Source organism: Serratia sp. AKBS12 (assembly GCF_024793895.1).
Lineage (GTDB): Bacteria > Pseudomonadota > Gammaproteobacteria > Enterobacterales > Enterobacteriaceae > Serratia_F.
In genome coordinates, this window is sequence record NZ_JANUSB010000015.1 from 342,694 (window position 1) to 458,036 (window position 115,343).

Genomic DNA, 115,343 nt, shown 5'->3' on the forward strand with positions numbered 1-115,343 from the left:
CATCCGTAGCGGCGCTCAACCGTCGTTTTGTGGCTAAGCGATAGTTGGAGCGTAGCGCATTGCCTTTACCGCGGTGAGGGTGGTGCCCTGATGGATTAATGAACCCAAGTTCAGTGACGGGACTCATGCAAAACCACCAAATTCCTCAAGCCACCTCGCCCCTGAGCTCGTGGCTTTACTATCTGGAACGTCTGCACAGTCAGGCGATTGAACTCGGTCTGGAACGCGTACAGCGCGTTGCCGCGCACCTTGAGTTACTGACTCCCGCCCCCACGGTATTCACCGTTGCCGGTACCAACGGCAAAGGCACCACCTGCCGTACGCTGGAAGCCATTTTACTGGCGGCCGGCTTGCGCGTCGGCGTCTACAGTTCGCCGCATCTGGTGCGTTACACCGAGCGCGTGCGCGTGCAGGGAGAAGAGCTAACTGAAGCGGAACACAGCCGGGCCTTTGCCGCTATCGAAGCAGGCCGCGGCGAAACGTCGCTGACCTATTTTGAATTCGGTACGCTGTCGGCGTTGCATCTGTTTCGCCAGGCCAAACTCGACGTGGTGATTCTGGAGGTCGGCCTCGGCGGGCGTCTGGATGCTACCAACATTGTCAACCCGGACGTGGCGGTGATCACCAGCATCGCGCTGGATCACACCGACTGGCTGGGCGACGACCGCGAAAGCATTGGCCGTGAGAAGGCCGGTATTTTCCGCGCTGGCAAACCTGCGGTGGTTGGCGAGCCGGATATGCCGGCCTCGATCCGCCAGGTGGCCGAAACGCTGGGCGCGCAGTTGCACCGCCGGGGTGATGACTGGAGCTTCAACGAACAGGGCGATCGCTGGCAGTGGCAAAGTGGTAGCACGCTGCTGACCGATTTACCGACACCAAACGTGCCGTTGCCGAATGCCGCAACGGCGCTGGCGGCGCTGCATTACTCGGCGCTGGAAATCGACGAGCGGGCGATATTTACCGGTTTGCAACAGGCGACGCTACCGGGGCGCTTCCAGGTGGTGCAGCAGCAACCGCTGCTGATACTCGACGTGGCGCACAATCCGCATGCCGCCGGCTATCTCGCCGGCCGGCTGGCGGCCTTGCCACGCAATGGCGGCAAGGTACGGGCGGTGGTGGGCATGCTGTCGGACAAGGATATCGCCGGCACGCTGGCCTGTCTGCGCGACCAGGTTGATGAATGGTACTGCGCAGCGCTGGATGGCCCGCGTGGCGCCAGCGTTGAACAGTTGGCACAACATCTGGCGGAACCACGCTGCTTTGCCGATGTCGAAACTGCCTGGCGTCAGGCTATGCAGGATGCAGATATTCAGGATATTGTGATCGTCTGTGGATCGTTCCACACCGTTGCGCAGGTGATGGCGGCGTTAGACGAGATGCGGGGAGTGTGAGTGGCAAGCAAATTTCAGAACCGACTGGTTGGAACCGTGATTCTGGTGGCACTGGGAGTAATTATCCTGCCAGGTCTGCTGGATGGTAAAAAAAAGCATTACGAAGATGAATTCGCCGCGATCCCGCTGGTGCCGAAACCGGGCGATGCGCAGGAAAACGACGTTCTGCCGCCGGTAAGCCAGCCGTTACCGGCCCAGCCACCGGAAGGGGCCGGCGCTTTGGTTGAACAACAGGCGGCCAACGAAGCGGCAACGCAGCAGGCGGCTCGTCAGTCTGCCCAGCAGCAACAGCAGAATACCGCGATCACGCCGCCGCCGATTGAAAACACCCCGGTGCCGCAGCCAAAACCGAAACCGGTGGAAACCCGGCCGGTCGAGGTGAAACCGAAACCGCAGCCAAAACCCGAGGTGAAGCCGCAGCCGGTACCGAAGCAGGAAACCAAACCGGTGGAAGAAAAAACGCCAGCCGGTCAGGCCTATGTGGTGCAGTTGGGGGCGCTGAAGAACGCCGCCAAGGTCAACGAGATTGTCGCGACGCTGCGTCTGTCGGGTTATCGGGCGTTCACCGTACCGTCCACGCCGGTACAGGGGCAGATCACCCGTATTTATGTCGGGCCGGATGCCTCGAAGCAAAAACTGCAATCATCGTTGTCTTCACTCAACTCGCTTAGCGGTCTGAACGGGCAGGTGAAGCCGTACAGCGTGCGTTGAGCCGATCCGCTCGTCCCGGCAGCGAGAGTGTTGGCGGGGCAAGCGGTGGTTCAGCGGCTATGTAGGCGCGGCGATTAAGATTTTTTTATCGCCGCTTTTTATTTGTAACGTGGTAGGGAAATCCCCTACGCAAACGTTTTCTTTTTCTGTTAGAATTCGCCGCGAATTGGATGCGGGGCGGTTCGTTATTGGAATGGTCATGGTCTGGATTGATTACGTCATTATAGCGGTGATTGGATTTTCGGCTCTGGTGAGCCTGATCCGAGGGTTTGTTCGCGAAGCATTGTCACTTGTGACATGGGGATGCGCGTTCTTTGTCGCCAGCCATTTCTACTCTTACCTTGCAGTCTATTTCACACGTTTTGACGATGAACTGGTGCGAAACGGTATCGCGATTGCCATTTTGTTTATCGCGACGCTGATCGTTGGGGCTATTGTTAACTATGTGATCGGCTCGCTGGTCGAAAAAACCGGCCTATCGGGTACCGACCGGGTGCTGGGTATCTGTTTCGGGGCATTACGTGGCGTGTTGATCGTCGCCGCGATACTGTTTTTCCTCGACACCTTTACCGGCTTTTCGCAGAGTGAGGACTGGCAACGGTCACAGCTGATCCCCCAGTTCAGTTATATCATCAGGTGGTTCTTTGACTACCTGCAGAGCACGTCGAGTTTCTTACCGACCCATTTACCGGGGCGGTAGCGCTGATGAGGAAAAGACAACATGTGCGGTATTGTCGGTATCGCCGGTTTTATGCCGGTAAACCAGTCGATTTATGATGCGTTGACGGTGCTCCAGCACCGTGGACAGGATGCCGCCGGCATCGTCACCATTGATGCCCATAACGGGTTCCGTCTGCGTAAGGCAAACGGCCTGGTAAAAGATGTATTTGAAGCACGGCATATGCAGCGCTTGCAGGGCAACATGGGGATTGGCCACGTTCGCTACCCGACGGCTGGCAGCTCCAGTGCCTCAGAGGCTCAACCTTTTTATGTCAACTCACCGTTCGGCATCACGCTGGCTCATAACGGTAACCTGACCAACGCCCATGAACTGCGCCAGTCGCTGTTCGAAAGCGGCCGTCGTCATATCAACACCACCTCCGACTCCGAGATCCTGCTCAACGTGCTGGCCGCCGAGCTGGACCGTTTTCCGCACTATCCGCTGGAATCCGACAACATCTTTACCGCGGTGGCGGCGATGCATCAGCAACTGCGCGGCGCTTATGCCTGCGTGGCGATGATTATCGGCCATGGTCTGGTGGCGTTCCGCGATCCTAACGGTATTCGTCCGCTGGTGATTGGCAAACGCACCCTGGAGGACGGCCGTAACGAATACATGGTGGCCTCCGAGAGCGTGGCGCTGGATACGCTGGGCTTTGAGTTCCTGCGCGACGTGGCACCGGGCGAAGCGGTATACATCACCGAAAAGGGCCAGCTGTTCACACGCCAGTGCGCAGAAAACCCGAAAACCAATCCGTGCCTGTTCGAATACGTCTATTTTGCCCGTCCGGATTCCTTTATGGACAAGATTTCTGTCTATAGCGCCCGTGTGCGCATGGGGCAGAAACTGGGTGAAAAGATTGCCCGCGAATGGGAGGATCTGGACATCGACGTGGTGATCCCGATCCCGGAAACCTCCTGCGACATCGCGTTGGAAATCGCCCGTATTCTGGACAAGCCGTATCGTCAGGGCTTCGTCAAGAACCGCTACGTTGGCCGTACCTTTATCATGCCGGGCCAGCAGGCGCGTCGCCAGTCGGTACGCCGCAAGCTGAACGCCAACCGTGCGGAATTCCGCGACAAGAACGTGCTGCTGGTGGACGATTCTATCGTACGCGGCACCACCTCTGAGCAGATCGTCGAAATGGCACGTGACGCCGGCGCCAAACGTGTCTATCTGGCTTCCGCTGCGCCGGAAATCCGCTTCCCGAACGTGTATGGCATTGATATGCCAAGCGCCAATGAGCTGATTGCCCACGGCCGTGAAGTGGACGAAATCCGCCAGATCATCGGTGCCGACGGCCTGATCTTCCAGAATCTGGACGATCTGATCGAAGCGGTACGCGAAGAGAACCCGGATATCGCCCAGTTTGAATGTTCGGTATTCAATGGCGTCTACGTCACCAAAGACGTCGATCAGAGCTATCTGGAATATCTGGAATCGCTGCGCAACGACGATGCCAAAGCGATGCGTGGCCAGACCGAAGCCGAAAATCTGGAAATGCACAACGAGGGCTAAGCCCGTACTGAACCAGGGCACCGCGGCGTCTGCTGCGGTGCTTTCCCGCCTGGTTAACTTGCTTATCCGCCCCCGTTGCGGCAAAGTCTGCCTGTTCCCCTAATTTTCTGGCAGAGACTCCCTTATGAAACGACTCATCATCGGCATTTCCGGTGCCAGCGGCGCTATCTACGGCGTGCGTTTGCTGCAGGTTTTGCGCGACGTCGCCGAGGTGGAAACCCATTTGGTGATGAGCAACGCGGCGCGGCAGACCCTGGCGCTGGAAACCAGCTACAGCCTGCGAGAAGTCCAGGCGCTGGCCGACGTGGTGCATGATGCGCGCGACATTGCCGCCAGCATCTCCTCCGGCTCGTTCAAAACGCTGGGGATGGCCATTTTACCCTGTTCCATCAAAACGTTATCCGGCATTGTCAACAGTTACAGTGACGGTTTGCTGGCCCGTGCCGCCGACGTGGTGTTAAAAGAGCGTCGCCGTCTGGTGCTGTGCGTGCGTGAAACGCCGTTGCATCTCGGCCATTTGCGCTTGATGACCCAGGCGGCGGAAATGGGGGCGCTGATCATGCCGCCGGTGCCGGCGTTTTATCATCAGCCGCAAACCGTGCAAGATATTGTCGACCAGACCGTAAATCGCGTTATCGATCAGTTTGATATAGAACTGCCGCAAGATCTGTTCATCCGCTGGCAAGGCGCAAATTAACAAATTAACATCCAAAATTGCACATTTGTGCAACACCGCACTGTATTAGGGCGTTAGCTGCACCATAATGATCCCTCAACACCACGCACACTGTTTCATGGCGCTGGCACAGCGTTGCCGCCCGTAGCGCGGCCCTGAATGGCCGATTTAATTTTGCGGTTATCGTCCCGGGAAACAGTTTTGTGCAGCGCGGAGTCGTTCCCTCCGCCTGTCGCAAGCAATGTGGCACGATTACTGCAAATTGATTTGGTGGGAATAATGTCCGCAGTGACATCAAAAAAATCAATTTGAGGGTAATGTATGAAAAAGCGGTTTTTGGTTGTTCCTTTAGTGATGGCCCTGGCTGCGGCCAGCAGCGCTTTTGCCGCCATTCCGACTACACTCAAGATCGGCACCGATCCCACCTATGCACCGTTTGAATCCAAGAACGCCAAGGGCCAGCTGGTGGGCTTTGACATCGATCTGGCCACCGAGCTGTGCAAACGCATCAATACCCAATGCACCTTCGTCGAAAGCGATTTCGATGCGCTGATCCCTTCGCTGAAAGCCAAGAAAATCGACGCTATCATCTCGTCGCTGTCGATCACCGAAAAACGCCAACAGGAAATTGCCTTCACTGACAAACTGTTTGCTGCCAATGCGCGTCTGATTGCGCCGAAAGGAGCGAAAATCCTGCCTACCGTCGACTCGCTGAAGGGCAAGAGCGTGGGCGTGTTGCAAGGCACCACCCAGGAGGCCTACGCCAACGTCAACTGGCAGCCGAAAGGGGTGACCGTGGTGCCTTACCAGAACCAGGATCTGGTGTATGCCGATCTGGCTTCCGGGCGTATCGACGCAGCGTTCCAGGACGAAGTGGCGGGCAGCGATGGTTTCCTGAAGCAGCCGCCGGGCAAGGATTACGCCTTTGCCGGTGAAGCGGTAAAAGATGACAAGTTCTTTGGCATCGGTACCGGCATGGGGCTGCGCAAGAGCGATACCGAGCTGAAGGCGGCGCTGGACAAGGCGTTCGCCGAGATGCGTAAAGACGGTACTTACGACAAATTTGCGAAAAAATACTTCGATTTTGACGTCTACGGCGGCTAATCCCGCGCACCAGCGCATCCATCCTGGGGGCTTGCCCCCAGGTAATGCTCAATGACGACAGGATGAAGTAGATGCTGCAAGGCTATTCCCAACTGATATTCGAGGGCGCTCTGGTTACGCTGGAGCTGGCGCTCAGTTCCGTATTGCTGGCGGTGGTGATTGGCCTGATCGGCGCCGGTGGCAAACTCTCCCATAACCGCCTTATTGCCAGCATGTTTGGCGCCTATACCACGCTGATTCGCGGCGTGCCCGATCTGGTGTTGATGCTGCTGATTTTCTACGGCCTGCAAATTGCCCTCAACGGCGTGACCGAAGCGCTGGGCGTGGCGCAGTTTGATATTGACCCGCTCAGCGCCGGCATTATCACCCTGGGGTTCATTTACGGCGCCTATTTTACCGAAACCTTCCGAGGCGCCTATATGGCGGTGCCGCGTGGCCAGATTGAAGCGGCGACCGCCTTTGGCTTCAGTGGGGGACAGACTTTTCGTCGCATTCTGTTCCCGGCGATGATGCGTTTTGCCTTGCCGGGCATCGGCAACAACTGGCAGGTGATTCTGAAGGCGACGGCGCTGGTGTCGATTCTGGGGCTGAATGACGTGGTCAAGGCCACTCAGTTGGCCGGCAAGGGCACCTATCAACCGTTCTTTTATGCGATTGTCGCCGGCGTGGTATATCTGATTTTCACCACCGTTTCCAACGGCGTGCTGCTGTGGCTTGAACGGCGTTATTCCCTGGGCGTCAAGAGGGCCGAGCTATGAGCGAGATTTTACAACAGTACTGGCAGTCGCTGTTGTGGAGCGACGGTTACCGCTTCAGCGGCGTCGCGGTCACATTGTGGCTGCTGATTGCCTCGGTGGTGATGGGCGGCTTGCTGGCGGTCCCAATGGCGGTGGCGCGGGTCTCTCCGTTGCGCTGGCTACGTTTTCCCGTGTGGCTGTATACCTATGTATTTCGCGGTACGCCCCTGTACGTGCAACTGCTGGTGTTCTACTCCGGTATGTACAGTCTGGAAATCGTGCGTGGTACCGAGTTGCTCAACGCATTTTTCCGCAGCGGGCTCAATTGCACCATTTTGGCGCTGACGCTCAATACCTGTGCCTACACCACCGAAATTTTCGCCGGCGCGATTCGTTCGGTGCCGCACGGTGAAATCGAAGCGGCCAACGCCTACGGCTTTTCACGCTTTAAAATGTATCGCTGCATCATTTTACCTTCGGCGTTGCGAAGCGCGCTACCGGCCTACAGCAATGAAGTGATCCTGATGCTGCACTCCACCGCGCTGGCATTCACCGCTACCGTACCGGATTTGTTGAAGGTCGCTCGTGATATCAATGCGGCAACCTATCAGCCGTTTTATGCTTTCGGTATTGCCGCAGTGCTGTATCTGGCCATTTCGTATGCGCTGATCAGCCTGTTCCGGATAGCGGAAAAGCGCTGGATGGGACACGTTACCCAACGATGAATGACGGGATTAAAACCATGTCTGAAAACAAATTAGCCGTCACAGAACTGCATAAACGCTATGGTGAACACGAAGTATTGAAAGGGGTCTCGCTGGCGGCCAACGCCGGGGATGTGATCAGCATCATCGGATCTTCCGGTTCGGGCAAAAGTACCTTTCTGCGCTGTATCAACTTCCTGGAAAAGCCCAGCGAAGGCTCTATCAGCCTGAACAATGAAAATATCCGCATGGTGCGCGACAAGGACGGGCAGCTCAAGGTAGCCGACAAAAAGCAGCTGCAACTGCTGCGTACCCGCCTGACCATGGTATTCCAGCATTTCAACCTGTGGAGCCATATGACGGTGTTGGAAAACGTGATGGAGGCACCGATCCAGGTGCTGGGGCTGAGCAAGGCTGAAGCGCGTGACCGCGCGGTGCGTTATCTGGATAAAGTGGGCATCGATGAGCGTGCGCGGGGCAAATACCCGGTGCACCTGTCCGGTGGACAACAGCAACGCGTGTCGATCGCCCGTGCGCTGGCGATGGAGCCGGAAGTGCTGTTATTTGATGAGCCGACCTCGGCGCTCGATCCTGAACTGGTGGGAGAAGTGCTGCGCATCATGCAAAAACTGGCGGAAGAGGGCATCACCATGGTGGTGGTCACGCATGAAATGGAGTTTGCCCGTCACGTTTCCAACCACGTGATTTTCCTGCATCAGGGGCTGATTGAAGAACAGGGGCCACCGGCGGAGGTCTTTGGCAGTCCGAAAAGCCCGCGCTTGCAGCAGTTCCTGTCCGGTGCGCTGAAATGAGGTAACACGACCGGCGGGCGCGTGACGGCGCCCGCGCTTTATGTCTGGTGGTTAATCACCGCCTCTAGCGCCTGCTCCAGTTCAAAGTATTGAAAGCTGAATCCTGCTTCTTCCAGCCGTTTCGGCACCGCTCGCTGCCCGCCGAGCACCAGAACGGCCGCTTCGCCCATCATGAGTTTGATCACCAAAGCCGGCACCCGTAGAATCGCCGGCCGATCCAGCACCTTGGCAAGCGTCGCGGCAAACTGTTCGTTATGCACCGGATAAGGCGCGACCATATTGAATGGGCCGTGCAGCGTGGGGTGTTCGAGCAGGAAGATAATGCCGTTGACCATGTCATCCAGATGGATCCAGGGCAGATACTGCCGGCCATTGCCGATCGGGCCGCCAAGCCCGAGTTTGAACGGCGGCAGCATTTTGGCCAGCGCACCACCGCGGGGGGCCAGCACCACGCCGGTACGCAGCAGGCAAACGCGAGTGGCGTCGCTTTGCGCGCGCAGCGCCAGTGTTTCCCAACGCTGGCAGAGCCGGTGGGTGAACTCGTCCTGCGGCGCTTCGTCCTCGGTCACTACTGCCTGATCCTGATCGCCGTAATAGCCAACGGCGGAGCCGGAAATCAGCACCGCCGGCGGAGTGGCGCTGGCGTTGATCAGGCTGGCCAACCTTTCGGTCAGTTCCCAACGGCTACGGCACAAACGCTCTTTTTGTGCTTTGCTCCAGCGCTTGTCGGCAATCGGCTCGCCCGCCAGGTTGATGACCGCGTCAATATCATCCAGGTTCTGTTTATCCTGCAAGGTTGACCAATAGCGAATGTCGTTATCGCCGAGCCGACCCCGCGCGCGTTCAACGTTGCGCGTCAGTACGGTAATCTGGTGAGAAAGGGCCGACAGCCGCCGTGTCAGGCTGCTTCCTATCAATCCTGTTGCGCCGGTGATCAAGATACGCATGGTCTGGCTCCCTGAAGGCAGGCTCAGCTCTGGCGATAGCTCATGGTCATGGACACCGAATCGGCATAACGCAGGGCGAGCAGTTTATCTATTTCTACTTCAGCATAGGTTACCCACGGATGTTGTTTCACGATATCGAGCACATCCTGGGTTAATTTTTCCAATAGTGCGAAGCGGTTATCCTCAACGTGGCGAATAATCGCCTTGGTGATGGTGCGATAATTGAGCGCATCGTCAATGTCTTCGCTGTTGCGTGCCCGATCGGCCGGATAGTGAATGGCGACGTTGATCAAAATGTCCTGACGGTTGTTGATTTCTTCTTCCTTGATGCCGATAAAAGTGCGTAACCGCAGGTTTTTGATGCGAATAATGGCGTCGGGTTGATTGAATGACATCCGAGGTTCTCCAGGGTTTTGATTATGTTGCCCAGAATACACGGAAAGTAGGGAAATGATAACGCACTGACAACAAACGCTGCCGACAGGCCTTGGGCGCTGCCGGCGGGTGGGGTTATGCCGGCTCAGCCAGTTTGTAGGCACGCTCGGTAGCCGGACGATTGCTGATACGCTCAAACCAGTTGCGTACCGCCGGATAATCAGCCAGATCGATGCGCTGGCGCGGGTGGGAAACCACCCAGGGATAAGTGGCGATGTCGGCGATGCTGTAGTTGTCGCCGCCAAGGTAAGGGTGTTGTTGCAGTTCGGCGTCGAGCACGCCATACAGGCGTCGGGTTTCCAGGTGGTAGCGTTCGATAGCGTACGGCACCGGCTGCGGTGCATAGTGATTGAAGTGGTGGTTTTGCCCAAGCATCGGCCCGAAACCGGCGACTTGCCAAAACAGCCACTGCAACGTGGCGGCGCGCTCGCGTAGCCCTTTGCTCAGCAGCTTGCCGGTTTTTTCCGCCAGATACAGCAGGATCTCGCCGGATTCAAACAGCGAGATGGGCGCACCGCCGTCAACCGGCTGCCGATCAACGATGGCCGGAATTTTATTATTGGGCGAGATGGCGAGGAACTCCGGCTTGAACTGCTCGCCGGCACTGATGTTTACGCGATGGATACGGTAGGGTAAGCCGACCTCCTCCAGAAACAGAGTGATTTTGTGACCATTGGGAGTAGGCGCGTAATACAGGTCAATCATATTGCCTCCTGCGGTAAAGTGATCTGTAAATCATTACACGTTGTGGCGGTCTGCGCCGCACAAGGTTATTACGATCCAGCTAAAGGGACACCAACAATAGCAGCTAAGAATAGCAGGCAATGTGGGATTCGTCCGATGCTATCAAGGTAAAATATGATGCGCGTCAGTACCCTCGGCCAGGGATCGGGCTGGCGGCTTGTGGCGTGGCGATTGTGCGATAGAATAACCGTAATGTTGTTAAGGGAGAAAAGCGATGAAGCTGATGTTTGCCGCGGATCTGCACGGTTCGCTATCGGCCACCGAGCAACTGGTGCAACGTTTTGCGCAGTCGGGCGCCGATTGGCTGATTCTGTTGGGCGATTTGCTGAATCACGGGCCGCGCAACGCCTTGCCGGATAACTATCAACCGGCGCAGGTTGCCGAACAATTGAATCGCCTTGCCGACAGGATCATCGCCGTTCGCGGCAATTGCGACAGCGAAGTGGATCAGATGCTGCTCTCATTTCCGATCGATGCACCATGGCAACAGGCGATCTGGCAAAAAAGACGATTGTTTTTGACCCACGGTCACCTTTATCATCCCTCGGCACCGCCGCCGTTATCGGCCGGTGACGTTTTGGCCTATGGCCACACGCATCTGCCGCAGGCGCAACGGCAAGGCGATATCTACTGCTTTAATCCGGGTTCGGTCAGCATGCCCAAGGGGGGCTACCCGGCAAGTTACGGGCTGCTGCAAGACGGCATTTTGCGAGTAATCGCGTTGCAAGGCGGTAAGACTATTGCAGAGGTGGCATTAACACACTAATTTGTACCCACAATAAGAATCATTGAACAAAACTCATTGATCAACCAGCGCGCGACGACCCTCGCGCCAAAATAGAAGGTTTTAGAGGATGGCGGAACAGGATCAGGCTACAGTTACCGAGTGGGTTGATATCGTCAACGAGCAAAACGAAGTGATTGCTCAATCCAGTCGTCAACAGATGCGTGCAGAACGGCTGCGTCATCGTGCGACCTATATTGTGGTGCATGACGGGATGGGAAAAATCCTGGTTCAGCGTCGTACCGATACCAAGGATTTTTATCCGGGCTGGCTGGACGCTACCGCCGGTGGCGTGGTGCAGAGCGGTGAAAACGTGCTGGATTCGGCGCGACGCGAAGCGGAAGAAGAGCTTGGCATCGCTGGCGTACCCTTTGCTGAGCATGGCCTGTTCTACTTCGAAGAGGAACAGTGTCGCGTATGGGGCGCGTTGTTCAGCTGCGTATCGCACGGCCCGTTTGCCTTGCAGGAAGAAGAGGTGGTGGAAGTGAACTGGCTGACGCCAGAGGAAATCACCGCCCGCTGCGATGAGTTCACCCCTGATTCGCTGAAAGCGCTGTCGCTGTGGCTGACGCGCAATAATGAGCAGGACTATGGCAAGCCGTTGGCAAGGGAAGGCAAGCCAGAAGGCGATGCAGACAACGCCTGATGCGGCGCGCTGCGATTGCCGCTAGCGCCGGTCAATAGACATCATGCCGTTCGGTTAACGCCGAGCGGCATTTTTTTATCGGCGCGTTGCCTGGCATTAATCTGAAAATAAAGGTTGCGAGGGGGGGCAATACGGTTGAAGCGCTTGCCAGTCCAGCTTTTCTACTACGCTAGTACAGGATCTTTCTTTGGGGTCGGACAATGCAATGGAGAAACTGCTGTGAATAAAAAAAATGCCTATTCGCTATTAACCTGCCTGGTGGCCATTTTGGGGATTCAGCCGGCAAACTCAGCAACGCAAAGTAATACAGAAAAGCAAGGGGGGTTAGCTTTATCATTAGGCTATCTCGGTGGTGAAGCAAAAGAATATGTTTATAACGGCGACAATAAATTAAGCGAACTCACCTGGAAAACCAGTAACGCGGCGATTATTAAAGCCAATGCCAGTTACCCGATCTTGACCTGGCTGGATATTAATTTTAGCGGCTGGTCAACCTTGGCCAGCGGCAGTGGCTCACAGTCCGATCAGGACTGGCGCGATCCGGATCCCGATCCGGAAAATGATTCGTTGAATTCAATATCACACTCTTCGACCACTCTCAATCACGCCAATATGTTTGACGTTGGTTTAACCGGCTGGCTATATCAGAATGAATGGGCCCGGTTGGGAGTGCTGGCCGGGTATAAGGAGTCCAGATTTAGCTGGACTGCCTCTGGTGGCTATTTCGAGGATTTTGACGATCCAACGAATAACGAGAAGTTTAATGGCAGCGTGATAGGTTATAAGCAGACTTATAAAACTCCTTATATTGGTGCGATAGCGCATTTTTATCTCGATAAGTTCGCTTTTAAAACCGAGTTTAAATATAGCAGCTGGGTAAAAGCGGAAGGATACGACAATCATTATCTACGCCCGGGCTTTATCACCACGGATAAGGCCAGCTCGGCTGAAATGTATTCGGTCAGCCAGGAGGTGGCGTATAATATTTCGCCTTCGTTCCAGGTGGTTGCCGAAGCCGCGTGGAATAAATACAAGAACCACAGGACAAACACGTCCGGCACGACTGAACGGGATAAGAATGGCGCTCAGGAAAGTTTTTATACGCCCGGTGGCGGCGGGCTATCTTCCTATGACTATACCCTGTCAGCGGGGGTTCGCTATACCTTCTGACCAAATCAGCCGGCAGTATTGATGCCAAGGCCTCGTCGACGCGCTTCAACGGTGAGGTGCGTCGTCTGCGTTATTGCCTGTCTGAGCCGCCGGCGGCTGCCATGGTTAACAGCTGCCGCGGCGGCACAGGGTAGACGGCAGTGAACCTTCCGGCTGCCATGGCTGGTTGTTCAAGCGCGCCAGCAGCGCCTTGCCGGCCTGAATGCCGATTTCCTTATGTGGCACCGTCATGGTGGTCAACGGCGGCTGGCAGACCTGGCTGACGTCGCCGTTGCCGAAACCGACCACCGCCAACTGCTCGGGCACCTTGATGCGCCGGCGTTGGCACTCATACAGTGCACCGCAGGCCAGCTCATCCGATGCGCACACCAGCGCGTCCAGCTCTGGCCAGGCCAGCAGAAACTCCGGTAACTGTTGGGCGCCGGTGGTAAAACTTGCCGTCTGTGCGGCGTTAATCACCCGGTGTGGCGACATGTGATTGCGCAGCAACGCCTTGTGCCAGCCTTGCAGGTGTTGTTGAAAAATCCACTGCTCCTGGTTGGCACACAGCAGGCCGATGTTCTGGTAGCCGCTGGCAATCACCGTTTGCGTCAGTTGATACATCGCCGCCACATAGTCTATGCCGATGTTCATATCGATAGGATCGGCGCGCATCGCACCAATTTCCACCACCGGGATCTTGGCGGCCAGCAGCGCCTGGCGGGTATTTTGCGAATGTTCGACGCTGAGCAGTACCGCCGCCGCCAGATTATAAGACAGCAGCGTCTCCAGCAGTTGCTCTTCCCGCTCCAGGTGATGCTGAGATTCGGCCAGCATGATCTGGTAGCCTGCCGGCTGTAGCACCCGTTGCAGCCCGGCAAACATATCGGCGCAGCCGGATTCGGAAAAGCTCGGCACTACCATGGCAATGGTATAGGACGAGGCCGAAGCCAGGGAGCTGGCGGCCAGGTTGGGCAAATAGCCCAGCTCGCTGACCGCCGCTTCGATTTTCTCTCTTAGCTTGTCTGAAACCTGTTCCGGGGTGCGCAATGCGCGTGAAACCGTCATGGTACCCACGCCCGCCAACTGCGCCACGTCGGCCAGCGTGACCCTTCCGGTGCTGCGTCGTTTCTTACCGATCGACATTGTTAATCCTGACTGAAATGCGCGTCGTGCGCATAAAGTGAAGAGGCAGTGCGAAACCGCATTGGCGGCTTCAACGATCCCAGTATGCAATACATTCTAACCCGTTACCGTTAGTGGCGAGAATAAATCTGTAGCGCATGCCGGACAGCGGCAATCTTTTTGATAGCGCTATCACAGTTCTGAATGATCGCATTTTGGTAGCGCTATCTTTGTGAAGGATCTCACAGTGAGAGTGCGGGGCGTTGATTAAAGTTTATGCCGTTGCCGCAGTGGTTTGCCTCGGCAAAAGATCGTTCGTAATCAGGCCAAGGGGGAAACGTGCTTAAAGACTGGCTAACAGCCGACCATATTCAACTTTGCCAACGACTGGATGACTGGCAGCAGGCGGTAACGCTGAGCGCCCAGCCGTTGTTGCAGCGTGGCATTATCACCGCCGATTATCTGACGGCGATTTTCAGCCAGTACCAGGCGCTTGGCCCGTATTTCGTGTTAGCGCCCGGTATCGCCATGCCGCATGCCAGACCGGAAGAGGGGGCGCAGGCTTTGGGGTTGTCGCTGCTAAAAGTGCATCAGGGCGTGCATTTTCATTCCGCAGACAACGATCCGGTATTTATTGTGGTGATGCTGTCAGCGCCGGACGGCAATAGCCATATAGAATTAATCTCGCAATTGGCGGAATTATTTTCAGACAGTCAGGCAATGAATGAATTATTCAATGCCACCAACCGTCAACAGATAGAGGATGTTATTGCCCGATTTTAACCACTGACGTTGTTTAAGCTCAACCCATCACGCCAGCTGCAATACTGGCGACCTAACCTTACGCATAAAATTTGACAGGTGACAATAATGAAAATTATGGCGATTTGCGGTTCCGGCCTTGGCAGCAGTTTTATGGTAGAAATGAATATTAAAAAAGTGCTGAAGAAAATGGTGATAGAGGCTGAGGTGGAACATTCAGATCTTTCTTCTGCCACACCAGGCGCCGCGGATATCTTTGTCATGGCGAAGGATATCGCCGATAGCGCCAGCGTGCCGGCAGATCGGCTGGTGGTGATTAGCAATATTATCGATATCAATGAACTGGAAACAAAACTGCGCGCTTATTTCGAAGCGCATTCCATTATCTAAGCAAAACTATTGGCGAGGTGGATATGTTTATCCAGGAAACGCTTAAATTTGTGGTCGATATATTAAAAGTGCCATCGGTATTGGTGGGTTTAATCGCATTGATTGGTCTGTTGGCGCAAAAGAAATCTTTTTCCGATGTGGTAAAAGGTACGGTTAAAACCATTCTCGGGTTTATCGTGCTCGGCGGCGGGGCGACGGTGCTGGTCAGTTCGCTTAATCCATTGGGAGGAATATTTGAACATGCCTTTAATATTCAGGGGATAATACCCAATAACGAAGCAATCGTGTCTATCGCGCTGGAAAAATACGGCGCCTCCACTGCGCTGATCATGGCGTTCGGCATGGTGGCTAATATTATCGTGGCACGCTTCACGCGCTTGAAATATATCTTCCTCACCGGCCACCATACGTTTTATATGGCCTGCATGATCGGCATTATTCTGTCTGTTGCCGGTTTTGACGGGGTGCCACTGGTATTTACCGGCGCGCTGACGCTAGGCCTGGTGATGGCGTTTTTCCCGGCTATCGCCCAGCGTTATATGCGGCGCATTACCGGTAACGATGATATTGCCTTTGGTCATTTCGGCACGCTGGGCTATGTGCTTTCCGGCTGGATTGGCACGCATGTCGGTAAAAACTCGCGTTCCACCGAGGAAATGAATCTGCCGAAGAATCTCAGTTTCCTGCGCGATAGCTCGATTTCCATTTCGATGACCATGATTATCATCTATCTGATCATGGCGATCAGCGCAGGCCAGGCGTATGTGGAAGGCGAGCTCAGCGGCGGTCAGAACTACCTGGTGTATTCAATTATTCAAGCGATTACCTTTGCTGCCGGGGTGTTCATCATTCTGCAAGGGGTGAGGCTGATTCTGGCGGAAATCGTGCCGGCGTTTACCGGCTTTTCGGAAAAACTGGTGCCGAACGCACGACCGGCACTGGACTGTCCGGTGGTGTATCCGTACGCCCCCAACGCGGTGCTGATTGGTTTCCTGTTCAGTTTTCTTGGCGGGCTGGTAGGCCTGTTCCTGCTTGGTCAGATGAAGCTGGTGCTGATCCTGCCGGGCGTGGTGCCACACTTCTTCACCGGTGCCACCGCCGGGGTGTTCGGCAATGCTACCGGCGGGCGACGCGGTGCCATGCTCGGCGCATTCGCCAATGGCCTGCTTATCACCTTCCTGCCAATGATGCTGCTGCCGGTGCTGGGCGCGCTGGGCTTTGCCAATACCACCTTCTCGGATGCCGACTTCGGCGTGCTGGGCATTGTGCTGGGCAATATGGCGCGCTTCCTCAATAAAGAAATGATTATGGTGGTGGTGATTGCCATCTTTGCGCTGCTGGTCGCGCATAACTTCCTGGGTAAACGCAAAGGTAGCGCTGCTGCCGGTAACCACGTTGATAAATAAGCGAGGACCATGTAATGACAACTTCAGATAGCGGAGAAATACGCCGGCTGGCGCATAACATACGTCTGGAAACGCTGAAGGCGTTAACCGGGCTGGGTTTTGGCCATTATGGTGGTTGCATGTCAGTGGTGGAAACGCTGGCGGTGCTGTATGGCGATGTGATGCGTATCGACCCGGCCGATCCGGACTGGCCGGAACGTGATTACTTCGTGCTGTCGAAGGGCCACGCCGGCCCGGCGCTATACAGCACGCTGGCGATCAAGGGCTATTTCCCGCTGGCGGAGCTGGCCACGCTCAATCAGAACGGTACCCGATTGCCCAGTCACCCGGACAGGTTGCGTACCCGCGGAGTCGACGCCACCACCGGTTCGCTCGGGCAGGGCGTTTCGATTGCCGCCGGTATGGCGCTGTCGCACAAGCTGGCCGGGCGACGCAATCGGGTGTTCAGCATTTTGGGTGATGGTGAACTGAACGAAGGCCAATGCTGGGAGGCATTCCAGTTTATCGCTCACCATAATCTCAACAACCTGACGCTGTTTATCGATTACAACAAACAGCAGTTGGACGGCTTGCTGGACGAGGTGATCAGGCCGTTCGATCTGGCCGGAAAATTCCGCGCCTTCGGCTTCGAGGTGGTAACCGTCAAAGGCGATGACATCGACGCCATTTGCGCTGCGGTAGCTCCGGTGCGCAGCGGGGAGCAAAGGCCACTGGTGGTGATCCTTGACAGTATCAAAGGGCAGGGCGTGGCCTATCTTGAGCAGTTGGCGAATTCTCACCATCTGCGTTTGACGCCGGACGTTCAGCGGGAAATCGAACAGGTCATCGCCGATATGGAGGCTACTGATGATTAACCTGACAACACAGTTGGAAAAAGACGACGTAGAAATGCGCAAGGTCTACGCCGGTATGGTACGCCGTCAGATCGAGGCCGAACGGCCGATTATCGCGCTGGAAGCGGATCTGATGAGTTCGATGGCGATGGACTCGGTGCATAAGGATTATCCGCAGCATGTGATCAACTGCGGCATCATGGAGGCCAATGTGATTGGCGTTTCAGCCGGGCTGTCGCTGACCGGGCGTATTCCGTTCGTACATACCTTCACCGCCTTTGCCAGCCGGCGCTGTTTTGATCAGCTCTTTATGTCACTGGACTATCAGCGCAACAACGTCAAGGTCATCGCGTCGGATGCCGGGGTGACCGCTTGTCATAACGGTGGTACCCATATGTCGTTCGAAGATATGGGGATTGTGCGCGGTCTGGCGCATTCGGTGGTGCTGGAGGTGACCGACGCGGCAATGTTTGCCGATATCTTGCAGCAACTGATGGATTTGCAGGGGTTCTACTGGGTGCGCACCATCCGCAAACAGGCGACCAAGATCTATCAGCAGGGGACGCGCTTTACCATTGGCAAGGCCAATTTGCTGCGTGACGGGGCTGACATTACGCTGATCGCCAACGGCATCATGGTGGCGGAAGCGTTGAAGGCGGCGCAGATGCTGGAGCGGGAAGGAATTGATGCAGCGGTCATCGACATGTTTACTCTCAAGCCGATAGACCGCGATATTATTAAAACCTATGCTGCGAAAACCGGGCGTATCGTCACCTGCGAAAATCACAGCATTCATAACGGCCTGGGATCGGCGGTGGCGGAGGTGCTGGTAGAGGCGTGCCCGGTGCCGATGCGCCGCGTCGGGGTGAAGCAACGTTATGGCCAGGTGGGAACGCAGGAGTTTCTGCAACAGGAGTATGGCCTGACGGCGGAGCATATTCTGGAAGCGGCAAAAACGCTGCTTTAGATCAACCTCACCTGCACAGGGGGGCTAAATTCCCCCCTGTGCCTTACTCTCATGATAATCTCAGACCGCACAGTGCCCGGTTTCGGCCTGCGCCTCAAGCAACTGCTCTCGTAATATCTGCATGGCTTGTACATAGCTCATGTTATTGCGAAACAGGCCCGCGGTACCCAATACAAACATGTCAGCCTCCATTGCCAGCGTCTTGACGATCTCCGGTGAAACAGCGCCGTCGATGGCAATTTTTGCTTTACTGCTATGCTCAGCCAGCATTTTACGCAACCGGCGTGTTTTGCCGATGGCATTGGCGATAAAGGGCTGCCCGGCAAAGCCGGGATTTACGGACATCACCAGCACCACATCGACCACGTCCAGTACTTCTGTCAGGCAACCGAGTGGCGTACCCGGATTGATGGCAACGCCGGCTTGAACGCCGCGTTGGCGGATATGGGTCAGGGTACGGTGCAGGTGGGTTGGCGCTTCGGCATGCACGTAAATGATTCTGCATCCCAAATCGGCAAATTTGTCGATGTAGGCATCCGGATTGCTCACCATTAAATGTGCGTCGTAGGGAATGGTCGCCAGCTTGGCAACGGCTTTGATATCCTCGGGGCCCAGCGCCAGGTTCGGGACAAAATGACCGTCCATGATATCGATGTGAAACATTGCTGCCCCGGCAGATTCCAATTCGGTGAGCTCTTGCGCCAAGCGAGAAAAATCCACACACATCAATGAAGGGCAAAATTGCGTATTCATGGTCTCGTCTCCAAAGCTGCAATCATTTCTACCCGAGCTTGATGACGGTCGCCTTCAAACCGGGCATTCAGCCATTCAGTCACGATCATTTTCGCCAGCTCGGTGCCGACCACGCGTGAGCCAAATGCCAGCACGTTGGTATTATTATGTTGGCGGGAAAGCCTGGCCGAATAGGGTTCGCTGCATACCACGGCGCGTATACCGTTGACCTTGTTGGCGGCAATAGAGACACCAATACCCGAACCGCAGATGAGGATACCCAGATCGGCTTGGTGCGAAACTACGGCGTCGGCAACGGCTTTTGCATAGCAGGGATAGTCGGTACGCTGTTGCGTATAGGCGCCTTTATCGATGATGACGATCCCCATTGCGGTCAGGTGTTCGATAATGGTGGGTTTTAAAATGATCCCTACATGGTCACAACCAACGGCAATCTTCATTTATTATCCTCGGCGATCGCTACTCCTCGGCGGGCAGCGACAGATTCACGATTAATCATGCTTTATGGCCAATACCACGTCACACCGCGTTGTGCAGACAGTCATCCAGATTGGATTTAATCAAGGTGACATGCGGGCCATAAATCACCTGTATTCCAGTGCCCCTGCGGATGACTCCGCGTGCGCCAGAACTTTTCAGCATCTCGTCATCTACCAAATTCTCGTTTATGACAGTGATACGCAGACGAGTGGCGCAGCAATCGACATGGCTGATATTGCTGCTGCCTCCGAGCCCCGCGACAATCAGATTGGATACCTGATCGCCTTTCTGCGCTTGGGCCTTGGCGGCATTAACGTCCTGACGGGTATACAGTTTGGTTTCCTGCCCTTCATCTTCACGCCCCGGGGTTTTAAAGTTGAAGCGGAGGATCAGGAAGCGGAAGCTGAAGTAATAAACGGGAAACAGCGGAATGCCGATCAGGATGGCATTTATCCAATGGGTTTTAGGGTTGCCCTGCAACACGCCAAACAGAATGAAGTCAATCAGGCTGCCAGAGAAGGTTTGCCCCACGCCGACATCAAACAGATGGCAAAGCATGAAAGAAAGCCCGGCTAAAACACAGTGCAGTACGTACAGCACCGGCGCGGCGAACAGGAATGAAAACTCGATAGGTTCGGTGATCCCGGTCAGTACGGCTGTCAGGGTGGCGGATAGCAACAAGCCAAGAACCAGTTTACGTTGTTCGGGCCTGGCACAGTGGTAGATTGCCAGCGCGGCTCCCGGGATGCCGAACAGGTAGAAAGGAAACTTGCCGGCCATGAAGCGGGTGGCTTCCACCGAAAATTGCTGAGTATTCGGGCTGGCCAGCTCGGCAAAGAAGATATTTTGCGCACCGGAGACCGAGATACCATCGATGATCTCGCTTCCGCCCAGCGCGGTTTGCCAGAAGGGGATATAGAACACATGATGCAAACCAAAGGGAATGAGCGCGCGTTCGATAAACCCGTAGATAAAGGTGCCGGCGTACCCTGTCCGATTAACCAGTGCCCCGAGGTGCATGATCCCCTCTTGCAGACTTGGCCAGATATAGAACATCAGAATACCGATAAACATATAGCTCAACGCGGTAATGATAGGCACAAAGCGAGTACCGCCGAAGAACGAAAAGGTGGTGGGTAGCTCAATCCTGTAAAAGCGGTTGTGTAATGCAGCAACGCCAAGGCCAACCAGGACCCCGCCGAATACCCCCATTTGTAATGAATTGATCCCGACGCTCATCCCCAATGAACCCTCAGGTAACGCATCAGGAGCCAACAGTCCGTTAAGTTCTAACATCGCACTGATAGTGGCATGCATGGCGAAAAAACCAACGGCACCGGCGATGGCCGCGACCTGTTTCTCTTTGTTGGCCATACCCATGGCCACGCCGACAGCGAACAGGATGGGTAAATTGGAAAACACCACGCTGCCGGCACTTTTCATTACTGTTAGCAATGCGTGAAGTATTGTGCCGTCACCCAGCAAGGGCTGCAGGCCGTAAGAATCGATGGTGGTCGCATTGGTGAAGGATGCGCCAATGCCCAATAACAACCCGGCAACCGGAAGCAGGGCGATGGGCAACATAAAAGCGTGCCCAATACGCTGAAGAATACTGAAGAATGATGATTTCATAGCGTTTCCTCAATCAAAAAGGGTATTGCACAGTGGTTTTTTACCGGCTTATGCATGGGTTTTTTTGGGCACCGGGTTTTTCTTTTACTTCACGATATTTAGTATCTCAGTGAAGTTGCGCTGCGTGCAACATCTTGCAAAGGATCGACTTCACAAAATTATAATTATTTGTGAATTTAATCTGTTGTGCATTGATAGGCGATGGGGGTTATTGAGCGTGGTTTTGATTGCATTTGTACGTCTTGGTCAGCGATATGAGTGAAAGTGAGTTTCACACTATTCTTGATTATCGTGAAATAATCGTCTGTGCGAGTGGGGGGCATTTTATGTGTGGCGAACGGCTATGATAAACTGCTGGTAGATATCGGCAAAAACTGCGGCGGGGATGAATGGCAAACCAGCGGGAAGTCTTACCGGATAGTGAAAATGCATTGGCGATTGGGGCAAAAATCAAGATGTCCCTTTCTTCACTTAATCCTACGGAGCGAAGCATCGTAGAGTGGCTGATTATTAAAGGGAACATTACAAAAGACACCGGGCTACGTGAAGTCGCCGGCTGTCTTGATGTCTCCGAGCCGTTGATTGTCAAAGTTGCCAAGAAGATTGGTTATTCGGGATTTCGTGAGTTGCGCAGTGCCTTGGTGAGTTATTTTGATTTTCTTCCATACGAGAAAGAAGAAGAGATCACGGCGGACGATAATCTGGATACCGTTCTTGATAAGGTTTTTAGCAACAGCATTCAGGTGTTGAAAGAGGCGCAGTCTGTGGCTGATACCCAAGTGATTGCTCAGGCCGCAGCGCTCATTTATCAGGCTCGTCGGGTAGTGATTCTAGGGGTTGGAGGCTCGGCGTCGGTGTGCCAGGATTTTGAACACAAGCTGCTGCGCATCGGTATACTCAGCCACACTTATAGCGACTTTCATCTCATGTTAATGGTCGCCAGCCAACTGGATGAGCAGGATGTGGTGATGGTGATTTCACAGTCTGGCGATACGCGAGAACTGCTGAATGCGGCAGAAATTGCCAAAACACGGCGTGCCAAGGTGATTTGCATTACTAATGATTATGTTTCGCCCTTGTCGCAGTGTGCTGACTTATCAATTTTCAGCCCGGCAATGAGTGGGCCGCTGTTGGGGCAAAATGCGGTAGCGCGCATCGTTCAGCTTAACCTGCTGGACACATTATTTATCGCTATCTTGCTGCAGGATTATCAGAACAATAAGCAGCGTCTTGAACGAGGCATGCAGATCGTCGGACCGCTGCATGGCAAGGCTAATCGTTAAGCTGTTTTTTCTCTGGAATGTCAACTACGGCGTGGTGACGTCACCAGCAGCGAGTCTGCTGAGACGTGCAACCCTGGTTAATCAGAACAACGCAGATTGTCATAAAAAAACGGCCCGATAATTAAATCGGGCCGTTTTATTTTCGCCAATGGGATGCTCAGAGCCAATCGGCCTATGGCATCACAGCGGCTTATGCGTTGACCGTTGCGTCAGCCTGGGAGGACTGGATAGCCGTCAATGCCACTGTGTAGACGATATCGTCAACCAGGGCACCGCGCGACAGGTCGTTCACCGGCTTGCGCATACCTTGCAGCATTGGCCCGATGGACACCAGATCGGCAGAACGCTGTACCGCTTTGTAAGTGGTGTTGCCGGTGTTCAGATCCGGGAAGATAAACACCGTCGCCTGGCCTGCTACCGGTGAGTTCGGCGCCTTCGACTTGGCAACGTCGGCCATGATGGCGGCGTCGTACTGCAACGGGCCGTCGATGATCAGATCGGGGCGTTTTTCCTGCGCCAGGCGGGTTGCTTCACGTACTTTTTCTACGTCGCTGCCGGCACCGGAGGTACCGGTGGAGTAGGAAATCATCGCCACACGCGGTTCGATACCGAATGCCGCTGCGGAATCCGCCGACTGGATGGCGATTTCAGACAGTTGTTCGGCGGTAGGATCCGGGTTGATCGCGCAGTCGCCGTAAACCAGAACCTGATCGGGTAGCAGCATGAAGAACACCGAAGATACCAGCGAGCTGCCCGGTGCGGTTTTGATCAACTGCAACGGTGGGCGGATGGTATTGGCGGTGGTATGTACCGCACCGGATACCAGGCCGTCGACTTCGCCTTTTTCCAGCATCAGGGTACCGAGCACCACGTTGTCTTCCAGTTGCTCGCGTGCCACCACTTCGGTCATGCCCTTGCTTTTGCGCAGCTCAACCAGGCGTGGCACGTAGTTTTCACGTACCTTGACCGGATCGATAATCTCGATGCCTTTGCCCAGCTCAACGCCCTGGGCTGCCGCAACGCGCTGGATTTCGTCCGGGTTGCCCAGCAGCACACATTCGGCAATGCCGCGCTCGGCGCAGATGGCTGCGGCCTTCACGGTACGTGGTTCGTCGCCTTCCGGTAGCACGATGCGTTTACCGGCCTTGCGCGCCAGTTCGGTCAGCTCATAGCGGAACGCCGGAGGAGACAGGCGACGCGAGCGTTCAGAGGTGGCGGTCAGGGACTCGATCCAGTCGGCATTGATATGGCTGGCTACGTAGTTCTGCACTTTTTCGATGCGCTGATGGTCGTCAGACGGCACTTCGAGGTTAAAGCTTTGCAGGCTCAGCGAGGTTTGCCAGGTGTTGGTTTCCACCATGAACACCGGCAGGCCGGTGCCGAAGGCACGGTCGCACAGTTTTCTGATGGGGGCGTCGATCTCGTAGCCGCCGGTCAGCAGAATGGCGCCGATTTCCACGCCGTTCATCGCTGCCAGGCAGGCCGACACCAGCACGTCAGGACGGTCTGCGGAGGTTACCAGCAGTGAACCCGGACGGAAGTGTTCCAGCATGTGCGGAATGCTGCGTGCGCAGAAGGTTACCGACTTGACGCGGCGCGTCATGATGTCGCCTTCGTTGATCACCCGGGCTTTCAGGTGGCGAGCCATATCGATGGCGCGCGTGGCGATCAGATCGAAGCTCCATGGCACACAGCCCAGTACCGGCAGCGGGCTGTTGGCGAACAGCTGTGCCGGATCGACGTTGGCAACGCTGGCCTTGGTGGAGTCGTCAAAGATTTCGGACAGGTCGGGGCGCGTGCGGCCCTGTTCATCAACCGGGGCGTTCAGCTTGTTGATGATCACGCCGGTGATATTTTTGTTCTTGCTGCCGCCGAAGCTGCTGCGCGCCAGTTCGATACGCTCTTTCAACTGGGCCGGGGAATCATTGCCCAGCGCCAGTACGAAGACGATTTCGGCGTTCAGGGTTTTGGCGATTTCATAGTTCAGCGCGTTGGCAAACTGATGCTTGCGGGTCGGCACCAGGCCTTCGATCAGCACCACTTCTGCATCTTTGGTGTTTTCGTGGTAGCGGGCCACGATCTCTTCCATCAGCACGTCCTGCTGGTTGGAGCTCAGCAGCCCCTCGACGTAGCTCATGCGCAGCGGTTCGGCTGCGGGGATGGTGGAGTTGCTGCGTATGATGGTGGTGGTCTGGTCGAGGGTATCGCCGCCGGTACGCGGCTGGGCGATAGGCTTGAATACGCTCAGGCGGACGCCTTTTTGCTCCATTGAGCGAATGACACCCAGGCTGACGCTGGTCAGACCGACGCTGGTGCCCGTTGGGATCAACATGATTGTACGTGACACAGAATAGTCCTCTTCACGATTGATGTGAGGCTAAAACGACACCGCCAGCCGGAGCTGACGGTGTGCAGAGCATTACGCGGTCAGACGGGCTGCGTCTTGCGCGATGACCAACTCTTCGTTGGTCGGGATAACCAGCGCCAGGCGGCTGCCGTCTTTGGTGATGGTACCTGACTTGCCGAAGCGGGCTGCCAGGTTACGCTCATGGTCGACTTCAAAGCCCAGCAGGCCCAGTTTGCCCAGGGTCATTTCGCGCACCATGCCGGCGTTTTCGCCGATGCCGCCGGTGAAGATCACCGCGTCCAGGCGGCCGTCCATCAATGCGCTATAGGCACCGATATACTTGGCCAGGCGGTGGCAGAAAACGTCCATGGCACGTTTGGCATCGGCCTTGGTGCTGTAGTTGTCTTCGACATAACGGCAGTCGCTGGTGACTTCGGTCAGACCCAGCAGGCCGGATTCCTTGGTCAGCATCTTGTTGATTTGATCGACGCTCATGCCCAGCGCATCGTGCAGGTGGAAGATGATCGCAGGGTCGATATCGCCGCTGCGGGTACCCATCACCAGGCCTTCCAGCGGGGTCAGACCCATGGAGGTGTCGACGCATTTGCCGTTGCGCACTGCGGTCACGGAACCGCCGTTGCCCAGGTGACAGGTAATAACGTTGAGTTCTTCCACCGGCTTGTCCAGCATTTTTGCTGCTTCTTGAGTGACATAGAAGTGGCTGGTGCCATGTGCGCCGTAACGACGCACGCCGTGGTCGCGATACAGGTTGTACGGCAGGGCGTACAGATAGGATTCTTCCGGCATGGTCTGATGAAATGCCGTGTCGAAGACCGCAACGTTCTTGTCCGCCAGGTTCGGGAAGGATTTCAGTGCTTCGGCGATACCGATCAGGTGCGCCGGGTTATGCAGTGGTGCAAAAGGCACCGAATCTTTGATACCCTGAAGCACTTCATCGTTGATCAGCGCGGATGCGGTGAACTTCTCGCCGCCGTGTACGATACGGTGGCCAATGGCGGTCAACTGTGCGGAAAGTTCCGGCTTCTGTGCCAGAATGGTATTAACGATAAAGTTCAGCGCTTCGCTGTGGGCTGCACCGGCACCGAGTGCCGCTTCTTGTTTGCCGCCGTCCATTTTCCACTTGATGCGGGCTTCAGGCAGGTGGAAGCATTCGGCCAAACCGGAAAGGTGTTCTTCACCGTTGGCAGCATCAATGATGGCGAATTTCAGGGAAGAACTGCCGCAGTTAAGAACCAGTACTAGCTTACTCGACATGGAAGTACCTACTTAATAAGTTCGTGTTGTTAAAGGAAGACCAAACACGTGGTGAATTAATCGTCAATCAGACAACAAGCGTAGCGCATAATGCCGTTGACATTTATGATTAACATCATGTGAGAGACATAAATTACATGATGATGAAAAAACCGATGTTTTCTCTCGGCTTAAATAATCTTGATTTTTATAGGGCTAAAAGTTGACAGTTTTACCATCATCTTCTAGCGGCCAAAAGGCCGGCTTAGGATACCGATAGCCCGTAGCAAACACAAAATAAATTTAAAGCTTCAACTTTTTTAGTAGTGTGTTTGTTTGAAATTCCATTTTCTGTGACGTTGAGGTACGCGATGACGAGCAAACCGTCCGGTTCCGTAAGTTGGTTTCAGGTATTCCAACGCGGGCAACATTATATGAAAACCTGGCCGGCAGATAAGCGCCTGGCCCCGGTGTTTCCGGAGAATCGCGTTGCGCGCGCCACCCGTTTTGCCATCCGTTTTATGCCGCCGCTGGCGATCTTCACCCTGACCTGGCAAATCGCGCTGGGCGGGCAACTTGGGCCGGCTATCGCCACCGCGTTGTTCGCCTGTAGTCTGCCAATGCAGGGGTTGTGGTGGTTGGGTCGTCGTTCGGTGACGCCGTTACCGCCGACGCTGCTGTCATGGTTCCACGAGGTCCGCAACAAGCTGGCGGAAGCCGGGCAGGCGCTGGCACCGGTTGAAGGTACGCCTACCTATCAGTCGCTGGCGGATTTGCTCAAGCGCGCCTTTAAGCAGCTTGATAAAACCTTTCTTGACGATCTGTAAAGCCGGACGGGCCGTTTTATCACGACCCGTTACGCGTTTCGGCCAATAACCCCGGTTTAAATCAAAGAACGGTCGAGTTGTGATTTCCAGCGATTTTGCGCTGTGCGATGCTCACGCCATCATACAGAAACGAGGAAATCCTGATGGAAATGACCAACGCCCAACGTTTGATCCTGTCAAACCAATACAAGATGATGACCATGCTCGATCCGGACAACGCCGAGCGCTATCGTCGTTTGCAAACCATTATCGAGCGTGGCTTCGGTCTGCAACTGCGCGAACTGGACCGTGATTTTGGTGAAATGAGCGAAGAGGTCTGCCGCACCATCATCAACATCATGGAAATGCATCACGCATTGCAGGTGTCGTGGGAAAACCTGAAAGAGAAGCAGGGGCTCGATCTGCGCCGTATGGCGTTTCTTGGCTTCGACGCTGCCACCGAAGCACGTTACCTGAGTTACGTGCGTTTCCTGGTCAGCACCGAAGGACGTTATACTCATTTCGACTCCGGTAGCCACGGCTTCAATGCCCAAACCAAAATGTGGGATAAGTACCAGCGTATGCTGGCGGTCTGGCTGTCTTGCCCACGGCAGTATCACTTGAGCGCCGTTGAGATTGCGCAAATTATTAACGCTTGATTAAAAAGAGGTTTCCTGTGGAGTGTAAAGGTTTTCTGTTCGACCTGGATGGTACGTTAGTCGATTCATTGCCGGCAGTGGAGCGCGCCTGGACCCAGTGGGCCACGCGGCGTGGGGTGAACCCACAGGACGTACTGGCTTTTATTCACGGTAAACAGGCGATTACTTCTTTACGTCATTTCATGCCTGGCGCAAGCGAAGCGGAAATCCAGCACGAACATGACGTTCTGGAGCAGGTGGAAGCACAGGATACCGAAGGCGTGCGGGCACTGCCGGGCGCGGTGGCGCTGTTGGCGCGCTTGAACCAGTTGGCTATGCCATGGGCCATCGTGACGTCCGGTTCGATTCCGGTCGCCACCGCCCGCCGCGCCGCAGCAGGCTTGCCGCAGCCGGAAGTGTTTATTACCGCCGAGCAGGTCGAACACGGCAAGCCGCAACCAGACGCGTATTTGCTGGGGGCCGAACGCCTCGGCCTGGCGCCGCAACACTGCGCGGTGATTGAAGATGCCGCCGCCGGCATCCTGTCCGGGCTGGCTGCGGGCTGTCAGGTGATCGCCGTCAACGCACCGGCAGATGCGCCGCAGCTCGATCGGGTAAGCCTGCGCCTGACGTCGCTGGAACAGATTGCGGTGAGCAGGACAGAGCAGGGCGCGTGCATTAAAACGATCGACTAATCGCCGTTTTCTGCCGGCAAATTGATTCGACCCCGCATGTGCGGGGTTTTTTTATGCTAATTTTTAACTCCCTGAATCCCTGACCAAAGAGGCCGTCTTGAGCAGCGAATTACTGTGGGTGCTATGCCTGTTGCTGATTGCCATCGTCCTGTTCACTACCAATAAATTGCGTATGGATGTAGTGGCGCTGCTGGTGATCATCGCCTTTGTGCTGAGCGGCACCTTGAGCCTGCAGGAGGCGACGGTCGGTTTTAGCGATCCAAACGTGATTCTAATCGCTGCGCTGTTTGTCATTGGCGAAGGGCTGGTGCGAACCGGCGTGGCCTATCAGGTCGGTGACTGGCTGGTCAAGGTGGCCGGCAGCAGCGAAACCAGAATGCTGGTGTTGCTGATGGTTACCGTCGCCGGGCTGGGAGCCTTTATGAGTTCGACCGGCGTGGTAGCGATTTTTATTCCGGTGGTGCTGAGCGTGGCGGCGCGTATGAAAACCGCCCCGGGGCGGTTGATGATGCCGCTGAGTTTTGCCGGGTTGATCAGCGGCATGATGACCCTGGTGGCGACGCCGCCGAACATGGTCGTCAACAGCGAGCTGGTGCGGGAAGGCATTCAGGGTTTCGGCTTTTTTGGCGTTACGCCGATCGGCATTATCGTCCTGGCGTTGGGCGTTGGCTATATGCTGGTGGCGCGCCGCTGGCTTGGCGATCCTGGCGTCGGTAGCAGCAAGGACACCTGGCAGCGGCGTACCTTGCGCGATTTGATTCGTGATTACAGATTGACCGGTCGCGCACGGCGCCTGGCGATCCGCAGCGGTTCGCCGTTGATTGGCCGCGCGCTGGACGAGCTGCATTTGCGTGCGCGTTACGGCGCCAATGTGGTGGGTATCGAACGTTGGAAGCGTTTTCGGCGAGTGATGGTCAGCGCCTCGGGTAGCACCGAGCTTCGTGCGCGTGATGTACTGTTGATCGACATGTCCGACAGTGATGTGGATCTGCGTGAGTTTTGCAGCGAGCAACAGCTGGAGCCAATGGTGCTGCGCGGCGATTACTTTTCTGAACAATCGCGCAACGTCGGTATGGCGGAAGTCTCGCTGATCCCCGACTCCGCGCTGCTGGGCCAAAGCCTGCGCGACGCGGCGTTTCGCAGCCGTTATGACCTCAACGTGGTGGGCATTCGGCGCAACGGTGAAACCCTGTCGGGTAAATTGGTGGATGAACCGTTGGCGCTGGGCGACATTCTGCTGGTAATCGGCGACTGGAAGGCGATTCGCCAGCTCCAGGCCAAAGCCCGTGATTTTATCGTCTTCAACCTGCCGGCCGAGGTCGATGAAGTGGCTCCGGCGGTCACACAGGCGCCGCACGCGCTATTTTGCCTGGCATTGATGGTGGCGATGATGCTGACCGATGAAGTTCCCAACCCGATTGCGGCGTTGATCGCCTGTCTGCTGATGGGCAAGTTCCGCTGTATCGACATGGAAAGCGCTTATAAATCCATCCACTGGCCGAGCATTATTTTGATTGTTGGCATGATGCCTTTTGCGCAGGCGCTACAAAAGACCGGCGGGGTGGATCTGGTCGTGCGTGGGTTGATGGATGTTGCCGGCGGCATGGGGCCACGGGTGATGCTGGTCTGTCTGTTCGTGTTGTGTGCCAGTATTGGCCTGTTTATTTCCAATACCGCCACCGCCGTGTTGATGGCACCGATCGCCATTGCCGCTGCGCGCGAGATGGGTGTGTCTCCCTATCCCTTCGCGATGATTATCGCCATTGCCGCATCGGCAGCCTTTATGACGCCGGTTTCTTCGCCGGTCAACACGCTGGTGCTGGGGCCGGGGAATTACCGATTCGGCGATTTTGTCCGCATGGGGGTGCCGTTCACCCTATTGGTGATGCTGGTCAGCGTGGTGGTGGTGCCCTGGCTGTATGCGTTCTGAACCTGCCAGGGGCGTTTGGTTAAAGCGTTGAATCCAGGCTGATTTCGTCCAGCGACAGGCTGAAGCTCGGGATGAACACCGCCATAAAGTATTCCATTTCCGGGCTGTTGCGCAGCCGCAACGTCTTTTCCAGGCGGGCTTTTGCCAGTTTGAATTCGTTGTTGCCGGCGGACAGCTCCTCCAGACATTTGAGATAGGCGCACAGGGCGTCCGCCTGCTTCACGACCAGCTTCTCATCCTCGGTATAATAATGTTCGTCGAGGATCGAGCGAAAATCGTTACGCAGTTCTTCCGGGATCATCTCCAGCAGTTTTTGCTGGGCTATCTTTTCTATTTTCTTGTATTCATGGGCGATCTGCGGGTTGTAATACTTGATCGGCGTCGGCATGTCGCCGGTGATCACTTCGCTGGCGTCATGATACATTGCCAGCAGCGCCACGCGATCGGCGCTGAGATTGCCGTTGAACTTGCGGTTTTTAATCACCGCCAGGGCATGGGCGACAAACGCGACCTGCAAACTGTGTTCGGATACGTTTTCGGTACGCACATTGCGCATCAGTGGCCAGCGGTTGATCAATTTCAGACGGGACAGGTGGGCAAAAAAGTGGCTCTGGCTCATGGTGCTCTCTCTACAGCGGCAAGTGAGGGTTCCATTGTGAGCAGTGATGGCGGGTTATGCAACCCGGGCAGTGTGCTGGTGGGGGAGAAGGGCGCAGCATGCTGCGCCCATCATGACTACTGACGATAACCTTCCAGGAAACGCCCCAGTTTACCGACCGCCATCTCCAGTTCATCAACCCGCGGCAGGGTAACGATACGCACATGATCCGGGTATGGCCAGTTGAAGGCGCTGCCTTGTACCAGCAGCACCTTTTCCTGCAGCAACAGATCCAGCACCAGTTTCTGGTCGTCGTGAATATTAAAGCGCTTGGCATCGATACGTGGGAACATATACAGCGCACCCTGGGGTTTCACGCAGCTTACACCCGGGATGTCGTTGAGTAATTCCCAGGTGCGGTTGCGCTGTTCGTACAAACGGCCGCCTGGCAGAATAAACTCGTTGATGCTCTGATAGCCGCCCAGCGCAGTTTGGATGGCATGCTGCATCGGCACGTTGGCACACAAACGCATCGAGGCCAGCATTTCCAACCCTTCGATATAGCCTTTGGCGTGCTGTTTTGGCCCATTAAGCACCATCCAGCCCTGTCGGAAGCCGGCGACGCGGTAGGTTTTGGACAGACCGTTGAAGGTCACCGTCAGCAGATCCGGCGCCAGCGCAGCGATACTGATATGTTCGGCTGCGTCGTACAGGATTTTGTCATAGATTTCATCGGCGAAGATGATCAGATTATGCTGGCGGGCGATCTCGACGATTTGCAGCAGCAGCTCTTTGCTATATACCGCGCCGGTCGGGTTGTTCGGGTTGATGATCACGATGCCACGGGTGCGTGGGGTGATTTTACTGCGAATATCGTCAAGATCGGGGAACCAGCCGGACTCTTCATCGCAAAGGTAATGTACCGCCTTGCCGCTGGACAGCGACACCGCAGCGGTCCACAGCGGATAATCCGGTGCCGGCACCAGCATCTCGTCGCCGCTGTTGAGCAGCGCCTGCATCGACTGCACGATCAGTTCGGAAACGCCATTGCCAATGTAGATATCCTCAACGGTAACGTCACGCATGCCCTGCGCCTGATAGTGCTGCATGATCGCTTTACGCGCCGAGAAGAGCCCTTTGGAATCGCTATAGCCCTGCGCGGTTGGCAGGTTGCGGATCACGTCGACCAGAATTTCGTCAGGAGCCTCGAAACCGAAAGGCGCCGGGTTGCCGATGTTCAATTTGAGGACTTTGTTGCCTTCTTCTTCAAGACGTTTGGCTTCTTTGAGCACCGGGCCGCGAATGTCGTAACAGACGTTGTCCAGTTTGCTGGATTTCTCAATGGGGGACATAAAAAGTTGAGCCTTTTGCTGGGATAGGGCGCTCCTACCGTGGAACACCGCAACCTGCTCAATGTACTCCTGGTGCCAGCGCTTTTGAAGGGTTGACGACGCCTTTGGTGTAAATGATCGGCCAAAAGGCGATTTTTGACGACGATAAAACTAGATAAAACAATTTGTTGGTATAAAGTTTTATTAAACTATTAATTATCGGTATTTTAAACTGGTTCGCCGTCGGGTGGCGTAAAGTTTTTTTGCCCATTGACCGGGGAACCTGGCGCCCGCACTACCCGCTGCCAGCGTGCCTGGTACAAAAAACAGTAGACAGGAATACCGGAGTAGTCTGATAGCGTGGCGATGCATTCGACACCAAACTGCAGGTGAAACCTTAATTACATTAGAATTATTTTACTTAATACGATTAATGCATTTTTACCGTTTGGCGGGCCGTTTCGCCAAGTGTTTTTATTACCGATTGAATTTATTAAAGTCTTTAATTGCGAACCGCTTGTTACATTATGTGGCGGTAATATTTTCATCAGCATTCGCCGTGTTTTTGCTCGCAAAAGGGTAATTAAGCAGCACGTTTAGTGTGGTAATTCCGGTGGATCAACGAGTAAAATTGCCGATCCTGTCAGTATTAAATACTTTGGGGGTGCTCTAACGCTTTGTTAGATAAGCGTCAGCGATAGATCACCGCTTAAAAAGCGATAGAGGTAACGAAATATAAGTAATTTTTTTGCCCTCCACTTATGAGTGGGGTACTGTCATAACAGGCATCGTCCCTTTTAAACGACGCCTTAGAAATACACCAGGGTAGTTTCAAATATAGAATTTAAAAAGTGAAGAAAAACACTATGACTAATGCAAATCGTCCGATACTTAATCTCGACCTCGATCTGCTGAGAACCTTTGTAGCTGTCGCCGATCTGAATACCTTTGCCGCAGCGGCAGTCGCCGTTTGTCGCACGCAGTCAGCGGTCAGTCAGCAGATGCAACGGTTAGAGCAATTGGTTGGTAAAGAGTTGTTCGCCCGTCATGGGCGTAACAAGTTATTGACCGAACACGGTATCCAGCTTCTCGGCTACGCCAGGAAAATCCTGCGCTTCAACGATGAAGCCTGTACCTCACTGATGTACAACAACATCAAGGGCGTTCTGACTATCGGTGCTTCTGACGATACCGCCGATACCATCCTGCCTTTCCTTCTTAATCGTGTCACTTCGGTCTATCCAAAGCTGGCGATTGACGTACGGGTAAAACGCAGCCCGTTCATGATCGACATGCTGAAGAACGGCGAAGTCGATTTGGCGATTACCACCGTTGATACCGCAGGGCATCCGCATATCGTGCTGCGTACCTCACCGACGTTGTGGTATTGCGCTGCCGATTATCACTATCAGCAAGGCGAGCCGATTCCACTGGTGGTGCTGGACGAGCCAAGCCCGTTCCGTTCGATGGCGATCAAGCATCTGGACGAGGCCGGCATTGCATGGCGCATTGCCTACGTGGCCTCAACGCTGTCAGCGGTGCGTGCGGCCTGCAAGGCCGGTTTGGGAATTACCGCACGGCCGATTGAAATGATGAGCCCGGACCTGCGGGTGCTTGGCGCAACGGATGGATTGCCGGCGCTGCCGGATACCCAGTATGCGCTGTGCAAGGATATGCAGTGTGAAAACGAACTGGCGATGGCGATTTTCAGCGCGGTGCAAAACGGCAACCAAAGCTACAGTTTTGCCGGACCTGCCTCGTCGGCACACGATGACACCGTGTCGGTAGATGAAGATGAATAACGGCTGAACAGCGCCAATATCACGCGTTAAACCTCTGCTTCGGCGGAGGTTTTTTTTTGGACGGTAAAACGAAAAGTAATGTTTATCTCCATTTGGAAAGCAATTCCTTTCAAAGTGGCTATTTGATTCGCTTTTCTCACGGTTAAACCGGGCTGTTCCGCCATAAAAACCTGATTTGTTTATTTTTTAACCCATAATCTGAAGGTATAATTGCCTGGAGTTTGTAAGGTTATTTTGTTATTTTTTCGCGGCCGTTTTTTTGCGCCACAATTGAGCGATTTTGTGAAAGAGCCACACTTTTGTTGAGGATTTCTGTCGAAAACGTGTCCTGGATCAAAAAAATACCCCTAGGTAGTGAGTGGAACAACAGGTATTTCCTGCGAGAATGGTATAGTAAAACTGAAATGTGCACCTTGGTTTATATCTATCTGATTCTACATGGCAAAAGACTGACACGATTTAGCCTAAGCCCGGCGCATCAAATGTTAATCAAATGATACGTATGTAAACTAATGTGTAGATACTTTTGTCAAAGTTGACAAAAGGTTATAGAAAGGAGTAAAAAGCCCACAGTAAAAACGTTGCCTAACTTACTGTAAAAGCAGTCTGTTTTGTGTGGTTATTTATCCTTCCCTTAAATCGATGTGGTGCTACATCTGCCGTCACAAGAGCAGAGCAATCGACGCCACTTTTGATGAGTAAGCATAGAGTATGTCAACAACCACTGAAGTTATCGCTCATCACTGGGCGCTCGCCGTATTTCTTGTCATGGCCATCGGGCTGTGTGGCTTAATGCTGCTCGGTGCGTTCTTCCTGGGTGGGAGAGCCCGGGCGCGCGCCAAAAACACCCCGTTTGAATCCGGTATCGACTCGGTCGGTACGGCGCGTATGCGTCTTTCCGCCAAGTTCTATCTGGTGGCCATGTTCTTTGTCATTTTCGATGTGGAAGCCTTATATCTCTACGCCTGGTCCGTCGCGATTCGTGAAACCGGCTGGGTTGGCTTTATCGAAGCCGCCATTTTCATTTTGGTGCTATTGGCTGGTTTGGTTTATCTGGTGCGTATTGGCGCATTGGATTGGACTCCGTCGCGCTCCCGGCGTCAGAGCAAGCCGAGCAAAATTACTAAAGCCGCCAACAGTCATCCGCAGTAATTCATTTGTGGTTTAAAACGAGGCATTAAGATGGACTATACGCTCACCCGCATAGACCCGAACGGTGAGAACGACCGTTACCCCCTGCAACAACAGGAGATCGTTGCCGATCCCCTGGAACAGCAGGTTCACCGCACGGTTTACATGGGTAAACTCGAACATGCATTGCATGACATGGTGAACTGGGGGCGTAAAAACTCTCTCTGGCCGTATAACTTCGGCCTTTCGTGCTGTTATGTGGAAATGGTGACCTCGTTTACCGCCGTTCATGACGTGGCGCGTTTCGGTGCGGAAGTTTTGCGTGCTTCGCCACGCCAGGCTGACTTTATGGTAGTTGCAGGTACCTGCTTCACCAAAATGGCCCCGGTCATTCAGCGCCTTTATGAACAAATGCTGGAACCGAAGTGGGTTATTTCCATGGGGGCCTGTGCCAATTCCGGCGGTATGTACGATATTTATTCCGTGGTGCAGGGCGTGGACAAGTTCCTGCCGGTCGACGTGTACATCCCCGGCTGCCCGCCGCGTCCAGAAGCTTATATGCAGGCGCTGCTGCTGCTGCAAGAATCCATCGGTAAAGAACGCCGTCCACTGTCGTGGGTCGTGGGCGATCAAGGCGTCTATCGGGCCAATATGCAGTCGGAAAGAGAACGTAAACACGGCGAACGTATCGCAGTGACCAACCTGCGGACGCCTGACGAGATCTAAGACGGTCATGTAACGTCCATCTTGATGCGCTATTGGTTAACACAGCGAAAGTTAAGCTTGCAGCGATTTGACCCTTTAGTGTGGTGAAAAATATTATGACAGATTTAACGACGCACGACGCTTTGCCAGCATGGCACACTCGCGATCATCTAGACGATCCGGTGATTGGCGAACTGCGCAACCGTTTTGGGCCGGAAGCCTTTACTGTTCAGCCAACCCGTACCGGAATGCCCGTGGTATGGGTCAAGGCCGAGCAGCTCCTGGAAGTAATGACGTTTTTGAGAAAACAGCCGAAGCCGTATGTCATGCTGTTCGATCTGCATGGCGTCGACGAACGTCTTCGCACTCACCGCCAGGGTCTGCCTGCTGCGGATTTTTCTGTTTTCTATCATCTGCTCTCCATCGAACGCAACCGCGATATCATGCTGAAGGTAGCGCTGTCTGAAAAAGACCTGCACGTGCCGACCGCGACCAAGGTGTTCCCGAACGCCAACTGGTACGAGCGCGAAACGTGGGAAATGTTCGGCATTACCTTTGACGGTCACCCGCACCTGTCGCGCATCATGATGCCGCAGACCTGGGAAGGCCATCCGCTGCGCAAGGATTATCCGGCGCGCGCCACCGAATTCGATCCGTTTGTGTTGACCAAACAGAAAGAAGATCTGGAGATGGAGTCGCTGACCTTCAAACCGGAAGAGTGGGGCATGAAGCGCGGCACCGAGAACGAGGACTTCATGTTCCTTAACCTCGGCCCGAACCACCCGTCGGCGCACGGTGCCTTCCGCATCATTTTGCAGCTTGACGGTGAAGAGATCGTCGACTGTGTACCGGATATCGGCTATCACCACCGCGGTGCGGAGAAAATGGGCGAGCGCCAGTCTTGGCACAGCTACATTCCGTACACCGACCGTATCGAATATCTCGGTGGCTGCGTCAACGAAATGCCTTACGTGCTGGCGGTGGAAAAACTGGCCGGCATCAAGGTGCCTGAGCGCGTTGACGTCATCCGCGTGATGCTGTCCGAACTGTTCCGCATCAACAGTCATCTGCTGTACATCAGTACCTTTATTCAGGACGTCGGCGCCATGACCCCGGTGTTCTTCGCCTTCACCGACCGTCAGAAAATCTACGATCTGGTGGAAGCGATTACCGGTTTCCGCATGCACCCGGCCTGGTTCCGCATCGGTGGCGTAGCGCATGACCTGCCACGCGGCTGGGATCGCCTGCTGCGCGAATTCCTCGAATGGATGCCGAAGCGCCTGGATTCCTACGTCAAGGCTGCGCTGCAGAACACCATTCTGAAGGGGCGTTCGGTTGGCGTTGCGTCTTACAATGCCAAAGAGGCGTTGGAATGGGGCGTCACCGGTGCCGGCCTGCGCGCCACTGGCGTCGAGTTCGACGTACGTAAATGGCGTCCATATTCAGGCTATGAAAACTTCGATTTCGATGTGCCGATCGGCGATGGCAACAGCGACTGCTATACCCGCGTGATGCTGAAAGTGGAAGAATTGCGTCAGAGTCTGCGTATTCTGGAGCAATGCCTGAACAACATGCCGGAAGGCCCGTTCAAGGCCGATCACCCGCTGACTACGCCACCGCCGAAAGAGCGCACGTTGCAGCACATTGAAACGCTGATCACCCACTTCCTTCAGGTTTCCTGGGGCCCGGTGATGCCAGCCAACGAATCATTCCAGATGATTGAAGCCACCAAGGGGATCAACAGCTACTACCTGACCAGCGACGGCAGCACCATGAGCTACCGCACCCGGGTACGTACACCAAGTTTTGCTCACCTGCAGCAAATCCCGGCGGTTATCCGTGGCAGCCTGGTCTCTGACCTGATCGTCTATCTGGGTAGTATCGATTTTGTAATGTCAGATGTGGACCGCTAACTATGCACTTTCAAAAAGACAGTCACGTGAGCAACGATGCTCTAGAGCCGATCAATGCAGCCGCTCCCCAGAGCGGCGCTGATGCATTCGAGTTGAGCGCTGAAGAACGTGATGCGATCGAGCACGAAAAGCACCATTACGAGGATCCACGCGCCGCGTCTATCGAAGCACTGAAAATCGTGCAGAAGCAGCGCGGCTGGGTTCCCGATGGGGCGATTTATGCCATCGCAGACGTGCTGGGCATTCCCGCCAGCGACGTAGAAGGCGTGGCCACGTTCTACAGCCAGATTTTCCGTCAGCCGGTAGGGCGTCACGTCATCCGTTATTGTGACAGCGTGGTCTGCCACATTACCGGGTATCAGGGCATTCAGGCCGCCATCGAAAAGAAACTGAACATCAAGCCGGGCCAAACCACCGGCGATGGCCGTTTCACCCTGCTGCCAACCTGTTGCCTGGGTAACTGCGACAAAGGGCCGACCATGATGATTGATGAGGATACTCACAGTCAGCTGAAGCCTGAAGACATCGAAAATCTACTGGAGCAGTATCAATGATCAAAGACATTGTACGCACTCCCGAGATGCACCCGCTGACCTGGCGACTGCGCGATGACAAACAGCCGGTATGGCTGGATGAATACCGCAGCAAAAACGGCTATGCGGGGGCAGAAAAGGCCATCAAGGGGCTGGCGCCCGACGAGATCGTCAACCTGGTGAAAGACGCCGGGTTGAAAGGCCGTGGCGGTGCGGGTTTCTCCACCGGCCTGAAGTGGAGCCTGATGCCAAAAGACGAATCCATGAACATCCGTTACCTGCTGTGTAACGCCGATGAAATGGAGCCGGGCACCTACAAGGACCGCCTGTTGATGGAGCAGCTGCCGCACCTGCTGGTGGAAGGCATGCTGATTTCGGCCTTTGCGCTGAAAGCCTATCGCGGCTACATCTTCCTGCGTGGCGAATACGTCGAAGCTGCGGTGCATCTGCGTCGCGCCATCGCCGAAGCGACCGAGGCCGGTTTGCTTGGCAAAAACATCATGGGCAGCGGATTCGACTTTGAGCTGTTCGTGCACACCGGTGCCGGCCGCTATATCTGCGGTGAAGAAACCGCGCTGATCAACTCGCTGGAAGGCCGCCGCGCCAACCCGCGCTCCAAGCCGCCGTTCCCGGCTTCCGCTGGCGTATGGGGCAAGCCGACCTGCGTCAACAACGTGGAAACCCTGTGCAACGTCCCGGCGATCCTGGCGAACGGCGTGGACTGGTACAAGGGCATTTCCGCCGGCAAGAGCAACGACGCCGGTACCAAACTGATGGGCTTCTCCGGCCGGGTGAAAAATCCGGGTCTCTGGGAGCTGCCGTTTGGCACCACCGCGCGCGAAATTCTGGAAGATTACGCCGGCGGTATGCGCGATGGCCTGAAGTTCAAGGCCTGGCAACCGGGTGGCGCAGGAACCGACTTCCTGACCGCTGACCACCTCGATCTGCCGATGGACTTCGAGAACATCGGCAAGGCCGGCAGCCGTCTGGGTACCGCGCTGGCAATGGCGGTGGACCACGAAATCGGCATGGTGCCTCTGGTGCGCAATCTGGAAGAGTTCTTCGCCCGCGAGTCCTGTGGCTGGTGTACGCCGTGCCGCGACGGTCTGCCGTGGAGCGTGAAGATCCTGCGCGCATTGGAAAACGGCGAAGGTCAACCGGGGGATATTGAAACTCTCGAACAGCTGTGCCGCTTCCTTGGCCCAGGCAAAACCTTCTGTGCCCACGCGCCAGGTGCCGTAGAGCCACTGCAAAGCGCAATTAAATATTTCCGTGACGAGTTCGAAGCCGGGATCAAAGTGCAGCAATTCAGTAATGCACACGCCATTGGCGGCATCCAGGCGAACAACCTGTTGAAGCAGCGCTGGTAAATATCTTGGCAGGATGAGAGGCGTCAAACAGAGCCTCTCGGCTTGTTGATTAAGCAGAATTTTATAATTAACGCTTGGAAATAATCGAAGCATTTGCGTTGCGGCAAGGTGGCAACCGAGAGAAGCGCCGGGAGTGTTAACTCGATGACCGGTGTGAACGAGGTTAGCCAACACGGCAACGGCGTAAAGAATGACGGTTATTTCAGGCAAATTGGAAGCATGCTGACTATGGCTACGATTCATGTAGACGGCAAAGAATACGACGTAGATGGAGCCGACAACCTGTTGCAGGCGTGTCTCTCCCTCGGCCTCGATATTCCTTACTTTTGCTGGCATCCGGCGCTGGGAAGCGTCGGCGCTTGCCGCCAATGTGCGGTAAAGCAATACCAAAACGCGGAAGATACGCGCGGCCGTTTGGTGATGTCATGTATGACACCGGCCGCCGATGGAACCTTCATTTCCATTGACGACGAAGAAGCCAAACAGTTCCGCGAGAGCGTAGTGGAATGGTTGATGACCAACCACCCGCACGACTGTCCGGTGTGCGAAGAGGGCGGTAACTGTCACCTGCAGGATATGACGGTGATGACCGGCCACAGCTTCCGTCGCTATCGCTTCACCAAGCGTACTCACCAGAACCAGGACCTGGGGCCGTTTATCTCGCACGAGATGAACCGCTGCATCGCCTGCTACCGCTGCGTGCGCTACTACAAGGATTATGCCGACGGCACCGATCTGGGGGTGTATGGCGCGCACGACAACGTCTACTTCGGCCGTCCGGAAAGCGGCACGCTGGAAAGCGAGTTTTCCGGTAACCTGGTGGAAGTGTGCCCGACCGGGGTCTTCACCGACAAAACCCACTCCGAACGCTATAACCGTAAATGGGACATGCAGTTTGCGCCAAGCATCTGCCAGCAGTGCAGCGTGGGGTGCAACACCAGCCCGGGCGAGCGCTACGGCGAACTGCGTCGTATTGAAAACCGCTACAACGGCAGCGTGAACCATTACTTCCTGTGCGATCGCGGTCGTTTCGGCTACGGCTACGTCAATCTGGACGACCGTCCACGTCAGCCGCAGCAACTGCGTGGCGATGACTGGATCACCCTGAACGCCGAGCAGGCGATGCAGGGTGCGGCAGACATTCTGCGTCAGGCGAAGAAAACCATCGGCATCGGCTCGCCGCGCGCCAGCGTGGAAAGCAACTTCGCGTTGCGAGAACTGGTCGGTGCCGAGAACTTTTACACCGGTATCGCCCAGGCGGAACAGTCACGTCTGGCGCTGATGCTCGACGTGCTGAAAAACAGCGGCGTTTATACGCCGGCGCTGCGTGAAATCGAAGATTACGATGCGGTGCTGGTGTTGGGTGAAGATCTGACCCAGACCGGCGCACGCATAGCGCTGTCGGTACGTCAGGCGGTGAAGGGCAAGGCGCGCGCCATGGCTGCGGCGCAACGCGTTGCCGACTGGCAGATCGCGGCGGTGCAGAACATTGGTCAGCACGCCAAACATCCGCTGTTCATCACCAACGTCGACAACACCCGCATGGACGACATTGCCGCCTGGAACTACCGTGCGCCGGTCGACGAGCAGGCACGCCTCGGCTTCGCCATTGCTCACGCGCTGGACAGCGCAGCGCCGGCGGTGGATGGTCTGGCCGACGATCTGCACAAGAAGGTGGCGATTATCGTGCAGGCGCTGACCGATGCGCGCAAACCGCTGATCGTCACCGGCAGCAACGCCGGCAGCGAAGCGATCATCAAGGCGGCGGCCAACATTGCCAAGGCATTGAAAGGGCGCGGTTCTGACGTTGGCATTACCTTTGTGGCCGGCGCGGCCAACAGCATGGGACTGGCGATGATCGGCGGCGGTTCGCTCGATCAGGCGCTGGAACAGCTGGCAAGCGGCGCAGCCGATACCGCCATCGTGATGGAAAACGATCTTTACCGTCATGCACCGGCGGCCAGGATCGATGCGGCACTGGCGCAGGTCAGCAACCTGATCGTTGCCGATCACCAGCGCACCGCCATTATGGACAAGGCCAATCTGGTGCTGTCGTCGGCCAGCTTTGCCGAAAGCGATGGCACGCTGGTCAACCAGGAAGGCCGCGCGCAGCGTTTCTTCCAGGTGTACGATCCGGCCTACTACGATGACGCGAAGAAAAACGTCCGTACCGAAATGCTGGAAAGCTGGCGCTGGATGCATTCGCTGCATTCCACCTACACCAGCCGTCAGGTTGACTGGACGCAGCTCGATCATGTGATCGCCGCCTGCGTCGAGGCGTTGCCGCAGCTGCAAGGCATCAGGGATGCCGCACCGGACGCTTCGTTCCGCATCCGTGGGCAGAAGCTGGCGCGTTCACCGCACCGTTACAGCGGACGCACCGCGATGCGTGCAGACATCAGCGTCCATGAGCCGCGTCAGCCGCAGGATAAAGACACCATGTTCGCCTTCTCGATGGAAGGGAACAACAACCCGCTGGCCGATCGGCAGCAAATTCCGTTTGCCTGGGCGCCGGGCTGGAACTCACCGCAGGCGTGGAACAAGTTCCAGGCCGAAGTGGGCGGCAAGCTGCGCCATGGCGATCCGGGCGTGCGCCTGATCGAAGCAGGGGAGGGCAACCTCGACTACTTCACCGACGTACCGACCGCCTTCGAGGCGCAAGGCTGGCGTGTGGCGCCGTACTATCACCTGTTCGGCAGCGATGAAATGTCGCAGCGTTCGCAGGTTATCCAGCAGCGCATGCCGCAGGCATACGCGATGGTTAACCCGGCCGATGCCGCACAGCTGGGCGTTAACGAAGGCAGTCTGGTGGAGTTCAACTGTGCGGGTCAGACGCTGCGTCTGCCGGTGCGGCTGAGTGAAACCCTGTCTCAGGGTCAGGTTGGTTTGCCGCTCGGCTTGCCAGGGATCCCGCCGGTGTTGGTGGGTGCAACGGTTGAAAATCTGCGGGAGGCGGCACGATGAGCTGGTTTACCCCTGAGGTGATCGATGTGCTGATCGCCATTTTGAAAGCGGTGGTTATCCTGCTGGTGGTGGTGAGCTGCGGCGCCTTTATGAGCTTCGGCGAACGCCGTCTGCTCGGGCTGTTCCAAAACCGTTATGGACCTAACCGTGTCGGCTGGGGCGGTTCGCTGCAGCTGGTTGCCGACATGATCAAAATGTTCTTCAAGGAAGACTGGGTACCGAAATTCTCCGACCGGGTGATCTTCACCCTGGCGCCGATGATCGCCTTTACTTCCCTGTTGCTGGCATTTGCCATCGTCCCGGTCAGCCCGACCTGGGCGGTGTCCGACCTCAACATCGGTATTCTGTTCTTCCTGATGATGGCCGGCCTGGCGGTATACGCCGTGCTGTTCGCCGGCTGGTCGAGCAACAACAAATACTCGCTGTTGGGGGCAATGCGTGCTTCCGCGCAAACCCTGAGCTACGAGGTGTTTCTCGGCCTGTCGCTGATGGGCGTAGTGGCGCAGGCAGGTTCGTTCAACATGCAGGCTATCGTTGAGTCACAGGCTCACGTCTGGAACGTCATTCCGCAATTCTTTGGTTTCGTAACCTTTGCCATTGCCGGCGTCGCGGTGTGTCACCGCCACCCGTTTGACCAACCGGAAGCGGAGCAGGAACTGGCTGACGGTTACCACATTGAATATTCCGGCATGAAGTTCGGTCTGTTCTTCGTTGGTGAATACATCGGTATCGTTACCGTTTCGGCCCTGATTGTGACGTTGTTCTTCGGTGGCTGGCAGGGTCCGTTCCTGCCGCCGTTCATCTGGTTCGCGTTGAAAACGGCTTTCTTCATGATGATGTTCATTCTGATTCGTGCTGCACTGCCACGTCCGCGTTATGACCAGGTGATGTCCTTCGGCTGGAAAGTGTGCCTGCCGTTGACGCTGCTGAACCTGCTGGCGACCGCTGCGGTCATTTTGTACAACGCTCAATAAGGGGTGAATAAACCATGACATTGAAAGAGTTAGTGGTTGGTTTCGGCACCCAGGTGCGCAGCATTTGGATGATTGGCATGCATGCCTTCGCCAAGCGCGAAACCCGCATGTATCCGGAAGAGCCGGTGAATCTGCCGCCACGTTACCGCGGCCGTATCGTGCTGACGCGCGATCCGGACGGCGAAGAACGCTGCGTAGCCTGCAACCTGTGCGCGGTTGCCTGCCCGGTGGGCTGTATTTCGCTGCAAAAGGCCGAGCAGAAAGACGGCCGCTGGTATCCGGAATTCTTCCGCATCAACTTCTCGCGCTGCATTTTCTGTGGCCTGTGCGAAGAAGCCTGCCCAACCACCGCGATCCAGCTGACGCCGGATTTCGAAATGGGCGAGTTCAAACGCCAGGATCTGGTGTACGAAAAAGAAGATCTGCTGATCTCGGGCCCGGGTAAATATCCGGAATATAACTTCTACCGGATGGCCGGTATGGCAATTGACGGCAAAGCGAAAGGCGAAGCCGAAAACGAAGCCAAGCCGATCGACGTCAAAAGCCTGTTGCCGTAAGGAGCCAGCAAGCATGGAAATTGCATTTTATCTGGCAGGTTTGATAGCGATCCTCGCGACTATTCGCGTGATCTCGCATACCAATCCTGTGCATGCGTTGCTGTATCTGATCGTCTCGCTGTTGGCGATCTCGGCAGTGTTCTTCTCACTGGGCGCCTATTTTGCCGCCGCGTTGGAAATCATCGTGTATGCCGGTGCCATCATGGTGCTGTTCGTATTCGTGGTGATGATGCTGAACCTGGGTAATGCGGTTCAGCAGCAAGAGCGCGAATGGCTGAAACCGTCGCTATGGATTGGGCCGGGACTGCTGTCGCTGATCCTGCTGGTGGTATTGATCGTTGCCATTCGCAGCGTGTCCGATCAGGGCATCAGCGGCGAGATGGTTGACGCCAAGGCGGTCGGCATCAGCCTGTTCGGCCCTTACGTGCTGGCGGTTGAACTGGCTTCGATGCTGTTGTTGGCGGGGCTGGTGGTTGCCTTCCACATTGGCCGCGAACACAAACCGGGCGAAGTGCTGAGCAGCACCCCGGCCAGCGGTGAAATGGCGAAAAGAAAATCGGAGGAGCAAGCATGATCCCTCTTCAACATGGACTGATTCTGGCGGCAATTTTGTTTGTGCTCGGTCTGACCGGGTTGCTGATTCGCCGTAATCTGCTGTTTATGCTGATCAGTCTGGAAGTGATGATCAACGCTGCGGCGTTGGCGTTTATCGTGGCGGGAAGCTACTGGGGCCAGGCGGACGGACAGGTGATGTACATCCTGGCGATCAGCCTGGCGGCCGCCGAGGCCAGCATTGGCCTGGCGCTGCTGCTGCAGCTGTACCGTCGTCGTCATACCCTGAATATCGATACTGTCAGTGAGATGCGCGGATGAACCTATTATATTTAACTATTCTGCTGCCGCTGATCGGCTTCCTGCTGTTGGCATTTTCCCGAGGCCGCTGGTCCGAGAACGCGTCGGCGACCGTTGGCGTCGGTTCCATCGGCCTGGCTGCGCTGGTCACGGTGTATGTGGCGATGGACTTCCTCAGCCAAAAAGCCGCGGGCGTGCCGCTGTTCGAGCAGCATCTGTGGACCTGGATGGCGGTCGATAACTTCAATATCGGCGTTACGCTGGTATTGGACGGTCTGTCGCTGACCATGCTGTCGGTGGTTACCGGCGTCGGCTTCTTCATCCACATGTTTGCCTCCTGGTACATGCGCGGTGAAGAGGGTTACTCGCGCTTCTTCGCCTATACCAACCTGTTTATCGCCAGCATGGTGGTATTGGTACTGGCAGATAACCTGTTGCTGATGTACCTGGGCTGGGAAGGGGTAGGGCTGTGCAGTTATCTGCTGATCGGCTTCTACTACAAGGATCCGGCCAACGGCGCCGCGGCGATGAAAGCATTTATCGTCACCCGCGTCGGCGACGTTTTCCTGGCGTTCGCACTGTTCATTCTGTACCACGAACTGGGCACGCTGAACATTCGCGAACTGATGGTGCTGGCGCCGCAGAAACTGGCGGTAGGCGATACCGCCATTACCTGGGCAACGCTGATGCTGTTGGGCGGTGCGGTCGGTAAATCCGCACAGCTGCCGTTGCAAACCTGGCTGGCCGATGCGATGGCCGGTCCGACGCCGGTGTCTGCGCTGATCCACGCCGCTACCATGGTGACCGCGGGCGTTTACCTGATTGCCCGTACGCACGGCCTGTTCCTGATGGCGCCGGAAGTGCTGCACCTGGTGGGTATCGTGGGGGCGGTAACGCTGCTGCTGGCCGGTTTTGCCGCGCTGGTACAGACCGACATCAAACGCGTGCTGGCCTATTCCACCATGAGCCAGATTGGTTACATGTTCCTGGCGCTGGGCGTACAGGCGTGGGACGCGGCAATTTTCCACCTGATGACCCATGCATTCTTCAAGGCGCTGCTGTTCCTGTCGTCCGGTTCGGTGATCCTCGCCTGTCATCATGAGCAAAACATCTTCAAAATGGGTGGCCTGCGCAAGAGTATTCCGCTGGTGTACGTCTGCTTCCTGGTGGGGGGCGCGGCCCTGTCGGCGTTGCCGCTGGTCACCGCAGGCTTCTTCAGTAAGGACGAAATCCTGGCGGGGGCGATGGCCAATGGTCACCTCAACCTGATGATTGCCGGCCTGGTCGGTGCATTTATGACCTCGCTGTATACCTTCCGTATGATTTTCATCGTCTTCCATGGCGAAGAGAAGATCAAGGCGCATGCCGGCAAGGGGATTACCCATCACCTGCCGCTGCTGGTGTTGCTGGTGCTGTCGACCTTTGTGGGCGCGATGATCGTGCCACCATTGCACGGCGTATTGCCGGCTACCACCGAACTGGCGCATGGCAGCGTGCTGACGCTTGAAATCACCTCCGGGGTGGTGGCGATCGTCGGTATTCTGCTGGCGGCCGCGCTGTGGCTGGGCAAACGCAGCCTGGTTAGCGCAGTTGCCAACAGCGCGCCGGGTCGTTTCTTCTCGACCTGGTGGTTCCATGCCTGGGGCTTCGACTGGCTGTATGACAAGGTATTCGTCAAGCCTTACCTGGGTATTGCACGCCTGCTGCAAAGCGATCCGTTGAACTCGCTGATGAACATACCGGCCGTGTTCTCCCGCTGGGGGAACCGAGGCCTGACGGTCAGCGAAAACGGGCAGGTACGCTGGTACATCGCCTCGATGGGTGTGGGTGCAGTGGTCGTATTGGCGCTGTTGATTTTGGTTTAAATATACCCGTCATATTTGAAGCTACATCGTTGTTGGCTCCACCTGTAGCCCCAGCCATTGAGTTATCTCTGTTGCTGGGGTCTTACAGACCCGCCGCCTTGATGCAACTCCAATTATTTAGGGTATGGCTAATTTCAACAGATGCAATTATCGGGCGTAGCATCCGTTAACTCGGTGTTATGCGGAATGTTTTATACCGTGTGAATTTCGCGTTGTGGTCAGACGGCAAGTGGGTGAATCTCCGGAAGCTTACTAAAGTAAGTGGCCGGAATGAGCAAACGAAGCCAACAACGCCATAACGTGAAAGACAACGGTAGAATAAGGGACACAAAACGCCATGCTATTACCTTGGCTAATTCTTATCCCCTTTATCGGCGGTCTGCTGTGCTGGCAGTGCGAACGTTTCGGCAGCAAGGTGCCGCGTTGGATCGCGTTAATCGCAATGGGGCTGACATTGGCGCTTTCTCTGCAGCTGTGGTTGCAGGGCGGCTATACATTGCTCAAACCGGTGGGTCTGCCGCAGTGGCAATCCGAGTTTATTCTGCCGTGGATCCCGCGCTTCGGCATTACCGTGCACCTGGCGTTGGATGGCCTGTCGCTGCTGATGGTGGTGCTGACCGGCCTGCTCGGCGTGCTGGCGATCCTCTGTTCCTGGCGTGAAATCCAGAAATATCAGGGCTTCTTCCACCTGAACCTGCTGTGGATCCTCGGCGGCGTGATTGGCGTGTTCCTCGCCATCGACATGTTCCTGTTCTTCTTCTTCTGGGAAATGATGTTGGTGCCGATGTACTTCCTGATCGCACTGTGGGGTCACAAGGCATCAGACGGTAAAACCCGCATCACCGCGGCAACCAAATTCTTCATCTATACCCAGGCCAGCGGTCTGGTGATGCTGATTGCCATTCTGGGGCTGGTGTTCGTTCACTACAATGCCACCGGCGTGTGGACCTTCAACTACGAAGATCTGCTGAAAACCCCGATGTCGCATAACATCGAATACCTGTTGATGCTCGGCTTCTTCATCGCGTTCGCGGTGAAAATGCCGGTGGTGCCATTGCACGGCTGGTTACCCGATGCGCACAGCCAGGCGCCAACCGCCGGTTCGGTGGATCTGGCCGGCATCTTGCTGAAGACCGCGGCCTACGGCCTGCTGCGCTTCAGTCTGCCGCTGTTCCCGAACGCTTCCGCCGAGTTTGCGCCGATCGCCATGTGGCTGGGCGTGGTTGGTATCTTCTACGGCGCCTGGATGGCGTTTGCGCAGACCGATATCAAACGCCTGATCGCCTACACCTCGGTGTCCCATATGGGCTTCGTGCTGATTGCCATCTACACCGGCAGCCAGCTGGCATACCAGGGAGCGGTGATTCAGATGATCGCCCACGGCCTGTCGGCCGCCGGCATGTTCATCATCTGTGGCCAGCTGTATGAGCGTCTGCATACCCGTGACATGCGTCAGATGGGGGGCCTGTGGGGGCGTATCAAGTTCATTCCTGCGCTGTCGCTGTTCTTCGCGGTTGCGACCCTCGGCATGCCGGGAACCGGTAACTTCGTAGGCGAGTTCATGATCCTGTTCGGCAGCTTCCAGGTTGTTCCGGTGATCACGGTGATCTCCACCTTTGGTCTGGTGTTTGCCTCGGTCTACTCGTTGATCATGATGCAGCGTGCATATTATGGCGCGCCGAAATCTGACCAGCCGTTGCCGGGCATGACCGCGCGCGAACTGTTCATTATTCTGCTGCTGGTGGTTCTGCTGGTACTGCTGGGCTTCTACCCGCAGCCGGTGCTGGATACCTCTGCCGCTGCGATGAGCAACGTGCAACACTGGTTTGGTTCGTCAGTTTCTGCAATTTCAACAACAAGGCCGTAATTCGCCATGACAATAACTCCTCAACAACTGATCGCACTGTTGCCGCTGTTGATCGTCGGATTGACGGTAGTGGTTGTGATGCTAAGCATTGCGTGGCGACGCGACCACTTTATCAACGCCACTCTGGCTGTCATTGGTCTCAACCTGGCGCTGCTTTCCTTGTACTTTGTTGGCCAGGCAGGCCCAATGGACGTCACACCGCTGCTGCGGGTGGACGGTTATTCGATCTTCTATACCGGACTGGTGCTGCTGGCGAGCCTGGCCACCTGTACCTTCGCCTATCCGTGGCTGGTCGGTTATCCGGACAACCGCGAAGAGTTCTACCTGCTGGTGCTGATTGCCGCCATGGGTGGCATTCTGCTGGCGAGCGCCAATCATCTGGCGTCGCTGTTCATCGGTATTGAACTGATCTCGCTGCCGCTGTTTGGTCTGGTGGGGTACGCCTATCGTCAGAAGCGTCCGCTGGAAGCCGCCATCAAGTACATGCTGCTGTCCGCTGCCGCCTCCAGCTTCCTGCTGTTCGGCATGGCGCTGCTGTACGCCGAATCCGGCGATCTGTCGATGGCCGGGCTCGGCAAGAGCCTCGGTGAAAACATGATGCACCAGCCGCTGATCCTGGCCGGTATGGGCATGATGATCGTCGGTCTGGGCTTCAAGCTGTCGCTGGTACCGTTCCAACTGTGGACGCCGGACGTCTATCAGGGCGCGCCTGCTCCGGTTTCAACCTTCCTGGCAACCGCCAGCAAGATTGCAATCTTCGCCGTGGTGATGCGTCTGTTCCTGTACGCGCCGGCGGCGGATAACGAAGCGTTGCGCATGGTACTGTCGATTATCGCAGTGTGTTCGATCCTGTTCGGCAACCTGATGGCCATCAGCCAGACCAACATCAAACGTCTGCTGGGTTATTCCTCCATTGCCCACCTTGGCTACCTGCTGGTGGCGCTGGTGGCAGTACAGACCCATCAGCTGGCGCTGGAAACCGCCGGGGTCTATCTGGCCGGTTACCTGTTCAGCAGCCTGGGGGCGTTTGGCGTCGTCAGTCTGATGTCCAGCCCGTACCGTGGCCCGGATGCAGATTCGCTGTTCTCCTACCGTGGTCTGTTCTGGCATAAGCCTATCCTGTCGGCGGTAATGACGGTGATGATGCTGTCGCTGGCCGGTATCCCGATGACGCTGGGCTTCATCGGCAAGTTCTTCGTTATCGCGATGGGCGTCAGCGCGCAGCTGTGGTGGCTGACCGGTGCCGTGGTGCTGGGCAGTGCCATCGGTTTGTACTACTACCTGCGCGTGACCGTCAGCCTGTTCCTCAGCGCACCGGAAACCCTGTCGCGCGATACGCCGAACAACTGGGCGCTGACCGCCGGCGGGGTAGTGGTGCTGATTTCTGCCGCTTTGGTGCTGATGCTGGGTATCTATCCGCAGCCGTTGATTACGCTGGTACAGATGGCGCAACCGACGTTCTAACGCTGGCTCAGGCAGTAAAAAGGTCGCTTCGGCGACCTTTTTTTATCGGCGGAAGATGAGATTACCGCGTCATCAGCGCTGGACTACGGCGATACAGCATCGCCGGTTTCTCACGCATTTTCTTCTGTGGTTGGGAATCTACCGCTGCCGATGGTCTTCAATATCGGCACAAGACCATCAGTGGGGATAGTGTGTAAATGCCTCTTCAAGTGCAGAAACCACCGCCCGCACTCGCGCCGCCCGTTGCAGATCGGGATGCAGTACCAGCCAGATATCCACCCAGTCCTTGCTGTCCGGGAAAATCCGTACCAAATCCGGATCCTGATCCGCCAGAAACGATGACAACAGTCCGATGCCAAGCCCGTTACGGGTGGCGGAGCGCAGCAACAGCTGCGAATTACATTGCAGCACCACGTTGGGATCGATCAGCGTTTCGCCACAAAAGTCATTCCAGTGGCGCGGTACCAGTTCACGGGGGAACATCAGCAAATCGTGGCCGCGCAGATGGTCGCCCTTGAGCGGAACGCCGTGCTTGTCGAGATAGTCCTGCGTGGCATACAGACCCATTTCAATAGTGGCCATTCGTTTGATGATCAGCTCGTCGGAATCCGGTCTTGCGCCACGGATCGCCAAATCGGCGCCACGGTACGAAATATCGGAAATGTTCACCGCGGTCAGCAGGGTGACGGTGATCTGCGGATGCTGTTCACGCAGGTGCCTGAGCGCTGGAATGACGAACGCTTCGGCCATGGTATCGGTGGTGGCAATGCGCACGTTGCCACACAGGCTGTCATCACCGCTGGTTGCTTTGCGACCAATGGCCTGAACCGCATTTTCCATGTTCATCACGTCGATCAGCATTTCTTCACCCAGCGGGCTGAGTGAAAACGATTTTGGCGTGCGAATGAACAGCTTTGAGCCCAGAGCCTCTTCAAAAGCAGCGATGCGCCGGCCGACGGTGGCCTGATCAACATGGAGTTCATGCGCGGCTTTGCGTAACGTGCCGCAGCGTGCCACCGCCAGGAAGAAGCGTGCGTCATCCCAATTCATCATGTTTTTTCCTTTGTTAGCGCTTTTCCGGATCCGGCGCGGTCGGTGCTGAGGACAGCGGGCTTGACGAGCGACTTGCGCCAAAAATGAGGCATCCGTATCATAATTATTTATTATGTTTCAGGATATGAATAATTGCATCATTGAGAAGCAATTTTGCATCTTTATTTTTAACTACCAAACCTTATGCTAATCAATGCTTATGCTGTGATCTGGCGCACATTATAAGAGCCTGTCTCTACCGGGATTTCCACCTGATGGGATGCGCTCGAACTTCCCTTCTTGATTGGACATTAAACCATGGAGTCTCACGCAGAAAACTTGTACACCCCGGTTGCTCTGGCGACCGCGGATGGTGTCAGCGTTGCCGTTTCTTCCGACCACAAAACCGCACGGACCAATAATGCGGATGGGATTATTCAGGCGCTGGCAGCACGTGACATTCAACATATCTTTCTGGTCCCCGGCAAACTGATCTATCCCCTGATCAAATCGATAGAAGGTTCGGCCATTGCCGGCATCGTTGGCGCCCATGAAACCGCCTGTGGTTTCATGGCCGATGGTTACGCCCGTGCCAGCCGCAAATTCGGCGTCTGTCTGGGGATTTCCGGCCCTGGCACCATGAATTTTCTGCCGGCGATGGCAGCGGCGCAGGCGGATAAAATCCCGGTGCTGTATCTGGCTGGCGGCATCGCCACCCACCATGAAGCGCAGGGGGCATTCCAGGACGGTAGCAACAGCGGCATCGACGAGTTGACCATCGTCAAACCCTTGCTATCTGCGGCGATCGAAGTAAAAAACAACCTGACCTTGCCGCATGAACTGCGCCGCAGTCTGTCGTGCCTGAACGGTCAGCGCAAAGGCCGTGCCTACCTCAGCGTGCCGGTGGACATGCAGCAGCGACCATGGAGTGAGGTTGAACGGCCTGCCTCGTCGCATGCGCCGGTGTGTCGTGAAACGGCGGTGGATCAAGCGGCGCTGGATGGCATTCTGGACGATTACCTGCTGCGCGGCCTGAATATCGCCTGTCTGGTCGGTAGCCGGGTAAACAATCCGCAAGACGCTGCACTGCTGCTGCGGGTAGCGGAAAAGTACCAACTGCCGGTTGCGACTACCCTGGGCGGAAAGGGCGCATTCCCCGAGGGCCACCCGCTGGCGTTGGGACTGTACGGCTTTGCCGGCCACACCCGCGCAGTGGAGACGCTCAATGGCGATGAGGTCGATGTGCTGTTGGTGCTGGGCTGCGATCTCGGACAGCGTGACAGTTTGAACTGGAGTGCCAAATTGCACGGTACCAAAACGCTGGTGGTGATCGACGAGGATTTTGACAAGGCCAGTTTCCATTACCAGCCGGACGTGCAGATCTTTTCCAGCCTGAGCGGATCGTTGCAACGGCTGCTAAATGCGGTGGCGGATGACGATGCTCATCTGGCCGGTATCATTAAACTGCGCATGCAGTGGATGGAGCACGTCAGTCGGCTGCCGCTTGAGTTGCCGCTGCCGGATCTGCCGGCGCGCACCGTAAAAGGCGAAACTGCACTCTACCCCGGCGACGCCATCAAACGCCTGCGCAGCCACTTTGCGCCGGATGTCAACGTGGTGGTCGATTCCGGCGCGCACCGCATCTTCATGGCGCACCACTGGCAGAGCAACGGCGGCGGTGATTATCACACCTCCAGTTCTCTGGCGCCGATGGGGTGGGCGATTTGTGCCGGCATCGGCATCAAGCTGGCGGCACCGCAGCGCGATTGCCTGGTAGTTACCGGCGACGGCTGCATGTTGATGCACGGCATCGAAATCCAGACGGCGGCGCGTTATCGGGTCAAGATGACCTTTGTGGTGATGAATAACTGCGCACATGGCGCGATGCATATTGATACGTTGCAAAATCGAGGTATATCCGCCGATTATACCGCATTACCGAATCATGACTGGCAGGCGTTTGCCAATAGTCTGGGCGTCGCGGCGGCCAGGGCCACGACGCTGGATGAGCTGGATCGGGCGCTGGCAACGGCTGCTGAACATGACGGCCCGTATCTGATTGAAATGATGGTCGGTAATCATGCGGTGCCAAATCGCTACTATGCCGAGAGCGTCGTAGAATACCAACGGCGCATCGAGGGCGTGGCCCAAATCGCTACTATGCCGAGAGCGTCGTAGAATACCAACGGCGCATCGGAGGCGTGTAATGGCTGCGGCCCAAATCGCTACTATGCCGAGAGCGTCGTAGAATACCAACGGCGCATCGGAGGCGTGTAATGGCAGTGGCCGCCCGAGTTGCATGTGTCGGAGGGCGGTCAGCAACGGTAGTTTGTTGCATACCCCGTTGCGTCAGGGTGTTTTCATCAATAACGATCACGGAGCGATAATCCCATGTATAAGGCATTACTACTGGCAATAACCTGCGCGGCTTGCGGCAATGCGTTGGCAGCAGACGAACACGGCGAGGGAATCAGCAAGGAAACGCTGCTGAAAACCGAAACATCCTGGGAGGGCACACCGTACGGGCATTATCCCGCCGGTGCGCCGCAAATCACCATGCTGAAGGTGACGGTGGCGCCCAATAAGGTATTGGCCTGGCATACGCATCCGTGCATCAGCGCGGTGCATATGACCGGTGGCAGCGTGTCACTGACGGTGGAAAAAACCGGCGTAAAAAAAACCTTTACGCAGGGTGACTCCTTTACCGATACGGTAGATATTGTTCATCAGGGCGTTGCGGGAGACAAGGGCGCGGAAATGCTGGTGTTCTTCGCCTGTGCGGATAACCGGCCGCTAACGGTCAGCGCTGGGAAATAGCCGGCTAATTCAGGGTGTTGCGGTCTTTTACGGGCCGCTATCAGAGGGTGTTATGGTAGCTTTATGGATGTTGGTCGCCAGCGTGTTTTTTGCGCTGATGGGGGCTAGCATAAAACTGGCGTCGGTGAAGGTGGGATTTTTCGAGATCGTTTTCTACCGTTCGTTTATTAATGTGCTGATCGTTGCAGCGCTGATTAAAATCAAAAATCTGGGATTCCGCACGCGCCATTTGGGATTGCATATGAAGCGTGCGGCCATCGGTAATGCGGCGATGTATTGCGGTTTTTATTCACTGATTCATTTGCCGATCGCCACCGCCACCACGCTGGGTTACACCAATCCGATTTTTCAATCGGTGATTACCTTTGTTACCGCCAAGGGGCAGCTGACCGGCAGGCTGCTGTTTTCAGTATTGTTGGGGTTTGTCGGCATTCTGGTGCTGCTGCGGCCTGATGTACCGCACGGTGCCTATGCCGCTACGCTGATCGGTTTGCTTTCCGGCCTGTTGACCGCGCTGGCATATTTCAACGTCGGTAAACTGGTGCGTACCGGCGAGCCTGAACTGCGGGTGGTGTTTTATTTTTCACTGGTGGGTACGCTGGTCGGGGTGGTAATGACCGGCGCCATCGGCTTTAGCGCGCTGGATCTTGCCACCTTGCTGAACGTCTGTGCGATCGGCGTGTTCGGCAGCCTGGGGCAGATCACCATGACCCGCGCTTATGGCAGCGGCAACCCGGTGATTGTCAGTATTCTTTCATACAGCACCATTATCTTTTCTACCTTGCTCGGCTTCCTGCTGTTTAATGAAAAACTCTCCTCTATCGCCGCTGCGGGCATGGCATTAATCATCCTTTCTGGCGGTTTGGCTATCGCACGACGCCCGTCGGCAAAGACGCGCAAGTCAGAGGCGGTACAGCCGTGATTGAAATAAGCGTGGCTAAAGTATTATTGTTTATATCTTATGCTTATTTTTTCCAAGGTAAGCCGTGCTTATCGAACAACGACGGTATCGTCCAAGTTTGATAGCGTTTATCATAGTTGGCATTAATGCTTCTTGCGGCATGCAATATTGAATCACCGTGATGCATTCTTGGCTATTTTGGCTGTTATTCCAGAACGGTATGATGAGCGCGTTTCCTGATGCAGTTTGGTTTTCAGGGTTGCGCGTTTATCAAGGCTTAGCGCCTTGCTTGTTTTGGGAGTGAGTAATGTCTGCAAGTTTGGCCGTTGATGAAACCGCTAAAGCGAACTCGGTGACGTCGCATTTTGCTATTCTGCTGTTTTTAGCGCTGGCGCTAATGTCGGCATTGTTGAACAGCAGTGCACCGACACCGCTTTATCCGCTTTATCAACAGCAGTTGGGGCTGACGTCGGTCAGTCTGACCATGATTTACGGCGCTTACGCCGCCGGCGTGCTGATTTCGCTGTTTGGCGTTGGCAATATGGCCGGCAAGGTCAAGGATCTGCGCAGTATGATCGTCCCGGCACTGTTGATGGTGTTGGCCGGAGCGCTACTGTTTACGCTGGCGGATTCGTTTTGGATGATGTTTATGGCGCGTCTGCTGGCCGGGGTGGGTACCGGGGCGTTGACCGGTGCGGCCAATATCGCGCTGGTGCGTTTTGGGCCAAAGGACGGTGGCAAGAATGCGGCATTGATTGCCACGCTGTCATTCACCATGGGCCTGGCGCTGGGGCCGATTTTCAGCGGTGTGGCGCTGCAAACCGGGTTCCATACCACCTCGCTGCCGTTTGTCATTATCATGGTGGTGGCCGCAGCGGCTGTCCTGGGTGTGATGCTCAAATGGCCGCGTGATGTGGTGATTGTGCCGGTGAACGGTGAGCCGGTGGCCGCAGCTGAAGTGGAAAAAAGCGGCTTGGCCGATGGTCTGCGCGCTACCGGTAGCAAGTTTTTCCTTTGTGCGGGTGCGTTGTTTATCTGCTGGGCGGTGGCGGCCAGTATTCTGGCGATTGGCCCGAGTGTGGCAGAGAACCTGTTGGGTATGCACAGCCGTGGCATGTACGGCTATGTGATTGCGGTATATTTGCTGATTGCGGGTATCAGCCAGATCCTGAGTCGCAGAATCAATGCTCGTCACTCGTTGATGTTTGGCTGTCTGGCACAGGCGCTGTCGGTGGTGGTATTCGCTGAAGCGATACATATCCACTCGCTGGGGCTGGCTGGTGCGGGCATGGTGATTGCGGGTTATGCGTACGGTGCGATCTTTGTCGGCAGCGCGACGCTGGTAAATCTGATTTCACCCAAATCCAGCCATGCACGATTGATTTCGCTGTTTTATGTGATTGCTTATATTGCCAACTGGGTGCCAATCCTGTTGGGAGTGGTTATCGACCAGGTGAGTTTGCTCCTGGCGGTTAACCTGCTATTTATGGTCAGTACGGTAGTTTGCCTGGCATTAAGTGTGCTGGTAACGCGAGCGGGCTTCCCGCGCTGATAACGCGTTTTGAGGTAACCGTACGACTGACGATTTCCCTGGTGTTGTTGTGTGTCATTTCCAGCGTGCTTGCACGCTGGTTTTTTTTTGTGATTAACCCTCCGATTTTGAAAACACTCTTTCTCTCGTTACATTAATTTAGTGATGTTAATCACAAAATAACCGACGATTTCGAGTAAACTGCGCGCTTTCTTCTTTGCGAGTCGGTTTTATGAACGTTATTTTTGCCATTGCCGTTACCACCGGCATCCTGTCCGGCATCTGGGGATGGGTTGCGGTGAGTCTGGGGTTGATCGGCTGGGCCGGCTTTCTGGGCTGTACCGCCTATTTCGCCTGTCCGCAAGGCGGGCTGAAAGGGCTGGCGATTTGCGCGCTAACCTGCTGCAGTGGCGTATTTTGGGCGATGGCGATTATTCACGGCAGTGCGCTCGATCCGGCCTGGAGTCTGCTGGGGTATGCATTGACCGGCGTGGTGGCGTTCCTGATGTGTATTCAGGCCTACCAGCAGTGGTTGGGTTTTGTGCCGGGTACCTTTATTGGTGCCTGCGCCACCTTCGCCGGCGACGGTAACTGGCGCTGGGTGACGCTGTCGCTGCTGGTGGGGCTATTGTTCGGTTATGCAATGAAGAACAGCGGGCTGTGGCTGGCGGCGCGTGGGCGCCAATGCGCCGCGTCAACCCCGACGACGCTTGAGAAGAACGGCGGCGACGTCTAGATGGGGTGGCCGACTTTTTAGCCAATAATCCGATGGCCGCATGGCGATTTTATTGTCTATAGTTAGCAAACGGTGATTTTTTAATAAAGGAGAACGGCACAATGGCGATTAATCCGGACGAAAATCAAACCACGCTTGACGACGATCTGCGTATGTTGACCGATACGCTGGAAGAAGTATTGAAATATTCCGGCGATCGCGCCGATCAGGCCTATATCGACATCAAAACCCGCGCGGAGCAGGCGCTGAAAGACGTAAAGTCACGCCTGTCCGGCGCATCTGAAACCTATTATGCTCGTGCCAAACAGGTAGCTTACCGTGCGGATGACTATGTGCGTGACAAACCCTGGCACGGCGTTGGATGCGGGGCAACCATCGGCTTGGTGCTGGGACTGCTGTTGGCACGCAAATAACCTGATTGATAGCCGGTAGCGCCTGACGTCGGCAACTGGCGCCAGAACCGGGTATCTCGTTCCAACAGGCAGCTTTGCCATCAACCTCAAACCGCCTTCCATGGCGGTTTTGTTGGTTTATGCGCTTTGCTGTTGCCCGCTTTTTTGCGCGTTGCCCAGCTTGATCTCCACCTGATGGTGTGCGCCGTCGTCGCTGAGCGGGATGGTGGCATCGGGCTGTCGTTCACCGTCGACCATCACCTGCGTTTCAGCGTCGCCCTGGCTTAGCGTGATGTGATACTCACTGTTGCCTTCCCGGTAGTCAATGGTCACGCTGGACCAGTCGGCGGGCAGGCGCGTGTCGATGCTCAGGGCATTGCCGCAGCGTTTCAGACCGAGTAACGATTCGACGATCAGCCGGTACATCCAGCCGGCGGAGCCGGTATACCAGCTCCAACCGCCGCGGCCGACGTGGGGTTCGACGGCATAAATGTCGGCGGTTACCACATATGGCTCCACCTTGTAACGCTCGGCGGCGGCGCTGTCGAGACTGTGGTTGATTGGGTTAATCAGGGCCATCAATTCCCATGCGCGTTCAAGGTTGCCCATTTCGGCGAACGCCATCACCGCCCACACCGCGCCGTGTGTATACTGGCCACCGTTTTCGCGCACCCCGGGCAGGTAACCGCGAATGTAGCCGGGGTTGGGCCCGTTGCCGTCGAACGGCGGCGTCAGCAGTTTGATCAACCCGGCGTCTGTATCAACCAGATGACGATCGAGGGATTGCATCGCCTGCTGGCTGCGCGCCGGCTCACCACCTCCCGACAGGATCGACCAGCTCTGGGCGATGGCATCGATTTTACATTCGTTCGCTGAATGCGAACCGAGCGGTTCCCCGCTGTCGAAATAGCCACGGCGATACCACTCACCGTCCCAGGCGTGATCGTGCAGATTTTTCTTCAACGTTGCGGCCTGTTCGCGACACAGGGTTGCCAGTTGCCGATCGTCACGCCGTTCCGCCAGCCTGCCGTAGCGCTGCAAAATATGGAACAGGAAGAAGCCCAGCCAGACGCTTTCCCCACGCCCCTCCAGCCCGACCATATTCATGCCGTCGTTCCAGTCGCCGGCACCCATCAGCGGCAGGCCGTGCTCGCCAAAGGTCAGGCCATGCTTCAGCGCCCGCGCGCCGTGTTGATACAGCGTTTCCTTTTCGCTGCTGGCGGTCGGCTGTTCATACGCAGACTCTTCACCCGGCGCCAGCTGGCGTGCCTGCAGATATCCGATCTCTTCCTCCAGAATGCTATCGTCTTGCGTGGTATCGAGATAATGACAGATTGCCAGCGGCAGCCACAGATAATCGTCGGAACAGCGGGTGCGCACCCCGTTGCCCTGCGGCGGATGCCACCAGTGCTGTACGTCTCCCTCGATAAACTGTCGCGAAGCGCACAGGAGAATCTGCTCGCGCATGCGCTGCGGCATGGCATGGCTCAGCGCCAGCGTATCTTGCAGCTGATCGCGAAAGCCGAATGCGCCGCCGGACTGGTAATAGCCGCTGCGAGCCTGAATACGGCAAGACAGCGTCTGATACAGCAACCAGCCATTGGCCAACAGGTTGACCGCCGGGAGCGGGGTCTGGATCTGCACTTTGCCCAACAGTTGTTTCCAGTGCTGCTGAACCTGTTGCAACTGCTCTTGCAGCGCATCTTCATGCAGGTAACGGCGCAGCAGAGCGTCTGCTTCATCGGCGTTTTGCCCCAGCCCGAGGACAAACACAAAGCTGCGCTGATCGCCATCGATCAGGCCGATCGCCGACTGCACCGCGCCGCACGGATCCAGCCCGGCACCGACCTTGCCGGACAGCCGGCGCAGTTTCAGCACCGCCGGATCGGCCAGCGAGCCGTTACGGCCGATAAATTCGCGCCGATCGCCGGTAATCGAGCAGTGTGCGCCGGTCACGCCGAAGAAGGCGGTGCGTTCGGAACCGCTGCTGCCGTAGTGGTTGGTGGCCAGGATCCCCAGGCCATTTTCCAGCTCGACGCCGCGGGTTACCAGATGCATGGCGGATTTTTGCCGCAGGTCTCCGAGCACCCATTCCATGTAGCCGGTGGCGGACAGTTTGCGCGTACGGCCGGAGTTGTTGGTCAGCGTCAGCAGGAACAGTTTTACCGGTGCATCCTTGGCCACCAGCACGCTAAGCTGGCTGTCGATGCCGGTTTCACGGTGTTCAAACACGCTGTAGCCAAAGCCGTGACGCGTTAGATAATGGCCACGACCGCTGGCGGGCAGGGGGGTTGGTGACCACAGGTGGCCACTTTCTTCGTCGCGCAGGTAAAATGCTTCGCCGCTGCGATCGCCAACCGGATCGTTATCCCATGGCGTCAACCGATATTCATGGGCATTTTCATACCAGGTATACCCCTGACCGCTTTCCGAAATCACCGTGCCAAACATCGGGTTGGCAATCACGTTGCACCAGGGGGCCGGCGTAACCTTGCTTTCATTCATTGCAATCAGATATTCGCGACCATCCTGCGTGAAACCACCGAGCCCGTTAAAAAATTGCAAGTCGTTGAATGACGGTAATTGTGGCGTATGCAAATTGCGCTGTGGTTGGTCTTCCAGCGTCAGTTTGGCAGAGGCATGGGTGGGGGCCAGCGGCTGTTGCAGGGTCTGCGGCATCTGCAGCCGCTGGTTGAGTTGTTCGGTCAGGCCGCCGCGACGATCGTCGAGATACACGCGCGCCACGCTGAACAGCAAGGTGCGATCTTCCTGCGACATATGCTCGCTGGTGCGTACAAAAATACCGCCCGGTTTATCGGTTTGTGGCTCCAGTCCGGCGGCGATCAGCCCCATTATCTGGTTTTGCAGCTCCTGACGATAACCTCCGGCGTCTTCGTTGAGGATCACCAGATCCACCCGCAACCCTTTCAGCCGCCAGTAGTTGTGTGCCTGCACCAATTGCTGCACCAGACCGATATTGTCGCTGTCGGTTACCGTCAGCAGCACGATCGGCAGATCGCCGGAGATCGAATGGCCCCACAGACCGGATTGACCGCGCCGGTTGTTGATGATGTCACTGCTGGCAGCGCGCATTTCCTGCGTTGGGAAGATCACCGCGCTGGCCAGCCGATTGAACAGATTTGCGTCCTCCTCGTTGGCATTGATCTGGCGCAGCACCACCTGGCTGTGTGACCAGGCCAGCTCGAAGATACGATCGGCCAGATGGCGGTCGCGGTATTTTTCCAGCATCGCCAGGCTGGCGGCGCGGTCTTCACATACACCATAAAAAATATCCAGCGTCAGTGGCACGTTCGGTTCCAGTTGCACCCGCTGGCGGATGGCGATAATCGGGTCGATCACCGGGCCGGCGGTGTTGCTCAGCGGCTCGCTCTGGTGCATGACCTGCGGGCTGGCCGGCGAGCGGCCGCGACCAAGGAATTTGGCGCGGTCGGTTTCGAACGAAGCCCGGCTGCCTTGACCCTGCACCGTCATCATGTGCAGCAGCCATGGCGATTTGTCTTTCGGCTCGCGCGGGCGACGATGACACAGGATAGCCTCCTGCTCCGGCAGCAGTTCGGTTTGTACAAACAGATTGCTGAACGCCGGATGCGCCAAATCGTTATTGGCCGGAGCCAACACCACCTCGGCGTAGGTGGTGACTTCCAGCGTGCGCGTTTGCTTGCCGCGGTTGATTAGCGTCAGGCGGCGCAGTTCGATGTCATCTTCCGGTGACACCACCACTTGCGTTTTAATCTGTATTGAACCCTGGCTGCGCTGAAACTCTGCCCCGGCGTCGTTGAATACCGCACGATAGTTTTTTGCCGCGCCGCCGATCGGTTGCCAGGTATTGCTCCAGACTTCGCCGGTCTGGGTGTCACGCAGGTAGCAGAAGGCGCCCCAGTTATCGCGCGTGCCGTCTTCGCGCCAGCGGGTCAGCGCCAGATTTTGCCAGCGGCTGTAGCTGCCGCCGGCCTGTGTCAGCATCAGATGATAGTTGGCATTGGACAACAGCTGCACTTCCGGGATCGGCGAGTCGACGCGGCTGAACTCGCGCGCGCTGAAGCTGGCCGGTTTGAGCGTTCCCTCGTGGGTTTCAAAGTGCCGGCGGGTACTGTAAAGCTCGACGGCGTCCGGCACCCGCTCCTGTAACAGTAAACGGGTGGCCTGAAATGCAGGATACTGCGCGAAGCGTTCCACCATCGGCGCGTCCAGCAGCAGGTGCGACAACGCCAGGAACCCCATACCCTGATGGTGCGCCATATAGGAACGAATAATCACGTACAGTTGACCGCGGCTCAGGCGTGAGGTGGTGTAATCGAGCGCTTCGTAAAAGCCGTAACGCCCTTTGGCGCCGTTCTTTTCCAGCGCCAGCAGGTTGTTGCAGGCGCTGTCGGGATCGACGATCAACGCCATCAGGGTCGCATAGGGCGCAATTACCATGTCGTCGCCCAAACCGCGCCGCAGGCCGAGACCCGGTACGCCAAAGGCGTGATATTGATAGTTTTGCTGGGCGTCAAAGCCAAAGTAGCCTGATTCGGAAATGCCCCAGGGTACGCCACGCTCCTTGCCCCAGGCGATTTGCCGTTCTACCGCGGTGCGGCACATTTGCACCAGCAGCGTGTCGGGATAGGCAGGCATCACCAACTGCGGCATCAGGTATTCGAACATCGAGCCGCTCCACGACATCAGCGCCGGTTCGTTGTCGATCAGCGTGAACAGGCGGCCCAGTGCAAACCAGCTGCGCTGTGGCAACTGATTGGTGGCGATGGCAACGTAATTGGTCAGACGGATTTCCGACGCCAACAGATCGTATTTACCACTATCGGCGCGATTGAGATCGCAGTTGAAACCGACGGTCAACAAGTGTGTGGCGGTGTCGTACAGGAAATGGAAATCCATCTGTGCCATCTGTTCCAGCCGCTGCTGCAACTGCAGCAACTGACTCAGCCGCTGGCTGGCCAAAGCGCTGGCGGTGGCCAATTGGGTTTGCTGTTCCGCTGACAGGGTCAACTGCCGTGGCGGGTTGGCCAGCCAGTGAAGACTGGGGAGCTGCTCCAGTTCCGGCATGCTGTCGCTCAGCCAGCTGAACCACTGCGCCCATTCGTTGCACAGATCGTTAAGCTGCTGATGCAGCGCGCCGGCCCAGCGCCGGGTATCTTCGTCATGGCTCAGCGCCGCTTCCTGCAAGCTGTTGCAGGCATGGCGCATGGCATTCAGTTCACCGAACAGCGCGGCGGGGTGGGCATGGTGCGCCTGTTGCCAATGTTTGCGCAGTTTATGCAACGCCTTCGGCGCCGCGTCGGCCCATTGCAGTTCAAGCAGTTCGAGCGTGTCTTCCAACCCGTTCAACACGCGCTGCGGATCGATGACCGGTTGGTGCATCAATGCCGGCAGGCCGGCGCTCAGCGTCAGTAAATGGCCCGCCAGGTTGCCGCTGTCAACGCTCGACACATAGCGCGGGTTCAAGGGCTCCAGCGTACGGGTGTCGTACCAGTTGTAAAGGTGGCCGCGATAATGCTCCATGCGATCCAGCGTGTTCAACGTCAGTTCGGTGCGTTGCAGCGCGGCGCTCAGCGTCAGATAGCCAAAGTCATAGGCGGTCAGGTTGGCCAGCAGCGATAGGCCGATATTGGTTGGAGACGTGCGGTGTGCTACCACCGGCTCTGGTGTTTCCTGAAAATTGTCCGGCGGCAGCCAGTTTTCCTGTTGATTGACAAAGGTGGCGAAAAATGCCCAGGTTTCACGGCTGGTGCGGCGCAGGAAACGGTGTTGTTGCGGATCCAGTGCGGTTTTGCTGCGCTGCGGCGTTTGGCTGAGGAAATACAGCAGATAGGGGGCCGCTAGCCACAGTGCGGCAAACGGTACGCTAATCAATAGTGCCATCGGATTGTACAGCGTGGTGAGCGTCAATAGCAGCAGCCCGGCGAACGGGTTACACCACATCGTGCGGTAGAAGTTCTCCCGTGTAACCTGCACTCTGCCCTGCGTCTGGTCAAAACTGGTCCATTCTTGCAGCTTGCGCCGACTAACCAGCAAGCGCCACAGGGTCACGCCGATGGCCTGCAGACTGTAGGCGGCTTCATGCGGCAGCGTCGCCAGCCGCAAGCCGACCTGCGACAGTCGGCGTAGCGCGCCCTGCAGCACCAATTGTCCATGTTGCAGCATCGGTCGTCGTGCCGGTTTGCGGATTGCGTCCTGTAACAGCGCCAATGCGGTCGGTAATAGTAGAATCAGCAAAAATACCGTCAGCCAGTAAAGGGTGTCCGGCAGCCAGACAAAGCCGCAGAACAGCAAAATCAGCAGGCTGGGCGCCACCAGGCTGCGACGCAGGTTGTCGAACAGTTTCCAGCGCGACAGGGCGCTAAGCGGATTGGCGACCCGCTTGCCTCCTTCGGTAGCGACGCGTGGCAGTAGCCAGTTGAGTAATTGCCAGTCGCCGCGGATCCAGCGTGAGCGTCGCGCGACGTCGACCAGATAGTTGCTGGGATACTGCTCGTACAGCAGCACATCGCTCAGCAGGCCGGAGCGGGCGTAGCAGCCTTCGAGCAAGTCGTGGCTCAGCACCAGGTTTTCTGGGCAGGTGCCTTTCAGGCTGTGGGAGAACACATCGACGTCGTAAATGCCCTTGCCGACGAACGAGCCCTCGCCGAACAGATCCTGATAGATATCCGACGCCATCAGGGTGTAAGGATCGTTGCCGGGGATGCTGCTGCACAACGCGGCATATCGCCCCTGACCGTAACGGGGGATCTCCTCCGCCATGCGCGGTTGCAGGATGGCGTAGCCCTCCACCACCCGCTGCTGGTTGGCATCATACTGCGGCTGGTTGAGCGGGTGCGCCATGGCGGCAATCAGCTGGTGAGCGCAGTCGCGTGGCATGACGGTGTCGCTGTCGAGGGTAATAACGTACTTGACGTTTTTCAGCACCTCTTTGCCTTCGCCTATCTGCACGCTGAACGCATTGTCGCGATTACGCAGCCAGTCATTTAGCGCATTCAACTTCCCGCGTTTGCGCTCATAGCCCATCCAGACGCCCTGTTGCTGATTCCATTGGCGATCGCGGTGGAATAAGAAGAAATGACTCGGGCCCTCGCTGGCATAGCGGGCGTTCAAGGCGGTCATCTGTTGGCGCGCATAATTCAGCAACTGCTCGTCTTGCGGGTGTCGGGCCTGTTGGTGATCGTTAAAGTCGGTGAGCAAGGCAAAGTGCAGATGCTTCATCGCATTGCCCAGATAACAGACCTCGAGGGCATTGACCAGCTTGTCAATGGCGTCTTTGCTGCCGATCAGCGTTGGAATGACCACCAGGGTGCGGAACTCGGCGGGGATACCGCAGGAAAAATCGAGCCTCGGCAGCGGTTGTGGCGTTCGACTACGGGTGGTTACCTCGCTTAGTACGTTCAGCACGAATTGACTGATGACGATGGCCAGAGGCAGCAGCAGCAACGTTAGCCCCAGCCAGCCGACGCCGCTGTTATGGCTATGGCGCAACAGCACTGCGCAGCAGGCGGTGGCCAGTAGGCTCAGGCTGCCGAGCCAGGATAGCAGCGGCGCCTGGTTCAGGGCGTGGCGCAGGCGGGTAATGCGGCCGAGACGCACCTCGAGCTGCTGTTCCAGTTCCGGCCTGCCATCGTCAATCAGGAAATAACCGATATGGTGACTGCGCGGATCGCTGGCGGGATCTTCGGCTGCGGCTTGTGCCATGTTCAATACATGCTGTGCCACTTCTACTTCATTGCGCGCGCAATGCCGCGCCAGCATTTCAATCACGTGACGGTACTGGTCGCGGGTGTCAAAATGCATGATCGGATAGACGCCGGCCGGATCTTCGCGCAGGGTTTGATCGACCTGACTCATGGTTTCAACAAATTCGGCCCAGTCCATTTCGCTCAGTTGGCGCAGCCCCGAAATACTGTTGCTGACCGACAGCTGACTGACCGCCAGTTGCTGGTTGAAGCGATGGATCAATTCATCGGAGGTCAGGCTGACTTCAGCCAGGCGCTGTTCGACCCAGGTCAACGGCAGTGCCAGCATGGTACCGTGACCTTGCAGACGTCGCACCAGTTCAGCCACAAAGGCGCTGGTGCGTGGGGGGTTGGAGCGCGCCATATCGGCGATCACCACGATCAGGTTGGCGGGATCGTTTTCTGCCGCTTCCTGCATTTTATTCACCCAACTGTCGGCCAGGTTGCGTTCCTGCTGCGCCTGTGCCACTTCAACCGCTACGCGGCGCAGATTTTCAATCAACGCCAGACGCAGCATGCCTGGCAGCGCCCACAGCTCGCCAAGCGTCAGGTTGGCCTCTTTTTGATAAGCGGCGATATAGCGCGTCAGGGTTTCTGCATCCCAACGTCCGTCGCCATGGGCGATGGCCTCGGTGGCGACGTCATAAATACGTGGGCAGTGGTGTGGTGCAGCTAACTGCGGCAGTCCACGTCCAAAGTTTTTCGGCAAATGGTGGCGTACCACGCGGATCTGCTCTTCGATTAGATAATAATTATCCAGCAACCATTCACCAGCCGGGGTCATACTGGTCTTTTTGCCGTTGCTGAGCTGGTGGCAGCTTTCGGCCAAAACCCGCTCATTGTCGTCCAGCCGTTTCAACAGATAGTAAGGGGATTTTCGCGTCGCCAGCTTGTGTGACCGCGCCAGCCGCTGGCCGTAGCGCTCCATTTGATCGACGGAAAACAGTTCCGCCTTGATGTTGCCGGCGTGGTTGTTCGACGCGGCCGATGGGCGCCGGCTAACGGTAGATTGACGGTTTTTACCTTTTTGTCGTTTATTTAACCAATTGATTAGTTTTTCTTTCACACAAAAGCTCCTTACATCTGACCCAAAGGACAGCCGGTGATCACCGCTGGGAGAGAGCGAGCATCCTGATTTCAGCACCAGTAAGATCTGGTGATAGCTCACTACGGGCAGGAACATACCCATTCAGTATAGTCACAGAATGCTGGATTGGCGTTTTTTTGCGCTAAAACTTTAGGTTTTATAATCAATTGCATCGGGAGGGTAGGCGCCGGCAGTTAGGATTTTTCCGCCCGCGAGGAGGGATTTACCGTATAATTCCTTACATTGCGTTTGGTTAATGAGGTAATGGTGGAACAACTTTCAGCGTTGCTGCGGCGGTTACGTCAGCAGCTTGAACAGAATTTGCCCTCAGAGCCTGGATTTCGGCAATTTTCCCTACCTGTTCCGCAGCGGCTGAGCGATAGCCTGCTGGAGTGGCTAGCGGCACAGCCGTGCTTCCCACAGTTTTATTGGCATCATCGCGAACAACATGAACAAGCAGCGGTGTGCGGCGCACTGCGCCAATTTGCCGACCCGAGAACGGCGCAGGCGTTTTTGCAGCGTCACCCGCAGGCCCGCTTGTGGGGGCTGAATGGTTTTGACGCCAGTGCCATGCTGATTTTACCGCGGCTGGAGATTTTGACGCGCGGCAACCGAACCGAACTGACCCTGAACCTGTTTTCTGATGTGGCGTTGGATCAGGACGCGCAGGCGGCCATCGGCGTATTGACGTCGCTGCGGGCGGCATTGCCCATTATGCCGTTGCAGGTTGAGGTGCTGGAGGTACGCCACCGGCCGGACTTCAGCGGTTGGGAAAGCATGCTGCAACAGGCCTTGAGCGCCGTTGAACGCCAGCAAATGGACAAAGTGGTGTTGGCGCGCAATACCCGTCTGACGCTGGCACAGCCGCTGTCAGCACCGGCGCTGATGGCCGCCAGTCGCCAGGTCAATCACCACTGCTACCATTTCATGATGCGCTTTGCCGCCGATTCGGCGTTTCTCGGATCCAGTCCGGAGCGACTGTACCAACGGTGCGGCGTGCGGTTGCTGACCGAAGCGCTGGCGGGCACCGTTGCCAGTCATCAGGACGATCAGCAGGCCAGGTTGCTGGCTCAGTGGTTGCTGGGCGATGCCAAAAATCAGCATGAAAACCTGCTGGTGGTCGACGATATTTGCCAGCGCCTGCAAGGCGGCGCCCGGGCGGTAGATGTACTGCCGCCGGACGTTGTGCGTTTGCGCAAGGTGCAGCATTTACGGCGACGTATTGAAGGACAACTGCATGCGGCCGACGATGCGGACTGCTTGACGCGCCTACAGCCCACGGCGGCGGTCGCCGGTTTGCCACGTCAGGCGGCACGCGCGTTTATTATGGCGCATGAGCCTTTTTCCCGCGGCTGGTACGCCGGGTCGGCCGGCTATCTGTCCTTGGCCCAGTCAGAATTCTGTGTGGCGTTGCGCTCCTGCCAAATAGATCGACATCAGCTGCAGTTGTACGCTGGCGCGGGCATCGTCAGCGGGTCGGATCCTGCCGAAGAGTGGTTGGAAATCGAAAACAAGGCCGCGAGCCTGCGTTCGCTGTTGCAGCCTGAGAGCCTGGAATGAGCGCTGTCGCCATGATTACGCGGCTGTTAACCAACTTTACTATTTTGTGATATAAATAGAGGTTTTTTGTTATTTTTTTGTTTAAAAACAAACCGTTGTTTACGCCAAAATTGATCGACAGTGGTGGTGCGTGTTCATCGCTCTACAGAGATAAATGGCGTTATTGCGCTGGCGCAATAGTTATCGTGATAACTACTTATATAATTCAGGTTAATAAATCCGGTGAAGTAACACGGTTAGCCGTTGCTAAAGCCGAGCCTCTTTTTTGACGTGTGAGCGAACTATGTCGACAAGTGTTTTTAATCGCCGCTGGGCGGCGTTGTTGTTGGAAGCGCTGGCTCGCCACGGGGTGCGGCACGTCTGTATCGCCCCGGGATCGCGCTCAACGCCGTTGACGTTGGCGGCGGCCGCGAACAAGGCCTTTATTTGCCACACGCATTTTGATGAACGCGGATTGGGCCATTTGGCGCTCGGGCTGGCAAAAGCCACCGGCGAACCGGTGGCAGCGATCGTTACCTCGGGTACCGCGGCGGCCAACCTTTATCCTGCACTGATAGAAGCCGGCCTGACCGGCGAACGGCTGGTGTTTTTGACCGCAGATCGTCCACCCGAGCTGATTGACTGCGGTGCCAATCAGGCGATCCGACAAAACGGTTTGTATGCCAGCCATCCGGCGCAGAGCATTGAGCTGCCGCGTCCGACGCCGGATATTCCCGCCAGTTGGCTGGTTTCCACCGTCGACAGCGCCATGGCGCAATTGCTGCATGGCGCGTTGCACATCAATTGCCCGTTTGCCGAGCCGTTGTACGGCGGTGACCAGCGCGAAGACGCCGACTGGTCGGACGCGCTGGGCGAGTGGTGGCATGACAGCCATCCGTGGCTGCGCCAACTGGATCCGCATCAACCACAAAAGCAGCCAGACTGGTTCTTCTGGCGGCAGAAACGTGGCGTGGTGGTGGCCGGGCGCATGAGCGCTGCCGAGGGACTGCAATTGGCGGAATGGGCCGGCATGCTGGGCTGGCCGTTGATCGGCGACGTATTGTCTCAGACCGGGCAACCGCTGCCATGTGCCGATCTGTGGCTGGCGCAGCCGCAGGCGCAACATTTATTGGACAACGCCCAACTGGTGCTTCAGTTTGGCAGCAGCCTGACCGGCAAGCGCGTATTGCAGTGGCAAGAACGATGCCGGCCGGAGGAGTACTGGCTGGTTGATGATTTGCCCGGCCGACGCGATCCGGCACATCACCGCGGCCGTCGCATTCATGCCAAAGTGGCAGAATGGCTGGATCTGCACCCGGCGCAGCCGCGCTCGCCATGGGCCGGAGAGCTGGCGGCGCTGGCAGACGACGCGCTCGATGCCGTCGCCGACTATCTGGTGAACCGGTTTGGTGAGGCGCAGGTGGCACACCGCCTACCGGAACTGCTGGCGGAAAACGGCCTGCTGTTTCTTGGCAACAGTCTGATAGTACGGCTGGTCGACGCGCTGACCCAGCTGCCGCTCGGTTATCCGGTGTTCGGCAACCGCGGTGCCAGCGGCATTGACGGGCTGATTGCTACCGCCGCCGGCGTTCAGCGTGCTACCGCTAAACCGATGCTGGCTATCGTCGGCGATCTGTCGGCGCTGTACGATCTGAATTCGCTGGCGTTGTTGCGCCAGTGCTCGGCGCCGACGGTGCTGATCGTGGTGAATAATAACGGCGGGCAAATTTTCTCGCTGTTGCCGACGCCGGAAGCCGAGCGCAACCGCTATTACTGTATGCCGCAGAACCTGGAGTTCAGCCATGCGGCAGCGATGTTCCAACTGAATTATGCGCTGGCGGAAAACTGGGGCCAGCTGCAGCAGGCGGTGGAGCAGGGGTGGCGCCACAGTGGGGCCACCCTGATTGAATTGCAGGTGCCGCCGGCCGACGGGGCTGAAACGCTGCAACAGCTGGTTCAGCAAATGGCGGCACGCTGATGCTGGCCGCGCGCGTACTGCAGCAGGGAAACGGCGATCGGCCATGGCTGGTGTGGCTACATGGCCTGCTGGGCAATAATAATGAATGGCGGGTCATTGCTTCGCGTTGCCCGCAATGGCCGTCGCTGGCGATTGATCTGCCCGGTCATGGCGAGTCGGTTAATCAGCGTTGTGATGATTTTGCCGATGTCAGTCGGCAGATCGTTGCCACCCTGCAACGGCACGGCATTGAACGATACTGGCTGGTGGGCTACTCCCTTGGCGGCCGGATTGCCATGTACCACGCCTGCCTCGGCGATAGCCATGGCTTGCAGGGCGTGGTGATCGAAGGCGGCAATCCTGGGCTGGCCGATCCGGTGCTGCGCGACCAGCGTCGGGTGCAAGATGCCGGCTGGGCTGCACGCTTTCGCCAGCAACCCGTCAGGCAGGTGCTGGCCGATTGGTATCAACAGCCGGTGTTTCGCGAAATGACCGAGGTTCACCGCGCGTCGCTCATCGAGGCACGTGCGGCAAACCACGGCCCGGCGGTGGCCGCGATGCTGGAAGCCACTTCGCTCGGTCGTCAGCCTTATCTGGTCCCTCTGCTACAGCAGCTGTCCCTGCCATTACGCGTGTTGTGCGGTGCCGACGATGGCAAATTCCAGCAACTGACGCGCGAAGCCGGCTTGCCGTTACGCACCATTGCGCACGCCGGCCATAACGCGCATCTGGCCAACCCGCAACATTTTGCCGAACAGCTTTATGATTTTCTCGTTAACCCAGGTTAAGGAACCGAACATGCTTTATCCGACAGAACAACAGCTTTACGCAGCCATTGACTGGCAAGACTGCAGCGGCGATTTCGACGATATCCTGTATCACAAATCCGCCGATGGTATTGCCAAAATCACCATTAACCGCCCGCAGGTGCGCAATGCGTTCCGTCCGCAAACGGTAAAAGAAATGATCGATGCGTTGAGCAATGCGCGTTACGACGATGGCATTGGCACCATTATCCTGACCGGCGCTGGCGATCAGGCCTTCTGTTCCGGTGGCGATCAGAAAGTTCGTGGCGATTACGGCGGTTATAAAGATGCCAGCGGCGTGCATCACCTGAACGTACTGGATTTCCAACGTCAGATTCGCACCTGTCCGAAACCGGTCGTGGCGATGGTGGCTGGCTATTCGATCGGCGGTGGCCACGTGCTGCATATGATGTGCGATCTGACCATTGCAGCCGACAACGCCATCTTTGGCCAAACCGGGCCGAAGGTCGGTTCGTTCGACGGCGGCTGGGGGGCGTCTTACATGGCGCGCATCGTCGGCCAGAAGAAAGCGCGTGAAATCTGGTTCCTGTGCCGTCAATACGACGCCGCCGCCGCGTTGGAGATGGGGCTGGTCAACACCGTGGTGCCATTGGCCGATCTGGAAAAAGAGACCGTGCGCTGGTGCCGTGAAATGCTGCAAAACAGCCCAATGGCGCTGCGCTGCCTGAAGGCGGCGCTGAACGCCGACTGCGACGGCCAGGCGGGGCTGCAAGAGCTGGCCGGCAACGCTACCATGCTGTTCTACATGACCGATGAAGGCCAGGAAGGGCGCAATGCGTTTAACGAAAAGCGCCAGCCCGACTTCAGTAAATTCAAGCGTAATCCGTAATGACGGCCTCACTGCGTAACGCCGCCGTCTATCGCTACAGCCTGCCGATGGAGGCGGGCGTGGTACTGCGCCATCAGCGGTTGAAAACGCGCGACGGCTTGCTGGTGCATCTGCAACAGGGCGAACGGCACGGATGGGGCGAAATTGCGCCGCTGCCTGAATTCAGCAGCGAAACGCTGGAGCAGGCGCAGCAGGCGACGCAGGCATGGTTAACGCGCTGGCTGGCCGGGGAGCTGCCGGACGACGATGCGCTGCCGTCGGTGGCGTTTGGCATCAGTTGCGCCCTGGCTGAGCTGGAGCAACGCCTGCCGTTGGCTGCGGACTACCGCACTGCACCGCTGTGTACCGGCGATCCGGATGCGCTGTTTGCGCTACTTGATGCGCTGCCGGGCGACAAGGTCGCCAAGATCAAGGTCGGGCTGTATGAAGCGGTGCGTGATGGCATGATAGTCAATGTGCTGCTGGAAGCGTTGCCTGACCTGCGCTTGCGGCTGGACGCCAACCGCAGTTGGACGCGCGCCAAAGCCGAGGGTTTTGCCAGGTACGTTAATCCGGCGTGGCGCAACCGCATCGCCTTTCTCGAGGAACCTTGCAAAACGCCTGATGAATCACGCGCCTTCGCGCAGGAAACCGGTATCGCCATTGCCTGGGATGAAAGCGTGCGCGAGCCGGGTTTTGCGGTGCGGGCCGAGCCGGGCGTGGCGGCCATCATAATCAAACCGACGCTGACCGGCAGCCTGACGCGCTGCCGGCAATTGGTGCAGCAGGCGCAGCAGGCCGGATTGACCGCGGTGATCAGCTCCAGCATTGAGTCCAGTCTGGGACTAAGTCAATTGGCGCGCATCGCGCATTGGCTGACACCGGACACCGTGCCGGGGCTGGATACGCTGAACCTGATGCAGGCGCAGCTACTGCGTGCCTGGCCGGAAAGTGATTTGCCGCTGCTGGACGTCGATGCATTGGAGTGCCTATGGCGCCGTTGACCGACTGGCCCTGGCGTCACTGGGCTGCCCAGCGTGCGCAGGACACGGCGTTGATTGTCGGCCGGCAACGCGTCAGCTGGCAGGCGCTGCAATCGCGTATTGATGCGCTGGCAGCGGATTTTCAGTTTCAGGGGGTAACGCCCGGCTGTGGCGTGGCACTGTGTGGCAAAAACGGCTATCCGCTGTTACTGGCCTATCTGGCGTTACTGCAATGCGGTGCGCGGTTGCTGCCGTTCAATCCGATACTGCCAACGCCACTGCTGAACGCATTGTTACCGGAGCTGGACGTGCAGTTTGCCTTCAGCCCGCAAGGGCTACCGACCCTGCCGGCAGGCGTAAAGGCGCTAATGCCGCCGACTACCCGTCAACGGCTGCCGACAATCCCGTACTGGGACAGCCAGCGATTGGCGACCCTGACGCTGACGTCCGGCTCCAGCGGCATGCCCAAAGCCGCGGCGCACAGCTTTGCCGGGCATTTAGCCAGCGCCGCCGGCGTATTGCAGCTGATGGACTTTCAACCGCAGGACTGCTGGTTGCTTTCACTACCGCTGTTCCACGTTTCCGGTCAGGGCATCGTCTGGCGCTGGCTGGCGGCAGGCGCACAGTTGGCGGTGCGCAATATGCGGCCATTGAGCGAGGCGTTGGACGGATGCAGTCATGCGTCGCTGGTGCCCACGCAGCTTTGGCGCTTGCTCAGCCAGCCGCAGACCACGCATTCGCTGAAGGAAGTGCTGCTTGGCGGCGCGATGATCCCGGTGTCGCTGACCGAACAGGCCGAAGCGGCGGGCATCCGCTGCTGGTGTGGCTACGGCCTGACGGAGCTGGCGTCGACCGTGTGTGCCAAACGTGCCGATGCGCTGCCGGGCGTCGGTCTGCCGCTCGCCGGGCGCGAGATCAGGCTGGTAGAGGGTGAAGTATGGATCCGTGCGCAAAGTCTGGCATTGGGCTATTGGCGCAACGGTGCGCTGCACCCGCTGGTTGACCGGCAAGGCTGGTTCCATACGCGCGATCGCGGAGTGATGGAACAGGGCGAACTGCGTATTCTCGGTCGCTTGGACAACCTGTTCTTTTGCGGTGGCGAAGGCGTACAACCCGAAGACGTGGAGCGGATATTTGCCGAGCACCCGCAGATTTCACAGGTGTTTGTGGTGCCGGTCGACGATGCCGAATTCGGCCAGCGGCCGGTGGCGGTAGTCGAGGCGGAGGGGGAGTTGACGCTGGACGCCTTGCTGGCCTGGTCACAGGCGCGGCTGGCCAATTTCCAGCGGCCGGTAGCGTTGCTACGCTTGCCGGAAGCGTTGAAAAACGGTGGCATCAAGGTGGCTCGGCGGCAGGTACAGGAGTGGGCGGCGCAATCGGTACGGCAGTAGAGTTGCCACGAAACGCAGGGGCGTATGACGCCCCTGCCAGGATGACGCTTACTGAATGCCCAACGCCTTGGCGACGCCGGCGCCGTAAGCGGGATGAACCTTGGTGAACAGTTCTATCTGGCGGCGCTGAATCGCTTCCGGTACCTGCGACAGTTCACCGGCAATGCGGTTAAACATACGCTGGTGCTCCTCCTCCGTCAGCAGTTCGAACAGCGCACGCGGCTGGCTGTAGTAATCCTCATCTTCACGATGATTCCAGCGGTCGGCGGCGCCCTCGAGGCTTAATGGTGGTTCGCTGAAGTCCGGTTGCTCCTGGAACAGGCCGAAACTGTTGGGCTCATAGGTCGGGCCATTGCCGCTGTTGCCGTCCACGCGCATCGCGCCGTCGCGGTGGTAGTTGTGGAACGGGCATTTGGCAGCGTTCACCGGGATCTGATGATGGTTGACGCCCAGACGATAGCGGTGTGCATCGCCATAAGAGAATAAACGCCCCTGCAACATTTTGTCCGGCGAGAAACTGACGCCAGGCACCACATTGGCCGGGTTCATGGCCACCTGCTCCACTTCCGCGAAATAATTATCCGGGTTACGGTTCAGTTCGAAGTAGCCGACGTCAATCAACGGGTAGTCGGCGTGCGGCCAGACCTTGGTCAGATCGAACGGGTTATAAGGGGTTTGTGAGGCCTGATGTTCCGGCATGATCTGCACCTGCAGATTCCAGCGTGGGAAGTCGCCACGTTCGATGGCGTCGAACAGATCGCGCTGTGAGCTTTCGCGATCCTTGGCAATGATCGCTTCTGCTTCGTCATCCATCAGATTTTCAATGCCCTGCTGGCAACGGAAGTGGAATTTTACCCAGAAACGCTGGTTGTCGGCGTTGATAAAGCTGTAGGTATGGCTGCCAAAGCCGTGCATATGGCGATAGGATTTTGGAATGCCACGATCGCTGAAGTCGATAGTCAACTGGTGCAGTGATTCCGGCAGGTGCGAGAAGAAGTCCCATTTGTACACCGGATTGCGCAGGTTGGTGCGGGGATCGCGCTTGACCACGTGGTTGAGATCCGGGAACTTCAGCGGATCGCGCAGATAAAACACCGGCGTGTCGTTGCCGACCAGATCCCAGTTGCCTTCTTCGGTGTAGAATTTCATGGCAAAGCCGCGAATGTCACGTTCGGCATCCGCTGCGCCGCGTTCGCCGGCAACGGTGGAGAATCGAACAAACATATCGGTTTTTTTGCCAACGTCAGAGAACAGCTTGGCGCGTGTGTATCGGCTGATATCGTGCGTGACGGTGAAGGTGCCGTAAGCGCCAGAACCCTTGGCGTGCATGCGACGTTCCGGGATGACTTCGCGATCAAAGTGAGCCAGCTTTTCCAGGAACCAGACGTCCTGAAGCAGCATTGGTCCGCGTTTACCTGCCGTAATGACATTATTGTTATCTACTACCGGCGCGCCGGCAGCGGTGGTCAATCCTTTCTTGCTCATCATGTGCTCCTTTACGGTACTGCATTTAGATGTGACAGCTCATACTCGGGTGACTTCACGTCCACAATTCTATGACGCAGGGGAAATCACGCCCTGACCTCTGTCAAAGTCACCATTAGTTGTAACGCTATTATTTAGCCTCGGCAAATAGGTGACAGTTATCGTTGCGATAACGCCCGGAAATGGATCAATTATTTACAATTTGCTGAAAAATTTAGAGATTTTCTGACCTATTACCGAACATCTTGCGCCATCGTTCGGTTACACTCTCCAGCGCAACAAACCAGGTTAATACATCATTGATGATGAAAAAATGACGAAGAGGATACAATGAAAAAGACTTTAGTCGCGTGTGCAGCAGGTTTGCTGCTTGTGGCTGGCTCGGCCAATGCCATCAGCGTTACCGGCGAAGCAGGGGAGCACTACACCAATCTTGGCGTGGGTTTTGGCACCACCTCGGGTGGACTGGCGGTCAGCGGGAACTGGGCGCATAGTGACAAAGACGGCGATATCGCCGGGTTGGGATTAGGCTTGAACGTGCCACTCGGGCCGCTGATGGCAACGGTCGGCGGCAAGGCGTTGTACCTTGGGCCAAAGGACGGTGACGACGGTTATGCGGTCGCGGTCGGCGGTGGCTTGCAATTACCGCTGGGCAAGCAGTTCGCACTGTTTGGCGAAGGATATTATGCCCCTGATTCGCTCTCCAGCGGCGTGGAGAATTATACCGAAGCCAACGCCGGCGTGCGTTGGAACGTTTTCCGTCCATTGTCGGTGACGGCCGGTTATCGTTATATCGAGATGGCAGGGAAGGACGGCCAGCGCGATAACGTACTGGCTGACGGCCCCTACCTCGGTGCCAGCCTGGATTTCTAAGCGGTATGAATATGTGCAAGGCGCGAATTTCTTCGCGCCTTTTTTACATCGGCTTTGTCTTTAGCCGACGGCGGGTAGCATGCCGCTGGCGATGCCCAGTTGAATGGCGATGACGGTTATGCCGCAGATAAACACCAACGCCAGGGCAGGCGTTCCACCCCAGACACGATAGTGCGCCTGATGCTGGCGGCGGGTTTTCCACACCAGCAGCGACGGCAGCAGCAACGCCAATACCGACAGGGCGATGGCGGCAAACCCCAGCGCCAGCACAAAACCGCGCGGGTAAAACAGCGCGAACACCAGCGGTGGCAGGAAGGTGATCAACCCGGTCTGCAAGCGACCGCGGGCATTATCCTGGCGCTTGCACAAATCGGCCAGAAAATCGAACAGCCCAAGCGATACGCCAAGGAACGAGGTTGCCAGCGCCAGATCGGCAAACAGATGCACCGCCAGTTCGACGTGCGGCGTGGCTACCACGTCACGCACCGCCTGCAACAGGCCGTTTAAGCCTGCCTGCTGTGCCAGGATACCGACAAAGGTATCGGAACCGATGCTGCCCAGCGTCGCCAACTGCCAGAAGATATAGGCGATCAGCGGGATGGCGCTGCCGACGATAAATATCCAGCGCAGCTTGCGAATATTGCCGCCCATATAATTAACGATGCTCGGTACGCTGCCATGGAAACCAAACGAGGTGAAAATCACCGGAATGGCCGACAACGCCAGTCCCTGTTCCAACGGTAAGGTTATCAGATTGGTCTGGTGAATGTTCGGCAGCATCAGACCGAGCATGACGATGAGAAAGACGATTTTGGCGCTGAACAAAATGCGATTGAACAGATCGACCGAGTGAGTGCCAATGCACACCACGCCGCCCGCCACCACGGTGAACAGCAACACGCCGAGCGATGTCGGGACGCTGTGCGCGGTCCATTGGCTGATGCTGGCAGCCAGCAGTTCACCCGCTCCGCTGATGTAGGCAGCGGTCAGGGCATACATCAGAAACATCATGCTGAAGCTGGTCAGCCACTGTCCACCGCCGCCAAGGTAGCGCTTCGCCAGAGTACCAAGGCCAGTATCGGCCTGCTCATGCTGATAAACCTCCACCAGCAGCAAAGCGGTATAACACATCAATAACCATAGCCCGACCAGTAAAGCCAGGGTGACGCCGAAACCAACGCCGGCGGCAGCCAGTGGCATGGCCAGCATTCCGGCGCCAATGGTGGTGCCTGCCACGATAAAAACACTGCCAAGAGTGCGATTCTTCACGTTTTTCTCTACCAGCCAATGATTTTGGAAAATTATAGGTAATCAATTCAGTGTGCGGCAGGATAGTTGAACGATGATTTTGTGTCAAATGAGCGTTACGGGAGCTGTACAGTTATCGTTACGATCCTGCGGGCGGCACGCCAGCGCAAAAAAATGCGTTATGCAGTAATAAAACCGTCACCAACGGTGAAAAGTTATTTACAGGCTTCTATAGTGGAATGACCAGAAAATGTGGGAGAGATCAATGTTAAGGGTTGAGATGCTCAGCACCGGTGATGAGGTGCTGCATGGACAAATTATTGATACCAATGCTGCCTGGTTGGCAGATTATCTGTTCCAGCAAGGGCTACCGATGAGCGGGCGTGAAACGGTCGGGGATAGTCTCTCCTCCCTGATCGCAACCTTGCAGGAGCGTAGCCAGATTGCCGACGTGCTGATCGTCAATGGCGGGCTGGGGCCGACCAGTGACGATCTCAGTGCGCTGGCGGCAGCCAGGGCGGCCGGCGTTGAGCTGATTGAGCACCCGCAATGGATCGCCCGCATGGAGGCATTCTTCGCCGAGCGGGGACGCCCGATGGCCGCGTCCAACCGCAAGCAGGCGCAAATCCCGGCCAATGCCGAGATGCTGGACAACAGCGTGGGCACCGCCTGCGGTTTTGCTCTGCAACTGAATAAATGCTGGATGTTCTTCACTCCCGGCGTGCCATCGGAATTCAAGGTGATGGTTGAACAGCAGATTTTACCGCGACTACAGCAACGATTTCGCTTACCGGAACCGCCACTGTGTCTGCGTTTGACCACTTTTGGCACCTCTGAAAGCGACCTGGCTGCCGAACTGGACGGTATGCCGCTGCCGCCGGAGGTGGTGCTGGGCTATCGCTCGTCCAGCCCGATAATCGAGCTCAAGCTGACGGGACCGGTTGCGCAGCGTACGGCGATGGAGAGCGCCTGGCAGCGCGTGCGTCAGGTGGCAGGGGATAACATTATCTTTGAAGGCACCGTTGGCCTGCCGGCGTTGCTCGCCGAGCAGTTGCACCAACGGGGATTGAAACTGGCATTAAGCGAGCAGTTCAGCGCCGGGTTGATCAATTTGCAGTTACAGAGTGCAGGCGCCCCGCTGGCAGGCGGTGAACTGCTGCCGGATTACTGTAGCGAAACCCTGGAGCTGCTATTGGCACGCGCGCAGTCGTTGGCGCAGCTGACCGGCGCTTCATTGGCGCTGGCGGTGAGCGCCATGCAGGGCGAACAGGTCAGCATCGCACTGTATACGCCACAGGGCCGTTTTGGCCAAACCGTGCGTTATCGCGCGTCGCGCCACGGCTTGCGTTTGCGCCAGGAGTCGGTAGCGATGCTGGCGCTGGACATGCTGCGTCGCTGGCTGGCCGGTGGGCAAGTCTGCGGTAAAAACGGCTGGTTGGAGATTGTGGAAACCATCGAATAGGCAATTGTTGGTGTTAATGATATATCCCTTAGTAATCATAATACGATAGGGATGTTCGTTGCCGGCAATGCCGTTATTCTGCTTGCGGGTGCTTGAGACTGTTCGTCTTGGGCATGATGTGACAAGGCGGATAGATGAAAGCCCCAGGCTGACCTTCAATCAGAATGGGCCGCACATACCGCCGAGACAGCGGTATGGTTGCCCCTTCACACCAAGGAGGCAGGCATGTATAAAAACATGCGCCATACCCGTTAGCTCTTGGATATATTATGGTTTTTATATTTGTATAGATGATCAAAGATCGTTTTTGCGGGTTGGAAATCTAGCAGAAAGGGATCGTTGTCCTAATGACGTTACCCGGTATGTGAAGTGGTAAGTCATAGGGCGGGGTAACAACCCCGTCGTTTGGTTTCCAGGCGCGGTTTCAGGCTGCCAACCGATTAGATTTCCAGTTCGATATCTGCCAGCGGCATACAGCAGCAGGGCAGGATTTCGCCGTCGTTGATAAACGCCAGCGGCTGTTGCTGGTACGCCACTTCCCCCTTGACCAGCTTCAGTCGGCAGGCACCGCAATAGCCGGAACGGCATTGGTATTCAACCTGCACATCGTGCAGTTCCAGCACGTCGAGCAGGCAGCGTTCACTGTTCGGGCAGGCCAGCTGCGTACCGGAAGTACGCAGCGTCACGGTTGGCGTCGCCATCTTACAGCTCGAAATCGCTCAGGTCGTCGGCGTTGATTTCAGAATCAATCTGGCCGACCAGGTAAGAACTGACTTCCACTTCCTGCGGCGCCACCTGAACGTTGTCGGACACCAGCCAGGCGTTGATCCACGGGATCGGGTTGGAGCGGGTTTTAAACGGCGCGCCCAGTCCCACCGCCTGCATGCGGATATTGGTGATGTACTCGACGTACTGGCACAGGATGTCTTTGTTCAGGCCGATCATCGAACCGCCGCTGAACAGGTATTCCGCCCACTCTTTTTCCTGCTGGGCTGCCAGAACGAACAGATCGTAGCACTGCTGCTGGCATTCAACGGCGATTTCCGCCATTTCGGGATCGTCGGCACCGGAGCGCATCAGGTTCAACATATGTTGCGTGCCGGTCAGGTGCAGCGCTTCGTCACGGGCGATAAGCTTGATGATTTTGGCATTGCCTTCCATCAGCTCGCGCTCGGCGAACGCAAACGAACAGGCGAAGCTGACGTAAAAGCGAATGGCTTCCAGCGCGTTAACGCTCATCAGACACAGATAAAGCTGCTTTTTCAGCGCGCGCAGGCTGACGGTCACGCTCTGGCCGTTCACCTGGTGAGTGCCTTCTCCCAGCAGATGATAATAGCTGGTCATTTCGATCAGATCGTCGTAGTAGCCGGAGATGTCTTTCGCGCGCTTTTTGATCTCTTCGTTGGTGACGATATCGTCAAACACCAGCGCCGGATCGTTGACGATGTTGCGGATAATGTGGGTGTAGGAGCGTGAATGAATGGTTTCGGAGAACGACCAGGTTTCAATCCAGGTTTCCAGCTCGGGGATCGAGATCAGCGGCAGCAACGCGACGTTCGGGCTACGGCCCTGAATCGAGTCCAGCAGCGTTTGGTACTTCAGGTTGCTGATGAAAATGTGTTTCTCGTGTTCCGGCAGCGCCTGATAGTCAATGCGATCGCGGGAAACGTCCACCTCTTCCGGACGCCAGAAGAAGGACAGCTGCTTTTCGATCAGCTTTTCAAAAATTTCATGTTTCTGCTGATCGAAACGCGCCACGTTGACGGACTGGCCGAAGAACATCGGCTCGAGCAGCTGATCGTTTTTATTCTGAGAGAAAGTGGTGTAAGCCATAAGCCGGAATCCTTTGAAACCACACAGAGACAGGCCGGATTGCTCCGGCCCCTACGTGGAAAACAGTGTAGGGGCCGAACATTCGGCCCTTAGCGTTGAAACTTAAATTTTGCAGGCGCCGCTTTCGCAGTCGTCGTCACCGCCTTTGGCCGGCAGCATGTCTTCCTGCACGTCTTCCGCACCGTCACGGGTGTTTTGGTAATACAGGGTTTTCACACCAAACTTGTAGGTGGTCAGCAGGTCTTTCAACAGCTGCTTCATTGGCACCTTGCCGCCCGCAAAACGGGTTGGATCGTAGTTGGTGTTGGCAGAAATCGACTGGTCGATAAACTTCTGCATCAGGCCGACCAACTGCAGGTAACCGTCGTTGCTCGGCATTTCCCACAGCAGTTCGTAGGCGTCCTTCAGGCGTTCGTATTCCGGCACTACCTGGCGCAGAATGCCGTCTTTCGACGCCTTGATGCTGATGTGACCGCGTGGCGGTTCAATGCCGTTGGTGGCGTTGGAAATCTGCGAAGAGGTTTCCGACGGCATCAGCGCCGACAGGGTAGAGTTGCGCAGGCCGGTTTCCTGAATTTCCTTACGCAGCGTTTCCCAATCGTAGTGCAGCGGCTCCTGGCAGATACCGTCCAGATCTTTCTTGTAGGTATCGATCGGCAGGATGCCCTGGGCATAGGTGGTTTCGTTGAACCACGGGCAGGCGCCCTGTTCCTGTGCCAGACGATTGGAGGCCTTCAGCAGGTAGTACTGAATCGCTTCAAAGGTCTTGTGCGTCAGGTTGTTGGCGCTGCCGTCGGAATAACGCACGCCGTTCTTCGCCAGATAATAGGCGAAGTTGATCACACCGATACCCAGCGTACGGCGGCCCATCGCACCGCGGTAAGCGGCCTTGATCGGATAGTCCTGGTAGTCGAGCAGGGCATCAAGCGCACGCACCGCCAGGGTCGCCAGTTCTTCCAGGTCGTCCAGGCTGTCGATGGCACCCAGATTGAAGGCGGACAGCGTACAGAGCGCGATTTCGCCGTTTTCGTCGTTCACGTCGTCCAATGGCTTGGTCGGCAGGGCGATTTCCAGGCACAGGTTGGACTGACGTACCGGCGCGATCTGCGGGTCGAACGGGCTGTGGGTGTTGCAATGGTCAACGTTCTGAATGTAGATACGGCCGGTAGAGGCGCGTTCCTGCATCATCAACGAGAACAGTTCAACCGCTTTGACTCGCTTCTGGCGGATGCTGCTGTCTTGTTCGTACTGGGTGTACAGACGTTCGAACTCGTCCTGATCGGCAAAGAACGCGTCGTACAGACCGGGCACGTCAGACGGGCTGAACAGCGTAATGTCGCCGCCCTTGATCAGGCGCTGATACATCAGACGGTTCAACTGCACGCCGTAATCCATATGACGGACGCGGTTGCCTTCGACGCCGCGGTTGTTCTTCAGCACCAGCAGACTTTCCACTTCCAGATGCCACATTGGGTAGAACAGTGTGGCAGCGCCGCCGCGAACGCCGCCCTGTGAACAGGACTTCACCGCAGTCTGGAAGTGTTTGTAGAACGGGATACAGCCGGTGTGGAAAGCTTCGCCGCCACGGATCGGGCTGCCCAGCGCACGGATGCGGCCGGCGTTGATGCCGATGCCTGCTCGTTGGGAAACGTATTTCACAATCGCACTGGAGGTGGCGTTGATCGAGTCCAGGCTGTCGCCACATTCGATCAGTACGCAGGAGCTGAACTGGCGGGTTGGGGTACGCACACCGGACATGATCGGCGTAGGCAGCGAAATCTTGAAGGTGGAAATCGCGTCGTAGAACCGCTTGACGTAGTCCAGACGGGTTTCACGCGGGTAGTTGGAGAACAGGCAAGCCGCCACCAGAATGTACAGGAACTGTGCGCTCTCATAGATCTCGCCGCTGACGCGGTTTTGCACCAGATACTTCCCTTCAAGCTGCTTGACGGCCGCGTAGGAGAAGTTCATGTCACGCCAGTGATCGATAAAGGAGTCCATCTGCTCGAACTCTTCAGTGCTGTAGTCTTCCAGCAGATGCTTATCGTATTTGCCCATTTCGACCATACGCACCACGTGAGCGTGCAGCTTCGGCGGCTCAAATTGACCGTAGGCTTTTTTGCGCAGGTGGAAGATCGCCAGGCGCGCGGCCAGATACTGGTAATCGGGCGCATCGCGCGAGATCAGATCGGCAGCGGCTTTGATAATGGTTTCATGAATATCGGCAGTCTTGATACCGTCATAAAACTGGATGTGAGAACGCAACTCTACTTGAGATACCGAGACGTTGTTTAACCCTTCCGCAGCCCAGTCGATGACTCGGTGGATTTTGTCGAGGTTGATGCGCTCTTTGCGGCCATCGCGTTTAGTTACAAGCAGACTTTGGTTCATGTGCTGTTTTACCTGTCCGTATAGTGTTCCCAGCCAAAAGTGTAGTAGCTCTGCTCAGTATGTAAACACTATATATAGGGGGTGTATGTCGGTGAGGTAACAAGATAGTGAGAACGAGCCCTCTTTGCAAGTGAACAAAACGGCTCGATTTTGTGGATAACTTGGGGGTGAATTGTGGCTGTTGGTTCGCAATGCGCGTCGCGTCTGGCCCCGCAGGCTTGTCAATAACCGGGATAAGATTTTCCGCTCGATTGTAAAAACATGATCGATTGCCGATTTCTTAAACGTTAGAAAAAAACGGCATATTGATCTGATTTAATATTCTTAAAAACCCTTTACGGGCCATTTTTGAACCGAACGTGGAAAAATTAGGCATTTTTGCTGACGGCGGCGTCGCGAGACATGACTCAACGCCAGCGCTGGCGCCGCCTTTAGTGCATCAACCTTCGTGCTGTGTATGAACCATATAGTTCACATCTACGTTGCGACCCAGCTTAAAACGATCGGTAATCGGGTTGTAATGCAGGCCGATCATGTGTTTCTCACGCAGAGGGGTGCCATCTACCCAACTTATCAATTCTGACGGTTTGATAAACTTGTTACGATCGTGAGTACCCTGCGGAACCATTTTCAATACATATTCGGCGCCAATCACCGCCATCAGCCAGGCTTTGGTATTGCGGTTGATGGTGGAAAAGAACACGTGGCCACCCGGTTTGACCAGATGCGCGCAGGCCCGTACCACCGACGCCGGATCCGGCACGTGTTCAAGCATTTCCATGCAGGTAACGACGTCGTATTGCTGTGGATGGGCATGGGCGTGACTTTCTACCGTTTCTTGAACATAGGTCACATCAATGCCGCTTTCCAGCGCATGCAGTCGAGCCACCTGCAAGGGTTCCGCGCCCATATCCAGTCCGGTGACCCGGGCGCCTTCGCGCGCCATGCTTTCCGCCAGAATGCCGCCGCCGCAGCCGACGTCGAGCACCTGTTTGTCAAAGATGCCGCCGGCGCGTTGCATGATGTAGTTCAGGCGTAGCGGGTTGATGCGGTGCAGCGGTTTGAACTCGCCTTCCAGATCCCACCAGCGCGAGGCGACGGCCTCGAATTTGGCGATTTCCTGATGGTCTACGTTTTGTGCGCGGCTGGATGATTCTGCATTCATGGGCGTGTTGGACTCCTGGTTCTCTTTGCGGCGGATTATACATGTTCCCGCGCGGCGCTGTCGCAACCGATGCGTTTTTAGCGCACGGTTATGCACAAATTCCAGCAAACAGCGCCGGTTATTTTTCCGAAAAGCCTGCTTTGTGATATAGTTTTACACCTTTGGCACTATGCCAGGGCAGATGAATCATTCAGTATGAGGGATAGCAGCTCCATGAGCGACCTTGCCAGAGAAATCACACCGGTAAACATCGAAGACGAATTGAAAAGTTCGTATCTGGATTACGCGATGTCCGTCATTGTCGGACGTGCGCTGCCAGATGTTCGTGATGGGCTGAAGCCGGTGCACCGCCGCGTTCTGTACGCGATGAATGTACTGGGTAACGACTGGAACAAACCCTATAAAAAATCCGCCCGTGTCGTCGGGGACGTGATCGGTAAATACCACCCACACGGGGACAGTGCGGTTTACGACACCATCGTGCGTCTGGCTCAACCGTTCTCGCTGCGCTACATGCTGGTGGACGGTCAGGGTAACTTCGGTTCCGTCGATGGCGACTCCGCCGCGGCAATGCGTTATACCGAAGTGCGCATGTCTAAAATTGCTCACGAACTGCTGGCGGATCTGGAAAAGGAAACCGTCGACTTCGTGCCTAACTACGACGGTACCGAACAGATCCCGGCAGTAATGCCAACCAAGATCCCCAACCTGCTGGTTAACGGCTCATCGGGGATTGCCGTCGGTATGGCCACCAACATTCCGCCGCACAACCTGTCAGAGGTTATCAGCGGCTGCCTGGCCTATATTGATGATGAAAACATCAGCATCGAAGGGCTGATGGAACACATTCCGGGGCCGGACTTCCCGACCGCCGCCATCATCAATGGCCGTCGCGGTATTGAAGAAGCCTACCGTACCGGCCGCGGCAAGGTGTATATCCGCGCCCGCGCCGAAGTCGAAGTCGACGCCAAAACCGGCCGCGAAACCATCATCGTTCACGAAATTCCCTATCAGGTGAACAAGGCGCGTCTGATCGAAAAGATCGCCGAGCTGGTGAAGGAAAAACGCGTTGAAGGCATCAGCGCGCTGCGTGACGAGTCCGATAAAGACGGCATGCGCATCGTGGTTGAAGTGAAGCGCGACGCCGTGGGCGAAGTGGTGCTCAATAATCTGTATTCGCTGACCCAGTTGCAGGTTACCTTCGGCATCAACATGGTGGCGCTGCATCAGGGCCAGCCAAAGTTGCTGAACCTGAAAGACATTTTGCAAGCCTTTGTGCGCCACCGCCGCGAAGTGGTGACCCGTCGTACCATCTTTGAACTGCGTAAAGCCCGCGATCGCGCCCATATTTTGGAAGCGCTGGCGATTGCATTGGCCAACATCGATCCGATCATCGAGCTGATTCGCCGTGCGCCGACCCCGGCAGAAGCCAAGGTTGCGCTGGTGGCGCAGCCGTGGGAACTGGGCAACGTCGGTGCGATGCTGGAACGTGCCGGCGACGACGCTGCGCGCCCGGAATGGCTGGAGCCGGAGTTCGGCATCCGCGACGGTAAATACTACCTGACCGAACAGCAGGCACAGGCGATCCTCGATCTCCGCTTGCAGAAGCTGACCGGTCTGGAGCATGAAAAGTTACTGGACGAATATAAAGAGCTGCTGAACTTTATTGCCGAGCTGATCTTTATTCTGCAAAGCCCGGATCGTCTGATGGAAGTGATCCGCGAAGAGCTGGAAGCGGTGCGCGATCAGTTTGGCGACCAACGCCGTACCGAGATCACCGCCAACTCTTCCGACATCAACATCGAAGACCTGATCAATCAGGAAGACGTGGTAGTGACTTTGTCGCATCAGGGCTACGTCAAGTATCAGCCATTGAGCGATTACGAAGCACAACGTCGTGGCGGCAAGGGCAAGTCGGCTGCGCGCATCAAAGAAGAAGACTTTATCGATCGCCTGCTGGTGGCCAACACTCACGATACCATTCTGTGCTTCTCCAGCCGTGGCCGTCTGTACTGGATGAAGGTCTATCAGCTGCCTGAAGCCAGCCGCGGTGCGCGCGGGCGTCCAATCGTCAATCTGTTGCCGTTGGAAGCCGACGAGCGCATCACCGCCATTCTGCCGGTACGCGAGTATGAGGAAGGGCGTCACGTGTTTATGGCGACCGCCAGCGGCACGGTGAAGAAAACCGCACTGACCGAGTTCAGCCGTCCGCGCAGCGCCGGCATTATCGCCGTCAACCTTAACGAGGGTGATGAGCTGATCGGTGTCGACCTGACCGACGGTAGTAACGAAGTGATGCTGTTCTCTGCCAACGGTAAAGTGGTGCGCTTCCCTGAATCGCAGGTACGTTCGATGGGCCGTACCGCTACCGGCGTGCGCGGCATCAACCTGGGTGAAGGCGACAGCGTTATCTCGTTGATCGTGCCACGCGGCGAAGGCGACATTCTCACCGTCACGCAAAACGGTTACGGTAAACGTACCGCAGTGACCGAATACCCAACCAAATCGCGTGCGACCCAAGGGGTAATCTCCATCAAGGTCAGCGAGCGCAACGGTCAGGTAGTTGGTGCGGTGCAGGTAGAAACTACCGACCAGATCATGATGATCACCGATGCCGGTACGCTGGTGCGTACCCGGGTATCGGAAGTCAGCGTGGTTGGCCGTAATACTCAGGGTGTCACCCTGATCCGCACTGCCGAAGATGAAAACGTCGTTGGTTTGCAGCGCGTAGCGGAGCCGGTTGAAGACGAAGAGCTGGACAGTATCGAACCGGGTGAAGCGATCGACGACGGCACGCCGTTGGACGACAGCGACGACGGTGACGTTGTTGACGATGCGGATAATGAAAACGCGTAACCGCGTATTCTGATGCGCGCCGGCCTTTGAGTCAGGCGCGCCATGCATGAGTAAAGGGCTTGGCAGCGATGCTAGGCCCTTTTTCAGCATTCCGGGTGGGCGCTGGCGGCCCAGGTTGCATGGCGTGACGCGGTTGGAGTCCCAAGCCAGCGGGTCCGTGCTCGCCTCGCTCTGCGAGCGGTTCGCCGCAGGCATACGCCGCCTTGCAACGCGGATTATATCGATATATAGGGTTTGATTGCGGGGCTGGCTACGCAGGCCCAGCGTGAGATGCATGCGTTCGTCACCACTCACTTTTGTATGGTAATCGATTGAAATATTTAGCCTCTTTCCGCACTACGTTAAAAATTTCCCGCTACCTGTTTCGGGTACTGGCGATTATGCTGTGGTCGCTGGGCGCGCTGCTCACCACGTTTTACATCCTCGATATCCTGCACGAAAAAGAGTCTGACCTGCGGCAGGAATACAATCTCAACTTCGATCAGGCACAGGGTTATATCCGTCATTCAGCTGATATTGTTCGTGATATCAAATATATGGCGGAAAACCGCCTGAACGGCTCGGTCAGCAGTCTCGATCTGTTCAGCGGCGTATTTCCCGGTAAGAGCGTGGAACCGGAGTTCTTCCCGCTGTACCCTGAATCAGACTGCGCGCTGAACACCACCTATCGCAGTTCGCTCGATGCCCTCAGCGGGCTGATTCAATATTGGAAAGAAAACTTTGTTGCCGCCTACGATCTGAACCGGGTGTTTTTCATCGGCGGCGACAGCCTGTGCATGGCCGAGTTCGGCAAGAGTAGCGGCGTGACCGACCGTGAAAACGTATTGAAGTCGTTGCATGAACGCATTCTGAAGTACCGCAATGCTAAAAATCAGGACAAAGACAGTAACATCTATTGGGTAACGCCGAGCCAGCAACGGTCAGACGTCGGTTATCTGTACATCCTGACGCCTATTTATATCGGCAATAAGCTGGAAGCGCTGCTGGGTATCGAGCAGACCATTCGTCTGGAAGATTTCATCACGCCGGGCAGTCTGCCGATCGGCGTCGCGCTGCTGGATGAAAATAATCAGCCAATGCTGCGCCTGGCTGACGGCGAACGCTATGCGTCCTCGCTCACCAGTTATCCGGAAGATCACACCTATTTTGGCTACGTCGACAGTTATCATGATTTGATCCTGAAGAAAGCGCTGCCGCCATCGTCGTTGAGCATCGTCTATGCCTTGCCGGTGAAGAGCGTGATCGAACGCTTTAAAATGCTGATCCTTAACGCGATACTGCTCAACCTACTGTCGGCTATCGTGCTGTTTACCCTGGCGTGGCTATTTGAGCGCAAAATGTTCCTGCCGGCGGAAGACAACGCGTTCCGGCTGGAGGAACACGAACAGTTCAACCGCAAGATTGTCGCATCGGCGCCGGTGGGTATCTGCATTCTACGCATCAGCGACGGCACCAACATCCTCAGTAACGAACTGGCGCATAACTACATCAATCTGTTGACCCAGGAAGACCGCGACCGCATTACGCGTATCATCTGCGAGCAGCAGGCGAACTTCGTTGATGTGATGACCAGCAACAATAACAATTTGCAAATCAGTTTCGTGCATTCCCGTTATCGTAACGAGGATGTGGCGATCTGCGTGCTGGTAGACGTCAGCGCGCGCGTCAAAATGGAAGAATCGCTACAGGAAATGGCCGCAGCCGCCGAACAGGCCAGCCAGTCGAAATCGATGTTCCTTGCCACCGTCAGCCACGAATTGCGCACGCCGCTGTACGGCATTATCGGCAACCTGGATTTGTTACAGACCAAGGCGCTGCCGGAGGGCGTTGACCGCCTGGTTAATGCCATGAACAACTCATCCGGTTTACTGTTGAAAATCATCAGCGATATTTTGGATTTTTCCAAGATTGAATCCGAACAGCTGAAGATTGAGCCGCGGGAATTTTCCTGCCTGGAAGTCATCACCCATATTGCCGGCAACTATTTGCCGCTGGTGGTGAAAAAACGCCTGGGGTTGTACTGCTTTATCGAGCAGAACGTGCCGGAGCGGATTTCCGGCGATCCGGTGCGCTTGCAGCAGGTGCTGTCCAATCTGTTGAACAATGCCATCAAGTTCACCGATACCGGCTGCATTATCTTGCAGGTCGCTACGCACGGCAGCTATCTGGAGTTCAGCGTGCGCGATACGGGCGTCGGCATTCCCGAAAAAGAAATATCCCGCCTGTTCGATCCGTTCTTCCAGGTAGGCACCGGGGTGCAGCGTCATTTCCAGGGTACCGGCCTGGGGCTGGCGATCTGTGAGAAGCTTATCAATATGATGGACGGCGACATTGCGGTAGAGTCCGAGCCGGGTCTGGGCAGCATGTTCTCGATCCGCATTCCATTATTCGATGCGCAATACCCGGTGCCGCAACCGAGCGATACCTGGCAGGGTAGAACCCTGTGGCTGGAGATCCGCAACCAGCGACTGGAAAGTTACCTGATGGAAATCCTTGGCGGTTATGGCGCCACGGTGTTGCGCTATCAGGGCCAGGACACCACGGCGCAAGACGTACTGCTCAGCGATTATGCGTTGCAGATCGCCACGCCGCTATTGGCGCAAATAGAGTTTTCCATTGACCATATTGGCCCGTCGAATGAAACGCGCGCCGGGTACTGGATGCACAGCACTTCGACGCCGCGGGAAACCATCGGCTTGCTTAACCGACTGTTTGGGGTGCATGACGGTAGTGCCAAAACGCTGATGCAACTGCCGCTGCCGGTTAAGGCCAGCGCGGTGGATAACGGTGATATTCGCCTGCTGGTGGTTGATGACCACCCGATCAACCGCCGGCTGCTGTCCGATCAGTTGACGTCGCTCGGTTATCGGGTAATTACCGCCAATGATGGGGTTGATGCGCTGGGCGTGTTGAACCATAACCCGGTAGATATCGTACTGACCGACGTCAACATGCCGAATATGGACGGCTATCGCCTGACGCAGCGCTTGCGGCAGATGAATTTCACCTCACCGGTGATCGGCGTCACGGCCAACGCCCTGGCGGAAGAGAAACAACGCTGTATTGAAGCCGGGATGGATAATTGTTTGTCGAAACCGGTAACGCTGGAAACCCTGGAGCAGACGCTGGCGGTGTATTCAGCCATCGTGCGCAAGAATAATCAGCAGGCTTGACGCTGGGGGGGCAAGTTGCGTGGCTGTGGCGGCAGGACAAGAATGAAACAGGGGCCGTTTGGCCCCTGTAATGGTATCAACTAGTCTTTACTCAACGGTGTCATGCTGACGGAAGACAGATAGTTGAGCAGGGCGATGTCATTGTCGACGCCCAGCTTCATCATCGCCGACTTCTTCTGGCTACTGATGGTTTTGATACTGCGGTTCAGCTTCTTGGCGATCTCGGTCACCAGAAAACCCTCGGCGAACAGGCGCAACACTTCACTCTCTTTCGGTGACAGGCGTTTGTCGCCATAACCGCTGGCGCTGATTTTCTCCAACAGTTTGGAGACGCTTTCCGGCGTGAACTTTTTGCCTTTCTGCAGCGCGGCCAGCGCTTTTGGCAAGTCGGTCGGCGCACCCTGTTTCAGTACGATGCCTTCAATGTCCAGATCCAACACCGCGCTGAGAATGGCCGGGTTGTTGTTCATGGTCAGAACGATGATCGACAACTGAGGATAGTGGCGCTTGATGTACTTGATCAGCGTAATGCCGTCGCCGTATTTGTCACCGGGCATGGAGAGGTCGGTGATCAAGACGTTGGCGTCCAGCTTGGCCAGACTGTTGATCAGTGCTGTTGAGTCTTCAAACTCCCCAACGACATTCACCCATTCAATTTGCTCGAGTGACTTCCGGATGCCAAACAGTACGATAGGATGGTCATCAGCAATAATTACGTTCAGGTTATTCATGTTGTTGGCTACCTTGCTGCAGCAGTCTACTGACGAAAAAATCAATCTGACTGATGTTGTTCTCGATCTTAAGCGCATCACCGTCTGCGATGTGCTGTTCTAGCGATTCACACAGTTGCTTGCCGGGAAGCAAATTTAACATCGCAAACACCCCTTTCAGGCGGTGTGCGGTCTGAGACAAAGCAGCGAAATCACTGCTGCCCGCCTCAGTATACAGTTTTTTGACATCGTCGGGTACTGTATCAATAAACAACCCATAGTAATCGCTTGATTTTAATTGTTTTTCATAGAGTTGGAGATCGTCGGTGGTCAGTTGCGCCGGAGTTTCCTCCTGATCCAGCGCCGCCATCTGCTGTTCAATCAGCATCAGAATGGCGTCGAGCAAGGCGCTGCCGAGATTATAATTTACCCGGATATAGCGCTTGTCGAGCTGCTGCCAGCCGGCTTCATCGCTGGCCAGCAGCAGGGTGTAATCGTCCGCGCGTTGGGGATTGTCGGTGAGCAACACGTCATAGTCACGATTGATCTGACGATCCTCGGCAATCAGGCAGTTGGCGCCGTAAGACTGCAGCTGGTGGGTGACGATGCCGCGGATTTCTTCCGACGTAATGTCCAGCAGCGCGCTAACGCCATCCAGCAATTTCTCCTGCTCTTCTTCTTCACGACGTTCGACTTCCATTGGCACACGAACGCTGTAGCGGGTACCGATATTGAGTTTGCTGCGGATATCCAACTGACCATTGAGCTTTTTGCACAGCTGGTTACAGAGGAAGAAGGTCAGCCCCGAGCCGTGGTCGAAGCGATCGACCAGCGTCTGGCTGAGGAACGGATAGTTGAGGTTGCTGATTTCTTCGTTGGAAATGCCCGAGCCGGTATCGTTGATATGAAATACCAGGCGTTCTGGATGGTCGGGTTCATGATCGACAATTATCGAAATCTTGCCGTAGGCGGTAGTAATAATGGCGTAGCGCAGCAGCAGCGACAGCACCTTGCGCAAGGCATTGGCGTCGCCAATATAATTTTGCGCAACGTCGAGCTGGTAATGATTGAACAATGCTAGCCCTTTTTGATTGATCGATGGCAGCATTTCTTTCAGCAGGTCATCGACCAGCGTCCCCGGGTTGAAAGGCTGGCGCGACGGTTGCCAATCCTGAGTTTCAAGACGGGTCAGCAGCGTGATGTTATCAATCAGCCCCGATACCGCAGCGGATTCGCTAACCAGCTGTGTCAGCAGCGCCTGCTGTTGCTCGGGATCGGGCTGGGTACGCAGACGATCGGCCAGATCGTGTATCTGCCTTACCGGCTGGTTCAGCTCGATGCCCAGGTTGTGCAACATCAATTTGCGTGCCTGCACATTTTTGTCGTATTCGCGCCGTGCCTGTTGCAGCCGCTTGTTCACCATCACCTCTTTATCCTGATCGTTCAGCAGAAACAGGTAGGTTTCAGGTGACATATGGCTGCGGAAGATGCGTATTTCATACACTTCATTATTCACCGTGGCCTGAATGACGCCGTGGTGCTGTTCGGCCATATGCGCAATTTTTTGCAGGCTCAGGTGCGGCAACAGATGTTCGGCAATCTTGTTGCTGGCGATCACCGCGCTGCTGGCAAAATCATACACCAGCAGTCCGGAGGGCAGGCTGGCGATGATCTCCTGATTCAGTGCTCGTTCGCTTGCCAGTTCTTCCGCCAGGTTTTCGCTGGGGTGAATGTATTGGTGACGGATAAAGTAAATACCGGCCAGCGACAGCATCAGCAACATCAGGTTGACCATCAACAGCCACATATTGTTGCGTAGCATATCAAGGGTCAGACTAAACAGGGATACGCGATACAGCAGGTTAAGTGGCGCATTTGGCAGCGCTGCGCTGAATTCGAGCCAACTGCCGGACAGGCTGGCCGTTGCGCCGTTTGCCGCGTCGCTGGCTACGTCACTGTCATCCAGATCGGCGTCATCGTCGGGCTGTAGCAGGAAGCTGGAGCGCGCCATATTGAATGGAATGATGTCGTTGATCGGCAGATCGAAGGCGATCACCGTCGCCAGATGTCCCGGCTGATTGAAGGTGGTACGAATCGAGAACGAATAGGCATTTTGGAAACGCTGCTTACGCAGGCTGGAGAAGCTTTCGCGTTCATCCAGCAGGTTTGCCTGTTGCAGCATTTCCGCCCGGCGGTCTTCGGCCGAGTTGGTCAGGTAACTTTCACGGAAGCGGGAGGTCAACTCTTTGAGCGGCTGGGTGGTGATCAGACTCAGGCTATTGTCCTGGCCGTTCAGGTAGTACATCGCGTAATTTTCGGTCTTCGCTCCCCAACGACCATCGAGATACTCGGAGATATTGGCGATCATCGCCAGCGTGTTGCCGTCATGACTACCGAAAATCACCGCATCGGTCTTCTTATACGGTTTTTCGATGTAGAAAATGTCCGGGCGCAGGCGCGTTTCCCGTAACGACAGATCGACCACCTGCGGCGACACATTGCCGAAGCGGTCGTAAATCTGATAGGTAATATGGCGATAGTTGTCGATGCGCTTTTGCAGGTTGCCGGCGATGGTATTCAGCGCGTGTTTTTTCTCGGCCAGGTAGGCGTTGGTATAGTTGTAACCATACAAACCGATGCCGACGAAAAGCAGCACAATAAACACCAGAAAACAGCGGGTGATATTGCTTGAACTGATAGTCAGTTGTTTGTTTTGCATAAACGGCAGTAGGTCCTGAATTAGCGAGTAACGGCTCTGGCGCTGGCGGCAACCGCCAGCAACAGCACGGCAACGCAGCCGAAGGCCACCGTCAGGCTGGAAAGCTGAGCGATAAATCCAATCAGCGCCGGCCCGGCAAGAATGCCGGCGTAACCGACGGTGGTGACCGAAGCGATGGCCAGATTGGCGGGCATGTCGCGTTGGTTACCGGCGGCGCTGAACAGGATCGGCACCACGTTTGATGCGCCGAGCCCAACCAGCATAAAGCCCACCAGCGCGATGATGGCGCCGTTGAAGGCGACAGCCAGTGCCAGGCCAAGCGCAGCACACAGGCTGCCTGCTAGTACCACTTTATAACGGCCCAGCGCATTGACCACCCGATCGCCATTCAGACGGCCCAGCGTCATGGTGATCGAAAACAGCGCGTAGCCCAGCCCGGCCTGGCTATGATCCACGCCGCGCAGCGTAGTCAGGAACAAGGCACTCCAGTCCAGCATTGAGCCTTCCGCCAGAAACATGATAAAGCACAGCATGCCGATAAACATTACCCAGCCGCGTGGCAGCACGAATAGAGGACTGCCTTCCTGGGCGCCGCTGTCGCGCAACAGATGCCTGCCGGCAAGCGCCAGTAATAGCGCAATGGCCATCACAGCCACCAGCGATGCCATTAACGGGGTGAGGCCAAGCCACAGCACGGCGCTAATGCCGCCGGCGCCGGCGATGCCGCCGACGCTGAAAAAACCATGGAAGCCGGACATCATGGCGCGGCCGCTGGCTCGCTCGACAATCACTGCCTGAATATTCATCGCCACATCGATCATGCCGATCGCAGCACCAAACAGCAACAGCGCCAGCGCCATGCCACCGGTCGAGTCCATGGTGGCCAGCAGCGGCAAATCGATACACAGCGCCAGTCCGGCCAGCAGGATCACCCGACGACAGCCAAATTTACCGGTCAGCACACCGGTAAAGGGCATGGCCAGCATCGAGCCGGCACCAATGCACAGCAGCAATAAGCCTAATGCACCGTCATCCAGCGCAAGTCGCGTTTTGGCAAACGGCACCAGCGGTGCCCAGGCGGCCATCCCCAGACCAGCGACAAAGAACGCCATGCGCGTAGCAATCTGGGCGGGGACGCCGGGTTTTGGTTGTTCGGTGCACAAAGTGGATGTCATGTGGGCATCAGGATCTGTTATGGGATGTTCGACTAAAGTTGTGCCCTGTTTTTATCACAAAGCGCGATCCGGGTCGAAAGGATTTGCATGTTCCCCCGCTTGCGCCCCGGCCTTGCGTACCAGCCACAGGCCGATCAAGTGCACAATATACTGGCGCTGCGGTTCATCCAGTTCCACGCCCGCCGCAATGCCATGCCATTTGGCCAAACATCCGCGACAGCATGTGGCAGTGGCATGCTGAGCCACGAATGCCGGGTGACCGCGCATAGGTGTCTGTTTGCCATCGTTTTTCGGCCAGGCGGGTGCCAAACGGCGATCGACAAAATCGCGGGCATGGCTGAGGATCAGCGGTAACCCCTTATTTTGCAAATAGGCCATGTCTTTGGCATTGAGGTGGAATTTGGCGCGAAACGCCGAAGCTTGCAATCGCTGCCATTGGCTTTCGAATTGGTGGTTCATAAACTTTACTTTTAACAATAATCGGCAAGTCTATCAGGAATGGCGTAGAAAACCCGACGTTTAGTGCATATTTTGTGCCGGGATGGATAATAATCGGCCAGTGGATTAAAAATAATACGACTAAATATCACGGCGTAGACGAAATATTGTCTTCCTGCTTGGCGTTTTGTGCGCAAATAAATGAGAGTGATTATATCCGTCAGTGACTATCTCGGGGCAAAAAGTGCGTTTTTTTAGCCCAATTTCGCAGGGGAAATAAAAAACCGGCCCAGTAGGCCGGCTGTAAAGTACAGAAATTATCGTGCAGATAATGAAGGTAATAATGAAAATAATGATGATAGCGAAAGAATTATAATCCTGAGGCTGCATTTCATTTTGACAGTATGTGCTTATCGCGCTTTAGTTTTGTATGGTATTCAATAGTAATTTAAAGTTTTGTATATCTTTTTGTTTTTTATGGTTTTAGGTTATTTTTTGTCTTTCCGTGCGGTATTTTATTTGTCTGTAATGTTTTGTTAAAGTTCGCCCATATTTACATCTTGAAACTTTTAAATATAACTCTGAAACACTATCTGATACTTGGTATCATTTTCTTTCTGGATTAATATAACCCTTGTTACCAGAATGGTAATGCACAGTCGCGCTAATAATGCTCAGAAGGGCAGTGGCCATAGCTCGACATAATTAACGAGGATAATAACGATGAAACTTCGAGTACTCTCCCTGATTGTTCCTGCCTTGCTGGTTGCCGGCACCGCAGGCGCTGCGGAAATCTACAACAAAGACGGTAATAAACTGGATTTGTTCGGTAAAATCGACGGTCTTCACTATTTCTCTGATGACAATGGTTCTGATGGCGATCAGTCCTATATGCGTTTTGGCCTGCGTGGCGAGACGCAAATCAGCGACCAGCTGACCGGCTACGGTGAGTGGGAATACCAGGTTCAGCTGAACAAAACCGAAGCTGAAAACGACTCCTTCACCCGTGTTGGTTTCGCCGGTCTGCGCTTTGGCGACTATGGCTCACTGGATTACGGCCGTAACTACGGCGTGCTGTACGACATCGGCGCATGGACCGACGTATTGCCTGAGTTCGGTGGCGACACCTACGGCGCTGACAACTTCATGTTCCAGCGTACCAACGGCGTGCTGACTTACCGTAACAACGACTTCTTCGGTCTGGTTGACGGCCTGAACTTTGCTCTGCAATACCAGGGCAAAAACGACAGCGCAACCGAATCCAACAACGGTCGTGACGTTCTGGCACAGAACGGCGACGGTTACGGCATGTCAGCCAGCTATGACCTGGGTTACGGCATCAGCGCGGCAGCGGCATACTTCTCTTCCGACCGTACCAACGAACAGAATGGTTATAACAACCCAACCATCCTGGGCAGCGGCGACAAGGCTGAAGCTTACAGCGGCGGCCTGAAATACGACGCGAACAACGTCTACCTGGCGGCGATGTACACCCAGTCTTACAACGCTACCCGCTTTGGCAAGTCCGGCAGCGCGGCTTACGGCTACGCTAACAAAGCGCAGAACGTTGAAGTCGTGGCTCAGTACCAGTTCGACTTCGGTCTGCGTCCTTCCGTGGCCTACCTGCAGTCTAAAGGCAAGGACATCGAGCAAGGTTACGGCGATCAGGATCTGATGAAGTATGTTGACGTGGGCGCGACCTACTACTTCAACAAAAACATGTCCACCTACGTTGATTACAAAATCAACCTGATGGATGAGAACGACTTCACCAAAGCCGCCGGTATCAACACCGACGACGTGGTTGCCGTAGGTCTGGTTTACCAGTTCTAAGCACCAGCGTGACGTTAGCAACGCGGCCTTCGGGCCGCGTTTTTTTTTGCCGGCGTTTTGGCACGGATTGCTCGTTGGCACCAGCGACGCCTGACTATGCTTGGCTGACAATGACCGGACAGGAGGCAGTGTATGGCATTGAAAATCGAGCGGGTGCTTGAAACGGCGTTGTATGTCAGCGATATGGCGCGTGCCAGCCAGTTTTATGAAACGGTGCTGCTATTGCCGGCGATGGTGGCCAAAGCGCGCTTTCGTGCCTACGACGTGGGCGGGCAGAACGTACTGCTGCTATTTGTCAAAGGCGATGCGCTGGACGGTTGGCGAGAGCCGGTCGGTTATATTCCGCCGCATGACGGCAACGGACCCTATCATCTTGGCCTGGCGGTCAGCCAGCGGCAATTACCCGCCTGGGAGCGTCAGCTTGCCCTGCATGGCGTAGAGATTGAAGGGCGGATGAATTGGCCTCGCGGTGGCGAAAGCCTGTATTTTCGCGATCCCGACGGCCACCTGCTGGAACTGGTGACGCCGGGACTGTGGGACAATTATTGAGCGCGCCAGGCCAGGGACAGCGCCGACAGCGTCTCTGCCAGCGTCAGCAATGCCGCCTGCGCCTGTTGTTCGATTTGCACCTTGACGATCGCACCGTCGACCAGCATGGCGATAATCGCTGCCCGTTGCTGACGGTTGTCTGCCGGCAGGTAGCGGGCAATTTCCTCGCTCATCTGCCGTTTGTGGGCCTGTGCGATCTCAATACTGGTCGGTAGCAGATCGGCCAATTCCACCGCACTATTGATAAATGCGCAGCCGCGAAAACCAGCATCGTTAAACCATGTTTCCAGGCAGGGCGGCAGAGCGCGGAACAGATCGCCCCGTTTCGTCACCTGCTGGGCCAGAGTATGGCGAAACCAGGCAAGCCATTGCTGATGCCGATAGATCAGGAATGCCTCTATCAAAGCGTTCTTGCTGGCAAAGTGGCGATAGAACGTCACTTTGGTCACCCCGGCAGCGTTGATGATCCGATCAATGCCCGTTGCGCGGATGCCGTCGCGGTAAAACAGTTCATGTGCAGTGAGTAAAATGCGCTGACGTGCCGCCGAGGTTTTGCCTGATGTGGTCATTGAACTATCCGGAAAAATTCACTGCATTGATTGTAGACAACTCTGTCTACCTACGCTAGCGTAAATATGTAGACAACTCTGTCTACTTACATTTTCCCGAGGTGAAGCATGAGCAACAAACCCCCATTACCGCCATTTACCCGTGAATCGGCGATAGAAAAGGTGCGTCTGGCCGAGGACGCATGGAATAGCCGCGATCCGCTGCGTGTCGCACAGGTCTACTCGCCAGATACCCACTGGCGTAATCGTGCCGAATACGTTGATGGCCGTGATGCGGTGGTGGCGTTTTTGCAGCGCAAATGGGCAAAAGAGCTGGATTACCGGTTGATCAAGGAGTTATGGCTGTTTGACGGTGCGCGCATTGCGGTGCGCTTTGCCTACGAATGGCATGATGACAGCGGTAACTGGTATCGCAGCTACGGTAATGAAAATTGGCAATTCAACGAGCAGGGGTTGATGGTGCAGCGGTACGCCTGTATTAACGATTGTCCAATTAAGGATACTGAACGCCAATTTCATTGGCCGTTAGGCCGGCGCCCGGATAATGTGCCGGCGTTAAGTGATTTTGGCTTTTAATCTGTTTAATAATATTTGAATGTGGGGATTGGGTTTATTAATTAACGGCTGTAATAAACCCTGCCTCGATAAAATAAGGCATTAATTTTTTATTTTATTGTGAAAATAAAACCGCCACTGGCGGCGCACGCGTCTGATAAGGTGGGAATAAATCAGCGAGAGTAATGCTGAATATGCGTTCGGCGATAACAGAGGTTGGGTGAAAAGCGTAATTCGGTGGCAAGAATAGGGCTATGTCTAGCGCAGGGGTATGATGGAACAGGCTGCAATAACCGCAAAGATCAACCTCGGCGTTGCCCATACTGCCGGTATCATGATGCGCCATTGAGGCTGACTGTCGCGCCTGATGATGCGACATCATCTGATGTCCATTCATCGGCATTGTCATGTTTAAACCAGATTTATCAGCCAGTTGTGCGGATATTAGCGGCGCCAGGAAAATCATCAACATGGCAAGCAGGCCCAGCCAGGCCGGCGTGCGGAGATGTTGTGCTGAGCGCTTCACGGTTATCGCGTCCTTGGTGACAATGAATAGAACCGGCGGTAAAGACCATTTGCAGTGGATTGTAACATCTTTCACATTTTTCCAACACCGCAATACAGCACGTTGGTCTGGTAGTTTTTTATTTAAATGCTATTTTTATTTGTTAAATAAAAATAGATCGGGTAGATTCCGGCGATATCTCTATTCCTGCAAAGGAAACTGCATAATGTCCGAACGATTATCCTCGTTATCGCTGGCTGAAGATAATATTCAGCATCAGCTGACTACCCGTAGCTGGTTTATTCCATTGCTGATGCGTCTGCATTTTTATATCGGTCTGTTTGTCGGGCCGTTTATGCTTATTGCTGCACTCAGCGGAATATTCTATGCGCTGACGCCGCAAATCGAGTCATATTATTACGCCGACCGGCTGTATCATTCGAGCCAGGGGCCGGCCTTGCCGCTGGCATTGCAAATCAGGGCGGCGCAGGCCGACGCGCCGGCGGGGGCTGAGCTTGCTGCGGTTCGTCCGTCAGCGGCGCCGGGCGAAAACACGCGTGTTCTTTTCAACCTAGCCGACATGCAGGCATCCGAGCGGCTGGCGGTTTTTGTCGATCCGGTCAGTGCAGAAACTCATGGGCAACTGCCGGTGTATGGCACCAGCGGCGTATTACCGCTACGAACCTGGCTGGATCGGCTGCATCGCAGCCTGTTGCTGGGGGAAGTGGGGCGTAACTACAGCGAACTGGCCGCCTCATGGCTCTGGCTGGCGGCGCTGGGTGGACTGGTTCTCTGGGGCGTGCGACGCAGAGCGGCGCGGCGACAGCGGGGAATACGCGGTGTGCATCAGCAACTGGGCCTGATAATCCTGCTGGGGTTATTGTTCTTTTCTGCCACCGGGCTGACCTGGTCACAGTGGGCCGGTGAAAACATCAGCGTGCTGCGCCAGCAGTTTGGCTGGGCGACGCCGTCGATCTCTACTGCGCTGCATGCCACGTCGGCGATGCAGGCGGACGAGCATGCCGATCATCGCGCGCATAGCATGCCGATGATGGCGCAAACCCGCCCCGAGTGGCAAGCCGACAGCTACGATCGCGTGCTGCTCGCTGCCCGCCAGGCCGGCATCGACGCGCAGAAAATTGAAATCAGGCAACCGGTCGCACCGGGCCAGGCCTGGTCAGTCAGTGAAATCGATCGCCGGTGGCCGACCCAGGTAGATGCCGTGGCGGTAGATGGCGCTACCATGCGGATCACCGATAAGGTGAGCTTTGAACACTACCCCCTGGCCGCCAAACTTACCCGCTGGGGTATCGATCTGCATATGGGGGTATTGTTTGGCTGGGTGAATGAACTGGTGCTGGTGCTATTCGCTTGCGGACTGGTGGCGATGGTGGTCATGGGGTATGTCATGTGGTGGCGCGGTCGGCCAACGCGTGCCACCGGCAAACCGCCGCGCTCGCCGTGGCTGGTGTTGCGGCGCACGCCGAAGGGATGGTTGAGCGTGATTGTGGTGTTCACGCTATTGTTGGCGCTTGCCTTGCCGGTGATGGGCATCAGTCTGCTGTTGTTCCTGTTGTGCGATCTATTGCGCTATATCTGGCAAAAACAGCACCGAGCGTTAAAGTGAAATTTGTCGAAAAGCCTTTTGCCATCTAGACTTAGAAGACAATAAATGCACGTTAAGAGGACAAGCTATGACGAAGAAGCTGGTTTTAGCCGTTAGCACAGCCGCGGTATTTTCCATTCTTGCTGGCTGTACCGCTTACGACAGGGCCGCCAGTTACGTTAAGGAACCTGTGGTAAGCGATGTGAAAGTAGGGATGACTAAGCAACAGGTGCGCGCTATCGCCGGGCCACCGTCCACTTCAGCGACCCTGATCCATGCGCAGGGCACCTGCGATACCTATGCGGTCGCGCCACGCGATGGCAAGGCGCAAACGTATTTTGTCAGCTATAACGATACCGGCCATGTGATGAACAAGGGTTATCAGAGCTGTTCAGAATACGACTCACAGCCTAAATAACTGGCTGCGAAACAATCAAAAGAGCCCCGTTTTTGCGGGGTTCTTCATTTTTTAGCCGCCGAAAGGTTGAAGATTAATCACTTGAGCGGTAATCCGCATTTTTTTATTAAAAAACGATAGACATTTCAGAACGGTATCGCTAATATCTGCGCCCATTGGAAGGATGGCTGAGTGGTTTAAGGCAGCGGTCTTGAAAACCGTCGAGTGTAACAGCTCCCAGAGTTCGAATCTCTGTCCTTCCGCCAAATTCAGACCCCAGGCTATCAAGCCTGGGGTTTTTGCTTTTTGGGCGGGATGAGCGCCGCGTTGGCGGCGGCCTCCTGCCGGGGCGTCAGCGCTGGGCATAGGATGTTACGCAGTTGCAGGTTTAATCGCCGCATAAGCGGGATTTTTAGCCGATTGAATCAATAATCCGTTGATTAACCTTGATTGTTCTCGTCTGGCTGTATTATATTGCGCTCCACGGAAACAGACCGACTTTCCAACAGATTCGCCGGCTTAGCTCAGTAGGTAGAGCAACTGACTTGTAATCAGTAGGTCACCAGTTCGACTCCGGTAGCCGGCACCATAAAGGAAACCCCAGCATTTATGCTGGGGTTTTTTCTTGCGTCAGGCAAACGCCTCATGCTGGGCGGCGGCAATGCCGCTCAGGGCGACCCCCGGCGAGTCATAGTGTAATTGCAACGCCGTCTGATAAATGTCGCGATCGCCGAGGGAAAACACCATGTCCCGATCGTCAAACGTCTGATTGGCATTCTTGTCTACGATCACATAAGCGCGTTCCCCAGTTTCAATGCACCAACTTCAGACAGTTGTCCGTCGCTAGCCCCTGCGGTAGCTGCGCTCAATACCGAAGAGAACAGCGCCCGCATAGGGTCAGTAGGTTTGCGGCCCCACCGACGGTGCGCATTTGGCGTCGGCGCTGGCCTCATTGCAATGCGGTGTGGGATCGCCGGTTGGCGGCGGAGGTGGGCCACTGCCAGCAGAGCAGGCAGTAAGCAGCAAGGCTAATAACAGGGGGATTGAACGTTGCATCGAGCCTCCTTAAATCATGCTCAGGGCACCTTTAAGGTATAGCAGAGAAACCCTGTGCCAGCTGTGGCTATGCTGGCACGGTCGGTACGCAGTCCAAACCGGCCGGCACAAGGAGCCGCGTTAGGCATCGGGCTGATGGCAGACCGCTTCGATATTATGGCCGTCCGGGCCGATGATAAAGGCGGCGTAATAATTTGCATGATAATGCGGCCGCAAACCTGGGGCGCCATTGTCTTTTCCACCGGCTTCCAGCGCGGCGTGATAAAACGCATCGACTTGCCGGCGGCTTTCCGCCTTAAACGCCAGATGCAGCGGGGCCGGTTTTTCCATAGTTTGAAACAGACATAATGAAGCATTGCCGTTTGCGCCAAGCTCAACGCCGTAAGCCGGCTCGCCCTCGGACAATATGCCGACGCCGAGAGGTTCCAGTGCCTTGAGAAAGAAGGACTTACTGGCATCATAGTCACTGACGCCGAATTTTACGTGGTCAAACATCTGCTCACCTCATTGCTATCCTGTGGTTGCAAGCCCGCGATGGAGGGATGATTAAACAGTATAGTTGCTGAGTGGCGATTACTGGCCGCATAAGCCTGGGCGGCCGGTTGCGCATGAGCGCCGGGCTGTTGACCGCTGGGGTAACCGGCGCAGTTGACATGCTATGCAATGGCCTGCGGGCAATGGCGGTGCCGTATGACAGGCATAAAAAAACCAACCGCAATGGGTTGGTTTTTAAAGGAATGTTTGGTCGGCATGAGAGGATTCGAACCTCCGACCCCCGACACCCCATGACGGTGCGCTACCAGGCTGCGCTACATGCCGACGCGATAAAAACAGTCTACCTTTTCCCGATGCCATTGCAAGATGGCCGCGTCTGATTGCTTTAGTTTTAAGCAGTTAGTTGGCAATAAAGCGTTTTACATCGGTCAGTACCTGCAACAGCAGACCAAGCTGCGGTTTTTCGTCCTTTATTTCGTTATCTTGTTTGTCGTAGGCGCGGTAATTGCCGTTGTTGTCCAGCACGATGGTTTGCGTCGGCGTAGTGATCACCAGCAGATCGCTGTTGCCGGTAGCCACCCAATTGTTGCGTCGCTGAGCGGTAAACAGGTCTTCACCCTGTGAATAGTCATTGGCCGAGGTTTTAACATGCAGCAACCGCTGCATCAGGGTGCGCATCACGTCGTTGTGGCTGGTCAACTTGTTGATGGTTTGCGCCGGCGTGCCTGGCCAGTGGATCACCAGTGGCACCTGCAACTGTGCCGGGCTGAAGCTACTGCCGGCGCCCCAGAGGCCTTTACCGGTATCGTTGAATTCAACGCCGTGTTCGGCAGTGATCACCACCACGGTTTTTTCCAGCATGCCGCGTTGCTGCAGCGAGTCGAGCACCCGGGCGATTTGCGCATCAACCTCGCGCGCGCTGCTGCGGTAGCGTTGAATAAAATCGGCGGGTGCCGGCGTGTTGCCATTGTCGGACGCCATGGTGTCATCACCGCGCAGGTTGAGATAGGAGAACCACGGCATATTATTGCCCTGATCGGCCAGCCAACGTTGCCACTGCTGCGTGGTGGCGCTGTCGTTTTGCACCTGCGCCGGCGGCAGGGTGAAATCGGTCAGCAGTGCCTGTCGGTAAAGCGGTGCGTTGAAACCGTCCGAAGAGAACAGGCCGAACTGATAACCCTGGGTATTGAGCGCATTGATCAACGCTGACGATTTGCGCGATGCCAAAATGCCATCCAGGTAAGTCGGGGAAATGCCATAGAATAAGCCGAACAGACTGGTATCGGCATGGTTACCGGTGCTGTAGTGCTCGGTGAAACGCACGTTTTCCTGCGCGAAGCGGGTGAGGCTGGGCATGTCCTGCGCCATATCCTGAGTGCGTATGCCGTCTACCACAATCATCAGCAGGTTATAACCGCTGCCCTTGTCACGGTAGCTGAGATCGTTGAGGGGGTACTCAACCGCGGCGGCGGCCGGGTTACCTTGCTGTACCAAGCGGCGCTCGTATTCTTGCGAGTCGAGCAGGCCGTGTTTTTCCAGGAACTTACGCGCGGTCATCGGGTATGACAGTGGCAGATTGGCGCGCTGCATGGTAATTGGTCGATAGAAATTGGCATCCGCCCAGATGTAAATCAGGTGCGAGGCAAAAAACGACACAATAAACAGCGCGGCCAGCGGCTTGCCGAAGCTGCGGCGATTCAGGCTGCGCAGTTTTTGCCAACTCCAGGTGGCGAACAGCATTTCCACCAGGAAAATCACCGGCACACAGATGAACATCAGCTGCCAGTCGCGCGCCAGTTCGCTCTGCTCCGGGTTGACCACCAATTCCCATACCACCGGATTCAGGTGCAGGTGGAAGCGAGTGAACACTTCGCTGTCGACCAGCAGCAAGGTCAGCCCGGCGGTAGCCAGCGCGGCGGAGATAAAGCGCAGCAGCCGCTGCGACATCACCACGAAGGTGAGGGGGAAGATAACCAGCAGGTAGCCGGCAAAGACGATAAAGCTGAAGTGCCCCAGCAGGCTGACCAGCGCATACACCCGGCCCAGCAGTGAGGCAGGCCAGTCGGTGACAAACAGATAGCGGCTACCCAACCCAAGGCTGAGCAGAATGTTGAACAAGGCGAACCAGTGCCCCCAACTGATCATCTGGGAGACTTTTTCACGATAACGCTGACGGTTTGTCACCATAAATTAAGTATTAATGCGCTTTGTCGTCACGGATAGAAGCCTGCAGGGCTTCAGCAAACGATCTCGCCAACGTCTGCCGCTGTGCGGGAGAGACGCTGGTGTTGATCAAATTGGTTACCATGTTGCCCAACACCATCAAAGAGAGATCGGTGGGAGTATGGTGTTTTTCCAGAACGTTGACTAGCTCAGAGAGCAGTTGTTCAACATGTTCGTCACTGTAACGGGATGATTGTGGCATAAAGTTGAGCTCAAAACCTGACAAAGTCCCATATCTTACCGTATAGGGCCGTGATTTTCCGCTCTAATTTATCGCGACCTGCGGATCGTCGCCATCTTTCAATTGCAGCTCTCTGCCTTCGGTGTTTGAATACGCGCTCAAAGAACAGGAGGATTTATCATGAGTCTGGATATTGACCAGATCGCACTGCACCAGTTGGTAAAACGCGACGAACAAACGCTGGATGTGGTGCTGCGCGATTCCCTTCTTCCCGCCAATGCGGCAGTGGAAGAGATGATGGCGGAGCTGCACCGCGTTTACAGCGCCAAAAGCAAGGCTTACGGCCTGTTCAATGAAGAGAGCGAGTTGGCACAGGCGTTGCGGACCTGCCGCAAGGGCGACGAAGATTTTCTGGCATTCAGCCGTGCCGCCACCGGTCGTCTGCGCGACGAGCTGGCAAAATATCCGTTTGCCGAGAGTGGCGTGGTACTGTTTGGTCAATACCGTTACCTGGCGGTGGAGTATTTGCTGATCGCGGTGCTCAACAGCTGCAACAGTATGCGCGTCAACGAAGAGCTGGATATCAGCACCACCCATTATCTGGACATCAACCACGCGGATATCGTCGCGCGCGTTGATTTGACCGAATGGGAAACCAACCCGGAGTCCACTCGTTATCTGACCTTTCTCAAAGGGCGGGTTGGCCGCAAGGTGTCCGATTTCTTCATGGACTTCCTGGCGGCGGCCGAGGGGCTGGACACCAAGGCGCAAAACCGCGGGCTGTTGCAGGCGGTAGACGATTATTGCACCGATGCGCAACTGGATAAAAACGAACGTCAGAGCGTGCGTCAGCAGGTGTACAGTTATTGCAACGAGCAGTTGCAGGCGGGGGAAGAGATTGAACTGCAAGCGCTGTCGGCGGAAATCGCCCCGTTGGGCGAAAAAGACTTTTTGCAGTTTTCCAGCGAGCAGGGCTACGAACTGGAAGACAGTTTCCCGGCAGATCGTGGCACCTTGCGCCAACTGACCAAGTTTGCCGGCAGCGGCGGCGGCATCAGCCTAAACTTTGATGCGATGTTGCTGGGCGAGCGAATCTTCTGGGACGCGGCAACCGACACGTTGACCATTCGGGGTACCCCGCCCAATCTGCGTGACCAGCTACAGCGTCGGCTGAACGGCGGCAAATAGCGCCAGCGGATCGCAGACAATAAAAAACGCCGCATTTGCGGCGTTTTTTACTTCGGCGTCCCGAAATACTAAAGCTCGATAACGTTGTGCGATTACGCGCGAACGAAGTCGATGTGGGTCAGTTTTGGCTTGAAAGCGTGACGCTGTACAGCCTGAACTTTAACTTTAGTTTCTTTGCCGTCGACAACCAGAACGATAGTTTCAGCGTAGAACTCTGGTTTAGCTTCCATGTTCTTGACAGAATCATGGTCTAATTCGATAGCGATTGCAGCGTCTTTGCCACCGTAGATGATAGCGGGGAACTTGTTAGCTGCACGCAGGCGGCGGCTCGCACCCTTACCCTGCTCTTTACGTACTTCTGCATTGATAGTGAACATTGTTTTTTCTCTCGAAAGAAAATTTACCCTGCTACAGGCGACCCAGTAACAGGTTCGATAAAGCAGTTTTACTCGCGTTTACGCCGGGCGGACCCGGGTAAAGCGGGCGGCATTTTAACGGAAAGCCACCGCCAGGGCAATGAAAACCTGCCGGTCAGGCAGGGCAGGAGCGGTCAGTACAGTTCATTGGCACGCCGGAAACGCCCCCGATAATCAAATACCTTTTCGCGAATTTGCCAGAACTGACCACGCTTGCGCGCCACGACGAAGTCCGGGTGGCGTAGCAACGCCTGCTGCCTGATAATATCGGCGGCATGCTGCCAGCCAAAGGGCACCCCCGGTGCGCGCTGATGCGGGCGTAAAAACAGCATCTCAAACGCCTTGCGCTGTGCCGGTGTCTGCAAGCGGAAACGTTCGCTGGTGCTGGTGCCGTCTTCGTCGTAGTAGGTGGCCTTCAGCCATTCGCCCTTATCATCGCGTCCGCTGTCCAGCGCCATGCCGCCGCAGCGCAGCACCAGCGCATCTTTCAGCTTCAGCGCCGCCTTCAGCATGTCGTCAGGGTCGACCAGCACTTCCTGGCATTGGTGGCAGCGGCGGGCGGCAATGTCGTTTTCTGCTCCGCAGTGTGGGCAGCTTTTGAAGCGGAAGCGATAATCGCACTGTTCGCGCTGGCCGTCGTCATCTTCCATCCAACCCTGACAGCGGCGGCCATAATGCTCAATGATATCGCCGTGGTCAGTGCATTTGCCCCAGAATAAGTTGGCGAAACCGCAAGCCGGGCAGAATACCTGTACCGGCTGACTGTCGCCGTGCGGTTTGCGCACGCCGACTTCCGGTGTAAACAGGTCGTGTGGATTGCCAGCGTAGTCAAGGATCAGGCAATCGTGCTTGTCCGGTGCCAACCGCAGACCGCGGCCGACGATTTGCTGATACAGGCTGACCGATTCGGTCGGGCGCAGAATGGCGATCAGATCGACATGCGGCGCGTCAAAGCCGGTGGTCAATACCGCGACGTTGACCAGGTAGCGCAACTGCTGGCGCTTGAATGCCTCGATCAGCGCATCGCGCTCGGCCGGCGGCGTTTCCGCGCTGACCAGCGCCGCCTCACCCTGCGGCAATAAACCGTGGATCTCGCGCGCATGTTCGACGGTGGAGGCGAAAATCATCACCCCTTTGCGGGCCTCGGCATATTCGACAATCTGGCCGATGATATGCGGCGTGATGCGGTTTTGCTGCTTCAATTCCCGGTTCAGCTCTGCTTCGCTGAACAAACCATGGTCATTGGCCTGCAGGCGGCTGAAGTCGTACTGCACGATGGGCATATCGAGCCGCTCCGGCGGCACCAGATAGCCGTTTTTGATCATATAGCGCAGTGGCAGTTCGTAAATGCAGTCGCGAAACAGGGCGTTGGCGTCGCCGCGCGTGAAGCCGTGGTAGTGAAACTGATAAATCCAGCCCTTGCCGAGTCGATAGGGGGTGGCGGTCAGACCCAGCAGCCGCAGTTGCGGGTTGCTGCGCTGCAAATGCTGGATAATTTGCTGGTACTGGCTGTCATCATCGTCGCTGATGCGGTGGCACTCGTCGATAATCAACAGCGAAAATGCGCCGTCGAACAGGGGCAGATTGCGCGCCACGGATTGCACGCTGCCGAACACGACTTTGCCGGCGCTCTGCTTTTGTTGCAGACCGGCGGCGAAGATATCGGCTTCCAGGCCATATGCGCAATATTTGGCGTGATTTTGCGCCACCAGTTCCTTGACGTGCGCCAGTACCAGCACCCGTCCGCGGGCACGCTTCGCCAGTTCGGCGATCACCAGGCTCTTGCCGGCACCGGTCGGCAGAACGATCAGCGCCGGTTCGGGGTGCTGACGAAAATGGCTGATGGTGGCTTCGACCGCCTCCAACTGATAGGGGCGTAGGGTGAATGCCATGAAATAACGCCTCTGGCCGTAAAATATTTCGCGTATAGTACCGTTTGTGCGCACTGGTTGCGACCAACAGCAAAATTGCCCTGTCATGGCACCGTTTCCATCGCTATAATCATCGGACAGCAATCGCTGTTTCCCCACGCGATTTTACTGATTCACCCTCTCCGAGCCGGCCATTGCATCTGATGCAACGGTGGTTCGTCATATTTTAGCGATACGATCAAAGCGATCATAACAACGACAGGCAAAGCAGACCCCATGCGACTGGACAAGTTTTTATCTCAGCAGTTAGGTATCAGCCGCGCGCTGGTAGCGCGTGAACTCCGTGCAAAGCGCGTCACCGTTGACGGTGAAGTGGTAAGAAGCGGGGCGCTGAAGCTGACGCCGGAAACGGAAGTGGCGTTTGACGGCAATGTGCTGGAACAGCTGAACGGGCCGCGCTACTTCATGCTCAATAAACCGCAGGGATACGTCTGCTCCACTGACGATCCCGATCATCCCACCGTGCTGTATTTTCTTGATGAGCCGGTGGCGTACAAACTGCATGCCGCCGGGCGACTGGATATCGATACCACCGGCCTGGTGCTGATGACCGACGACGGCCAGTGGTCGCACCGTATTACCTCGCCGAAGCATCACTGCGAGAAAACCTATCTGGTGACCCTGGAGCAGCCGTTGGCGGCAGATACCGCGCAGCATTTTGCCGAAGGGGTGCAACTGCACAATGAAAAAGATCTGACCCGGCCGGCGCAACTGGAGCAGCTTGACGAACATCGGGTGCGCCTGACCATCAGCGAAGGACGTTATCACCAGGTGAAGCGCATGTTTGCGGCAGTCGGCAACCGCGTGGTTGAGCTGCATCGCGAACGCATAGGCGCCATCATGCTGGACGACTCGCTGGCGCCGGGTGAATACCGCCCGCTGACCGAGGAAGAGATCGCCAGCGTAGGCGCTCCGCATTTACAAGATTGATTAACCGCTGCGGCTGATAAAGGAGTCGTTGAACGTGCAACAGAACCGGACCTCTCATCTGGGTTTAATCTTTATATTGGGCCTGCTGTCGATGCTGATGCCATTGGCGATAGACATGTATTTGCCCAGTATGCCGGTAATCGCCAGGGAGTTCGGCGTTGAACCGGGACGGGTGCAAATGACGCTCAGCGCCTATATGTTCGGTTTCGCCATCGGCCAACTGTTCTATGGGCCGATGTCGGACAGCATTGGCCGCAAGCCGGTGATCCTGTGGGGCACGTTGATCTTTGCCCTGGCCGGCTGCGCGTGTGCGATGGCCGACTCGGTGGAGCAGCTGGTCAACCTGCGTTTCCTGCACGGTCTGGCGGCTGCGGCAGCCAGCGTGGTGATTAATGCCTTGATGCGCGACATGTTCACCAAGGACGAATTCTCGCGCATGATGTCGTTTGTCATTCTGGTGATGACCATCGCGCCGTTGCTGGCGCCGATGATCGGCGGTGCGCTGCTGCTGTGGTTCAGCTGGCATGCGATCTTCTGGAGCATGGGAGCGGCGGCGTTGATCGGCTCGCTGCTGGTGGCGCTGTATATCAAGGAAACCCTGCCCAAAGAGCGGCGGCAAAAATTCCATTTGCGTACCACGCTGGGCAACTTTGGCTCGCTGTTTCGTCATAAGCGGGTGCTGAGCTATATGCTGGCCAGCGCCTTCTCGTTTGCCGGCATGTTCTCGTTCCTTAGCGCCGGGCCGTTTGTCTATATCGAGTTGAACCACGTCTCGCCGCAGCATTTTGGTTACTACTTTGCGCTGAACATCGTGTTCCTGTTCCTGACCACGTTGGTCAATAGCCGCAACGTGCGCCGTTTTGGCGCCATCAATATGTTCCGACTGGGGCTGATGGTGCAGTTAGTGATGGGCATCTGGCTGCTGGTGGTAAGCGTAGCCGACCTGGGCTTCTGGTCGCTGGTGCTGGGCGTGGCGGTCTATCTTGGCTGCATTGCGATGATCTCTTCCAACGCCATGGCGGTGATCCTCGATGATTTCCCGCATATGGCCGGCACCGCGTCCTCGCTGGCCGGTACGCTGCGCTTTAGCATCGGCGCCATCGTCGGGGCACTGCTGTCGCTGGTGCCGGGCAAGACGGCCTGGCCGATGGTGATCTCAATGGCACTGTGCAGCATTATCGCCGTATTATTCTATTTATATGCCAGTCGTCCTCGCCATAACCGGAGCAAACCGGCGGCAATATAGTCACTTAGCCGGGGCGAACCGCATCGCCCCGCGCTTTCCCCCTGCAAGTTCAGCCGTTGCCGAGAGTATCAATCTTTCTTTTGTTGCTAAATATAAGTCAGCTAATCAATCGGTGATTAAATGCGCGGCGGCTTTTTTGATAAAAAAAGCGCTGCCAAGCGCCGGGTGATGATCGGCGGTAATCGTTTGTCGTGATTGGCGTAGCGGCAGGGGGTGGTCGTTGTCTGCTTTATTAATCAGCGAGTTAAGCGGATGATTATGGCGGCAGGTTAGGTAGTCATGTTTAAACAATGTAAAATTATGGCGATGAAAAGGTAACCGTTATGCAAGAAAAAAGGGTTGAGATTGTAAGCGGAAAGGGTTACATATAACGCAAAAATACGAGCTGAGTCGCAAAATGCTGTGGAGTACCCGCATGCAGTCAGTAAAAAAATGCGAAATCAGCGAGTACAGGGTGGCGTTAACTGTTTGTGACAAATTTTACGTTTTAATAACATTCATTCGCGGCAGAGTCAGTTTTCAACGGCTATAACTTAGTTACCCTGTATGTAAAAAAAATGTTTCATCTTTTCAAACTAGGGATTTCATGTGGATAGTATCCAACTTTCGGTAGTGCATCGCTTGCCGCAAAGTTATCGTTGGCTAACGGGGTTTACCGGCGTCAAGGTTGAACCGATTCCGCTAAGCGGCTTAGACGAAGATAACAACCTGATCGGCCTGAAGCTGCTGAGCCATGACGGCACTGAAGCCTGGCGCGTAATGCAACAGCTCAAAACCTCTCTGCAGGAGATCCAGGTTGACTGCGCGGTGGTGGAATGGGAAGGGCAACCTTGCCTGTTCGTTCATCGCTGCGACGAAAGCGCCACCATGTGCCGGTTAAAAAACGTCGGTGCGGCGATCGCCGAGCCGATGAGCGCACAATATCCCTTCTAGCTACCGCGTTAATCCGCCAACTGCAATAACTGTTGCGTATAATCTGCGGCAGGCGCAGTAAAGATCGCCTGGCAGTCACCCTGTTCCACAACTTCGCCCTGACGCAGTACGATCAGCTGATGACACAGCGAACGTACCACCTGCAAATCATGGCTGATAAACAGATAGGCCAATCGATGACGCTGTTGCAACGTTTTCAGCAGCGTCAGGATCTGTGCCTGCACCGACTTGTCCAGCGACGAGGTCGGTTCGTCGAGGATCAGCAGCCGAGGCTGTAAAATCAGCGCACGGGCAATGGCGATGCGTTGGCGTTGGCCGCCGGAAAACTCGCTCGGATAGCGGTGGCGCAGCGCCGGATCCAGTCCGACCTCCTGCAATGCGGCAATCACTCGTTGTTCACGCTGTTCAGCGTTGAGTTGCTGATGGATTTCCAATCCTTCGGCGACAATCTGCTGCACATTGAGCCGCGGATTGAGCGCCGAATAAGGATCCTGGAATACGATCTGCATCTGGCTACGATAGGGTAGCAGCTGTTTCATATTGAGCTGATGCAATGGTTGGCCATTAAACCAGATGGTACCGCGCGAGGTCAGCAGGCGCAGCAATGCCAGCCCGGTAGTGCTTTTGCCCGATCCCGACTCGCCGACCAGGCCGACGCTTTCCCCCGACTTCAGGCTGAAACTCAGATCTTTCAAGGCGTAATGCTGGCCTACCGTCCGTCGCAGCAGGCCGCGACGAATCGGGAAGCTGACCTGTAGGTTTTCTACCTGCAATAGCGGGGTGGCATCGGCCGGCAGCGGCAGCGGATCGCCGACCTCTTCGGCTGCCAACAGTTGCTGCGTATAGGCATGCCGTGGCGCACTGAACAACCGTTGGCGGCTGTTCTGTTCCACGCACTGTCCCTGTCGCATCACCGCCACGTTGTCTGCCAGGCGACGTACGATGTTCAGATTATGGGTAATAAACAGCAGGCTCATGCCCAGTTCCTGCTTCAGCTCTTTCAGCAGCAGCAGGATTTGTGCCTGGATGGTGACATCCAGCGCGGTGGTTGGCTCATCGGCAATCAGCAGTTTCGGTTGAGTCAATACCGCCATGGCTATCATTACCCGCTGCCGTTCGCCGCCGGAGAGCTGGTGCGGATAATCTTTCAATCGACCTTTGGCATTGCGGATGCCGACCCGATCGAGACATTGGACGATCTCTGCTCGCGTTGCGTCGCGCCGCATGCCACGGTGCAGCATCAGCACTTCTGCCAGCTGCTTTTCGATGGTGTGCAACGGGTTGAGCGACACCATTGGCTCCTGAAAAATCATCGAAATCTGGTTGCCACGTACCTGGCGCAGCTCGGCTTCGCTGGCGTGCAGCAATGAACGCCCGTTGAAATGGATGTCGCCCCCCTGATACACCACCGGCGGCGCAGGCAGCAGGCGCAGCACCGACAGCGCGGTCACGCTTTTGCCCGAGCCGGACTCACCGACCAGCGCCAGCGTTTCGCCGTGTTCAATCTGCAATGAAACGCCGTTGACCACGTTGTTCAGCGCCTCGCCATGGCGAAAAGCGACGCTAAGATCCTGAATCGAGAGCAGGGGGATACTTGCCATATCAATATGCCTTGCCGGGATCGAAGGCGTCGCGCACCGCTTCGCCGATGAAGATTAACAGAGATAGCAGCACCGCCAGCGCCAGAAACGCAGTAATGCCGAGCCAGGGCGCTTGCAGGTTGTTTTTGCCTTGCAACAGCAGTTCGCCGAGCGAAGGTGAGCCGATTGGCAGGCCAAACCCGAGGAAGTCCAGCGACGTCAGCGTGGTGATGGAGCCACACAGAATGAACGGTAAAAAGGTCAGCGTTGCCACCATGGCATTGGGCAGCATATGGCGATGCATGATAGTGCGATCGGGGACGCCCATCGCTCGCGCCGCACGAATGTAATCATGATTACGGGCGCGCAGGAATTCGGCGCGCACCACGCCTACCAGACTCATCCAGCCAAATAGAATGGTAATGGCCAGCAGCCACCAAAAGTTCGGCTGCACGATGCTCGACAGTAGAATAAGCAAAAACAGCGTCGGCATGCCAGACCACACTTCGATAAAACGTTGTCCCCACAGGTCGAGACGGCCACCGTAATAGCCCTGTATCGCACCGACGCAGATGCCGATGACGCTCGACACCAGCGTCAACGCCAGCCCGAACAGCATGGAAATGCGAAAGCCATACAGCACGCGCGCCAGTACGTCACTGCCGTTGCTGTCGGTGCCCAGCAGGTTATGGCGCGAAGGAGCCGACGGGAAGGGCACGTCGGTGGCAAAATTGATGGTAGCGTAGCTGAAGCGGATCGGCGCCCACAGAGCCCAGCCGTGCTGCTCGATCTGGCGGAGAACGAACGGGTCCTGATAATCGGTGGTGGTTTGCAGTTCGCCGCCGAAGGTGGTTTCGCTGTAATCGACCATAAACGGCACCAGCCAGCGACTTTCGTAGCGCACCAGCAGCGGTTTGTCGTTAGCGATCACGTTCGCCGCCAGGCTGAGTACAAATAGCAGCAGGAAAATCCACAGCGACCAATAGCCGCGACGGTTGTTGCGAAAGCGCGCCCAGCGCGCCTGATTGATTGGGCTAAGGCGACTCATTGGCGGGCCTCAAAATCAATGCGCGGATCGACCAGCGTGTAGGTAACATCGCTCAGAATATTCAGCAGCAAGCCAATCAGGGTGAAAATGTACAGCGTACCGAACATCACCGGGTAGTCACGCTGCAGGGTGGCATCGTAGCCCAGCAGGCCGAGGCCGTTGAGGGAAAACATCACTTCTATCAACAGCGAGCCGGTGAAGAACATGCTGATAAAGGTGGCAGGGAAACCGGCGATCACCAGCAGCATCGCATTGCGAAACACGTGGCGATAGAGGATTTTCTGTTCGTCCAGTCCCTTGGCGCGTGCGGTGACCACATACTGTTTACGCACCTCGTCAAGAAAGGCGTTCTTGGTCAGCATGGTCAGCGTGGCAAAGCCGCCGATCGCCGTCGCCAGTACCGGCAGCGTGATATGCCACAGATAATCGGTGATTTTCCCGTACCAGGGTAGGGTGTCGAAATTGCTGGAAACCAGCCCGCGCAATGGGAACCAGTCCAGATAGCTACCGCCGGCGAACACC

96 protein-coding genes and 3 tRNA genes (1 of these 99 running past the window's edge) are annotated in these 115,343 nt (G+C 56.1%); 63 read left to right on the forward strand and 36 right to left on the reverse strand.

All coding sequences use genetic code 11. The features are described 5' to 3' along the window. Positions 1-125 precede the first annotated feature (125 nt). From folC to hisP, 9 genes are all read left to right on the forward strand, one after another. Positions 126-1,391 (forward strand): bifunctional tetrahydrofolate synthase/dihydrofolate synthase, encoded by a 1,266-nt coding sequence (folC, locus tag NYE85_RS11525; protein WP_259004885.1) that lies wholly within the window; start codon positions 126-128, stop codon positions 1,389-1,391. Further along, positions 1,392-2,102, forward strand: coding sequence for a cell division protein DedD (dedD, locus tag NYE85_RS11530; RefSeq protein ID WP_259004886.1), 711 nt, complete (start codon positions 1,392-1,394; stop codon positions 2,100-2,102). 199 nt (positions 2,103-2,301) lie between these two features. Next, positions 2,302-2,802 carry a colicin V production protein gene (gene cvpA, locus NYE85_RS11535; RefSeq protein WP_259004888.1) on the forward strand — a complete coding sequence of 167 codons (501 nt, stop codon included), beginning with the start codon at positions 2,302-2,304 and terminating at the stop codon, positions 2,800-2,802. A 21-nt stretch (positions 2,803-2,823) separates the two neighbouring features. Further along, on the forward strand, positions 2,824-4,341 hold the full coding sequence (gene purF / locus NYE85_RS11540; protein ID WP_198773473.1) for an amidophosphoribosyltransferase: 1,518 nt from the start codon (positions 2,824-2,826) through the stop codon (positions 4,339-4,341). A gap of 124 nt (positions 4,342-4,465) precedes the next feature. Continuing rightward, positions 4,466-5,038, forward strand: a complete 573-nt coding sequence (locus NYE85_RS11545; protein ID WP_259004890.1) for a UbiX family flavin prenyltransferase — start codon at positions 4,466-4,468, stop codon at positions 5,036-5,038. Between the two features lie 300 nt (positions 5,039-5,338). Continuing rightward, entirely contained in the window at positions 5,339-6,121 is a 783-nt protein-coding gene (argT, locus tag NYE85_RS11550; RefSeq protein ID WP_259004891.1) for a lysine/arginine/ornithine ABC transporter substrate-binding protein ArgT, read from the forward strand. A 71-nt stretch (positions 6,122-6,192) separates the two neighbouring features. Continuing rightward, on the forward strand, positions 6,193-6,879 hold the full coding sequence (locus NYE85_RS11555; RefSeq protein ID WP_259004893.1) for a histidine ABC transporter permease HisQ: 687 nt from the start codon (positions 6,193-6,195) through the stop codon (positions 6,877-6,879). Then, complete coding sequence (locus NYE85_RS11560; protein WP_259004894.1) at positions 6,876-7,583, forward strand: ABC transporter permease; 708 nt, start codon at positions 6,876-6,878, stop codon at positions 7,581-7,583. The genes NYE85_RS11555 and NYE85_RS11560 overlap by 4 nt, the downstream gene beginning before the upstream one ends. Positions 7,584-7,600: 17 nt before the next feature. After that, positions 7,601-8,374, forward strand: a complete 774-nt coding sequence (hisP, locus tag NYE85_RS11565; protein ID WP_259004895.1) for a histidine ABC transporter ATP-binding protein HisP — start codon at positions 7,601-7,603, stop codon at positions 8,372-8,374. A 38-nt stretch (positions 8,375-8,412) separates the two neighbouring features. Here hisP and NYE85_RS11570 read toward each other — a convergent pair whose 3' ends face one another. From NYE85_RS11570 to yfcG, 3 genes are all read right to left on the reverse strand, one after another. Further along, positions 8,413-9,321, reverse strand: a complete 909-nt coding sequence (locus NYE85_RS11570; RefSeq protein WP_259004897.1) for a TIGR01777 family oxidoreductase — start codon at positions 9,319-9,321, stop codon at positions 8,413-8,415. Positions 9,322-9,344: 23 nt separating this feature from the next. Beyond that, entirely contained in the window at positions 9,345-9,716 is a 372-nt protein-coding gene (gene folX / locus NYE85_RS11575; protein ID WP_004960468.1) for a dihydroneopterin triphosphate 2'-epimerase, read from the reverse strand. Between the two features lie 115 nt (positions 9,717-9,831). Beyond that, on the reverse strand, positions 9,832-10,461 hold the full coding sequence (gene yfcG / locus NYE85_RS11580; RefSeq protein WP_259004898.1) for a GSH-dependent disulfide bond oxidoreductase: 630 nt from the start codon (positions 10,459-10,461) through the stop codon (positions 9,832-9,834). A gap of 253 nt (positions 10,462-10,714) precedes the next feature. Here yfcG and yfcE point away from each other — a divergent pair, with 253 nt between their 5' ends. The 3 genes from yfcE to NYE85_RS11595 all read left to right on the forward strand — a co-directional run bounded on the left by yfcE (position 10,715) and on the right by NYE85_RS11595 (position 13,100). Beyond that, positions 10,715-11,266 (forward strand): phosphodiesterase, encoded by a 552-nt coding sequence (yfcE, locus tag NYE85_RS11585; protein ID WP_259004899.1) that lies wholly within the window; start codon positions 10,715-10,717, stop codon positions 11,264-11,266. 88 nt (positions 11,267-11,354) lie between these two features. Next, positions 11,355-11,930 carry an NUDIX hydrolase YfcD gene (gene yfcD / locus NYE85_RS11590; protein WP_259004900.1) on the forward strand — a complete coding sequence of 192 codons (576 nt, stop codon included), beginning with the start codon at positions 11,355-11,357 and terminating at the stop codon, positions 11,928-11,930. A gap of 219 nt (positions 11,931-12,149) precedes the next feature. Beyond that, positions 12,150-13,100: an omptin family outer membrane protease gene (locus tag NYE85_RS11595; protein ID WP_259004901.1), complete on the forward strand. Its 951-nt coding sequence runs from the start codon at positions 12,150-12,152 to the stop codon at positions 13,098-13,100. Positions 13,101-13,205: 105 nt separating this feature from the next. On the opposite strand, the gene NYE85_RS11600 is transcribed toward NYE85_RS11595, so the two are convergent. Then, positions 13,206-14,225 carry a LacI family DNA-binding transcriptional regulator gene (locus NYE85_RS11600; protein ID WP_259004902.1) on the reverse strand — a complete coding sequence of 340 codons (1,020 nt, stop codon included), beginning with the start codon at positions 14,223-14,225 and terminating at the stop codon, positions 13,206-13,208. 318 nt (positions 14,226-14,543) lie between these two features. Here NYE85_RS11600 and NYE85_RS11605 point away from each other — a divergent pair, with 318 nt between their 5' ends. From NYE85_RS11605 to NYE85_RS11625, 5 genes are all read left to right on the forward strand, one after another. After that, positions 14,544-14,987, forward strand: a complete 444-nt coding sequence (locus NYE85_RS11605) for a PTS sugar transporter subunit IIA (protein WP_259004903.1) — start codon at positions 14,544-14,546, stop codon at positions 14,985-14,987. 87 nt (positions 14,988-15,074) lie between these two features. Further along, positions 15,075-15,356 carry a PTS sugar transporter subunit IIB gene (locus NYE85_RS11610; protein ID WP_259004905.1) on the forward strand — a complete coding sequence of 94 codons (282 nt, stop codon included), beginning with the start codon at positions 15,075-15,077 and terminating at the stop codon, positions 15,354-15,356. A gap of 23 nt (positions 15,357-15,379) precedes the next feature. Beyond that, positions 15,380-16,762, forward strand: a complete 1,383-nt coding sequence (locus NYE85_RS11615) for a PTS ascorbate transporter subunit IIC (protein WP_259004906.1) — start codon at positions 15,380-15,382, stop codon at positions 16,760-16,762. Between the two features lie 14 nt (positions 16,763-16,776). Continuing rightward, positions 16,777-17,616, forward strand: coding sequence for a transketolase (locus NYE85_RS11620; RefSeq protein WP_259004907.1), 840 nt, complete (start codon positions 16,777-16,779; stop codon positions 17,614-17,616). Continuing rightward, entirely contained in the window at positions 17,609-18,562 is a 954-nt protein-coding gene (locus NYE85_RS11625) for a transketolase family protein (protein WP_259004908.1), read from the forward strand. Before NYE85_RS11620 ends, NYE85_RS11625 begins: the two co-directional genes overlap by 8 nt. A gap of 60 nt (positions 18,563-18,622) precedes the next feature. Here the strand turns inward: NYE85_RS11625 and rpe are convergent, their stop codons facing one another. From rpe to NYE85_RS11640, 3 genes are all read right to left on the reverse strand, one after another. Next, a complete protein-coding gene (rpe, locus tag NYE85_RS11630; protein WP_259004909.1) occupies positions 18,623-19,315 on the reverse strand; it encodes a ribulose-phosphate 3-epimerase in 693 nt (230 codons plus the stop codon). Continuing rightward, the gene (rpiB, locus tag NYE85_RS11635) at positions 19,312-19,755 is read right to left on the reverse strand and encodes a ribose 5-phosphate isomerase B (protein ID WP_259004910.1); all 444 of its coding nucleotides are present in this window, start codon (positions 19,753-19,755) and stop codon (positions 19,312-19,314) included. The genes rpe and rpiB overlap by 4 nt, the downstream gene beginning before the upstream one ends. A 79-nt stretch (positions 19,756-19,834) precedes the next feature. Beyond that, on the reverse strand, positions 19,835-21,427 hold the full coding sequence (locus tag NYE85_RS11640; RefSeq protein WP_259004912.1) for a PTS transporter subunit EIIC: 1,593 nt from the start codon (positions 21,425-21,427) through the stop codon (positions 19,835-19,837). Positions 21,428-21,816: 389 nt separating this feature from the next. Here NYE85_RS11640 and NYE85_RS11645 point away from each other — a divergent pair, with 389 nt between their 5' ends. Continuing rightward, positions 21,817-22,710, forward strand: coding sequence for an SIS domain-containing protein (locus NYE85_RS11645; RefSeq protein WP_259004913.1), 894 nt, complete (start codon positions 21,817-21,819; stop codon positions 22,708-22,710). A gap of 190 nt (positions 22,711-22,900) precedes the next feature. Here the strand turns inward: NYE85_RS11645 and pta are convergent, their stop codons facing one another. Beyond that, complete coding sequence (gene pta, locus NYE85_RS11650; protein ID WP_259004915.1) at positions 22,901-25,057, reverse strand: phosphate acetyltransferase; 2,157 nt, start codon at positions 25,055-25,057, stop codon at positions 22,901-22,903. A gap of 72 nt (positions 25,058-25,129) precedes the next feature. Further along, on the reverse strand, positions 25,130-26,332 hold the full coding sequence (gene ackA / locus NYE85_RS11655) for an acetate kinase (RefSeq protein WP_259004916.1): 1,203 nt from the start codon (positions 26,330-26,332) through the stop codon (positions 25,130-25,132). Between the two features lie 350 nt (positions 26,333-26,682). Between ackA and yfbV the strand changes: the two genes are divergently transcribed. The 4 genes from yfbV to NYE85_RS11675 all read left to right on the forward strand — a co-directional run bounded on the left by yfbV (position 26,683) and on the right by NYE85_RS11675 (position 30,380). After that, positions 26,683-27,138, forward strand: a complete 456-nt coding sequence (yfbV, locus tag NYE85_RS11660; RefSeq protein ID WP_259004917.1) for a terminus macrodomain insulation protein YfbV — start codon at positions 26,683-26,685, stop codon at positions 27,136-27,138. A gap of 143 nt (positions 27,139-27,281) precedes the next feature. Then, a complete protein-coding gene (locus NYE85_RS11665) occupies positions 27,282-27,776 on the forward strand; it encodes a YfbU family protein (RefSeq protein WP_259004918.1) in 495 nt (164 codons plus the stop codon). Positions 27,777-27,793: 17 nt separating this feature from the next. Continuing rightward, positions 27,794-28,450: a sugar phosphatase gene (locus NYE85_RS11670; protein WP_259004919.1), complete on the forward strand. Its 657-nt coding sequence runs from the start codon at positions 27,794-27,796 to the stop codon at positions 28,448-28,450. Positions 28,451-28,547: 97 nt separating this feature from the next. Beyond that, positions 28,548-30,380 carry an SLC13 family permease gene (locus NYE85_RS11675; protein WP_259004921.1) on the forward strand — a complete coding sequence of 611 codons (1,833 nt, stop codon included), beginning with the start codon at positions 28,548-28,550 and terminating at the stop codon, positions 30,378-30,380. Positions 30,381-30,399: 19 nt separating this feature from the next. Here NYE85_RS11675 and yfbR read toward each other — a convergent pair whose 3' ends face one another. Together yfbR and NYE85_RS11685 are read right to left on the reverse strand one after the other, a co-directional pair. Next, on the reverse strand, positions 30,400-30,999 hold the full coding sequence (gene yfbR / locus NYE85_RS11680) for a 5'-deoxynucleotidase (protein WP_259004922.1): 600 nt from the start codon (positions 30,997-30,999) through the stop codon (positions 30,400-30,402). A gap of 116 nt (positions 31,000-31,115) precedes the next feature. Beyond that, a complete protein-coding gene (locus NYE85_RS11685; protein WP_039991881.1) occupies positions 31,116-32,330 on the reverse strand; it encodes a pyridoxal phosphate-dependent aminotransferase in 1,215 nt (404 codons plus the stop codon). A gap of 845 nt (positions 32,331-33,175) precedes the next feature. Between NYE85_RS11685 and lrhA the strand changes: the two genes are divergently transcribed. The 14 genes from lrhA to nuoN all read left to right on the forward strand — a co-directional run bounded on the left by lrhA (position 33,176) and on the right by nuoN (position 50,306). Further along, entirely contained in the window at positions 33,176-34,111 is a 936-nt protein-coding gene (gene lrhA / locus NYE85_RS11690; RefSeq protein ID WP_259004923.1) for a transcriptional regulator LrhA, read from the forward strand. Between the two features lie 711 nt (positions 34,112-34,822). Beyond that, positions 34,823-35,263 (forward strand): NADH-quinone oxidoreductase subunit A, encoded by a 441-nt coding sequence (locus tag NYE85_RS11695; RefSeq protein WP_259004924.1) that lies wholly within the window; start codon positions 34,823-34,825, stop codon positions 35,261-35,263. Positions 35,264-35,293: 30 nt separating this feature from the next. After that, the gene (locus NYE85_RS11700; RefSeq protein ID WP_004960540.1) at positions 35,294-35,968 is read left to right on the forward strand and encodes an NADH-quinone oxidoreductase subunit B family protein; all 675 of its coding nucleotides are present in this window, start codon (positions 35,294-35,296) and stop codon (positions 35,966-35,968) included. Between the two features lie 95 nt (positions 35,969-36,063). Next, positions 36,064-37,860 carry an NADH-quinone oxidoreductase subunit C/D gene (nuoC, locus tag NYE85_RS11705; protein ID WP_259004925.1) on the forward strand — a complete coding sequence of 599 codons (1,797 nt, stop codon included), beginning with the start codon at positions 36,064-36,066 and terminating at the stop codon, positions 37,858-37,860. 2 nt (positions 37,861-37,862) lie between these two features. Next, positions 37,863-38,414, forward strand: coding sequence for an NADH-quinone oxidoreductase subunit NuoE (nuoE, locus tag NYE85_RS11710; RefSeq protein WP_259004926.1), 552 nt, complete (start codon positions 37,863-37,865; stop codon positions 38,412-38,414). Continuing rightward, positions 38,411-39,763, forward strand: a complete 1,353-nt coding sequence (gene nuoF / locus NYE85_RS11715) for an NADH-quinone oxidoreductase subunit NuoF (protein ID WP_259004927.1) — start codon at positions 38,411-38,413, stop codon at positions 39,761-39,763. Before nuoE ends, nuoF begins: the two co-directional genes overlap by 4 nt. A gap of 228 nt (positions 39,764-39,991) precedes the next feature. Beyond that, complete coding sequence (nuoG, locus tag NYE85_RS11720; protein ID WP_259004928.1) at positions 39,992-42,727, forward strand: NADH-quinone oxidoreductase subunit NuoG; 2,736 nt, start codon at positions 39,992-39,994, stop codon at positions 42,725-42,727. After that, positions 42,724-43,701, forward strand: a complete 978-nt coding sequence (nuoH, locus tag NYE85_RS11725; RefSeq protein WP_004960551.1) for an NADH-quinone oxidoreductase subunit NuoH — start codon at positions 42,724-42,726, stop codon at positions 43,699-43,701. Before nuoG ends, nuoH begins: the two co-directional genes overlap by 4 nt. 14 nt (positions 43,702-43,715) lie before the next feature. Then, entirely contained in the window at positions 43,716-44,258 is a 543-nt protein-coding gene (gene nuoI / locus NYE85_RS11730; protein ID WP_259004929.1) for an NADH-quinone oxidoreductase subunit NuoI, read from the forward strand. A 13-nt stretch (positions 44,259-44,271) separates the two neighbouring features. Further along, positions 44,272-44,832 carry an NADH-quinone oxidoreductase subunit J gene (nuoJ, locus tag NYE85_RS11735; RefSeq protein WP_259004930.1) on the forward strand — a complete coding sequence of 187 codons (561 nt, stop codon included), beginning with the start codon at positions 44,272-44,274 and terminating at the stop codon, positions 44,830-44,832. Beyond that, a complete protein-coding gene (nuoK, locus tag NYE85_RS11740) occupies positions 44,829-45,131 on the forward strand; it encodes an NADH-quinone oxidoreductase subunit NuoK (protein WP_004960562.1) in 303 nt (100 codons plus the stop codon). The genes nuoJ and nuoK overlap by 4 nt, the downstream gene beginning before the upstream one ends. Continuing rightward, positions 45,128-46,975 carry an NADH-quinone oxidoreductase subunit L gene (gene nuoL / locus NYE85_RS11745; protein WP_004960564.1) on the forward strand — a complete coding sequence of 616 codons (1,848 nt, stop codon included), beginning with the start codon at positions 45,128-45,130 and terminating at the stop codon, positions 46,973-46,975. The genes nuoK and nuoL overlap by 4 nt, the downstream gene beginning before the upstream one ends. Before the next feature lie 337 nt (positions 46,976-47,312). Beyond that, positions 47,313-48,842 (forward strand): NADH-quinone oxidoreductase subunit M, encoded by a 1,530-nt coding sequence (gene nuoM / locus NYE85_RS11750; RefSeq protein ID WP_259004931.1) that lies wholly within the window; start codon positions 47,313-47,315, stop codon positions 48,840-48,842. Between the two features lie 6 nt (positions 48,843-48,848). Next, complete coding sequence (gene nuoN / locus NYE85_RS11755; RefSeq protein WP_259004933.1) at positions 48,849-50,306, forward strand: NADH-quinone oxidoreductase subunit NuoN; 1,458 nt, start codon at positions 48,849-48,851, stop codon at positions 50,304-50,306. A gap of 177 nt (positions 50,307-50,483) precedes the next feature. On the opposite strand, the gene NYE85_RS11760 is transcribed toward nuoN, so the two are convergent. After that, positions 50,484-51,359 carry a LysR family transcriptional regulator gene (locus NYE85_RS11760; protein WP_259004935.1) on the reverse strand — a complete coding sequence of 292 codons (876 nt, stop codon included), beginning with the start codon at positions 51,357-51,359 and terminating at the stop codon, positions 50,484-50,486. Between the two features lie 297 nt (positions 51,360-51,656). On the opposite strand from NYE85_RS11760, the gene NYE85_RS11765 reads away from it, so the two are divergent. From NYE85_RS11765 to elaB, 6 genes are all read left to right on the forward strand, one after another. Then, positions 51,657-53,516, forward strand: coding sequence for a thiamine pyrophosphate-binding protein (locus tag NYE85_RS11765; RefSeq protein WP_259004936.1), 1,860 nt, complete (start codon positions 51,657-51,659; stop codon positions 53,514-53,516). Between the two features lie 213 nt (positions 53,517-53,729). Next, positions 53,730-54,155, forward strand: a complete 426-nt coding sequence (locus NYE85_RS11770; protein WP_259004937.1) for a cupin domain-containing protein — start codon at positions 53,730-53,732, stop codon at positions 54,153-54,155. Positions 54,156-54,207: 52 nt separating this feature from the next. Further along, positions 54,208-55,077 carry a DMT family transporter gene (locus NYE85_RS11775; protein WP_259004938.1) on the forward strand — a complete coding sequence of 290 codons (870 nt, stop codon included), beginning with the start codon at positions 54,208-54,210 and terminating at the stop codon, positions 55,075-55,077. A gap of 286 nt (positions 55,078-55,363) precedes the next feature. Continuing rightward, positions 55,364-56,608, forward strand: coding sequence for an MFS transporter (locus NYE85_RS11780; protein ID WP_259004939.1), 1,245 nt, complete (start codon positions 55,364-55,366; stop codon positions 56,606-56,608). A 211-nt stretch (positions 56,609-56,819) separates the two neighbouring features. After that, complete coding sequence (locus NYE85_RS11785; protein WP_259004940.1) at positions 56,820-57,323, forward strand: DUF1097 domain-containing protein; 504 nt, start codon at positions 56,820-56,822, stop codon at positions 57,321-57,323. A 101-nt stretch (positions 57,324-57,424) separates the two neighbouring features. After that, complete coding sequence (gene elaB, locus NYE85_RS11790; protein ID WP_259004942.1) at positions 57,425-57,736, forward strand: stress response protein ElaB; 312 nt, start codon at positions 57,425-57,427, stop codon at positions 57,734-57,736. Between the two features lie 117 nt (positions 57,737-57,853). Here elaB and NYE85_RS11795 read toward each other — a convergent pair whose 3' ends face one another. Further along, the gene (locus NYE85_RS11795; protein WP_259004943.1) at positions 57,854-66,526 is read right to left on the reverse strand and encodes a glycoside hydrolase family 94 protein; all 8,673 of its coding nucleotides are present in this window, start codon (positions 66,524-66,526) and stop codon (positions 57,854-57,856) included. Positions 66,527-66,811: 285 nt separating this feature from the next. On the opposite strand from NYE85_RS11795, the gene menF reads away from it, so the two are divergent. The 6 genes from menF to menE all read left to right on the forward strand — a co-directional run bounded on the left by menF (position 66,812) and on the right by menE (position 74,052). Then, positions 66,812-68,107: an isochorismate synthase MenF gene (menF, locus tag NYE85_RS11800; protein ID WP_259004944.1), complete on the forward strand. Its 1,296-nt coding sequence runs from the start codon at positions 66,812-66,814 to the stop codon at positions 68,105-68,107. A gap of 283 nt (positions 68,108-68,390) precedes the next feature. Then, positions 68,391-70,064, forward strand: coding sequence for a 2-succinyl-5-enolpyruvyl-6-hydroxy-3-cyclohexene-1-carboxylic-acid synthase (gene menD, locus NYE85_RS11805; RefSeq protein ID WP_259004945.1), 1,674 nt, complete (start codon positions 68,391-68,393; stop codon positions 70,062-70,064). Beyond that, the gene (menH, locus tag NYE85_RS11810; RefSeq protein ID WP_259004946.1) at positions 70,064-70,831 is read left to right on the forward strand and encodes a 2-succinyl-6-hydroxy-2,4-cyclohexadiene-1-carboxylate synthase; all 768 of its coding nucleotides are present in this window, start codon (positions 70,064-70,066) and stop codon (positions 70,829-70,831) included. The genes menD and menH overlap by 1 nt, the downstream gene beginning before the upstream one ends. Before the next feature lie 10 nt (positions 70,832-70,841). Then, the gene (gene menB, locus NYE85_RS11815) at positions 70,842-71,699 is read left to right on the forward strand and encodes a 1,4-dihydroxy-2-naphthoyl-CoA synthase (RefSeq protein ID WP_259004947.1); all 858 of its coding nucleotides are present in this window, start codon (positions 70,842-70,844) and stop codon (positions 71,697-71,699) included. Positions 71,700-71,710: 11 nt separating this feature from the next. Beyond that, a complete protein-coding gene (gene menC, locus NYE85_RS11820; protein WP_259006310.1) occupies positions 71,711-72,682 on the forward strand; it encodes an o-succinylbenzoate synthase in 972 nt (323 codons plus the stop codon). Further along, positions 72,670-74,052 carry an o-succinylbenzoate--CoA ligase gene (gene menE / locus NYE85_RS11825; RefSeq protein ID WP_259004948.1) on the forward strand — a complete coding sequence of 461 codons (1,383 nt, stop codon included), beginning with the start codon at positions 72,670-72,672 and terminating at the stop codon, positions 74,050-74,052. Before menC ends, menE begins: the two co-directional genes overlap by 13 nt. A gap of 48 nt (positions 74,053-74,100) precedes the next feature. On the opposite strand, the gene katA is transcribed toward menE, so the two are convergent. Beyond that, on the reverse strand, positions 74,101-75,540 hold the full coding sequence (gene katA / locus NYE85_RS11830; RefSeq protein ID WP_309600865.1) for a catalase KatA: 1,440 nt from the start codon (positions 75,538-75,540) through the stop codon (positions 74,101-74,103). 327 nt (positions 75,541-75,867) lie between these two features. Between katA and NYE85_RS11835 the strand changes: the two genes are divergently transcribed. Further along, positions 75,868-76,410: a YfaZ family protein gene (locus NYE85_RS11835; protein ID WP_259004950.1), complete on the forward strand. Its 543-nt coding sequence runs from the start codon at positions 75,868-75,870 to the stop codon at positions 76,408-76,410. A 60-nt stretch (positions 76,411-76,470) separates the two neighbouring features. On the opposite strand, the gene tyrP is transcribed toward NYE85_RS11835, so the two are convergent. Beyond that, a complete protein-coding gene (gene tyrP / locus NYE85_RS11840) occupies positions 76,471-77,679 on the reverse strand; it encodes a tyrosine transporter TyrP (RefSeq protein WP_405050665.1) in 1,209 nt (402 codons plus the stop codon). A gap of 244 nt (positions 77,680-77,923) precedes the next feature. On the opposite strand from tyrP, the gene NYE85_RS11845 reads away from it, so the two are divergent. Continuing rightward, entirely contained in the window at positions 77,924-79,120 is a 1,197-nt protein-coding gene (locus tag NYE85_RS11845; protein WP_259004953.1) for a nicotinamide mononucleotide deamidase-related protein YfaY, read from the forward strand. A 440-nt stretch (positions 79,121-79,560) separates the two neighbouring features. Here the strand turns inward: NYE85_RS11845 and yfaE are convergent, their stop codons facing one another. From yfaE to ubiG, 4 genes are all read right to left on the reverse strand, one after another. Beyond that, on the reverse strand, positions 79,561-79,821 hold the full coding sequence (gene yfaE / locus NYE85_RS11850) for a class I ribonucleotide reductase maintenance protein YfaE (protein WP_259004954.1): 261 nt from the start codon (positions 79,819-79,821) through the stop codon (positions 79,561-79,563). Position 79,822: 1 nt separating this feature from the next. Continuing rightward, a complete protein-coding gene (gene nrdB, locus NYE85_RS11855; RefSeq protein ID WP_259004955.1) occupies positions 79,823-80,953 on the reverse strand; it encodes a class Ia ribonucleoside-diphosphate reductase subunit beta in 1,131 nt (376 codons plus the stop codon). A 102-nt stretch (positions 80,954-81,055) separates the two neighbouring features. Continuing rightward, entirely contained in the window at positions 81,056-83,344 is a 2,289-nt protein-coding gene (gene nrdA, locus NYE85_RS11860; RefSeq protein ID WP_259004957.1) for a class 1a ribonucleoside-diphosphate reductase subunit alpha, read from the reverse strand. Between the two features lie 439 nt (positions 83,345-83,783). After that, positions 83,784-84,509 carry a bifunctional 2-polyprenyl-6-hydroxyphenol methylase/3-demethylubiquinol 3-O-methyltransferase UbiG gene (ubiG, locus tag NYE85_RS11865; protein WP_259004959.1) on the reverse strand — a complete coding sequence of 242 codons (726 nt, stop codon included), beginning with the start codon at positions 84,507-84,509 and terminating at the stop codon, positions 83,784-83,786. Between the two features lie 213 nt (positions 84,510-84,722). Here ubiG and gyrA point away from each other — a divergent pair, with 213 nt between their 5' ends. Both gyrA and rcsC read left to right on the forward strand, forming a co-directional pair. Further along, positions 84,723-87,365: a DNA topoisomerase (ATP-hydrolyzing) subunit A gene (gyrA, locus tag NYE85_RS11870; RefSeq protein ID WP_259004961.1), complete on the forward strand. Its 2,643-nt coding sequence runs from the start codon at positions 84,723-84,725 to the stop codon at positions 87,363-87,365. Positions 87,366-87,676: 311 nt separating this feature from the next. Beyond that, positions 87,677-90,538, forward strand: coding sequence for a two-component system sensor histidine kinase RcsC (gene rcsC / locus NYE85_RS11875; protein ID WP_259004962.1), 2,862 nt, complete (start codon positions 87,677-87,679; stop codon positions 90,536-90,538). An 80-nt stretch (positions 90,539-90,618) separates the two neighbouring features. Here rcsC and rcsB read toward each other — a convergent pair whose 3' ends face one another. From rcsB to NYE85_RS11895, 4 genes are read right to left on the reverse strand one after another with little or no spacing between them, the layout of a single operon-like run. Beyond that, entirely contained in the window at positions 90,619-91,269 is a 651-nt protein-coding gene (gene rcsB / locus NYE85_RS11880; RefSeq protein ID WP_004960635.1) for a response regulator transcription factor RcsB, read from the reverse strand. Then, positions 91,262-93,967, reverse strand: a complete 2,706-nt coding sequence (rcsD, locus tag NYE85_RS11885) for a phosphotransferase RcsD (protein ID WP_259004964.1) — start codon at positions 93,965-93,967, stop codon at positions 91,262-91,264. Before rcsD ends, rcsB begins: the two co-directional genes overlap by 8 nt. A gap of 20 nt (positions 93,968-93,987) precedes the next feature. After that, the gene (locus NYE85_RS11890) at positions 93,988-95,142 is read right to left on the reverse strand and encodes an MFS transporter (protein ID WP_259004965.1); all 1,155 of its coding nucleotides are present in this window, start codon (positions 95,140-95,142) and stop codon (positions 93,988-93,990) included. A 54-nt stretch (positions 95,143-95,196) separates the two neighbouring features. After that, positions 95,197-95,601 (reverse strand): DUF4186 domain-containing protein, encoded by a 405-nt coding sequence (locus NYE85_RS11895; RefSeq protein ID WP_259004966.1) that lies wholly within the window; start codon positions 95,599-95,601, stop codon positions 95,197-95,199. A gap of 702 nt (positions 95,602-96,303) precedes the next feature. Here NYE85_RS11895 and NYE85_RS11900 point away from each other — a divergent pair. Together NYE85_RS11900 and NYE85_RS11905 are read left to right on the forward strand one after the other, a co-directional pair. After that, a complete protein-coding gene (locus NYE85_RS11900) occupies positions 96,304-97,413 on the forward strand; it encodes a porin OmpC (protein ID WP_259004967.1) in 1,110 nt (369 codons plus the stop codon). Between the two features lie 132 nt (positions 97,414-97,545). Continuing rightward, positions 97,546-97,962: a VOC family protein gene (locus tag NYE85_RS11905; protein ID WP_259004968.1), complete on the forward strand. Its 417-nt coding sequence runs from the start codon at positions 97,546-97,548 to the stop codon at positions 97,960-97,962. Here the strand turns inward: NYE85_RS11905 and NYE85_RS11910 are convergent. Then, on the reverse strand, positions 97,956-98,531 hold the full coding sequence (locus tag NYE85_RS11910) for a TetR/AcrR family transcriptional regulator (RefSeq protein WP_259004969.1): 576 nt from the start codon (positions 98,529-98,531) through the stop codon (positions 97,956-97,958). The two genes, NYE85_RS11905 and NYE85_RS11910, sit on opposite strands and share 7 nt — an antisense overlap. Before the next feature lie 108 nt (positions 98,532-98,639). On the opposite strand from NYE85_RS11910, the gene NYE85_RS11915 reads away from it, so the two are divergent. Continuing rightward, positions 98,640-99,107, forward strand: coding sequence for a nuclear transport factor 2 family protein (locus NYE85_RS11915; RefSeq protein ID WP_259004970.1), 468 nt, complete (start codon positions 98,640-98,642; stop codon positions 99,105-99,107). Positions 99,108-99,201: 94 nt separating this feature from the next. On the opposite strand, the gene NYE85_RS11920 is transcribed toward NYE85_RS11915, so the two are convergent. Then, on the reverse strand, positions 99,202-99,687 hold the full coding sequence (locus NYE85_RS11920; RefSeq protein ID WP_259004971.1) for a DUF2946 domain-containing protein: 486 nt from the start codon (positions 99,685-99,687) through the stop codon (positions 99,202-99,204). A gap of 130 nt (positions 99,688-99,817) precedes the next feature. Here NYE85_RS11920 and NYE85_RS11925 point away from each other — a divergent pair, with 130 nt between their 5' ends. From NYE85_RS11925 to NYE85_RS11940, 4 genes are all read left to right on the forward strand, one after another. After that, on the forward strand, positions 99,818-101,218 hold the full coding sequence (locus tag NYE85_RS11925) for a PepSY domain-containing protein (RefSeq protein ID WP_259004972.1): 1,401 nt from the start codon (positions 99,818-99,820) through the stop codon (positions 101,216-101,218). A 67-nt stretch (positions 101,219-101,285) separates the two neighbouring features. Further along, positions 101,286-101,615, forward strand: a complete 330-nt coding sequence (gene osmE / locus NYE85_RS11930) for an osmotically-inducible lipoprotein OsmE (protein WP_004960655.1) — start codon at positions 101,286-101,288, stop codon at positions 101,613-101,615. A gap of 157 nt (positions 101,616-101,772) precedes the next feature. Next, positions 101,773-101,860: transfer RNA gene (locus NYE85_RS11935), tRNA-Ser, on the forward strand. A 247-nt stretch (positions 101,861-102,107) separates the two neighbouring features. Then, a tRNA-Thr gene (locus NYE85_RS11940) sits at positions 102,108-102,183 on the forward strand. A gap of 41 nt (positions 102,184-102,224) precedes the next feature. Here NYE85_RS11940 and NYE85_RS11945 read toward each other — a convergent pair. The 6 genes from NYE85_RS11945 to NYE85_RS11970 form a co-directional block, all read right to left on the reverse strand. After that, a complete protein-coding gene (locus tag NYE85_RS11945; protein ID WP_259004973.1) occupies positions 102,225-102,386 on the reverse strand; it encodes a hypothetical protein in 162 nt (53 codons plus the stop codon). Positions 102,387-102,491: 105 nt separating this feature from the next. Continuing rightward, a complete protein-coding gene (locus NYE85_RS11950) occupies positions 102,492-102,650 on the reverse strand; it encodes a hypothetical protein (RefSeq protein WP_259004974.1) in 159 nt (52 codons plus the stop codon). Between the two features lie 120 nt (positions 102,651-102,770). Then, a complete protein-coding gene (locus NYE85_RS11955; protein WP_259004975.1) occupies positions 102,771-103,145 on the reverse strand; it encodes a VOC family protein in 375 nt (124 codons plus the stop codon). Positions 103,146-103,392: 247 nt separating this feature from the next. Then, positions 103,393-103,469 (reverse strand) — tRNA-Pro (locus NYE85_RS11960). 75 nt (positions 103,470-103,544) lie between these two features. Beyond that, on the reverse strand, positions 103,545-105,332 hold the full coding sequence (gene yejM, locus NYE85_RS11965) for an LPS biosynthesis-modulating metalloenzyme YejM (protein ID WP_259004976.1): 1,788 nt from the start codon (positions 105,330-105,332) through the stop codon (positions 103,545-103,547). Positions 105,333-105,342: 10 nt separating this feature from the next. Continuing rightward, on the reverse strand, positions 105,343-105,570 hold the full coding sequence (locus NYE85_RS11970; RefSeq protein WP_004960694.1) for a YejL family protein: 228 nt from the start codon (positions 105,568-105,570) through the stop codon (positions 105,343-105,345). A gap of 159 nt (positions 105,571-105,729) precedes the next feature. Between NYE85_RS11970 and yejK the strand changes: the two genes are divergently transcribed. Continuing rightward, positions 105,730-106,737 (forward strand): nucleoid-associated protein YejK, encoded by a 1,008-nt coding sequence (gene yejK, locus NYE85_RS11975; RefSeq protein WP_259004978.1) that lies wholly within the window; start codon positions 105,730-105,732, stop codon positions 106,735-106,737. Between the two features lie 92 nt (positions 106,738-106,829). Here yejK and rplY read toward each other — a convergent pair whose 3' ends face one another. Together rplY and NYE85_RS11985 are read right to left on the reverse strand one after the other, a co-directional pair. Then, entirely contained in the window at positions 106,830-107,114 is a 285-nt protein-coding gene (rplY, locus tag NYE85_RS11980) for a 50S ribosomal protein L25 (RefSeq protein ID WP_259004979.1), read from the reverse strand. Positions 107,115-107,287: 173 nt separating this feature from the next. Continuing rightward, positions 107,288-109,045, reverse strand: coding sequence for a DEAD/DEAH box helicase (locus tag NYE85_RS11985; protein ID WP_259004980.1), 1,758 nt, complete (start codon positions 109,043-109,045; stop codon positions 107,288-107,290). A gap of 255 nt (positions 109,046-109,300) precedes the next feature. Here NYE85_RS11985 and rsuA point away from each other — a divergent pair, with 255 nt between their 5' ends. The 3 genes from rsuA to NYE85_RS12000 all read left to right on the forward strand — a co-directional run bounded on the left by rsuA (position 109,301) and on the right by NYE85_RS12000 (position 112,193). Then, the gene (gene rsuA, locus NYE85_RS11990) at positions 109,301-110,014 is read left to right on the forward strand and encodes a 16S rRNA pseudouridine(516) synthase RsuA (protein ID WP_259004981.1); all 714 of its coding nucleotides are present in this window, start codon (positions 109,301-109,303) and stop codon (positions 110,012-110,014) included. 34 nt (positions 110,015-110,048) lie between these two features. Beyond that, the gene (locus tag NYE85_RS11995) at positions 110,049-111,260 is read left to right on the forward strand and encodes a Bcr/CflA family multidrug efflux MFS transporter (RefSeq protein ID WP_259004982.1); all 1,212 of its coding nucleotides are present in this window, start codon (positions 110,049-110,051) and stop codon (positions 111,258-111,260) included. Between the two features lie 588 nt (positions 111,261-111,848). Beyond that, positions 111,849-112,193 carry a YejG family protein gene (locus tag NYE85_RS12000; protein WP_259004983.1) on the forward strand — a complete coding sequence of 115 codons (345 nt, stop codon included), beginning with the start codon at positions 111,849-111,851 and terminating at the stop codon, positions 112,191-112,193. A gap of 8 nt (positions 112,194-112,201) precedes the next feature. On the opposite strand, the gene yejF is transcribed toward NYE85_RS12000, so the two are convergent. The 3 genes in view from yejF to NYE85_RS12015 are tightly spaced (at most 1 nt apart) and all read right to left on the reverse strand, a layout consistent with a single transcriptional unit that may run on beyond the window. Continuing rightward, positions 112,202-113,794, reverse strand: a complete 1,593-nt coding sequence (gene yejF / locus NYE85_RS12005) for a microcin C ABC transporter ATP-binding protein YejF (protein ID WP_259004984.1) — start codon at positions 113,792-113,794, stop codon at positions 112,202-112,204. 1 nt (position 113,795) lies between these two features. Beyond that, the gene (locus tag NYE85_RS12010) at positions 113,796-114,821 is read right to left on the reverse strand and encodes an ABC transporter permease (protein WP_259004985.1); all 1,026 of its coding nucleotides are present in this window, start codon (positions 114,819-114,821) and stop codon (positions 113,796-113,798) included. After that, positions 114,818-115,343 carry the 3' end of a microcin C ABC transporter permease YejB gene (locus NYE85_RS12015; protein WP_259004986.1) on the reverse strand. 551 nt of this gene lie beyond the right edge of the window, so only the last 526 of its 1,077 coding nucleotides appear in the window; its start codon lies beyond the right edge, outside the window; the stop codon is at positions 114,818-114,820. The genes NYE85_RS12010 and NYE85_RS12015 overlap by 4 nt, the downstream gene beginning before the upstream one ends.

Coding starts and splice junctions, on each gene's coding strand:
- yfbV (WP_259004917.1), top strand. CDS start 26,683: ATGACGAGCAAACCGTCCGGTTCCGTAAGTTGGTTTCAGGTATTCCAA.
- NYE85_RS11665 (WP_259004918.1), top strand. CDS start 27,282: ATGGAAATGACCAACGCCCAACGTTTGATCCTGTCAAACCAATACAAG.
- yejK (WP_259004978.1), top strand. CDS start 105,730: ATGAGTCTGGATATTGACCAGATCGCACTGCACCAGTTGGTAAAACGC.
- menD (WP_259004945.1), top strand. CDS start 68,391: ATGTCGACAAGTGTTTTTAATCGCCGCTGGGCGGCGTTGTTGTTGGAA.
- NYE85_RS11985 (WP_259004980.1), bottom strand. CDS start 109,045: ATGGCATTCACCCTACGCCCCTATCAGTTGGAGGCGGTCGAAGCCACC.
- hisP (WP_259004895.1), top strand. CDS start 7,601: ATGTCTGAAAACAAATTAGCCGTCACAGAACTGCATAAACGCTATGGT.
- NYE85_RS11685 (WP_039991881.1), bottom strand. CDS start 32,330: ATGTCCCCCATTGAGAAATCCAGCAAACTGGACAACGTCTGTTACGAC.
- yfcD (WP_259004900.1), top strand. CDS start 11,355: ATGGCGGAACAGGATCAGGCTACAGTTACCGAGTGGGTTGATATCGTC.
- rsuA (WP_259004981.1), top strand. CDS start 109,301: ATGCGACTGGACAAGTTTTTATCTCAGCAGTTAGGTATCAGCCGCGCG.
- NYE85_RS11625 (WP_259004908.1), top strand. CDS start 17,609: ATGATTAACCTGACAACACAGTTGGAAAAAGACGACGTAGAAATGCGC.
- lrhA (WP_259004923.1), top strand. CDS start 33,176: ATGACTAATGCAAATCGTCCGATACTTAATCTCGACCTCGATCTGCTG.
- argT (WP_259004891.1), top strand. CDS start 5,339: ATGAAAAAGCGGTTTTTGGTTGTTCCTTTAGTGATGGCCCTGGCTGCG.
- NYE85_RS11770 (WP_259004937.1), top strand. CDS start 53,730: ATGTATAAGGCATTACTACTGGCAATAACCTGCGCGGCTTGCGGCAAT.
- folC (WP_259004885.1), top strand. CDS start 126: ATGCAAAACCACCAAATTCCTCAAGCCACCTCGCCCCTGAGCTCGTGG.
- NYE85_RS11570 (WP_259004897.1), bottom strand. CDS start 9,321: ATGCGTATCTTGATCACCGGCGCAACAGGATTGATAGGAAGCAGCCTG.
- menB (WP_259004947.1), top strand. CDS start 70,842: ATGCTTTATCCGACAGAACAACAGCTTTACGCAGCCATTGACTGGCAA.
- nrdA (WP_259004957.1), bottom strand. CDS start 83,344: ATGAACCAAAGTCTGCTTGTAACTAAACGCGATGGCCGCAAAGAGCGC.
- NYE85_RS11545 (WP_259004890.1), top strand. CDS start 4,466: ATGAAACGACTCATCATCGGCATTTCCGGTGCCAGCGGCGCTATCTAC.
- yfcG (WP_259004898.1), bottom strand. CDS start 10,461: ATGATTGACCTGTATTACGCGCCTACTCCCAATGGTCACAAAATCACT.
- nuoG (WP_259004928.1), top strand. CDS start 39,992: ATGGCTACGATTCATGTAGACGGCAAAGAATACGACGTAGATGGAGCC.
- purF (WP_198773473.1), top strand. CDS start 2,824: ATGTGCGGTATTGTCGGTATCGCCGGTTTTATGCCGGTAAACCAGTCG.
- nuoH (WP_004960551.1), top strand. CDS start 42,724: ATGAGCTGGTTTACCCCTGAGGTGATCGATGTGCTGATCGCCATTTTG.
- rpiB (WP_259004910.1), bottom strand. CDS start 19,755: ATGAAGATTGCCGTTGGTTGTGACCATGTAGGGATCATTTTAAAACCC.
- NYE85_RS11835 (WP_259004950.1), top strand. CDS start 75,868: ATGAAAAAGACTTTAGTCGCGTGTGCAGCAGGTTTGCTGCTTGTGGCT.
- NYE85_RS11900 (WP_259004967.1), top strand. CDS start 96,304: ATGAAACTTCGAGTACTCTCCCTGATTGTTCCTGCCTTGCTGGTTGCC.
- rcsB (WP_004960635.1), bottom strand. CDS start 91,269: ATGAATAACCTGAACGTAATTATTGCTGATGACCATCCTATCGTACTG.
- nrdB (WP_259004955.1), bottom strand. CDS start 80,953: ATGGCTTACACCACTTTCTCTCAGAATAAAAACGATCAGCTGCTCGAG.
- NYE85_RS11950 (WP_259004974.1), bottom strand. CDS start 102,650: ATGCAACGTTCAATCCCCCTGTTATTAGCCTTGCTGCTTACTGCCTGC.
- NYE85_RS11780 (WP_259004939.1), top strand. CDS start 55,364: ATGTCTGCAAGTTTGGCCGTTGATGAAACCGCTAAAGCGAACTCGGTG.
- NYE85_RS11970 (WP_004960694.1), bottom strand. CDS start 105,570: ATGCCACAATCATCCCGTTACAGTGACGAACATGTTGAACAACTGCTC.
- rpe (WP_259004909.1), bottom strand. CDS start 19,315: ATGAATACGCAATTTTGCCCTTCATTGATGTGTGTGGATTTTTCTCGC.
- cvpA (WP_259004888.1), top strand. CDS start 2,302: ATGGTCTGGATTGATTACGTCATTATAGCGGTGATTGGATTTTCGGCT.
- rcsD (WP_259004964.1), bottom strand. CDS start 93,967: ATGCAAAACAAACAACTGACTATCAGTTCAAGCAATATCACCCGCTGT.
- menF (WP_259004944.1), top strand. CDS start 66,812: ATGGTGGAACAACTTTCAGCGTTGCTGCGGCGGTTACGTCAGCAGCTT.
- NYE85_RS11600 (WP_259004902.1), bottom strand. CDS start 14,225: ATGTCGATCGGTAAGAAACGACGCAGCACCGGAAGGGTCACGCTGGCC.
- yejM (WP_259004976.1), bottom strand. CDS start 105,332: ATGGTGACAAACCGTCAGCGTTATCGTGAAAAAGTCTCCCAGATGATC.
- NYE85_RS11775 (WP_259004938.1), top strand. CDS start 54,208: ATGGTAGCTTTATGGATGTTGGTCGCCAGCGTGTTTTTTGCGCTGATG.
- NYE85_RS12010 (WP_259004985.1), bottom strand. CDS start 114,821: ATGAGTCGCCTTAGCCCAATCAATCAGGCGCGCTGGGCGCGCTTTCGC.
- NYE85_RS11765 (WP_259004936.1), top strand. CDS start 51,657: ATGGAGTCTCACGCAGAAAACTTGTACACCCCGGTTGCTCTGGCGACC.
- NYE85_RS11955 (WP_259004975.1), bottom strand. CDS start 103,145: ATGTTTGACCACGTAAAATTCGGCGTCAGTGACTATGATGCCAGTAAG.
- NYE85_RS11610 (WP_259004905.1), top strand. CDS start 15,075: ATGAAAATTATGGCGATTTGCGGTTCCGGCCTTGGCAGCAGTTTTATG.
- NYE85_RS11620 (WP_259004907.1), top strand. CDS start 16,777: ATGACAACTTCAGATAGCGGAGAAATACGCCGGCTGGCGCATAACATA.
- NYE85_RS11640 (WP_259004912.1), bottom strand. CDS start 21,427: ATGAAATCATCATTCTTCAGTATTCTTCAGCGTATTGGGCACGCTTTT.
- NYE85_RS11760 (WP_259004935.1), bottom strand. CDS start 51,359: ATGATGAATTGGGATGACGCACGCTTCTTCCTGGCGGTGGCACGCTGC.
- NYE85_RS11695 (WP_259004924.1), top strand. CDS start 34,823: ATGTCAACAACCACTGAAGTTATCGCTCATCACTGGGCGCTCGCCGTA.
- yfaE (WP_259004954.1), bottom strand. CDS start 79,821: ATGGCGACGCCAACCGTGACGCTGCGTACTTCCGGTACGCAGCTGGCC.
- NYE85_RS11785 (WP_259004940.1), top strand. CDS start 56,820: ATGAACGTTATTTTTGCCATTGCCGTTACCACCGGCATCCTGTCCGGC.
- yfcE (WP_259004899.1), top strand. CDS start 10,715: ATGAAGCTGATGTTTGCCGCGGATCTGCACGGTTCGCTATCGGCCACC.
- elaB (WP_259004942.1), top strand. CDS start 57,425: ATGGCGATTAATCCGGACGAAAATCAAACCACGCTTGACGACGATCTG.
- NYE85_RS11560 (WP_259004894.1), top strand. CDS start 6,876: ATGAGCGAGATTTTACAACAGTACTGGCAGTCGCTGTTGTGGAGCGAC.
- nuoC (WP_259004925.1), top strand. CDS start 36,064: ATGACAGATTTAACGACGCACGACGCTTTGCCAGCATGGCACACTCGC.
- ackA (WP_259004916.1), bottom strand. CDS start 26,332: ATGTCGAGTAAGCTAGTACTGGTTCTTAACTGCGGCAGTTCTTCCCTG.
- nuoE (WP_259004926.1), top strand. CDS start 37,863: ATGCACTTTCAAAAAGACAGTCACGTGAGCAACGATGCTCTAGAGCCG.
- nuoN (WP_259004933.1), top strand. CDS start 48,849: ATGACAATAACTCCTCAACAACTGATCGCACTGTTGCCGCTGTTGATC.
- NYE85_RS11645 (WP_259004913.1), top strand. CDS start 21,817: ATGGCAAACCAGCGGGAAGTCTTACCGGATAGTGAAAATGCATTGGCG.
- NYE85_RS11890 (WP_259004965.1), bottom strand. CDS start 95,142: ATGACATCCACTTTGTGCACCGAACAACCAAAACCCGGCGTCCCCGCC.
- nuoF (WP_259004927.1), top strand. CDS start 38,411: ATGATCAAAGACATTGTACGCACTCCCGAGATGCACCCGCTGACCTGG.
- NYE85_RS11910 (WP_259004969.1), bottom strand. CDS start 98,531: ATGACCACATCAGGCAAAACCTCGGCGGCACGTCAGCGCATTTTACTC.
- nuoJ (WP_259004930.1), top strand. CDS start 44,272: ATGGAAATTGCATTTTATCTGGCAGGTTTGATAGCGATCCTCGCGACT.
- ubiG (WP_259004959.1), bottom strand. CDS start 84,509: ATGAATGCAGAATCATCCAGCCGCGCACAAAACGTAGACCATCAGGAA.
- folX (WP_004960468.1), bottom strand. CDS start 9,716: ATGTCATTCAATCAACCCGACGCCATTATTCGCATCAAAAACCTGCGG.
- nuoI (WP_259004929.1), top strand. CDS start 43,716: ATGACATTGAAAGAGTTAGTGGTTGGTTTCGGCACCCAGGTGCGCAGC.
- rplY (WP_259004979.1), bottom strand. CDS start 107,114: ATGTTCACTATCAATGCAGAAGTACGTAAAGAGCAGGGTAAGGGTGCG.
- yejF (WP_259004984.1), bottom strand. CDS start 113,794: ATGGCAAGTATCCCCCTGCTCTCGATTCAGGATCTTAGCGTCGCTTTT.
- NYE85_RS11555 (WP_259004893.1), top strand. CDS start 6,193: ATGCTGCAAGGCTATTCCCAACTGATATTCGAGGGCGCTCTGGTTACG.
- nuoM (WP_259004931.1), top strand. CDS start 47,313: ATGCTATTACCTTGGCTAATTCTTATCCCCTTTATCGGCGGTCTGCTG.
- NYE85_RS11925 (WP_259004972.1), top strand. CDS start 99,818: ATGTCCGAACGATTATCCTCGTTATCGCTGGCTGAAGATAATATTCAG.
- osmE (WP_004960655.1), top strand. CDS start 101,286: ATGACGAAGAAGCTGGTTTTAGCCGTTAGCACAGCCGCGGTATTTTCC.
- nuoK (WP_004960562.1), top strand. CDS start 44,829: ATGATCCCTCTTCAACATGGACTGATTCTGGCGGCAATTTTGTTTGTG.
- NYE85_RS11895 (WP_259004966.1), bottom strand. CDS start 95,601: ATGAACCACCAATTCGAAAGCCAATGGCAGCGATTGCAAGCTTCGGCG.
- nuoL (WP_004960564.1), top strand. CDS start 45,128: ATGAACCTATTATATTTAACTATTCTGCTGCCGCTGATCGGCTTCCTG.
- menH (WP_259004946.1), top strand. CDS start 70,064: ATGCTGGCCGCGCGCGTACTGCAGCAGGGAAACGGCGATCGGCCATGG.
- menE (WP_259004948.1), top strand. CDS start 72,670: ATGGCGCCGTTGACCGACTGGCCCTGGCGTCACTGGGCTGCCCAGCGT.
- NYE85_RS11905 (WP_259004968.1), top strand. CDS start 97,546: ATGGCATTGAAAATCGAGCGGGTGCTTGAAACGGCGTTGTATGTCAGC.
- yfbR (WP_259004922.1), bottom strand. CDS start 30,999: ATGAGCCAGAGCCACTTTTTTGCCCACCTGTCCCGTCTGAAATTGATC.
- NYE85_RS11615 (WP_259004906.1), top strand. CDS start 15,380: ATGTTTATCCAGGAAACGCTTAAATTTGTGGTCGATATATTAAAAGTG.
- katA (WP_309600865.1), bottom strand. CDS start 75,540: ATGATGAGCAAGAAAGGATTGACCACCGCTGCCGGCGCGCCGGTAGTA.
- NYE85_RS11845 (WP_259004953.1), top strand. CDS start 77,924: ATGTTAAGGGTTGAGATGCTCAGCACCGGTGATGAGGTGCTGCATGGA.
- NYE85_RS11915 (WP_259004970.1), top strand. CDS start 98,640: ATGAGCAACAAACCCCCATTACCGCCATTTACCCGTGAATCGGCGATA.
- gyrA (WP_259004961.1), top strand. CDS start 84,723: ATGAGCGACCTTGCCAGAGAAATCACACCGGTAAACATCGAAGACGAA.
- NYE85_RS11700 (WP_004960540.1), top strand. CDS start 35,294: ATGGACTATACGCTCACCCGCATAGACCCGAACGGTGAGAACGACCGT.